Here is a 98,763-nt window from a genome sequence, read left to right on the forward strand (position 1 = left end):
AGGGCGTGGCGATCCAGTACGTAGGTCTCGCATTCTGCAGGTCGAGGAGACGGAAGAACGCACTGGATTGCCACGGCGCTACGCGCCTCGCAATGACGGCAGTGCCGGGAGTGGATGCAGAGTGTCTTAGACCGTAACCGTCATCGCGAGCCCGCAGGGCGTGGCGATCCAGTGCGTAGGTCTCGCATTGTGCAGGTCGAGGAGACGGAAGAACGAACTGGATTGCCACGGCGCTACGCGCCTCGCAATGACGACAGTGCCGGGAGTGGATGCAGAGTGTCTTATACCGTAACGTCATCGCGAGCCCGCAGGGCGTGGCGATCCAGTGTGTAGGTCTCGCATCGTGCAGGGCGAGGAGACGGAAGAACGCACTGGATTGCCACGGCGCTACGCGCCTCGCAATGACGGCAGTGCCGGGAGTGGATGCAGAGTGTCTTACACCGTAACGTCATCGCGAGCCCGCAGGGCGTGGCGATCCAGTGCGTAGGTCTCGCATCGTGCAGGTCGAGGAGACGGAAGAACGAACTGGATTGCCACGGCGCTACGCGCCTCGCAATGACGGCAGTGCCGGGAGTGGATGCAGAGTGTCTTACACCGTAACGTCATCGCGAGCCCGAAGGGCGTGGCGATCCAGTACGTAGGTCTCGCATTCTGCAGGTCGAGGAGACGGAAGAACGCACTGGATTGCCACGGCGCTACGCGCCTCGCAATGACGGCAGTGCCGGGAGTGGATGCAGAGTGTCTTAGACCGTAACCGTCATCGCGAGCCCGCAGGGCGTGGCGATCCAGTGCGTAGGTTTCGCATTGTGCAGGTCGAGGAGACGGAAGAACGAACTGGATTGCCACGGCGCTACGCGCCTCGCAATGACGACAGTGCCGGGAGTGGATGCAGAGTGTCTTAGACCGTAACGTCATCGCGAGCCCGAAGGGCGTGGCGATCCAGTACGTAGGTCTCGCATCGTGCAGGTCGAGGAGACGGAAAAACGAAGTGGATTGCCACGGCGCTACGCGCCTCGCAATGACGGCAGCGAATGGCTGCGTTTCGTGCTCAGGGGGGCGCACGACTCGCCATGATCGTTAATTTGGAAGCCACAAAAGAGTGCCTTGCATGGCATGGGGCAGCGCCGGCCGGCGAGCGGGCGCCTACTGCGCCGCGTTACGTGGCGACCGGTGCACCAGTACCGGGATCGTCGAGTGCGACAGCACCTTCTGCGTCTCGCTGCCGAGCAGCAGTGCGCCGACGCCGCGGCGGCCGTGCGAGGCCATGAAGATCAGATCGCATTCCTGGCGCCGGGCGGCTTCGATGATCGCGAGGTAAGGCTGGTCGCTGGCGAGCGCGAGCTTGCTGCAGTCGACCCCGGCCGCCTGCGCCTCCCGTTCGGCGGCGTCGAGGATCGCGTGCGCGCCCTCGTCGGCCGACTTGTGCAGGTCGCTCGGCATGTGCGGGTCGAAGATGGCGCCCATCCCGTGGTACATCTTCGGCATCCATTTCTCGGCGCAGAAGAAGGTGATGCGGGCGCCCGCCTCGCGGGCGAAGGAGATCGCCCGGGTCACGGCCTCCTGCGACAGCGGGGAACCGTCAGTGGGAACGAGAAGGTGTTTGAACATGCGATCCTCACGGGTAGGTGGATTGGCCGGGTCAGTGTCCGCCGCCGGCGGCCGGGTCGATGACGCGGCTCGGCTTCGGCGCCAGCCAGATGACCGAGGCGGCGACCAGGAAGGCGATGCCGATCGCCCACATCAACTGGTTGGTGGCGAGCATGACACTCTGTCCGGTGATCAGGTAGTCGAGCGCCTGGTTCACCGCATCGGGCGCCATCCCGGACTGGTCGAGCATGTTGCGCACGCTCCGGTCGCTGTCGGAGATGCCCACGAGTTCGGCGTGGTTGCGCGTGATCCCGTCCGACCAGGCCGTGGTGACGACCGAGGTCGCGAACGCGCCCGACAGCGTGCGCAGGAAGTTCATGAGTCCCGCCGCCGAATCCATCTCGCGCTCCTCGACGCTGGCCAGCGCCAGCCCGGTGGTCGGGATGAAGAAGAAGGGCAGCGCGAAGCCCATCACCAGCAGGGGGATCGAGATGTCCCAGAAGCCCATGTCGGTGGTGGCGATGGCCCGCCACAGCGTCACCCCGCCCATCCAGACGACGCCGACGAAGACCAGCTTGCGCGGGTCTGCCTTGCTCGCCGCCTGCGCGACGATCGGCGCGACGAAGAAGGCGGTGACCCCGGTCCAGGCGGTGGCGAGCCCCGCCTGCGTCGCCGTGTAGCCCATGAAGTTCTGCAGCCACAAGGGCGTGAGCACGCTGACGCCGAAGAACGCGGCGAAGGCCAGGCTGATGGTGAGCACGCTGGCGCTGAAGCCGCGGTGGCGGAAGACGCGCAGGTCGACCACCGGATGTTCGTCGTACCACTCCCAGATGACGAAGGCGGCGAAACCGATCAGCGCGGTGATGGCGAGGGCGACGATCTTGGTCGAGGCGAACCAGTCGAGGTCCTTGCCCTCGTCGAGCATCAGTTGCAGCGCGGCGACCCAGACGATCAGCAGGACGAGGCCGACGACGTCGATCGGGTTGCGCACGGGAGCCTCGCGATACGCTTTCAGGAGCTTCCACGAGAACACGGCGCAGGCGAGGGCGATCGGCAGGTTGATGATGAACACCCAGTGCCAGCTGTAGTCGTCGCACAGCCAGCCGCCGAGGATCGGGCCGACCACCGGCGCCACCAGTGTCGTCATCGACCACAGGCCGATCGCTGCGGCTGCCTTGTCCTTGGGGAAGATGCGCATCAGGAGCGTCTGCGACAGCGGCATCAGCGGGCCGCCGGAGAAGCCCTGGAAGATGCGCGCGACGACCAGCAGCCCCAGCGAGTTGGCGAGCCCGCAGATCGCCGAGAAGACGGCGAAGGCGATCGCCGAGCCGACGAAGACGCGCACCGCGCCGAAGCGTGCGGCGAGCCAGCCGGTCAGTGGCACCGTGATCGCCTCGCCGACCGCGTAGGAGGTGATCACCCAGGTGCCCTGGCTGGTGGTCGCGCCGAGGCTGCCGGCGATGTTCGGAACGGCGACGTTGGCGATCGTCAGGTTGAGGACGGCGACGAAGTTGGCGACCGCGAGCGCCAGCGCGGCGAGCCAGAGCATGCCGCCGGAAAGCGGCGCGTTGCCGCCGAACGGGGGAGTGGGGGCAGATACGGAAGCCTGTGCCTGGCTCATTCTCGGGCTCCGCTCACCGGCCGTCGCTACGGGTATCGATCTCGACGTTCATCGACAGGCCGACCTTGAGCGGGTTCGCCTGCAGTTCGGCCGGGTCGAGCTTGATGCGCACCGGCAGGCGCTGCACCACCTTGATCCAGTTGCCGGTCGCGTTCTGTGCCGGGATCGCCGCGAAGGCCGCCCCCGAACCGCCGGAGAAGCCCTCGACGACGCCGTGGTAGGTCACCGAGCTACCGTAGATGTCGGCATGCACGATGGCCGGCTGGCCGACGCGGACCTTTTCAAGCTGCACTTCCTTGAAGTTGGCGTCGACGTGCATCTCGTGCACCGGAACCACGGTGAGCAGCGAGAAGCCGGCCTGGACGCGCTGGCCGAGCTGGGCCTGGCGCTTGGCGACGACGCCGTCGACCGGTGCCCTGACCTCGGTGCGACCGAGGTCCACCTGCGCCTGCTCGACGCGCGCCTGCGTCTGTGCCACCGCCGCCTTGGCGGCGTCGAGGTTGGCCTTCGCGGTCGTCAGCGCGTTCTGCGCGCGCGTCAGCTCGTCGCCCGACACCGATCCGGAACCGACCAGGGCCTGCCGACGCTGCAAGTCGATCGTGGCGCGCGCGAGTTCGGACTCGGCGGCGGCGCGCTGGGCGAGCGCGCGCTGCGCATCGGCCTCTGCCTGCGCCAGCGCCAGACGCGTGTCGGTCGGGTCGATCCTGACCAGCACGTCGCCCTTCTTCACTTCCTGCGTGTCGGTCACCAGCACCTCGCTGATGGTCCCGGCGACCGAGGGGGTGACCTGCGCGATCTCGACCGCCGCGTAGGCGTTGTCGGTGAACACGAAGTTGGCGGCGTGCGCGTACCACCAGGCGCCGCCACCGACGGCGGAGAGGCCGACGACGGCGGCCAGCGTGATCAGCGCCTTCTTGCGCGATTGTTGCGGGTTGGCGATGTTCGAGGTGTCAGACATTTGGGAATCCTTGCGCAATTAGAGGGTGTTCGCCTGCCAGCCGCCGCCGAGCGCGCGTTTCATCGCGACGTCGAGCGTGAAGGCGCGGGACTGCAGCCGGGCGAGCGTGCGCTGGCTGTAGAGCAATCCGTCTTCGGCATGGAGCACTTCGAGATAGGTGGCGAGTCCGCCTTCGTAGCGATTGCGGGCGACGCGATGCGCTTCACCGGCAGCGGCGACCGACTCCTTCGCCTTCTGCACTTGTCCGGCCAGCGCCTTCTGGCTGAGTCCGGTACTCGCCACTTCCTCCAGCGCCTGCGTCAGCGTGCGCTCGTAGTTGGCGATCGCCTCGTCATAGGCGGCCGCGGCGCCGCGCAACTCGCCCTGCAGGCGGCCGCCGGTGAAGATCGGCAGCGAGATCGCCGGCCCGATGCTGCCGATGTTCGAGCCGCTCTTGTCGAGCATTGAGAGGCCCAGCGCCTGCACGCCGATGAAGGCCGAGAGGTTCACGTTGGGGTAGAACTCGGCCTTCTTCTGTTCGATGCGGCTCGCCTGCGCCTCGGCCTGCAGGCGCGCGGCGACGAGGTCGGGACGGCGGCCGAGCAGGTTCGCAGCGAGTTCGGCGGGCAGGCCAAACCCGCCCTTGAGACTGACCTGCGGACGTGCGATCGACAGGCCGCGGTCGGGACCGGCGCCGACCAGCGCGGCGAGCCGGTTGCGTTGCAGGCCGATCTGCTCGTCGATCGCGAGCAGCTCGCCCTCGGCCGCGGCCAGGCGCGCCCTGGCGTCGCTCACGCTGCCGCGCGTCTCCAGACCGTTCCGGAAACGCTCATCGAACAGCGACAGCGTGGTGCTGCGGATCTCCACCGAGCGCGCCAGCGTATCGCGGTCGGCGAAGAGGCGCGCGAGCTCCGCGTAACTGGCGGCGACGGCGGCGGCGAGGGTGAGGCGCGCTTGCGCGAGTTCGGCGCGGCTCGCCTCCACCTGCGAGGTCGCCGCCGCGAGTCCGGCGCGGTTCCTGCCCCAGAAATCGAGCTCCCAGTTGAAGTCGAGCGTGGCGCGGCCGTAATCGTTCGTTCCCTGCGGGGTGAAGGCCGGCGGTGTCAGGTAGTTGTAGCTCAGCTTCTGCTCGCTCACCGACGCGTTGGCGCTGACCTGCGGCAGCAGTGTTGCACCGGCGACGCGGCCGAAGGCTTCGGCGCGGCGCAGACGGGCGCCCGCGGCCGCCATGTCGGGCGAGTCGCGCAAGGCCTCGTCGATCAGCGCGTCGAGTTGTGCGTCGCCGTAGTCCTGCCACCAGCGCTCGGCCGGCCAGTCGATCGCCGGCGCTGCCAGCGAAGCCGTCGACTGCCATGCGGTGGCAGGCTTCAGGGCGGGCCTCTGGCCGAGTTCTGACAACTGAGCGGGCAACTGCGCGCAGCCACCGAGCGCGAGCGCGAGCACCAGGACGGACAAGCGGGCCGCGGGTGAAGTCGATGGGGGACGCATGCGGTCTTCCTTGTTCATATATGTACTGTACAGTTCAGTATTAGCTAGCCATTATAGCGGGTGAAGGGTAGAATGTACAGTACAGTACAGTTATGGGATTGAACCAGATGAAGACCAAGTCCGCAGCAAGGCGTCAGGCGATCCTCGACATCGCCGAGCAGATGTTCGGCGAAGCCGGTTTCGAGCGCACCTCGATGTCGGAAATCTGCGCGCGGGTGGGCGGATCGAAGGCGACGCTCTACAACTACTTCCCGTCGAAGGAGGTGCTCTTCTTCGAGGTCATGGACCGGATCACCGAAGCCGAGTTCGCCGCTGCGCACCGGGCCATCGATCCGGCGAGTGAAGACATCGCCGCGTCGCTGCGGCACTTCGGCGAAAGCCTGCTCGGCTTCCTCTACTCGCCGGGCATCCGTACGCAGCGCCATCTGGCGATCGCCGAGTCCGGTCGTACCGAACTCGGCCGGCTGGCCTACGAACGCGGCGTGCTGCGCAGTCAGAACCTGATGAGCGATTTCCTGCGCGCGGCGATGGCTTCCGGCAAGCTGCGCCAGGCCGACCCCGACGTGATGACCCGGCAGCTCTACGCCCTGCTCGAAGCCGAACTGATCGACCGCTTCCTGTTCCAACTGCTCGGCGAGGTCGGCACCGAGGAGATCCGCGCGCTCACCGCCCGTGCCGTCGAGGTCTTCATGGCCGCCTACGGTCCGCCCGCCAGATTATCGTAAAAATACTGTACAAAAATACAGTAACTGGCTATTCTTCACTCAGGTGCTGCAAGTTCAATTGACCCACAGAGGAGAGCCCGATCATGGCGAGCATCCAGGAATGGTTTGAGAAGATTGCCGGTATCACCCAGGAGGAGCGTGAGCGCTGGGCCTTCGTGCAGCAGGTCTACGCCAGGCGGGAGCCGCTCTACAGCGCCGAGTTGCAGATGCCCGCCTGCTGGCGCAGGCGGTCGACCCGCGGTGCTGGAGCTGCGCGCCGGCTCGGCTCGCGTTATTGACCCTGCTTTCCCACAGAAAAACTGGGCAAGCCTGTGGACAAACCCTGGACAAGCATCGCATCTGCCTGGTGGCAAAGGGAAATTCCCGCTTGCTCAATTTTGAGGCAATGACTGCAGCGCAGGAGGTCCTCGCTTCGGGCCTGCCGGCCCTCTAACGGCAGGCTGCGCTGGCAGCGCCTTTCGTTCGGGCGCGGCTTCTTGCGGCCACGCTTCTCGCGGAGCCGCTTCTGCTGGGAGCGATTCCGGTGGGAGCGGCGTAAGCCGCGAAGCTGCGCGTCCATTGAACTGATGGCGCGGAGATCGCCCTCGGCCATCGGGGCCTGTCGGACTGTGGTTTCCAGGGCGATTTCCCCACAGAAAACCTGGGCAAGCCTGTGGACAAACCCTGGACAAGCGGCGCATCTGCCTGCCGGCAAAGGGAAATTCCCGATTGCTCAATTTTGAGGCAATGCCCGCGCCTGCGTTATGCTATGGGCGCCCGCAACCAAGTTCGTGAAAGAGGAACCTCATGCTGAAGCTTTTCCACAAACCCGGCTCCTGCTCGCTCGCCTCGCACATCGCGCTGGAGGAATCCGGCTTGCCTTATCAGACCGAAGCGGTCGATCTGGCGACCAAGATCACCGCGTCGGGCGACGATTTTCTCGTGATCAATCCCAAGGGTTACGTTCCCGCGCTGCGGCTCGACAGCGGCGAGGTGCTCAGCGAGGGACCGGCGATCCTGCAGTACGTGGCCGACCAGGTCCCCGCGCAGAAGCTGGCGCCGGCCAACGCGACGATCGAGCGCTATCGCCTGCAGTCCTGGCTCGCCTTCATCGGCACCGAGCTGCACAAGTCCTTCGGCGCCTTCTTCAATCCGACGGCGGGCGACGACTGGAAGGGCGCCGCGCTCGCCAACATCGAGCGTCGCCTGGGCTACACCGACGAACAACTGGCCGGCAAGTCCTTCCTGCTCGGCGACGATTTCAGCGTCGCCGACGCCTACCTGTTCACCGTGCTCTCCTGGGCGAAGTACATCAAGCTCGACCTCGCCCGCTGGCCCAACCTGCTCGCCTATCAGGCGCGCGTTGCCGCTCGTCCGGCAGTGCAGGCCGTGCTCAAGGCCGAAGGCCTGGCCTGACCGACGGGGCGTCCGCGCGCGGGCGGCCTTCGTCGCCGCTGACGCTTGCTCAGCCGGCGCCGAACAGCGCGCCGGCCGAGGCGGTGATCGCCATCGCCAGCGCGCCCCAGAACACCACGCGCCAGCTTGCCGACAGCACCGGTGCGCCGCCCGCGCGTGCCGCGGCGGCGCCGAGCAGGGCAAGGCAGACGAGCGAACTGCCGGCGATCAGCGGCACCGGCGTCTGTGGCGCCAGCAAGACGGCCAGCAGCGGCAAGGCCGCGCCGGCGGCGAAGCTCGCCGCCGAGCTCAGCGCCGCCCGGATCGGGCGCGCCGAAAGCGTCTCCGTGATGCCCAGTTCGTCGCGGGCGTGCGCGCCGAGCGCATCCTTCGCCATCAGCTGCGCCGCCACCGCGTTGGCGAGCGAGGCGTCGACCCCGCGTGCGACGTAGATCGCTGCCAGTTCGCGCTGCTCGGCGGCCGGGTCGGCCTCGATTTCGCGGCGTTCGACCGCCAGTTCGGCGGCCTCGGCGTCGGCCTGCGAGCGCACCGAGACGTATTCGCCGGCCGCCATCGACATCGCTCCGGCGACGAGGCCGGCAAGCCCGGCGAGCAGCAGCGTCTCCGGTGAGGCATCGGCGGCGGCGACGCCGATCAGGAGGCTGGCGGTGGACACGATGCCGTCGTTGGCGCCGAGCACCGACGCGCGCAGCCAGCCGATGCGCTCGGTGCGATGGCGTTCCCGGTGGCGGTGCAGCATGGGCGGATCCTTTGCGGAGTCGCGGAGGCCTGGGTAGCCGGCCGGTCCGACCTGCGGCCAGGCGCCGCGTTTCATTCATTCCGTATATTATGCGGTGCTGCCGCCGGCGGGAACCGGAGACCATGCGGCAGGCGACACGGCCCCCGACGCGTGCCCGCTGCCGTCCGTCACTGCGCAGCGACGCCGTGAGACACCAGCTGGCTAGGCGGCGCGGCCATTCCCCATTGCAGCCGAGGAGAGTCCCATGACCCAGCGTCCGCCACGAGAGCCACGACAGCCATACGCACCGGAGACCGACTGCCCCGCAGTTGCCGCCGACCCGGCCGCACCAAGGGCCGGCGCAGCGGGAACACGCCGGGAAATCGACTCCTTCGGCAGTGTCGAGGTCGCCGCCGATCGCCTCTGGGGCGCGCAGACGCAGCGCTCGCTCGAACACTTCCACATCGGCGACGAGCGCATGCCACTGCCGCTCGTCATGGCGCTGGTCGAGGTCAAGCGGGCGGCCGCGAAGGTCAATGGCGAACTCGGACTGCTCGACCCGGCGAAGGCCGCGGCCATCGTCGCTGCTGCCGACGAAGTCCTCGGCGGCCGTCACGACGACGAGTTTCCGCTCGTGGTCTGGCAGACCGGCTCCGGCACGCAGAGCAACATGAACGTGAACGAGGTGCTCGCCAACCGCGCCTCCGAGCTGCTCGGCGGCGCACGCGGCGAGGCGAGGTGCGTGCACCCCAACGACGAGGTGAATCACGGCCAGTCGTCCAACGACGTCTTCCCCACGGCGATGCACGTCGCCGCCGCCGGCGCGCTTGCGCGCGAGCTGCTGCCGGCGCTATACCGCCTGCGCGAAGCGCTCCAGGAAAAGGCCGTCGCCTTTGCCGACATCGTCAAGGTCGGCCGCACGCACCTGCAGGACGCGACGCTCCTGACCCTCGGCCAGGAGTTCTCCGGCTACGTCGCGCAACTCGAGCACGCCGAACGCGCGCTTGCCGCGACGCTGCCGGGTCTGCACGAACTGGCGATCGGCGCCACCGCGGTCGGCACCGGCCAGAACACGCACCCGCAGTTCGGCGAGCGCGTCGCCGCGACGCTCGCCGGACGCCTCGGGCTGCCCTTCGTCAGCGCCGGCAACAAGTTCGCCGCGCTCGCCGGTCACGAAGCCTTGGTCGCCGCCCATGGTGCGCTGAAGACGCTGGCCGCCGCGCTGTTCAAGATCGCCAACGACCTGCGCTGGCTCGCCTCCGGCCCGCGCTGCGGACTCGGTGAGCTACGCCTGCCGGAAAACGAGCCGGGCAGCTCGATCATGCCGGGCAAGATCAACCCGACCCAGTGCGAGGCGCTGACCATGGTCTGCTGCCAGGTCTTCGGCAACGACGTCGCGCTCGGCTTCGGTGCTGCTTCCGGCGCCTTCGAGCTCAACGTCTACAAGCCCCTGATCGCGCGCAACTTCCTGCACAGCCTGCGCCTCCTCGCCCACGCCATGGTGAGCTTCGAACGCTGGTGCGTGCGCGGCATCGAGGCCGAGCGCGAGCGCATCCGCGAACTCGCCGGCGCCTCGCTGATGCTCGTCACCGCGCTGGTGCCGCAGCTCGGCTACGACCGCGCTGCGGCGATCGCGCATCGCGCCCACCATCAGGGGATCTCGCTCCGCGAGGCGGCACTGGCCGAGGGCGGGATCGACGCCGAGGCGCTCGACCGCTGGCTCGAGGGCGCATTGACCGACGCCGCACCGTCGCCCTGCAAACGCGAATGATTTGCAATTCACGTGGTTTATGGATGATAATGATTGTTATTAAATGTCATCCACAGGAACTTCGTAATGTCTTCCCCGGTACTCCCCCGTCTGTCGCGCGGGCTGCGTCTCCTGACGCTGGCGATGCTCACCCTGGCCAGCCTCGCTGCGCGGGCTGCTCCCGACGAAATCCAGGTCTACACGGAGGAGATGAACGACCCCGGGGAGTTCGGTGTTGAAGTGCACGTCAACCACGTGCCCAAGGGCCGCGTCGCGCCGAGCTACCCCGGCGAGATGGCATCGGAGCGCCGGCTGCAGGTGACGCCCGAGTTCTCCTACGGCATCAGCAAGACGCTCGAGGCTGGCCTCTACCTGCCACTGGCGCTCGGCGCCGACGGCGATCTCTACGGCAACGGCCTGCGCTTTCGCCTGAAGTACATCGCCCCGCGCGAGGAGGGCGACCGCTTCTTCTGGGGTCTCAACACCGAGCTCGGCTACTCCGTGCGCCGTATCTCGCAGAGCGCCGCCGGCGTCGAGTTTCGCCCGATCATCGGTTATCGCGACGAGCGCTGGCTGTTCTCCTTCAACCCGATCGTCAACGCCGACCTGTCGAGCAACGTCAGCCGCCGGCCGGTGTTCGAGCCGGCCGTGAAGCTCACGCACCGCGTCGTCGAGGGCGTGAACGCCGGCCTCGAGTACTACGGAGGTTACGGTCCGCTGCATCACCTGTCCTCGGCTCAGGAGATGTCGCACGACCTCTATGCCGTCGTCGACGTCGAGACGCACGGCATCGACCTGAACTTCGGCATCGGCCGCGGCATGCGCAACGCCGAAGACGAATGGATCGCCAAGGCCATCATCGCCTTTCCGTTCAAATAATTTCAAATTCTGCAATTATGGGGACAGTACACTTAATTCGGAGAATTAAGTGTACTGTCCCCATAATTTTTTCGTCGCCCTCATTAATCCCATTGATTCTGCGCTTGCACTGTGGCGACTCTCTGCTAAGCTAGTAATAGATTACTTACTTCTGGCGAACCCCATGAGCGAGCGTCAAAAGCACCTCCCAGCCGAAGAGCGGCGGGCGGCCACAGTCGAGGCGGTGATCGAGCTGGCTGCCGAACAGAATCCGGCGGACATCACCACCACGGCCATTGCGCAGCGCATGGGCCTGACCCAGGGCGCGCTGTTCCGCCATTTTCCGAGCAAGGACGCGATCCTCGAGGCGGTGATGGCCTGGGTGGCGGAGCGACTGCTCGCGCGCGTCGATCGGGCTGCGCAGACCAGCGCCTCGCCGCTGGCCGCACTCGAGGCGGTGTTCATGGCGCACATCGACTTCGTCGCCGACCGTCCCGGCGTGCCACGCATGCTCTTCGGTGAATTGCAGCGTCTCGGTGAGACGCTGCCGAAGAAGATGGTACAGACCGTGATCAAGCGCTACGGGGAACGCGTCCGCGCGCTGTTGGATGCAGGCGTCGCCCAGGGCGAGCTCGCCGCGGGACTCGACGTCGAAGCGGCGACGGTCCTCTTCCTCGGCTCGATCCAGGGCCTCGTCATGCAGTCGATGATCGCCGGCGATCCCGCCCGCCTGCGCCGCGATGCGCCGGGGGTGTTCGCGATCTATCGCCAGGGAATCCGGGAGGCCGCATGAAACTGCCAGGCCTCAAGCGCCGCACGCTGGCGCTCCTCGCGGTGCTCCTCCCGCTGCTCCTGCTGTTCATCTACGTCGCGCTGCGCTCGGGGCCGCTGGCGCCGGTTGCGGTGACCGTTGTCATGGTCGAGTCAAAGCCGGTGGCGCCGGCGCTGGCCGGCATCGGCACCGTGCAGGCGCGCTTCACCTACAAGATCGGCCCGACCTTCGCCGGGCGCCTCAAGCACCTCGACGTGCATGTCGGCGACGCCGTCAAGGCGGGGCAGGTGCTCGGCGAGATCGACCCCGTCGACCTCGACGACCGCATCGTCGCCCAGCAGGCGGCGCTCAAGGCGGCTGAAGCGGTCTTGCGCCAGGCCGAGGCCAGGCAGTCGTTTGCGCAGACACAGGCCGGGCGTTGGGAACAGCTGCGCGTCGCGCGCGTCGCCAGCGAGGAATTAGTCGCCATGAAGCGGCAGGAGCACGCCGTCGCCGACGCCGCGCTGGCCGCCGCGCGCGACGACACCGTGCGCCTGCGTGCCGAACTGGCGGCACTGCGCACGCAACGCGGCAACCTGCGCCTGATCGCGCCGGTGGATGGGCTCGTCGCCTCGCGCGATGCCGACCCCGGCACCACCGTCGTCGCCGGGCAGGCGGTGGTCGAGGTCATCGACCCCGCCAGCCTGTGGGTCGACGCTCGCTTCGACCAGATCAGCGCCGAGGGACTCGCCGCCGGCCTGCCGGCGCAGCTCGTGTTGCGCTCGCGGCACAGCCAGCCGCTGGCCGGCCGCGTCCTGCGCATCGAGCCGCGCGCCGACGCGATCACCGAGGAAACCGTCGCCAAGATCGTCTTCGACGCCCCGCCGAGCCCGCTGCCGCCCCTCGGCGAACTCGCTGAAATCACCGTTCAGCTCTCACCGCTGCCCGCAGCGCCGACCATTCCCAACGCCGCGCTCCGCGTCGTCGACGGCCGCCGCGGCGTCTGGAAGGTCGTCGACGGCGACCTCGCGTTCGCGCCGGTGAGCCTCGGCCGTTCCGACCTCGACGGCCGGGTCCAGGTCGTCGAGGGACTCGCCGCGGGCGAGCGCATCGTCGTCTACAGCGAGAAGGCGCTCGGCGCCGGGAGCCGGATCAGGGTCGTCGAGCGCCTGCCCGGAGTCGCGCCATGATCAGCCTGGCCGGGCGCGACATCCTGCACGCCTGGGGCAAGTTCATCTTCACCGGCGTCGGGCTCGGCCTGCTCATCGGCGTCACCCTGACCATGGCCGGCGTCTATCGCGGCATGGTCGACGACGGCCGGGTCCTGCTCGACAACAGCGGCGCCGACCTGTGGGTGGTGCAGCGCGACACCCTCGGCCCCTACGCCGAGTCCTCGAGCATCCCCGACGACCTGTGGCGCAGCATCCGCACCATGCCGGGCGTCGCGCAGGCGGCCAATGTCACCTACCTGACCATGCAGGTCGGCAGGGGAGAAGCCGAGCCAGGTGGCGCGCGTGTTGACGTGCGCGCCATGGTCGTCGGCATCGCCGCCGGCGGCCCCGGGACGCCGGGCTGGCCGCCGCAGCTCGCCGCCGGCCGCCAGATCACCCGCGGCCACTACGAGGCCGTCGCCGACCTGGCCAGCGGCCTTCGCTTGGGCGAGGTCGTGAAGATCCGGCGCAACCACTACACTGTGGTCGGTCTGACCCGGCGCATGGTCTCCGCCAGCGGCGACCCGATGATCTTCATCCCGCTGAAGGACGCGCAGGAAGCGCAGTTCCTCAAGGACAACGACGCCGTGCTCATGCAGCGTCGGCGCAGCGAAGCCAACCCCGCCTTCAATCGCCCCGGCGTCCCCGGCCTGCTCGACGCGGTGATCGCCGCGCAGACCAGCAATCCTTCCGTGAACGCCGTTCTCGTGCGCATCCGGCCCGGGTACGGCGTCGAAGAGGTCGCCGAACCGATCCGGCGCTGGCAGCGCGTCACCGTCTACGGCCGCGCGCAGATGGAAGAGATCCTGGTCGGCAAGCTGATCGCCACCTCGGCGAAGCAGATCGCGATGTTCCTCGTCATCCTGGCGGCAGTCAGCGCCGCCATCGTCGCCTTCATCATCTACACCCTGACCATGGACAAGATCCGCGAGATCGCCGTGCTCAAGCTGATCGGCACCCGCAACCGCACCATCGCCGCGATGATCCTGCAGCAGGCGCTGGTGCTCGGCGTGATCGGTTTCGTCGTCGGCAAGATCGCCGCCACCTTCGCCGCACCGCTGTTCCCGAAGTACGTCCTGCTGGTGCCGATCGACTCGATCATCGGCTTTTGCGTCGTCCTCGCCATCTGCGTGCTGTCGAGCATCGTCTCGATCCGCCTGGCGCTCGCGGTCGACCCGGCCGCGGCGATCGGAGGCTGAGCATGGCCGGGCAGGGGATCCGGATCGAAGGGCTGTCCAAGCGCTACGGCAAGGGCGAGACCGCCGTGCTCGCCTTGAAGGACGTCAACATGCACGTCGATCCGGGCGAAGTGGTCGGCCTGATCGGACCGTCGGGTTCAGGCAAGAGCACCCTGCTCAAGTGCCTGGGCGCGGTGATCGACCCGACCGCCGGGCGCATGCTGCTCGGCGACGAACTCGTCTTCGACAACGGCTGGAAGGTGCGCGACCTGCGCGCGCTGCGCCGCGACAAGATCGGCTTCGTCTTCCAGGCGCCGTACCTGATCTCGTTCCTCGACGTCACCGACAACGTGGCGCTGCTGCCGATGCTGGCCGGCGTCCCCAACGACGCGGCACGCACGCGCGCCCGCGAACTGCTCGCCGCACTCGACGTGCAGCATCGCGCCAGCGCGATGCCAGCGCAGCTCTCGGGCGGAGAACAGCAGCGCGTCGCCATCGCCCGCGGGCTGGTCAACCGGCCGCCGGTGATCCTCGCCGACGAACCGACCGCGCCGCTCGACTCGGTGCGCGCGCTGTCGGTGATCCGCATCCTCAACGACATGGCGCGGCGTTTCGAGACGGCCGTCATCGTCGTCACCCACGACGAAAAGATCATCCCGACCTTCAAGCGCATCTACCATATCCGCGACGGCGTCACCCACGAGGAAGCCGGCGAGGGGAGGTCCTTGTAATCGGCAGGGGGGGCTGGCATGATCAGCGGATCCATCAGCCGGTGTTTTCGCCATGTCGACCCGACCCCTTGTCCTCGCGCTCGCGCTCCTCGGCGTGGCGCTGCCTGCCGCGGCCGAGACGATCGGCTGCGTCACCACCGCGTGGAAGCTGATCGGCGCCAATCACAAGATCTGCGTCGAGGCGTTTGCCGACCCGAAGGTACCGGGAGTCACCTGCCACGTCAGCCAGGCGCGCGCCGGCGGCGTCAGCGGCTCGCTCGGGCTGGCGCAGGACCCGTCCCAGTTCTCGCTCTCCTGTCGCCAGACCGGGCCGATCACGCTGCCGGCGAAGCTGCCACGCGAGGAGACGGTGTTCGCCGAGGACACCTCGATCCTGTTCAAGGAGACGCGCGTCATCCGCATGTGGGACGAGCCGCACAACACGCTCGTCTATCTGGCGATCAGCCGCAAGCTGATCGAGGGGGCGCCGGCCAACAGCATTTCGACAGTGCCGGTGATGCCGTGGGCGGCGCGCCGGGATCAATGACCACAAGGGAGCACGATGAGCAACCACCTCGCCTCGCTGAAGAACTTTTCCACGATCGTCGCCGACACCGGTGACCTCGCCTCGATCGCCCGCCTGCGCCCGCAGGACGCGACGACCAATCCATCCTTGCTGCTGAAGGCCGCGCGCGATGCGCAGACGCGCGAGCTGGTGCGCGCCTCGCTCGCGCGCTCGGCGGCTCGCGGCGAGGCAGGGGCGCTGGCGATCGAGCAACTGGCCGTCGACATCGGCTGCGAGATCCTGAAGCTCGTCCCCGGCCGCGTGTCGACCGAGGTCGATCCGCGCGCCAGCTTCGACACCGAGGAGACGGTGCGCCGCGCGCTGCGGCTCTCCGAGCGCTACGCCGCCGCCGGCATCGGTCGCGAGCGCGTGCTGATCAAGATCGCCAGTACCTGGGAAGGGATCCGCGCCGCCGAGCGGCTGGAGCGCGAGGGCGTGCACTGCAACCTGACCTTGCTCTTCTCCTTCGCCCAGGCCGTCGCCTGCGCCGACGCCGGCGTCACGCTGATCTCGCCCTTCGTCGGCCGCATCTACGACTGGTACTGCAAGGACCGCGGCGTCGCCGACATCGCCGCCGACGAGGATCCGGGTGTTGCCTCGGTGACGCGCATCTACCGCTACTACAAGCGCCACGGCTACGCGACCGAGATCATGGGCGCGAGCTTCCGCAAGGTCGAGCAGATCGAACGCCTGGCCGGCTGCGACCTGCTGACGATCAGCCCCGAACTGCTCGACCAGCTTGCCGCCGCGCCCGGCGAAATCGCGCGCTGCCTCTCGCCCGACGACGTCGCCGCTGCCGATCCGCGCCAGCCGCTGAGCCAGCCCGATTTCCTCTGGCAGCACAACGGCGACGCGATGGCGGTCGAGAAACTTGCCGAAGGCATCCGCAAGTTCGACGTCGACGCGCGCGCGCTCGAGCGCGAAGTGGCAGGAATGCATTCGTGATCGGGACGCCGGTGGCTGTCGGCCCGGCTTGGAGCGTCTTCCCCTTTTCGGCTATCATCTGACTTTCCCGCAGCCAGTCTCTCCATGACCAAATACGTCTTCGTCACCGGCGGTGTGGTGTCCTCCCTCGGCAAAGGCATCGCCGCCGCCTCGCTGGGCGCGATACTCGAATCCCGCGGTCTGCGCCTCACGCACCTCAAGCTCGATCCCTACATCAACGTCGATCCTGGAACGATGAGCCCGTTCCAGCATGGCGAAGTCTTCGTCACCGAAGACGGCGCCGAGACCGACCTCGACCTCGGTCATTACGAGCGCTTCACCAGCGCCAAGATGAAGAAGTCGAACAACTTCACCACTGGCCAGATTTACGACACGGTGATCCGCAAGGAACGCCGCGGCGAGTATCTCGGCAAGACGGTGCAGGTGATCCCGCACATCACCGACGAGATCAAGGCGCACATCCGCCGCGGTGCCGATGGCGCCGACGTCGCGATCGTCGAAGTCGGCGGCACCGTCGGCGACATCGAATCGCTGCCCTTCCTCGAAGCGATCCGCCAGATGGGGCTCGACGAGGGCGACAACAACTCCTGCTTCATCCATCTCACGCTCCTGCCGTACATCCCGACGGCCGGCGAGCTGAAGACCAAGCCGACGCAGCATTCGGTCAAGGAGTTGCGCGAGATCGGCATCCAGCCCGACATCCTGCTCTGTCGCGCCGACCGGCATATCCCGGAAGACGAGAAGGGCAAGATCGCGCTCTTCTGCAACCTGCGCCGCGAGTCGGTGATCGAGGTGCTCGACGCCGACTCGATCTACCAGGTGCCGGCGATGCTGCACGACCAGATGCTCGACGAGATCGTCTGCCACAAGCTCAAGATCCTCGCGCGCGCGGCCGACCTCAGCGTCTGGAAGAACATCGTCGACGCCCTCGAACACCCGCAGCACGAGGTGAAGATCGCCTTCGTCGGCAAGTACGTCGACCTCACCGAGTCGTACAAGTCGCTGACCGAGGCGATCAAGCACGCCGGCATCAAGACCAGGAGCCGCGTCGAGATCGTCTACATCGACTCCGAGGACATCGAGAAGAACGGCGTCGATGCGCTGAAATCGATGGACGCCGTGCTCGTCCCCGGTGGCTTCGGCAAGCGCGGCACCGAAGGCAAGATCGCCGCGATCCGCTACGCGCGCGAAAGCGGCACGCCTTACCTCGGCATCTGTCTCGGCATGCAGCTCGCCGTCGTCGAGTTCGCCCGCCACGTCGCCGGCATGGCGGCCGCGCACAGCACCGAATTCGACCGCGACACGCCGTATCCGGTGATCGGTCTGATCACCGAATGGCAGGACGCCTCGGGTCGCATCGAGAAGCGTGACGAGAGCTCCGACCTCGGTGGCACCATGCGCCTCGGCGGCCAGCTCTGCCACCTGCGTCCGGGCTCGCTCGCGCGCGAGATCTACGGCAAGGACGACATCGTCGAGCGTCACCGCCATCGCTACGAGGTCAACAACACGCTGCTCGCCAAGCTCGAGGAGCAGGGCCTCGTCGTCGCCGGCCGCGCGCCGGGAACCGACCTGTGCGAGATGGTCGAGCTGCCGAAGGAAGGCCCGCTCGCGCATCCGTGGTTCGTCGGCTGCCAGTTCCATCCTGAATTCACCTCGTCGCCGCGCACCGGTCACCCGCTGTTCACCTCCTTCGTGCAGGCCGCCCTGCAGCGCCGGGAGCACGCATGAAGCTGTGCGGCTTCGAGGTCGGCCTCGACCGTCCGTTCTTCCTGATCGCCGGTCCCTGCACCGGCGAGTCGCTCGAACTGTGCGTCGAGGTCGCCGGGCACATGAAGGAAGTGTGCGCGCGGCTGGGCATCCCCTACATCTTCAAGGCCTCGTACGACAAGGCCAACCGCAGCTCGGGCGTCTCGCCGCGCGGTCCGGGGCTCGAAGCCGGCCTCAAGCTGCTCGACGAAGTCCGTCGCCAGGTCGGCGTGCCGATCCTCACCGACGTGCATGAGATCGCCGACGTCGCCGCCGTAGCCAGCGTCGTCGATGTCCTGCAGACGCCGGCCTTCCTCTGCCGGCAGACCGATTTCATCCACGCGGTCGCCGCCAGCGGCAAGCCGGTCAATATCAAGAAGGGCCAGTTCCTCGCGCCCGGCGACATGAAGAACGTCGTCGCCAAGGCACGCGAGGCCAACGGCGGCGCCGACACGCTGATGGTCTGCGAGCGCGGTGCTTCCTTCGGCTACAACAATCTGGTGTCCGACATGCGCAGCCTCGCGATCATGCGCGAGACCGGCTGTCCGGTCGTCTTCGACGCGACCCACTCGGTGCAGTTGCCTGGTGGGCAGGGCAACGTCTCCGGTGGCCAGCGCGAGTTCGTCCCGGTGCTGGCGCGTGCCGCGGTCGCCGTCGGCATCGCCGGGCTGTTCATGGAGACGCACCCGCGTCCCGCAGAGGCCTTCTCCGACGGTCCGAACAGCTGGCCGCTCTCGCGCATCGAGAGCCTCCTGACGACGCTGGTCGCGGTAGACCGCGCAGTCAAGGCGGCGGGCTTCGAAGAGTTGCGCTGAAGGCCACGTCTGCGCCATGATGCCGTCGTGATAAAAATTTTTTCATAGGGAAAGGGTTCTTTCATGAGTTCTATTGTCGATGTCGTCGCCCGCGAGGTTCTCGATTCGCGCGGCAATCCCACCGTCGAATGTGACGTCCTGCTCGAATCGGGCGTGATGGGTCGTGCCGCGGTTCCGTCCGGCGCCTCGACCGGCTCGCGCGAAGCGATCGAACTGCGCGACGGCGACAAGGGCCGCTACCTCGGCAAGGGTGTCCTGCAGGCGGTCGAGAACGTCAACACCGAGATCTCCGAAGCGATCATCGGCCTCGACGCACAGGAACAGGCGTTCATCGACAAGACCCTGATCGACCTCGACGGCACCGACAACAAGTCGCGCCTCGGTGCCAACGCGATGCTCGCCGTGTCGATGGCCGTCGCCAAGGCGGCCGCCGAAGAATCCGGCCTGCCGCTCTACCGCTACTTCGGTGGTTCGGGCTCGATGCAGATGCCGGTGCCGATGATGAACATCATCAACGGCGGCGAGCACGCCAACAACAGCCTCGACTTCCAGGAATTCATGATCCTGCCGGTCGGCGCCCCGTCCTTCCGTGAAGCCCTGCGCACCGGCGCCGAAGTCTTCCACGCGCTGAAGAAGCTGCTCGACAAGAAGGGCCACTCGACCGCCGTCGGCGACGAAGGCGGCTTCGCGCCGAACCTCGGCAGCCACGCCGAAGCGGTCGAACTGATCCTCGAAGCGATCGAGATCGCCGGTTACAAGGCCGGCACCGACGTCCTGATCGGCCTCGACTGCGCCGCTTCCGAGTTCTACAAAGACGGCAAGTACCACCTCGCCGGCGAGAACCTGCAGCTCAGCTCCGAGCAGCTGGTCGACTACCTGGCGACCCTGGTCGATCGCTTCCCGATCGTTTCGATCGAGGACGGCATGGCCGAAGGCGACTGGGACGGCTGGAAGCTCTTGACCGAGCGTCTCGGCAAGAAGGTGCAGATCGTCGGCGACGACCTCTTCGTCACCAACACCAAGATCCTGAAGGAAGGCATCCAGAAGGGCATCGCCAACTCGATTCTGATCAAGATCAACCAGATCGGCACCCTGACCGAGACCTTCGCCGCGATCGAGATGGCCAAGCGCGCCGGCTACACCGCGGTCATCTCGCACCGTTCGGGCGAGACCGAGGACAGCACCATCGCCGACATCGCCGTCGGCATGAACGCGCTGCAGATCAAGACCGGCTCGCTGTCGCGCTCCGACCGCATCGCCAAGTACAACCAGCTGCTGCGCATCGAGGAAGACCTCGGCGATACCGCTGGCTACCCCGGTCGCGAAGCGTTCTACAACCTGCGTTGACCCCGGCACGGCCGGCGGCGGTGGCGGGCTAGGTTCCCGCCGGCGCCGCCGGCCTTGTCGTTGACCCTGCGGAAGACATGAATGCGCTGGCTATCCCTCGTCCTGCTGGTGCTGATCGTACTCTTGCAATACCCCCTGTGGATCGGCAAGGGCGGCTGGTTGCGCGTGTGGGATGTCGCGCGCCAGCTCGATGAGCAGAAGGCGACCAACGAGCGGCTGGCGATCCGCAACAGTGGCCTCTACGCCGAGATGCGCGACCTCAAGCAGGGCCTCGAAGCGATCGAGGAGCGCGCGCGCTTCGAGCTGGGGCTGATCAAGCCGAACGAAGTCTTCGTGCAGATTCCCAACGAGCAGGAAGCTGGAGCCAGCAATTGAGAGTGACGGCTACTTCCCCGACTCCGCAGCCTCGCCCAGCTCTATCTGGCCGTTCACGCTGACGTTGATTTCCGTCTGTCCCGCTTCGAGCGGCATCGGCGCGGCGTCGGTGGCAAGCATGCCGGCTGCACGCAGCATCGGCAGGTGGATCGGCCGGCTGCCGGTACTGACGTTCAGCTGCCTGATCTTCCAGTTCCTGCCGAGCGCATCGGCGATCAGTCCGGCGCGCGCGCGGAAGGCAGCGAGCGCGTCGAGGATCGCGGCATCCTCGCTCTGCCGGCGCGCCTCGGGCGAGGGCTCGAAGTTGAGCGCAGCCACCGCCAGCGATCCCTGCAGCTTCCCGAGCAGTTCGGCCATGGCGCCGGTGTCGCGCGATTCGAGCCGCAGTTCCTGGCGCATCCGCCACGATTCGATGCGCCCGCTGCGACCGCGGATCGGCTGCGTGACGACGTTGCCGGTCTGCACGCGCACCGACGCCCAGGACTTGGCCAGGCGCAGGCCTTCGCCGATCTGCGCGTTGATCTGCCCGGCGAGCGCGGACGGCGAACTGCCGTCGGCTTCGGCATAGACGACCGCACGCACCAGATCGTTGCTCGCCGGTCGGCTCGCCTCGGCCGAGAGATCGATCCGCGGCGGTTCCTCCGCGGCGAGCACCGGCGTCGCCAGGAGGACACCGAACAGCGCGCTGCACAGCGCGGCGACCAGCCGCTGGGATTTTACAGACATGAGATTCCTCCAGGCGTGGGCTGACAAGGAACAGAGTTAAGCACAGGAGCATTCGTTCGGGCAAGGCGCCTGGCCACGAGAATTTCCGTTCGCTCTGGCGGGTACCGGCGGGCTTGGTTAAAATCCTGAAGCCCGCGCCATTGCCGGGTAAAGGCGAGCAAGGCGGAGCGCATGCACCGTCGCCAGCGTCGGCACTCGTCATCGACCAACCCGGCGTCGCCCTGCCTGATCCTCACGGGCAGTTCGCGCCGGAAGCTGCCCTAAGGAAGCGGATTCATGAACACAGTGGAAAAAAATACGGTCGTCACGCTCGACTACAACGTCACCGATCCCGATGGCGTGCTGGTCGATGCCGGTGAAGAGCCGATCGTCTACCTGCACGGCGGCTACGACGACGTCTTCCCGATGATCGAGGAAGCCCTCCACGGCAAGAAGGTCGGCGAGTCGGTGTCGGTGAAGATGCAGCCCGCCGACGCGTTCGGCGAGTACGACGCCGACCTCATCCAGGTCGAGCCGCGCGCTTCCTTCCCCAAGGAACTCCAGGTCGGCATGCAGTTCGAGGGCGCCCCCGAGGGCTCCGACGATGACGATTACCAGATCTTCCGCGTGACCGAGATCGCCGACGACAAAGTGGTCCTCGACGGCAACCACCCGCTCGCCGGCATGGCGCTGGTGTTCACCTGCACCGTCACCGCAGTCCGTCCGGCGAGCGCCGCCGAGATCGAACACGGCGGCCTGCTCGACGAAGACGAGGAAGACTGACGCACCCAGGTTGTTGTGGAATCCGTCGCGATCAGCAGCCCGTCATCGCGAGCCCGCAGCGCGTGGCGATCCAGTGTGTAGGTCTCGCATCGTGCAGGGCGAGGAGACGGAAGAACGAACTGGATTGCCACGGCGCTACGCGCCTCGCAATGACGGCAGTGCCAGGCGTGCATGGAGAGGGGCTGAGACCGTAACCGTCGCGAGCCCGCAGCGCGTGGCGATCCAGACAGCACGTCATCGCGAGCCCGCAGGGCGTGGCGATCCAGCGCGTAGGTCTCGCATCGTGAAGGGCGAGGAGACGGAAGAACGAACTGGATTGCCACGGCGCTGCGCGCCTCGCAATGACGGCAGTGCCAGGCGTGCATGGAGAGGGGCTGAGACCGTAACCGTCGCGAGCCCGCAGCGCGTGGCGATCCAGACAGCACGTCATCGCGAGCCCGCAGGGCGTGGCGATCCAGTGTGAAGGTCTCGCATCGTGCAGGGCGAGGAGACGGAAGAACGAACTGGATTGCCACGGCGCTACGCGCCTCGCAATGACGGCAGTGCCGGGCGTGCATGGAGAGGGGCTGAGACCGTAACCGTCGCGAGCCCGCAGGGCGTGGTGATCCAGACAGCCCGTCATCGCGAGCCCGCGGCGCGTGGCGATCCAGACAGCACGTCATCGCGAGCCCGCAGGGCGTGGCGATCCAGCGCGTAGGTCTCGCATCGTGCAGGGCGAGGAGACGGAAGAACGAACTGGATTGCCACGGCGCTGCGCGCCTCGCAATGACGGCATTGAAGCGAATGCGGGCGCTTCAGTGCAGCAGCTTGCCCTGCCGACTGATGATCGTGATGTCGACGTAGTTGGCGCCGAGGTGTCGCGTCGGCGAGAAGTCGATGGTGACCCCGCCCGCATCCCAGTCGTGCAGCGAATTCAGCGCATCGCGCAGTCTCCTGCCGGTCGGTTGCGGTCCACAGCGGCGTAGCGCCTCGACCAGCACCTTGGCGCCGAGGTAGCCCTCGACCAGCGTCTGGTTGAGGGGCAGGCCTTTCGCCGCGAAGCGGTCGAAGTTCGTGCGGATTTCCTTGGTCAGCGGCAGCGTCTGGCTTGCCGGCGAGGGGACCACCTGTGTCAGCACCAGTCCGCCCGCGGCCTCGGCGCCGATCAGCCTGACGATCTGCTCGGCGTCGTCTACCGAGAGTGTCGCGTACTGTGCCGTGTTGCCGGCGGCGCGCGACTGGCGCAGGAATTCGGCGGTGGCGGCAGTGACCGAGATCATGAGCACCAGTTGCGGCGCTGCCGCCGCGATCGTCTTCACCGCTGCGTCCACCTGCGTCGTGTTGCGCTCGTAGCCGGCGCGTGCGACGACGCTGCCGCCGGCCTTGGTGATCGCTGCTTCTGCCAGCGGCAAGAGGTCGTGGCCGAAGGCGTCGTCCTGGTAGAAGATCGCGAACCTGCGCGTGCCCGTGCTCGCGTAGTGCGCGACGATCTTCTGCACCTCCGCCGCGTAACTCGCCCGCGTCATGAACACCCAGGGGTGATTGCGCACGACCACCGAGGGCGCGCTGCTGACCGGTCCGACCAGGGGCACTTCCGCCTGCTCAAGTACCTTGTCGTCGATCAGTGCGAGTACGTTGCGCGAGCCGACGGTCCCGAACAACGCCAGCGGACGCACGTCGCGCAACAGCTGCCGCGCCTGCGCGACGGTATCCTCGCTGCGGTAGCCATCGTCGCGCGTCACCAGCTTGATGCGTGCGCCATGGACGCCGCCCGCGGCATTGACCGCGTCGAAGTAGAGTTGCGCGCCGGCACGCAGTTGCTGGCCGGTCGGCGCGAGCAGCCCGCTGAAGGGGGCGACCTGGCCGACGACGATCTCGCCCGCCGCCTGCGCCTGGCCGACCATCACCATGCCTGCGAGGAGCAGGGCGGCTGAGACGATCTGCAGGCCGCGCATGGCCATCGACCCGACCCCATGCTGCACCTCACTCCGCTCGGGGCTGAGCCTGTCGAAGCCCTGCCGCAGCCCCGCGCCGGCAACGCCCTTCGACAAGCTCAGGGAGAGCGGAAGAACAGCATGCAACGGCCGGGTTGAGAAGGTCTGCACGGGGGGGCCTTGTAGATGGCGCTGACCCCCGAATTTAGCATCAGCCCTGCCCGGCGTCGAGGAGCCCCTTCAGCGCGTAGAGTGCGTCGAGCGCCTGGCGCGGCGTCAGCGCGTCGGGGTTGGTCGCCGCCAACTGCAGCAGCGCGGGGTGAGGGGCAGCCGGCGCTACCGTGACCGGCGCTGCCTCGGCGGGCTCGTTTTTGCGTTCCTCCTCGCGTTCCTCGTCGCGTTCCTCCAAGTAGCGCCCGCCGCCCGCGAACAGGTCCGGCTGCAGCGGATTGATCGCCGCGCGTTCCTCGAACTCGCGCAGCTGCCGCCGGGCGGCGCGCAGCACCGGCGCCGGGATGCCGGCGAGCGCGGCGACCTGGATCCCGTAACTCTGGTTGGCCGGACCTTCCTCGACCGCGTGCAGGAAGACGATGCCCTCGCCGTGCTCGACCGCGTCGAGATGCACGTTGGCGAGTTCGCGGTACTCGTTGGCCAAGAGCGTCAGCTCGAAGTAGTGGGTGGCAAAGAGCGTGAGACAGCGGTTCTTCTCGATCAGCCGGCGGCAGATCGCGTAGGCCAGCGCCATGCCGTCGAAGGTCGAGGTGCCGCGGCCGATCTCGTCCATCAGCACGAGGCTCCGCTCGGTGGCGTGGTGCAGGATGTTCGCCGCCTCGGTCATCTCGACCATGAAGGTCGAGCGGCCGGACGCGAGGTCGTCGGAAGCACCGATGCGCGTGAAGATGCGGTCGAGTGGCCCCAACACCGCGCGCGTCGCCGGGACGAAGCTGCCGACGTGCGCGAGCAGCGCGATCAGCGCGTTCTGGCGCATGTAGGTCGACTTGCCGCCCATGTTCGGGCCGGTGACGAGCAGCAGCCGGCGCGCCTCCTCGAGCCTGAGGTCGTTGGCGATGAACGGCTGGCCGTCGGCAAGCTGGCTCTCGACCACCGGATGGCGGCCGCCCTCGATCAGGAGACCCGGCTCATCGCGGAACTCCGGCCGGCAGTAGCCGCGCGCGTGCGCGACCTCGGCGAAGGCACCGAGCATGTCGAGCTCTGCGACCGCGCGGGCGATGCGCGAGAGCTCGGGCAGGGCCGGCTGCAGGTCCTGCAGGACCTGGTCGAAGAGGAGCTTCTCGCGCGCCAGCGCGCGTTCCTGCGCCGACAGCGCCTTGTCCTCGAAGGCCTTCAGCTCGGGGGTGATGTAGCGCTCGGCGTTCTTCATCGTCTGCCGCCGGCGGTAATCGTCGGGCGCCCGCTCGGCGTTGGCCTTCGACAGCTCGATATAGAAGCCATGCACGCGGTTGTACTCGACCTTCAGCGTCGCGATGCCGGTGCGCTCGCGCTCGCGCGCCTCGAGCGCGAGCAGGAAGGCGCCGCAGTCCTCGTTGATCGCACGCAGCTCGTCGAGCTCGGCGTCGAAGCCGGTGGCGATGACACCGCCCTCGCGCAAGAGCGTCGCCGGTTCCGGACGGATCGCGCGCGTCAGGAGATCGAGCGTAGCCTCCGGGACGGCGAGGTCGGCGTGGATCTGCGCGAGCAGCGGCGCCGGCTCGCTGGCCAGGAGCTCGGCCAGCGGTTCCTGCAGCGCCGGCAGGCGTGCCAGGCTGTCGCGCAGGCTGGACAGGTCGCGCGGCCGCGCCGAATGGAGCGCGACGCGGCCCGTGATGCGCTCGATGTCGCCGATCCCGGCGAGCGTCTTGCGGAGCACGCCGAGCTGGCGCGACGGCGCCCCCGCGTCGCCGAGCAGCGCGGCGACGGCCGCCTGCCGTGCCGCCGGAATCGCGGGCGAGCGCCACGGATGGTGCAGCGCATGGCGCAGGCAGCGCGAGCCCATCGCGCTGACGCAGACGTCGAGCAGCGAATACAGGGTCGGCGCCGGCTGGCCGCGCAGCGTCTCGGTGATTTCGAGGTTGCGCCGCGACGACGCGTCGAGCCCGAGCCAGGTGTCGTCGGCATCGACCACCAGCGCGCGAAGGTGCGGCAACGCGCGCGCCTGCGTCGCCTGCGCGTAACGCAGCAGCGCCCCGGCGGCGGCGATCGCCGGCTTCAGCCCGTCGGCGCCGAACCCGGCGAGCGAGGAGGTGCCGAAGTGCGCGCACAGCTCGCGCCGGGCGCTGGCCACGTCGAAATGGAACTTCGGCCGCCGCGTCAGCGCCGCACCCTCGACCTGCGGCGCCGCGAGTTCCTCGGGCAGCACGATCTCGGCCGGGCGGATGCGTTCGAGCGTCGCCGGCAGCTGGTCTACGGCCACCTCGCTCACGCGGAAGTCGCCGCTGGCGAGATTGAGCCAGGCGATCCCGGCGAGCTTCTTGTCGACGGCGAGCGCGAGCAGCAGCGTGTCGCGCTTCTCGTCGAGCAAGGCCGCGTCGGTCAGCGTCCCCGGCGTCACCACGCGCGTCACCGCACGCTCTACCGGCCCCTTGCTCGTCGCCGGGTCGCCGATCTGCTCGCAGATCGCCGCCGACTCGCCGAGCTTCACAAGCCGCGCCAGGTAGCCTTCGAGCGCGTGGTAGGGTACCCCAGCCATCGGGATCGGCTTGCCGGCCGACTGCCCGCGCGCGGTCAGCGTGATGTCGAGCAGCCGCGCCGCCTTCTCGGCGTCCTCGTAGAAGAGCTCGTAGAAGTCGCCCATGCGGTAGAGCAGCAGGGTCTCGGGATGCTGCGCCTTCAGCCGCAGGTACTGCTGCATCATCGGCGTGTGCTTCGCCAGTTTTTCTTCGGGAACGGCGGGAGCGGCTTCGGGGGAGGCGTGGGCAGGCGAAATTTCCGTCATCGGGCTAGGGGGCTACGCGGGAGAGGCCGAATTATCCCCCGGAACCGCCCTGATCGGGAGCCGGCGGGCGCCGCCGGTCGCGTTGCGCGTAAGTCGGGGTAAGGTGAAACCGCTAAGGGATTGAGCTGCTGCCTGGGAGCGGCAGCCCGTCATCGCGAGCCCGCAGGGGGTGGCGATCGAGACAGCGCGTCATCGCGAGCCCGCAGGGCGTGGCGATCCAGGGCGTAGTCTTACATCGGACCGCGCGTGTATGGCAGGCAAGGGCGAGGAGACAAAAGAACGAACTGGATTGCCACGGCGCTACGCGCCTCGCAATGACGACAGTGCATGGAGAGGGGCCGAGACTGTAAACGTCATCGCGAGCCCGCAGTGCGTGGCGATCCAGTGCGTAGGTCTCGCATCGGTTCCGCCCTGAAGGCGGGGCAGGGGCAAGGAGACAGAAGAACGAACTGGATTGCCACGGCGCTACGCGCCTCGCAATGACGAAAGTGCATGGAGAGGGGCCGAGACCGCAAACGTCATCGCGAGCCCGCAGAGCGTGGCGATCCAGTGCGTAGGTCTCGCATCGGTTCCGTCCTGAAGGCGGGGCAGGGGCAAGGAGACAGAAGAACGAACTGGATTGCCACGGCGCTACGCGCCTCGCAATGACGACAGTGCATGGAGAGGGGCCGAGACCGTAAACGTCATCGCGAGCCCGCAGGGCGTGGCGATCCAGTGCGTAGTCTTACATCTGGCCGCGCGTGGATTGCAGGCAAGGGCGAGTAGCCAAAAGAACGAACTGGATTGCCACGGCGCTACGCGCCTCGCAATGACGAAAGTGCATGGAGAGGGGCCGAGACCGTAAACGTCATCGCGAGCCCGCAGGGCGTGGCGATCCAGTGCGTAGGTCTCGCATCGGTTCCGCCCTGAAGGCGGGGCAGGGGCAAGGAGACAAAAGAACGAACTGGATTGCCACGGCGCTACGCGCCTCGCAATGACGACAGTGCATGGAGAGGGGCCGAGACCGTAAACGTCATCGCGAGCCCGCAGGGCGTGGCGATCCAGTGCGTAGTCTTACATCTGGCCGCGCGTGGATTGCAGGCAAGGGCGAGTAGCCAAAAGAACGAACTGGATTGCCACGGCGCTACGCGCCTCGCAATGACGACAGTGCATGGAGAGGGGGCGAGACCGTAAACGTCATCGCGAGCCCGCAGTGCGTGGCGATCCAGTGCGTAGGTCTCGCATCGGTTCCGCCCTGAAGGCGGGGCAGGGGCAAGGAGACAGAAGGACGAACTGGATTGCCACGGCGCTACGCGCCTCGCAATGACGACAGTGCATGGAGAGGGGGCGAGACCGTAAACGTCATCGCGAGCCCGCAGGGCGTGGCGATCCAGTGCGTAGGTCTCGCATCGGTTCCGCCCTGAAGGCGGGGCAGGGGCAAGGAGACAGAAGAACGAACTGGATTGCCACGGCGCTACGCGCCTCGCAATCACGACAGTGCATGGAGAGGGGGCGAGACCGTAAACGTCATCGCGAGCCCGCAGGGCGTGGCGATCCAGTGCGTAGGTCTCGCATCGGTTCCGCCCTGAAGGTGGGGCAGGGGCAAGGAGACAAAAGAACGAACTGGATTGCCACGGCGCTACGCGCCTCGCAATGACGGCATTGAAGCGAATGGCTGCGTTTCATGCTCAGGGGTGGCAAGACTAGCCATGATCGTTAGCGCAGCGTACCGACACCCCCGACTTGTGAGGGCCATCGCCCCATAGCGCATCGCTATCAATGGTTTCAGTTCATTCGATTTGATCAATGGCAGCGCGCCCGTTACGATGTAAACATCGCCTCGTTGCACGGATCCTGACGATGAACTCGCCGCTCGCCACCGCTTCGCCTCAACCCGCACCGCGCTGGCTCGACAGCGCGCTCGCCCATGCCCGCCAGCACGGCTGGGCGGCGGGCGGCCTGGCCGTCGGCCTTCTCGCCGTGATCGTCTTGCTCGCCCAGAGCATCGCCCAGGTGCTCGCCGGCGAAGCGACGGGCGGCGTACGCCTGGCCATGATCGGCGGCGCGGCCGGCTTCGCGACGACGGCGCTCGGCGCCTTGCCGGCGCTGGTCTTGCGCAGCCTGCCGCAGCGTATCGAGGACAGCCTGCTCGGACTGGCGGCCGGCATGATGCTCGCCGCCAGCGCCTTCTCGCTGCTGCTGCCGGGGCTGGAAGCGGGCGAGACCATCCTCGCCTCCAAGCCCCTTGCCGCCGGCGTGGTGGTCGCCGGCATGGCGCTCGGCGTCCTGCTGATGCTGGGCCTCGACGCCTTCACGCCGCACGAGCACGACAAGACCGGACCTTGCGGGCCCGGCTACGAGCGCTGCGGACGCGTCTGGCTGTTCGTGTTCGCCATCGCCCTGCACAACCTGCCCGAAGGGATGGCGATCGGCGTCTCCTTCGCCCAGGGCGACATGGCCGTCGGCCTGCCGCTGACCACCGCGATCGCGCTGCAGGACATCCCGGAAGGGCTCGCCGTGGCGCTGACGATGCGCGCGGCCGGATTCGGCGCTCCCTTGGCGGTCCTGGTCGCCGCCGCCAGCGGCCTGCTCGAACCGCTGGGCTCGCTGCTCGGCGTCGGACTCGCCAACGGCTTCGCCGTGGCCTATCCGGTCGGGCTCGGCCTCGCTGCCGGCGCGATGATCTTCGTCGTCTCGCACGAGGTCATCCCCGAAACCCACCGCAACGGCCACCAGACCCCGGCCACGCTCGGCCTGATGGCGGGCTTCGCGCTGATGATGGTGCTGGACACGACGCTTGGGTGAGGCGGAAAAATCGGCGGGCCGAGCTTGTCTAAGCCCTGTGCCGGAAACGCCTTTCGATGAACTCAGTGCGAACGGAAGAACAGACAAGCTAACGTTCATGTCCTCGGCCTTGGCTTGATCTTCATGCTATCGTCCTGGTTGTCGACCCAATTCGGCCAGTACCACTGAATTAGCTGGTAAACTCAAGAGTGGTAATTGCCTGCCCTGAACACGATGAAGCGTCGCTACGCCCAGTTCAATCCCAAACGCAAACTACTCTCGCCAGTTGAGGCGGAAGTTCGCGTGGACGAACTCCAAGCGTTGGCCAGTCGCGCTCGCTATGGCGGCAACCCGGAGCATAAGAAGAACCCTGGAGATTTCGGGCTCGTGCCACCTTCCGATCCAAGACAGGGGAAGTCGCTGTGCGATGTCGCCAAGATTTTCAAGCGTAACGAAGCTGAAAAGTTACTTCGCACGGGACTGCGCAAGGGCTTTGTGAGCGACCGGAGGGTTGGCGATTGGCCGAAGAACGTATGGGCGGTCACTGACGACGGCTTTGCCATGGAAGCGCAGCTTGAAAATCCCGATTTGGGGACCTATCACGGGTATCCCATGCCTGAAACTGATCCGCTGTCGCTGGAAGTCATTCGTCGTTGGGGGGGCCTCAATGGCTGAGCTGCGCATCAACGCGAAGTGGATGGCATCAACATCCGGGGAGCCGGAAGTCATGGCCACAGCAGCCTGGGTCGACATGTATGTCGACAATATCAGCCTGACTCGGAACCAAGACATCTGGGCGGAGACCGTGCGTGACAACGTCTTCGTCTCTGCCTACCCGCTGGCCATGTGGTTTGCGAGTTCGTGGTGGCGCCTAAATCACGAGCCCCTGCCAACTCAGCAGCCTGGCCATGACTGGCGTATGGTTCATGAACTCGGTGCAGCCAATCACGGCTTCGTGTGGCCGCGCGTCGTCTTCATCCCGGATGGTGAGGCGATTAACGTTTGGGCCGGGGCATCGATGACGCCTGAGCAGTCGGTGCAGTACCTGCAAGCGCTCGAAGTGCCGAGAATGATCACGTTGTCTGGATTTCAGCAGAGCGTCGAGCGCTTCATACACAGCGTGCTGGCCCGCCTGGATGCCAAGGGGCTCGCCGGGTCGAATTTGGCGCAGCTGTGGGCCCTCGTGCAGGAAGATTCAGCGCATCCTGAGGCGCTCCGCCGGAGGAAGCTGGAGGCCGAACTGGGATTCGATCCGGAGGAGTGCCCGGAGCAAGCACTGGACGCGGCACTGGTGTGGGGGAGCCAGGTCGGAGACGCTGCACTGTCAGAGCTGGCGCCGGCAATCGCAGCGTCGGGAGCCAGCCCGGATTTGGCGCTCATTGGTCAACTGGCTAGTGCCGGCGGAATTGTTGGCAACCCTGATATCTCGCCTGATAGTATCGATCACTTGGACCATGGGGCACCTTGGGAGCGCGCGATTCACGACGCTCGTGCGCTTCGTCACAAGATGGGCAATGTCAGCGACCCAGTTCCCGACCGCAGTCTGCATGACCTGCTTGGCATGAGCAGTGAAGCCGCGGCCAATTGGTCGGTGCCAGCAGGACGGTCACCAGTTGCGGTGGCGATACCGCTGAATGATCACCAATTGAAGTTCGTTCCGCGCAGGCGCAACCCTGTCGGGCGGCGCTTCGAACTGGCACGTTTCTTGGGCGAGTACCTCCGCCCCTCGACTCACGAAGCGCGTTGGCTTGCATCAACCGATCTATCGACTTTCCGCCAAAAGTATCAGCGCGCTTTCGCCGCAGAGTTTCTTTGCCCCATCGATTCATTGACGTCCTTTTTGGGCGGTGATTTCTCTTCATACGCCATCGAAGAAGCTGCCGCCAAGTTCGATGTCAGCGAGCAGACGATAACAAACCTGTTGCTCAACAATGGCTATATTCACCAAACTTGGACTGAGGGAATGCCGTATCGAATGGCGGCCTAGTCTGCTTTTCGTGGTCTCAACTCTCGCTTAGGGTCGAGACATCTTAGACTTCGCGCGCCTGCCGAATCTTACTCGTGCCCTGATCCACTACCTGGCCACCGGCCGCTATCTCGGCGAGAAGGTGCCGGTCCTGATCGTCGGGCCTTGCGCCACTGGCAACCGACTGCTCGCCGTGATCGTGTTGCTTGGCCAGAACAGACAAGCCCAGGGCAAACGGAAGAGCGATGTTCGCGGGCCGGGTTGATGACACCGAAGCCGGCTCGCCAGCTCCGGCGCTCAACTGGTCACGACACCCAGCTGTTTCAGCGTGGCTCGAAGCGACTCCTCGGCCACCGGCTTGGTGACTATGGCATCGGCACCGAGCGTCTGTGCAAACTCCAGATAGAGCGGATTCGAGGACACCGCAATGACCTTGGGCTTGTTCGGCAGCGCCTGAATTTCGCTGATCGTCTCCATGCCTTCCTTTTCGTCCATCACGAGGTCGATCAGGCAGGCGACCGGGTGATGCTCCCTGATGTGTGCCAGGACATGCTTGCCGGAGGTTTCCTCGATGACGTCGAAGCCCATCCGGGTGAGGTGCCGCTTCATGATCGCCCGGAAAAGTTCGTCGTCGTCGGCCAGGATGATTGAGGACATGTTGTTTTCTCTTGTGATCAATGGTCGGAAACCTGCCTGGCTGCCGCGAACAGCGCCTCGGCGGCGCCGGCGAAGGCAGCGAAGCGCGTCGACAGGATGGCCGGGTCGGGCTTCTCTGCCATGAGCGCCTCTTCGAGCGCACCTGCGTGACATTGTAATATCTTCGCGCCCAGGTTGGCAGCCTGGCCACGCAGCTTGTGCGCCATCCGGGCCGCGTCGGTCCAGGCGCCCGCCGCGATCAGGGACCGGGTCTGCTCGATCACCGTGGCGTTTGCCGCGACGAACTTGCCGAGCAGGCTCTTGAAGAACTCGACATCGTTGCTGAGCAGCTGCCGCGCGGCTTCGGCATCGATACCCTCGACCTGTGGCCAGTCCGTCGGCTGTGTCCGGGGAAGGGCGGGGGCCGGGGCAAGAGATGCGACCACGGGCGCAGCGCCCGTCCGGGCACGGAAATCCCCGACATGCCGACGCAGGACGTTTACGAGCAGGCCAGGCTCGACGGGTTTGCTCAGGAAGTCGTTCATCCCGGCAGCCGTCGCCTGCTCCTTTTTCGAGGCTGTGGCGCCCGCCGTCAGGGCGATGATGGGCAGCGTCGTCATCCCGAGTTGGCTCCGGATGCGTGCAGTCGTCTCGATGCCATCCATGTCGGGCATGCGCAGATCCATCAGGACCACATCGATCGCATCGCCTGCGTTTTGCAGGCTGTCGATGGCCTTTTCGCCGGAGTCGCAGGTGAAGGCGATCGCCCCTTCCCGCTGCAGGATGCGCTGGATGACGTCGAGATTGACCTGGCTGTCATCGACGACCAGAACGCGGAGGCCGGACAGCCTCTGACCGGCCTCCGCCGCGGACGCAGCATGCGGCAAGGGTTCGGTGGGGATGGCTTCGGCGATCCCGAACGGCAGCTCGATCCAGAGGCGTGAGCCCTTGCCTGGCTCGCTGCTCACGCCCACGCTGCCGTTCATCAGCGTTGCCAGATGCTTGACGATGGAGAGGCCAAGCCCGGTGCCGCCAAAGCGGCGGCTGATCGAGTCGTCGCCTTGATGGAAAGGCTGGAACAGATGTTCCAGGGTGTCGGCGCTCATGCCGATGCCGCTGTCGCTGACCGTGAAACGCAGCCGCACCTCGTTCTTCACCGGATCCGTTTCGATCGTCTCGACGGCGAGAGCGACCCGGCCCTGTGCGGTGAATTTGATTGCGTTGCTGAGGAGGTTCGTCAGCATCTGCCGCAGACGGTGGCCATCGCCATGCAGCCAGGGGAAGGTTAGCTGGTCGCTGTCCGGGAAGTCGAGCGCGAGGCCCTTGCTCCGAGCGATGCTGCCGAACAGGCTGTGCAGTTCCGCGAGGACTTCGCGCAGGTTGAAAGTGTGCGCCTCGATCGGCAGTTCTCCCGCCTCGATCTTCGACAGGTCGAGAATGTCGTCGATCAGCGCCATGAGGTGCTTGCTGGCGATCTGTATGGTGTCCACGTCCCGCTTCTGGGTGGCATCGAGGCGGCTCGAAGCGAGGAGATAAGCCGTGCCGACGATGGCGTTGAGGGGCGTGCGAATTTCATGGCTCATCGTCGACAGGAAGCGGCTCTTCGCGGTGTTGGCAGCCTCGGCGGCCTGCTTCGCCGCCGCCAGCTCTTCGGCAAAGGCCCGTTCCGCGGTGATGTCGCGGTTGATGCCGATCATCCGCAAGGGCGTACCGTCCTCGTCGTGCTCGATCAGCCAGGCCCCGTACAGCGTATGGATGCTGCCGTCGCGATGGACGACGCGGAAGACAAACTCTCCCGGAGCGTTCTCACGGCGCGCCTGCGCAAGGCTCGCCTCGGCCCGGGCGCGGTCATCGGGATGAACCCGGTCGCGCCAGTCGTCGTAGCTGATGCCGCGCTCGCGCAGCGCCGCCGGGATGTCGTGCCAGGCGTAGAGGCGCTCATCCCATTCGAGGCGGTCGTCGGCAAAGGTCCAGGTCCAGATGCCGATGTCTGCCGCTTCGGTTGCCAGGCGCAGGCGGTCGATGTTCGACTGAACGAGGCGCTCGACGGCGCGCTGCTGGGTGAGGTCGCGGTTGATGCCGACCATGCGCAAGGGCGTATCGTCCTCGTCGTGCTCGATCAACCAGGCCGTGTCCAGCGTATGGATGCTGCCGTCGCGATGGACGACACGGAAGACGAATCCTCCCGGAGCGTCTTCCTGGCGTGCCTGCGCCAGGCGCGCCTCGGCCCGGGCGCGATCATCGGGATGGACCCGGGCGCGCCAGTCGGCGTAGCTGATGCCGCGCTCGCGCACGTCAGCCGGCATGTCGTACCAGGCGTAGAGCCGCTCGTCCCATTCGAGGCGGTCGTCGGCGAAGGTCCAGGTCCAGATGCCGATGTCGGCTGCTTCCGTCGCCAGGCGCAGGCGGTTGATGTTGGTCTGCACGAGGCGCTCGGCGGCGCGTTGGCCGGTGATGTCGCGGCCGATGGCCAGCAGCAAGCTGCGTCCGTCGGTGCGCAAGGGGACGCTCTGCGACTCGACCCGGCGACGGCTACCCTTGAGTCCGATGATTTCGAACTCCAGTTTGGCCGCCTCGCCGGCAACCACGCGCGCGACATGGGCGGCGAACTCTTCCCGGTAAGGCGGTGCAACGATGTCGATCACCGGTTGGCCGGCCCGCTGCGCCAGCGAGTCCGCCTCGATCAGCGCCAGCGCGGCCGGGTTCATCTCGATCAGATGACCCCGTTCGTCGAGCAACACGATGCACTCAGGCCCGGTCTCGATGATGGCGCGCAGGCGTGCCTCACTGCCCGCCAGATTCGTCTCGGCCGTCGCCCGATCGACCCAGGCCCGCGCCAGCTTCCAGCTGACCGAAGCCAGCACCGCGAACAGCAGGGCTGCGATGATCCCGAGACGCGACCAGACCTCAAGCGCGAGAGCGTCGAGCCTTGCCGCGGGCAGATGGGCGACGGACTTCCAGACGTACTCGCGCGTTTCGACCGCGCCGCGGCTCGGCATGAAGGGCTCTGCCGCGCCCGCACTGGATTTCTGGCCGACAATGAGCGGATGAACGGTCTGCCAGGTCCACAAGCCGTCGGCGACGCGGACCTGACCGCTGTCCTCGCTGCGCATGCGCTGCCAGGCTTCGGGCGAGCGGACAGCCAGCGTCAGCTCGGGGCGCTTGAACATGAACCCCCATTCGTCCTCCGCCTGCGGGCTCTTCAGCCAGTAGCCATCGCGGTTCACCAGCATCACGTGACCGCCCACTTCCGCCGTCGCCCGTGCAAATTCGTCAAGCATGTCGCGCGCGGCGTAGTTGATGATGACGATACCGCGCTTCCTTCCCTGGCGATCCGTCACCGGCGTCGCCACACGCACCATCGGCTTGTAGGGTTCCGCGACCTTGTCGTGTTCGATGTTGAGGTCGAGCGGCGAAACGAATATTTCACCGGGAGCGAGCTTCATCGTGTCGGTGAAGAAATAGCGCTTGCCCTTGTCCTGGAGCTCTGCCCGAGGCACGACGACCGGCGCACCGCCCACGTTGTCGACGCGCACGACCTCCATCCCGGTTTCGTCGATCCAGCGCAACTGAGCGTAGATGCCCTTGCTGCGCGAGAAAGCCACGAAAATCTCGGCCAGATGCGCGAGGTACGCCGGCTGCGGATCGTCCAGGGCCCGGCGCGTGCCGACGCTATCGACCAGGTAGACGAGGTCGCGGGCGACGTTCTCGATCTTGCCGGTCAGCACCCCAGCGCCGAGGCTTGCGTACAGCGCCTCGCGGCTCTGCAGTCGCGTCGTCTCCTTTTCGATTTCGCTCTGGCCAACCCACGCGATCCCCGCCAGCACCAGGGCCGACAGCGGGAGGAAGGCACGCAGGAAAGTCAGCGGCATCGAGTTGCGTGCGGTGATCCTGTCGAGAAATGAGCGCATGCCGGGACCCTGTATTAACGTCGGGATTGTCATGATACGGGTTCAGCATAGACGTGCGCCATCGATCCGGCAGCGGCTGCGAGCCCTACACACTGGATCGCCACGCCCTGCGGGCTCGCGATGACGATGACGGTCTCGGCACCTCTCCGCGCACGCCTCGCACTGCCGTCATTGCGAGGCGCGCAGCGCCGTGGCAATCCAGTTCGTTCTTCCGTCTTGGCGCTTTTCATGATGCGAGCCCTACGCACTGGATCGCCACGCCCTTCGGGCTCGCGATGACGATGACGGTCTCGGCACCTCTCTGCCCACGCCTCCCACTGCCGTCATTGCGAGGCGCGCAGCGCCGTGGCAATCCAGTTCGTTCTTCCGTCTTGGCGCCCTGCACGATGCGAGACCTACGCGCTGGATCGCCACGCCCTGCGGGCTCGCGATGACGTGCTGTCTGGATCGCCACGCGCTGCGGGCTCGCGACGGTTACGGTCTCAGCCCCTCTCCATGCACGCCTGGCACTGCCGTCATTGCGAGGCGCGTAGCGCCGTGGCAATCCAGTTCGTTCTTCCGTCTTGGCGCTTTTCATTATGCGAGACCTACACACTGGATTGCCACGCCCTTCGGGCTCGCGATGACGATGACGGTCTCGGCACCTCTCCATGCACGCCTGGCACTGCCGTCATTGCGAGGCGCGCAGCGCCGTGGCAATCCAGTTCGTTCTTCCGTCTTGGCGCTTTTCATGATGCGAGCCCTACGCACTGGATCGCCACGCCCTGCGGGCTCGCGATGACGTGCTGTCTGGATCGCCACGCGCTGCGGGCTCGCGACGGTTACGGTCTCAGCCCCTCTCCATGCATGCCTGGCACTGCCGTCATTGCGAGGCGCGCAGCGCCGTGGCAATCCAGTTCGTTCTTCCGTCTTGGCGCTTTTCATGATGCGAGCCCTACGCACTGGATCGCCACGCCCTTCGGGCTCGCGATGACGATGACGGTCTCGGCACCTCTCCGCGCACGCCTGGCACTGCCGTCATTGCGAGGCGCGCAGCGCCGTGGCAATCCAGTTCGTTCTTCCGTCTTGGCGCTTTTCATGATGCGAGACCTACACACTGGATCGCCACGCCCTTCGGGCTCGCGATGACGATGACGGTCTCGGCACCTCTCTGCCCACGCCTCCCACTGCCGTCATTGCGAGGCGCGCAGCGCCGTGGCAATCCAGTTCGTTCTTCCGTCTTGGCGCTTTTCATGATGCGAGCCCTACGCACTGGATCGCCACGCCCTTCGGGCTCGCGATGACGATGACGGTCTCGGCACCTCTCTGCCCACGCCTCCCACTGCCGTCATTGCGAGGCGCGCAGCGCCGTGGCAATCCAGTTCGTTCTTCCGTCTTGGCGCTTTTCATGATGCGAGACCTACACACTGGATCGCCACGCCCTTCGGGCTCGCGATGACGATGACGGTCTCGGCACCTCTCTGCCCACGCCTCCCACTGCCGTCATTGCGAGGCGCGCAGCGCCGTGGCAATCCAGTTCGTTTTTCCGTCTTGGCGCTTTTCACGATGCGAGCCCTACGCACTGGATCGCCACGCACGCGGGCTCGCGATGACGAGCTGCTGATCGCTACGGCTTCCGCAGAGCAGGTCGGCCGATGTTTCACTTTTCGAAGTGCGTCGCCACTGTCGGGTTTCGACAGGGCTTCGACAGACTCATCACAAGCACGCATGCGTTTGAAGTCCACATCGCCCGAGCGCAAGTAAGGCGTGCTCGGGCGCGTGGGCCTTCGGCCTTTGCTTAGGCGGCGGCAAGTTTCGCGGCGATCGCCGCGACGTGCCTGCCCTGGAAGCGGGCAATGGCAAGCTCGTTCTCGCTCGGCATGCGCGAACCGTCGCCCGCGGCCAGCGTCGTCGCGCCGTAGGGACTGCCACCGGTAATCTCGCTCATGATCGTCTGGCGTGCTTCCGAGTAAGGCACGCCGACGATGACCATGCCGTGATGCAGCAGCGTGGTGTGGAAGCTGGTGATCGTCGTCTCCTGGCCGCCGTGCTGGGTCGCGGTGCTGGCGAACACGCTACCGACCTTTCCGATCAGTGCGCCTTTCGCCCAAAGACCGCCAGTCTGGTCGAGGAAGTTGCGCATCTGCGAGGCCATGTTCCCGAATCGGGTCGGGGTGCCGAAGATGATCGCATCGTAGTCGGGGAGTTCCGCCACCGTGGCGATCGGCGCGGCCTGGTCGAGCTTCATGCCGGACGAGCGGGCAATCTGTTCCGGCACCAGCTCGGGCACACGCTTGATCGTCGCCTGCGCGCCCGCTTCCCTGACGCCTTCAGCCACGGCCGATGCCATCGCTTCGATATGCCCATACGACGAGTAGTACAAGACAAGAACCTTTGTCATCACTCATTCTCCTCAGGATTGTTGGTACCTCAAGGAACTGTTGCTCACGCGCCTGGCGCCCACCAAGGGCGGTTCATGCGTCGAGCATTATAGATGGGCGCGCCTCACAATGACGGCAGTGCCAGGAGTGGATGGAGCGCGGCTGAGACCGTCATCGCGAGCCCGCAGGGCGTGGCGATCCAGTGCGTAGGTCTCGCATCGGGTCGCCCGTGGATCGCTGCCAAGGGCGAGGAGACAGAAGAACGAACTTGATTGCCACGGCGCTACGCGCCTCGCAATGACGGCAGTGCCAGGAGTGCATGGAGAGGGGCTCAGAGCGTAATCGTCATCGCGAGCCCGCAGGGCGCGGCGATCCAGTGCGTAGGGCTCGCATCGCGTCGCCCGTGGATCGCTGCCAAGAGCGAGGAGACAGAAGAACACGCTGGATTGCCGCGGCGCTACGCGCCTCACAATGACGGCAGTGCCAGGAATGCATGGCGAGGGGCGAGACCGAAACCGTCATCGCGAGCCCGCAGGGCGTGGCGATCCAGTGCGCAGGTCTGGCATCGGGTCGCCCGTGGATGGCAGCCAAGGGCGAGGGACAGAGGAACGAACTGGATTGCCGCGGCGCTGCGCGCCTCGCAATGACGGCAGTGCCGGGAATGCATGGCGAGGGGCGAGACCGTAACCGTCATCGCGAGCCCGCAGGGCGTGGCGATCCAGTGCGCAGGTCTCGCATCGGGTCGCCCGTGGATCGCTGCCAAGGGCGAGGAGACAGAAGAACGAACTGGATTGCCACGGCGCTACGCGCCTCGCAATGACGGCAGTGCCAGAAATGCATGCTGAGGGGCGAGACGGTAACCGTCATCGCGAGCCCGCAGGGCGTGGCGATCCAGTGCGTAGGGCTCGCATCGGGTCGCCCGTGGATCGCTGCCAAGGGCGAGGAGACAGAAGAACGAACTGGATTGCCACGGCGCTACGCGCCTCGCAATGACTGCAGTGCCAGGAATGCATGCTGAGGGGCGAGACGGTAACCGTCATCGCGAGCCCGCAGGGCGTGGCGATCCAGTGCGTAGGGCTCGCATCGCGTCGCCCGTGGATCGCAGCCAAGGGCGAGGAGACAGAAGAACGAACTGGATTGCTGCGGCGCTACGCGCCTCGCAATGACGGCAGTGCCGGGAATGCATGGCGAGGGGCGAGACCGTAACCGTCATCGCGAGCCCGCAGGGCGTGGCGATCCAGTGCGTAGGTCTCGCATCGGGTCCGTCGTGGATCGCTGCCAAGGGCAAGGGACGGAAGAACGAACTGGATTGCCACGGCGCTACGCGCCTCGCAAATGACGGCAGTGCCAGGAATGCATGGCGAGGGGCGAGACCGTAACCGTCATCGCGAGCCCGCAGAGCGTGGCGATCCAGTGCGTAGGTCTCGCATCGGGTCGCCCGTGGATCGCTGCCAAGGGCGAGGAGACAGAAGAACGAACTGGATTGCCACGGCGCTGTGCGCCTCGCAATGACGGCAGTGCCGGGAATGCATGGCGAGGGGCGAGACCGTAACCGTCATCGCGAGCCCGCAGGGCGTGGCGATCCAGTGCGTAGGTCTCGCATCGGGTCGCCCGTGGATGGCAGCCAAGGGCGAGGGACAGAAGAACGAACTGGATTGCCACGGCGCTACGCGCCTCGCAAATGACGGCAGTGCCAGGAATGCATGGCGAGGGGCGAGACCGTAACCGTCATCGCGAGCCCGCAGGGCGTGGCGATCCAGTGCGTAGGTCTCGCATCGGGTCGCCCGTGGATCGCTGCCAAGGGCGAGGAGACAGAAGAACACGCTGGATTGCCACGGCGCTACGCGCCTCGCAATGACGGCAGTGCCAGGAATGCATGGCGAGGGGCGAGACGGTAACCGTCATCGCGAGCCCTCAGGGCGTGGCGATCCAGTGCGTAGGTCTGGCATCGGGTCGCCCGTGGATCGCTGCCAAGGGCGAGGGACGGAAGAACGAACTGGATTGCCGCGGCGCTGCGCGCCTCGCAATGACGGCAGCGAATGGGCGCGTTTCATGCTTCGCAGCGGCACAACTCGCCATGACAGTCAGTCGAAGCGAAACGCCGACAGAGTCGTTTCCATGACACGGTCGGCAAAGATGCGCTGGCCGGCAGCCTCGCCGGCCGCGCCGGCCACCACCATCAGCGGCAGCAGGTGCTCCTCGGCGCGCGGCGGATGGCATAGTCGGGCCGACGGGGCCTGTTCCCAGGCGGCCAGGACGTGCTCGCGCTGCGCTGCCGGGGACTCGACCGTGTGCACCAGCCAGCGGTCGAACTGGTCGGAGATCGGTCCGAAGCGCGGGTCGCCGTAGCCGCGCATGTTGTGAAAACTCATGCCGCTCCCCACGATCAGCACGCCCTCGTCGCGCAGCGCAGCCAGCGCGCGGCCGGCCTCCAGGTGCGCCTGCGGGTCGAGGTCATGGCGCAGCGAGAGCTGCACCACGGGGATGTCGGCATCGGGGAACATCAGCTTCAGCGGGATGAACATGCCGTGGTCGAAGCCGCGGGCGGCATCCTGTTGCGCCGGCAACCGCGCTTGGCCGAGCAGGTCCGCAATGCGCGCCGCCAGTTGCGGCTCGCCGGGCGCCGGGTAGCGCAGTTCGTAGGTGTGCGGCGGAAAGCCGTAGTAGTCGTAGAACAGCTCCGGCTGCAGGCCGCTGGTGACGCTGAAGGCCGGCTCCAGCCAGTGCGCCGACACCACCACGATGGCAGACGGGCGCGCGGGCAGGGTGCGCGCCACGTTCCTGAGGAAATCCGCCATGGCGTTCCAGGCGTCGGGCGGATTCCAGTCCATGAAGAAGCAGGGTCCGGCGCCATGGGGCACGAACAGGGTGGGCATGCGGGTGTTGCTTTGGGCGCTCATGTTCACGCTCCGCTGGGTGATATTGCGTGGACGGAGTGTCGCCTGGATCGTTCCGGACGATAATCCGTCGAATACGGCAATCACTTCCCCCAAGATCCCAAGCTTTCCCAACCCGAGGACTCTTCCGATGCCGCTCACTCCAAATCAGCTCGCCGACTACCTGGCCTTCGCGGAAGAACTGGCCGACGCCTCGGCCGATGTCATCCGCCCCTATTTCCGATCGCAGCTCGATGTCACCGACAAAGGCGGCCAGGTCTTCGACCCCGTCACCGTCGCCGACAAGGCAGGCGAGCAGGTCATGCGCGCATTGATCCGGGAACGCCACCCGACGCACGGCATCCTCGGCGAAGAAGACGGCGCGCTGACCGGCAGCAGTCCGCTCACCTGGGTGCTCGATCCCATCGACGGCACACGCGCTTTCATCACCGGACTTCCCTTGTGGGGAACGCTCATCGCCCTCAACGACGGACATCGGCCGGTGCTCGGCGTCATGAACCAGCCCTTCACCGGCGAGCGCTACATCGGCACCGGCGCCGGCGCCTGGTGCAACGGCGCACGGCTGCGCACGCGCTCCTGCGCCAGCCTGTCCTCGGCGGTCCTGATGGCCACGACGCCCGACATGTTCCAGACACCCGAGCAGCGTGCAGCCTTCGCTGCGCTCGCGAGCCGCGCCCGGCTGACGCGGTACGGCGGCGACTGCTACGCCTACTGCATGCTCGCCTCCGGGTTCGTCGATGCCATCGTCGAGGCCAGTCTTCAGCCTTACGACATTCAGGCACTGATCCCCATCATCGAGGGAGCGGGAGGCGTCGTGACTGCATGGGACGGCAGTTCCGCCCAAAACGGCGGTGCCGTCGTTGCCTGCGGCGATCGACGCCTGCATGCACAACTCGTCGAGCAGCTCCGTCACGCCACATGACAGCGAGCGACAGCTTCACCCCGATGCTGGCGGCCCCGTCCTGATTCGTCGTCCTGTCGTCGCGCAGAGCAGCGACAGGGAACGGTCGTAGTGCGGCGCCACCGGCGGCTGCTCGCGAAGACGGCAATTGTTGGTGAAAGCCGTTCGCAGGAAATGGTCCCCGGCGACCAGGATCGCGATAGAATGAAGCCTCAGGAGGAGCAACATGCCGAACGTTGCAAAACGCCCCGCGAATACCGCTGTGAAACCCGTATCGCAGCTGCGTGGGAGGCTTGTGCGCGTCATGACGCCTGAGGAGCGCGCCGCTGACATGAAGGACTTCGGCAAGGAAATCCGCAAGAGCAAGGAGAAGGCCAGGGACTTCCTGCAGCGTGCAGGCATTCTCGACGAAACCGGCGCGCTGGCCGAACCCTACCGTTCCTGATGGCTGGCGATTGGTCGGCCTATGAGTACCAGCCCAGCTTCGTGCTGGGCTTTCATGGCTGCGACAGGGCAGTTGGCGAAGCCATCCTGCGCGGCGCCGAAGCCCATCTGAAGAAGTCCGAGAAGAAGTACGACTGGCTTGGCCACGGGATCTACTTCTGGGAGGGCAACCCCAGCCGGGCAATGCAATGGGCGCTCCAGCGTCAACGCGAAGGAAAGATCGACGAACCGTTCGTACTGGGCGCCATTATCGACCTGAGGCATTGCCTCGATCTGTTCGACCACGATGGTTTGGTGCAGGTCAGGGAAGCTCACGCTGAATTGAAGCGCACGATGAAGCTGGTCGGGCAGCAACTACCCCGCAACGTCGGCAGCACCCCGGACAAGGCGGGACGGGCACTGGACTGCGCAGTGATGAACTTCCTTCATCTGTACCGGGAAGACCGCGGGGAAGAAGAATACGATTCGATCCGCGGCCCCTTTCTCGAAGGCAAGCCCCTATACCCGCACGCTGGCTTCCGCAGCGAAAACCACATCCAGCTTTGCGTGCGCAAGACCGTGTGCATCAAGGGCTACTTCAGACCTATCCCGATCGAGTAGAAAGCGTCACGCTTGCGCGCGAGCAATGTCATTCAGCGCGGCGCGCACGACGCTCCCATCCCCCGGATCTTCCTCAAGACAGGCATCCAGATACATCGCCATGTCTTCCTCGGATTTGAGCTGATCGACGGGATCCCAACGGGAAAACTGTTCGCTCATGGTTTCCACTCCTTCGCCAATGCGACGAATGTAGCCCATGGATTACACAGAGGCAAAAAGTCTGGCTGGGATGTCATCGCGACTCGGCCCCTGCGCACTCGCTTGGTCCTGGGGCCATGCCGTGGGCGACTACCTCCTGCGGGCAGTCGCCCGGCGCCTGAGCAGGCGCGTGCAGCGCTACAGGTGGAAATCGCCCGCGGCTTCCGGTTGGTAAAGGACTTTCCCGATCCGGATGTGGCAGGTTCGGTTCGGAATCCGCCAGTTGAAGGCATCGCCCTCCTTGTAGCCCAGGATGGCCGTGCCGATGCCGGAGCAGATCGACAGTTTCCCGGCGCGATCGTCCGCGACCTCCGGGTAAACCAGCGTCACTTCCACCTCCTCGTCGTCCACCTGCAGCAGGGCCCGGGAGTTCATCGTGACGACATCCTCCGCCACTTTCCTCGGATCGACGACGATGGCGCGCTCGATCTCGTGCTCGAGCTCGAAAACATCCGGGCCCAGTTCGAGGTCGAGCAGATTCCTGAGTCGTGCCTTGTCGATCTCGGTGATGTGGATGTCGGCGGTGTGAAGCGCAGGGCGTTCGCGCAAGAGCCGGAGATAGCGCGCCGAACTCATGGCCAGGGACTTCATCGCCAGCGTTTCGCTTTCCAGCAAGAAGCCGCCATGCAGGAAAGCGTTCAGCGATCGCACGTTGTCCGCCTGGATTTTCGCGATGAGCTTCTCGGCCCGCATCTCGAAGAACGCGAACTTCATGCCTTCGCGGATGGCGCTGGCGCCGAGCTTGCGGCCCCAGTTTTCGCGGTCGCCGATGACCAGGACCATTTCGCAGTCCGGGCCCGTCTTGGCGAGACGCACGAAGCCCACCGGCACGTCATGCTGGTCATAGGCCATGAAGAAGCGGCCGCCCTGGTTGAAAAGATGAGTCAGGATCGGCAACTGGACCCGACCGACCACCTGCTCGATCAGGCGGGAGACATGGCGCGAATCGCTCAGGTAGCGGGTGACCTCTTCGTCCTCCAGCCAGTCCATCAGCGTCAGCGCGTTTGCCCGAGTGATCTCGGGACACAGGGAAATGAAAGGCGTGTTCATCTCGACCTCACTTCGGGACGATCTGAACGGAATGCACCGATTGCTGCGGCAACGCGCCGTACCGGGCAGCATGCGCAGGGTGCTTGAGGGCGGAGGCTGCCGGTGGCGGCCAGATGCTGTGGTTATGGATGTTCATGAAAATCCTGATGGCAAGTGTTGTCCCGCACCGGAGGGTGCGAGAAAGGGATCAGGCGGCGGCCGCTGGCAATCGCCACAGGATCGGGCGAATGGACACGGCGTGCAGCACGCGCACGACGAAGATGTGAAGCAGGGGAAATGGGGCGAGCTCTGAAAGCGCGGCACCGTCAGCGATCCGCTGCTGTCTCACTGCTGTTGAGCCCGGCGATGGTCTTGTCGCGCTAGGAGGGGAAAGCGTATCGCCGGGCCCAGGAATCTGCGGCAGTCGGGCAGACTCTCGGGAGTTCCGGGTGAAGCGACGCTGCACCACCCATCTTCGCAGCCGCACAGGGCGCGAATGCAATCGGGGCGGAGAGCGGGACCAAAGCCATGGGCGGACTATAGTTGGTCGCCAGAAAGAATGTCAAACCGACCCGCCGGGCCTGCGGACGAAGCCTCTGCGGGGTGCGCGACGAACCTCATCGCAGACGATCATGCCCTTGCCGTCCGAGTGGTTCCCGTTAGATGTCCGCAAGGCCGAGGTGCAAAAGTGGAGCGTCCGGCAGCTGCCGACCCCTATGCGCATGTCGCAACTATGCGGATGTTGGATGAGTAGGGGCTGGTTGATTCAGTGCCAGCGTGGCATCAGGTCCAGTTGCCCAACGCGGAGCTGGACATAGTTTCTGCCGTTTTGTGCAGTGGTGGTCCTACATGAGGAGACCACCATGGGAAACACACGTTCATCCGAACACGACGGCATTGACTGGCTCGCCAAAGGGCCGCTCGCCCCGCACCTCGATGAGTACATGCTGTATCTCGCAAACCGCGACTACGCAGCGAACACCTTCTCCAACTATCTCGGCGTTGTTAGCCATTTTTCGCAGTGGATGCACAGTCGTCGGCTACGCGTGCAAAGCATCGACGAAGCATTGGTAGCAAAGTTTCTTGATAAGCATCCGGCGCGTTGCCACTGCACTGGCCCGGTGCAGCGAGATCGTCGTACGCTGAGCGCCGCTCTGGGGCATCTCTTGGCTGTGTTGCGTGCTCAGGGTGCCGTTGCTCCAGTACCGCTGAGTTCGAAGCCCGTGGACGAGGAACTCCGCCGCTACGATAAGTACATGGACCATGTGCGGGGCTTGGCACCCAAGACCCGAGAAATAGCCTTACGGATCGTAAGACGGCTGCTGATCTCCCGCTTCGGCGACGCAGCCATCGACATTGCCGCAATCGAGCCTGACCAAGTTCGCGACTTCTTCGCGCAACAGGCCAAGCTCTACAGCAAACCGGCAAGTGCGGGCACGGTGATTGCATCGCTACGTGGGTACTTCCGCTACCGCGTTTCCCTGGGCGACGCGGTGCAGGGGCTGATCGGCGTACTGTCCTACCCTGCCAACTGGCAGTTGTCCTCACTTCCCAAGACGCTCACGCCCGAGGAAGTCGAGCAACTGGTCAACTCGCTCGGGAAGCCGGGCCGATCACTGCGACGCACCGACGCCATCGTGCGTTGCGCCTTGGATCTGGGACTGCGTAGCGGCGAGATCGCCCGGATCAGCCTGGACGACATCGACTGGCGCGCTGGCACGATTACGCTGCGGCACACCAAGGGCCGCCGTGAAGATGTCCTGCCGCTGCCAGCGACCACCGGCGCGGCCATCGCGGCTTACTTGGAAGAGGAACGCCCCAAGACGCGCAATCGAGCGGTCTTCGTGCGCCACCACACGCCGCGCGGCGAGCCTGTTGGACCGGACCTCGTGCGCAAGGCGATTCGCCAAGCTTTCGCTCGTGCCGGGTTGCCCTACACCCGCTCGCACCTTCTGCGCCACACCATGGCCAATCGATTGCTGGCTGGCGGCGCTTCCCTCAAGGAGGTGGCCGACGTGCTGCGCCACCGCTCCCTCAACACCTCGATGATTTACGCCAAGCTCGACAGCCGCAACCTCACCGAGGTCGCCCTGGCGTGGCCGGGGAGCGCAGCATGAGCCCGGAGACCACTCTGCAAGCGCTGGTCGAGCGCTATCTGGATGAACGCCACCAACTGGGATTCTCCGTACGCACCCAAGCTTATGCTCTGCGCAGCTTCGCCCACCATGTCCAGGCCGTCGGCCACTATGGTCCGATTACACTGGATATCATGGCTAGCTGGGCGCGCTGCGACAGCCATGCAAGCAGCGATCCGCACACCTGGGCACGTCGGCTCAAGCTGTTGCGCTCATTCACGCATTGGCTTGTCCAGTTCGAGCCGGCAACCGAGGTTCCCGGCGATGCCATCTTCGGTCGTCTACCCGAGAGGCAGGCACCACATATTTACAGTGAGAAGGAAATCATCGACCTGCTGGCCGCCGCGCGGCAACTTGGACCGTCGCCTGGTCTGCGCGGCATCATCTACGAGACGCTGTTCGGCCTGCTTGCTAGCACCGGGATGCGTATCTCCGAGGCGCTGGCACTCACCAACGCCGATGTCGACCTCAAGCGCGGCATGCTCACCATTCGCCTGACCAAGTTCGGTAAGTCGCGTCAGATTCCCCTACACCCCAGCACAGTGGAAGCCCTGCGCCTCTATCGAGGAAGGTGCGATATGGCCTGCGTATCCGCACAGGACGAGGCCCCTTTCTTCGTCGGCACGCGAGGTCGTCGACGGGGAATGCCCCTGGGCGACCGGCAAGTGCATCGCGTCTTCATCGAGTTGCGAGAACGGTTGGGCTGGCGCAACCGGGGTGCTCACCATGCCCCGCGCATCCATGACCTGAGGCATACCTTCGTCGTACGCCGCATCCTGCTGTGGCAAGCGCAGGGAGTGGACATCGATCAAGCGATGCTATCGCTGTCCACCTACGTCGGACATGCGATGGTGACCAACACTTACTGGTACCTCTCGGCGGTACCCGAGTTGATGGCGCTGGCCGCAGGGCGATTCGAAACGTTCATGTCGCTACAGGAGGTGCATCATGCGTAATGCCATCGCACCCAATCCGCCGTCGTTTGCCGCACTGGTGCAACAGTTCTTCACCGAGCATCTGGTCACGCAACGAGCGGTCAGCCCGCGCACGGTGGCCTGCTACCGCGACGCCTTGATGTTGTTCCTGGATTTCGCCAGCCACAAGCTGGGCAAGACGCCGACCAGCCTCCAATTGATCGACATTCGGCCCGAACTGATCCTGGTGTTCCTGGATTACCTTGAGCAAGAGCGCCATAACGGAGTTCGCAGCCGGAACCTGAGACTGACTGCGCTGCGTGCGTTCCTGAAGTTCGCCGGCCGGCGCGACATAACTTCGCTGCATGTGGTCGAGCAGGCATTGGGCGTGCCGATGAAACGCTTCGAGCGGCCCATGTTGGGCTACCTCACGCGGGGGGAGATGGTCGCGGTGCTGGGACAACCTGGAGAAAGCTGGTCCTCGCAGCGAGATCATCTACTGTTGGCCATGCTCTACAACACCGGCGCGCGGGTCTCCGAGATCATCAGCGTGCGCGTGGTCGACGTCGTCCTTGACGGCGCCGCCTGCGTCCATCTGCAAGGTAAGGGGCGCAAGCTGCGCTCGGTGCCGCTGTGGGCCCGTACTGTCGTGGAGATTCGCGCTTGGCTGCGGCTGAACCCGGCGCTTCGCGGCGAGGCTGCCCTGCTGCCTAACCGTGATGGTCGAGCGATGTCCCGATCCAACGTTGCTCAGCGTCTGAATCTCGCTGTCGCTCGTGCGGCTGTTCAAGAACCCAGCCTCCTCAAAAAGCGGGTTTCGCCGCACGTTCTGCGCCACACCACAGCGATGCACCTGTTGCAGTCGGGCGTCCCCTTCAACGTGATCGCGCTCTGGCTCGGGCACGAGAGCACAACGACGACCCATCGCTACGTCGAGGCCGACCTCGCAATGAAGGAGAAGGCGCTCGCGCGGCTGGAAGCGCCCGACACACAGCTACCTCGATATCAGGCGCCGGATTCACTCATGCGTTTCCTGAAGACGCTCTAACTATGCGCAGCAACGCCGGCCTGAACAGCGGCCGGCGCTGTCATTCTCAGGGTATGTGAGCATAGTTGGGGGGTGCGCATAGGGGTCGCTATGCAAATCTCTCCATAGCGACCCGTTGCTGTCATTGGTTGCTTCGATGCTCCAACGGCAAGTAACCGAGCGGAGCGGTCGTACCGCTGGCTTGGCCACGGGCAGCAAGTCGGCCATTACGGACATACAGCTGCTGCCGAATGAGTGGCCGGTATTTGCCGGTCAGCAGTCCTTGGAGCCAGCTCGGCGACTAAAGTCTGCTTTCATCTGCCGTGTAGGACGTTACCCGACCCGTTGCGGCCTCTCGGACTACTCGCCCCGGAGCCCCCTGTGCAGCGGTCGCTGTCGTCCGGCATATGTGGCACTGGTTCCTGAATCGCTAAGGAGAGGCGGCAGGCAAGTGCGGCCGTGAGCGGCCCCTCGCTTTCTGCTTGCCTACCCAGAGATTTCGGAATCTGTGTCAGATGGCGGCACCGGTCAATCAACATTCCCCGCAGATAATTAAATATGAGTATCATGCTGAAAACATGACGATGGGGGCAGGTAATGGTTACGGAAGAGGACATCGCCGCGGCAACGCATATTCGTTTGCCAATCAAATTCTCGTATCAGAAGCGAGATGGCGTCATAGATGCTTCGTGCATCGCTCGGGCGAGCGAGGTCCGTGCTGCAACAATCACTCCGCATAGGTCTCGCGGTCCAAATTTCAAGCGGCTCAAAGCGGTCACAGTAGACGGTTCAACCTATGCCGTAGACTTAATCATCAACGGTTTCGATTTCACGGACCTAGCTCCTACAGGTGTGATACGTGGGACAAATTGCGTAGTCGTAGAACGAGTATTGGAGGTCGAGAATGCCCGCTTCAGAGAAGTTGAAGCAAGCCTTGACGAAGGCAATCGGCTCAAGACAAAAGCTCATGCCTCATGGCGGAATGGCATCAACTATGTCTCACAGCTTGATGCGGCCGAGGGCCACGCTGCACGACCTGGGCTACGATCTCCTCAGATCGGCGCACTTCATGCAATCGCAGCGCATTGGAGCCTGAGCAAAGATCCAGCAATCGTTGTGATGCCCACAGGCACTGGAAAGACCGAAGTGATGTTAGCCGTCACAGTCGAGTCGCGCGGTGATCGGATTCTCGTCATAGTGCCTACGGATGCGCTCCGTCAGCAGACTGCAGACAAGTTTCGCGAATATGGGCTTCTCAGGAGACTCGGCATCATTGTTGATATTCAGAATCCCGTGGTAGGCGTGATTACGGGTAAGCCCGAAGCTGCGCAGTTCGACGTGATCCGGACATGTAACATCGTCGTAACGACAATGGCTTCAATCAGCCGAGGTGACGATAACGAGCAAAGGGCATTTGCTGCTCTCTTCAGTGAAGTTTTCTTAGATGAGGCACATCACGCTCAGGCGACAACGTGGAACAAATTCTCGGAATTCTGCGGGCATGCCCGAATGCTTCTTTTCACCGCCACGCCTTTTCGAGAGGATGGCAAGGCGCTCAATGGAAAAATTATTTACAACTACCCGCTCCAACTCGCACAAGAGAACGAGTTTTTTAAGCCGATCCAATTCCTGCAAGTCTTCGAGCCTGACAGCTTGCTGTCAGACGTCAGAATCGCTGAAACGGCAGTGGAAAAGTTGAGAGCTGACCTTGCGAACGGTCTAGACCACATGCTGCTCGCAAGAGCGAACACCATCGGTCAAGCTCAACGCCTCTTTGCAGAGATCTATAGCGCAAAATTTGCGGACCTGAACCCGGTGTTGGTCCACAGTCAAACGCGTGGCAGGGAGCAAGTGCTGCGGAATATCCGACGAGGGTTACACAGGATAGTGATCTGTGTTGACATGTTCGGCGAGGGCTTCGATCTACCGCAACTGAAGGTTGCAGCGCTGCATTCGGTGCACAAGAGCTTGGGCATTACTTTGCAATTCATTGGACGCTTCGCGCGAGCCGCCGAAAATGTTGGGAATGCAAGCTTTGTCGCTAATACGGCAGAAGACGGGGTTCCCGAAGCGCTGGAAGGACTTTATCAGGAGGATGCTGATTGGAACAATCTGCTGTCAGACCTGAGCTACGACGCTATTAATCCGCAGGCTAGATTGTCAGAGTTGGTGGAAAACCTTCAGCCACTTGAGGAGATGACATCCGGGCTGGAGATTTCCACACTGACGATGAAGCCAAAACTGAGCACTGAAGTATTTCGAGTGCCAGACTTCGATCACACCGGGTATCACAAGGCGTTTAGGCCAACTCAATTCATCCACCAGCCCACCTTCAGTCAGCAGGACCAGATGCTGGTCTTAATTGTCAATCAAAAAGACAAGGTTGACTGGACAGACTCACGTGACATCGCTATCGACACATGGGACTTGTTTGTCATCTACTATGATGAGGAACGAAGTCTCCTTTTCATCAACAGTTCGCGGAAGTCCTTCGCCTTAAAGTTGGCGCAGAGCCTGTCCTCCGATCCTCTGTCGGTACGTGACGAGGATGTGTTTCGAGCGTTCAGCAACTTGCGACGGTTGACTCTGCACAGTGTTGGTCTGACTGGCTTGAGCAGGAACGTCAGATACCAGATGTTCGCCGGACTTGATGTTCGCGACGCAATTGATCCTGTTCTACAACAGGACAAGATGAAATCGAACGTCATGGGCGTCGGATACGAAGACGGAAGGAGGGTGAGTGTCGGGTGCTCGCGTAAAGGAAAGATCTGGTCGCTCCAGACCGACTCTCTCGCGGGATGGAGAGATTGGTGCCGTGATCTGGGTGTGAAGTTGTCAAACGAGAACATAGAACCGAATGACTTTCTCAAATACACGTTGATTCCTGAGCTCAGAAAAAGCGGCGTGCTTCCCGATCAACACGCAATGATGGTAGATTGGCCGGAGCAACTATTCGAGTCAGCAAGCTTCAACATCACGGTCGTGCATGGTGAAGACAAATACAGCTTCCATGAATGCCAAATGGATCTGGTGGAATGGGTTCCTGCTGGGCATGCCTTCACCTTTAAGCTGAAGGCTGGCGAAGACGTGGAATGCGTCTTCAGAATGACACTTATCGCTGAAAATTCTATCCATGGGCTGTTCTACTCAATCTCTCGTGTTGAGGGACCTGAAATCAGCATCGAAGCATTCAACAAAGTTCAGCCCGCTATCAGCTTCTTCACTACCAACCCTCCTCTGGTGCGGTTAGCAGATGGCTCGCAACTGTCAGGTGACATATTGCTGAAGCCGCGTGAGGAACTGGCCGAAGTTTTCGACCGTGGTCTGATAGGAAAACTTGCCTGGGGCGAAACGTTACTGAACCAGGAAAGTCGCTGGAAAGGAAATGAGCTTCGCCCCCGATCAATCCAGCAGAAATCCATCGAGCATTTAGAGCAAGGGCCGTCAGCGTTCATCATCGATGACGACGACGCCGGAGAAAGTGCGGACATAGTAGCGATTGAGGAGAGCGAGGACACTATCACTGTCACGCTTTGGCATTGCAAGTATTCCTCCGGTGCAGCTCCAGGCAATCGCGCGAACGACCTTTACGAGGTTTGCGGTCAAGCGCAAAAGTCCGTTAAATGGACTTGGAATTTTTCCAATCTCGTTGCCCACCTAACTGAACGTGAAACCAAGCATCGCGGCGGTCGCCCATCAAGATTCGTGAGGGGAAGTCTGGACAAGTTGATTGTGCTTAGAAAAGCATCTCGGCGCAAGTACGTCGCTTTTAGAGTTGGAATTGTTCAGCCGGGCTTGTCGAAGGTCGGAATTGAAAACGAACACCTCACAATACTGGGGGCGACAAGTCTCTTTCTGCGCACCGTAACCAATCATCCTCTGATGGTGATTGCGAGTTAATGATGATTGGAGCGCATCGGGAATACGAACGATCTACTGTTACGGCAGCAACTTCAGTTCACCCGGGTTCGACAGTTTCGTCATAAAAATGCCGATTTTTGCGGTTTTTCTACGTAGCCATGCGGGTTTGCGGGCCATTTCTCAAAAAGTCGTGTAGTGGCACGTCTTGGGTTTTAAGCCGTTTATTTGACATGGAATAGGGTGCGGGCAAAGTAGGGGCATGTTCATCAAGATCACCCGCTCCGGTTCGCGCCAGTACCTCCAGCTCGTCGAGGCGTTCCGTGACGAGAACGGCAAGTCCAAGCACCGCACGCTGGCGACGCTCGGCCGCCTCGACCAGATCAGCGACGAACTCGATTCGGTTATCTCCGGCCTGCTCAAGCTGACCGGCCGTCCCGACTTCCTGAAGGCTTCCGCGCCACCGTTCGAGTTCGAGTCGGCGCGTGCCCTCGGCAACGTGTGGGCGCTGAACGAGTTGTGGGAAACACTGGGGTTCGGCGAACTGCGCCGGGTGTTTCGCAAGACCCGGCATAGCATCGATGTCGAAGCACTGATCCGCGTCATGGTCTTCAACCGCCTGTGCGACCCGGAATCCAAACTGGGCGTCTTGCGCTGGCTGGAAACCGTTGCCATGCCCGGCATCGAGGTCGAGTCGATCACGCACCAGCATCTGCTACGCAGCATGGATGCCTTGATCGACCACCAAGCCGACGTCGATGCCGTGGTCGCCGGCTTGCTGCGTCCGCTGATCGATCAGGAACTGTCGGTGGTCTTCTACGACATGACGACGATTCGGGCGGAGGGACACTCGAGCGAGGAAGGCGATGTCCGCCACTTCGGTATGGCCAAGGAGGGCTTGATCGCCCGGCAGTTCATGCTCGGCGTCGTGCAGACCGGCGATGGCCTGCCGATTTACCACGAGGTGTTTGCCGGCAACACGGCGGAATCGCCGACCCTGTTGCCGACGCTGAAGACCGTGCTCGAACGCTTTCCGTCGATACGCCGCGTCGTGTTGGTGGCAGACCGGGGCTTGCTGTCGCTGGACAACCTCGATGTCTTGTCCGAAATCCGTCTGGAGAGCGGCAAGCCGCTGGAGTTTGTTCTTGCCGTTCCGGGGCGCCGCTACACCGAGTTCGTCGACCTGCTGCGCCCCTTCCATGACGAACGCTGCGCGGAAGCCAAGCAGGAAATCGTCGGCGAGTTGCCGTGGCTGAAGTTGCGCCTGGTCGTAGCCCACGATCCGCAGGTCGCCAAGGAAACCGGCGCTTTGCGCCGGGAGCGGATTCAGGCGCTGGAAACGCAGGCTGCCGCTTGGGTCGGCAAGCTGGACGCGCAGGACGCCGGCGTCAAAGCACGCGGCAAGAAGCTGTCGGACAGCGGTGCCAAGGCGCGGCTCTATCACGCGGTCAAGGAAGCCCGTCTGGGCAACATCTTCCGCGTCGACCTGAAGAACGAACTGTTCTCCTACGACATCAATGAGGACGCGCTCGTGCTGGCCGAACTGATGGACGGCAAGTTGCTGCTGGTGACCAACACGCCCGACTTGACCGCGCAAGGCGTCGTCGATCGCTACAAGTCGCTCGCCGACATCGAACGCGGCTTCCGCGTGCTGAAGTCCGAAATCGAGATCGGCCCCGTGTTTCATCGCTTGCCCGAGCGGATCAAGGCGCATGCCAGCCTCTGCTTCATCGCCATGATCCTCTATCGCGTCATGCGCCAGAGGCTCCGGAAGGCTGACAGCGATCTGTCGCCGGAACGCGCCCTCGAACAGCTGGAACGAATTCAGCATCATCAAATCCGGATCGACAAGGCGGCGAAGCCCATCAGCGGCATCTCTCGCCTGTCGGACATCCATAACCGTGTCTTTGCCGCCCTGGAACTGAAAAAACCCGTCCAGCCACAGCAACTGTCCCTGCTGTAGTACACGTTTTTGACCCTGTGCTTATAGGAATCAGACACTTACGCGTTTAACTGTCGAACTCGGGAGTTCAGAACCGGTGAGGAATCATCAGTGACGTCCGCCGAAACAGGAAGCGGGGCGATTTCTTGCGCCCACGGCGGGGAGTGGTAATCCGATAATTTGAGGTGAAGGTCCGGAAAAAGTCGGCTGCCGTCCTGCCCCTTGACGCTACAACCCGGCGGTGATCAAGGCCTGGAGCAGTGTGGCGCCCTTCACAATGCGGTCTTCGGTGTCGACACCGTTGCTCTGGGTAACTGCGTAAAGCCACTCGTCCGGCTTGCCCGGGCTCCCCTGACAGCCGAACTGTGCGGCAATCGGCGTGAAGGCGACGTGATGCGTAGAGTCCACTTCAAGCCGCCACCCCGCGTCCACGCTGCGTATGCGAAGCCCGCTTTGGGTAAGCACGAGGTCGCGCGCCTGGTTTTCGTAGCCGGTGAAGTATTGTCTGCCAACCCTCTCTTCTGGGATTGCACTTTGAAGCACCAGAGCCCGCAAGTAGGGATCGCGGTACTCACTGTTGAATTGCCACTTGTCGAGCATGCAGGCCTGGTAGCTGCTGGGACTGAAGGCGTAACGTCCCGATGCGCCTTCGCGCATCGATTCATACTTGACTAGGTAGTAGCGCCAATCCATCACACATGAGGCGAGGTAGCCATTCATCACCCCGGCCAGATCCTGCCCCGCCGCGAGGTCGTCGAGCAAGGCCATAAGCGGCGCCAGGCACGGGTGTTTCTTGCCCTGGACTTCCCGTTTGCCACGCAGAATCGACTGCCACGGCTCCCGATTTTTCGGTGCGCCAAGGTCAAGCACGTGATGATTCGTCCAGCCTCTTTCCGTCCGGCGTCCGTACTCGCCCTTGGCCAGCAAGGCGCCCGTGAGTTCCCGATACGGCGACCGGAATATCCGGGCAAACTGGCTGGCGCGTTGCTGGAATTGCTGTGGCGACTGCGCCGGGTCGAGATCGAATGCTGTGAGCCCGCCGCGCAGCAGTTCGTGATCCTCAAGCGTCCACAGTTCGTTCCGTAGCGCCGGATGCGCCTGCATGAGGGCGGCCTTGGCCTGTTCGTTGGCGACCTGTACCTGATTGAATGTAGAGATATCGCCGAGCGCCCCGCCCTGCATGACGGACTCGACCTCGGCCAGCAGTGCGGGCATGGTGTTGCGTGTGGCGTCGGTACGAATCTCCTCCCCGGAGGCCTCGATCAGGTTGCGCAGCAGGCGCAGGCGGCAGCGCAGCGCTTCCTCATCAACCTTGCCGATGAAAGCGCAGATCACGCCATGGAACAGCAGGGTATGCGCCGGATTCCAGGCACCCGTGCCGTACAGCTCGCAACAGGCACGAAACATGTCGACGCCGATGATCTTCGCGTCGAAATTGTCGAAATTGAATACGCGCAGGGTCGACGTGGCGGGGGCTTCTTCACGGGTGAACAAGCGCTCGAACTCCTGCTTGATGTCCCTGGGACTGAGGACTCCATTGCTGTCGGCAAGCATCCACACATTCAGGGCCTGCGTGATCCCGTCTAGACGAGCTTGCGCCCCAGCTTGCCCGGAGCCCAGCAAGGCCTCCGACAACTCGGAAAGGGCCGCCGCGTCCGACTTGCGCAGATCGACCAACCTGCCCGATTTCCATGCCTGTACCTCGATTAGAAAGCGTAGGTAGCGCATGAACTCCTCGTCGATCAGGGTGTTGTTGCCCCGGTAGCCCCAGAACAGGTCGGCCCAATCGGTATCCATCTGGCGCGAGAACAGTGAAACTTTTTCCGGGGGGATGTCCTGGTTCTTGCCCAGCAGCTCTTCCAGTTCGGCCTTGAAGTTTTCAAAATCGGTGAGCGACTTGCCGCGCGAGTTCATCTTTACGTAGAGCGCCTCGCCCTGGTCCTGCGCCGTGATCGGCAACAGGTGAAAGCGGATCGCCGGGTCGGTTGAATCGGTCAGTCGCGTCCATGCTTGTTTCAGGGCTGCGCCGCGGACTTCCGCGCCGGAGTACGCCCTGGAATTCCAGTATTGTTTGTGGAGGGTATCGAGTACCACCAGCATGCCCTGTATCGTCGGGTCGTGCTTCCAGGTGGGCAGGTACTTCGTCTGGTCGATCAGCCATTCGGAAATCGGCTGCGGGCTCAGCTGTGGCCGCACCTCGGTGAGAAATTCGCAGAACGCGCGCGCGCCCGGGCGGGTGGCGTAGCTGAAGGCATGCCAGGGCGCGGCTGTGCCGGGCTCGCCGTCGACATGCCATGACAGATAGCAGTGCAGCAAAAATAAGGTGGTGAGGCGCTGCTGTCCGTCCAGCGGATACAAGATGTCATCGACCACATGGCCAAAGACGAAATCGAGATCGAGGGTTCGGGATGAGTCGCCAAGCGTGTGGCACAGCTCGCTAATGAACCGCTCGCGTATGTGCTCGACTTCACTGCTCTTGCGGCCTTGCGCGTAATCGCGCTGAATCAGCGGAATTTCGATGGCCTTGAGCTGTACCGCGGTAAACAGTTGGCTGAAACCGGTGTGGACGGAAGCAATGCCCTGCGGGCCGGATGATTGTGCAGTCATGGTGGCCATCCTCAACTCAAGTACGGGGCAAGTTTGTCCTCGATCGCCTGGAGATAGGCCGCCTTGTCTTCGGGACCCCAGAAGTGCGGCTGCAGCGCCCCCGCTTTCGAGTAGTACTTGAGAAATACATGACGCGTCGCCAGCGGCACATAGATCCCGCCTTTATCCCATTCCAGGACCATTTGTCGCTTGACTTCGAATACGGCGTTGTTCAGCGCGGCGTTGTCGTCACGGGACAGCAAAGCGAGGTTGGCCAGTGTGTGGTCCGCCTCGCCGGCGCGGTCGCTCGGGCTCAGATGTGCCTCGATGCGCGCGCTCAGTCCCCTGAAGTGGTCGCCAAAACGGTCACTGTCGAGCTTGCCGAGTGCGTCTTCGATCTCGGCAATGTATCTCTGACAGTCCTCCGTAGCTGGGAGCGACTTGAGCGTTCCCCTGTATAGCTTCAGCCAGGATTCCCACTGATCCTTGCGGGTCAGCTCTTGGGCATTTTGGGCATGGATGTGCTCAAGTGACCAGTGTTCGCCTACATGCCCCTTGAAAGGAAAGCGTTCTCGACTGCACATTACATTGAAGAGCAGGAGCAGGTTTTCCAGCTTGGTGTTGCCACTGTCGCCGTAGCTCAGGATCTTGTCCTTGGCATCCCTGCCGTCCCTCAGGGAATCTTTCCTGACATCGAGCCGGCGCTTGATTTCCCCGTCCAGAAAGCTATTGAACGCGCTTCTGGTCTTCTTTTTTGCCCAGCCCAGGATGGCACCGAAGGGGACGCCGATGAACACCAGAAAGCCAATCTTGTTGTGTTGGTCAACATCTTCGAACCAGCCCAGGATGCGCGCGTGCAGGGCCACCACCCCCTTCCAAAATTCTCCCGGATCGGCCCTGACCTTGTCGACCAGGGTGTCGAAGGTGTGAAACTGCGGGCGCTTCTTCTCCCCGGCCGGTCGCTCATTTTCCGCCAAGGTATCGAGCAGCAGGCTGATCCGCGTCGCATACCGGTCGCCGCCGGGCTTGACGCGGCCAGCGACAAAAGCCCAGATCTCCTCCCGCTGCAAATCGCGCTCGATACCATCCCACTGCGCGGCGATCTCGTTTTCTCGTCCCGCAATACTCCGGGCACTCAGCAAAACGGCCTTCAGCAGTTCGGCATCGGTGAGTGGTATCCGCCCCCGGTTCAGGCGGGTAAAGATCGGGATGGGCGCTTCGTCGGCGGGCACCTCGTACCAGATGACGCGCACCAAAGTCGAAAGATAGGTGTAGATTTGAAGGACATTGTTTTCCCAGGTCTGCTCGTTTTCGGTATCAGGTTCGAACCATTCCTTGATGGCCTCGTGCGCCTTTCTGAGGTGGAAATAGTCGATGTTCTCCTTTGCCTGTTCGACGTCCAGAGTTTTCAGGTAGTCCCGGCTGCCGCGGCGGGTTTCATAGTCCAGATCAAAAACGGCCCCGGAACGGCGGTAACCGCCCTGTTGCATGAAGTTGAAAATCAGCCACAGCGTGGTCAGCCGCTGCTGCCCGTCGATCAGTTCCCAGTTGCCGCCGTCCCGCGGCTTTACCACGATCGGCTGGAGACTGTAGTACTCGTCCTTCCTGCTTCTGGCACCTTCCTTAAGGTCGTCAAGCAGTTTGCGCACTTCGACCTCGGTCCAGCGGTACCCGCGCTGGTAGGCCGGGATAAAAAAGGTTCCCGTCAGTCCCTGGTTCTGCTCTTTGCTGACCGGGTCCTGGCCAAAACCGACCGGTTTGTATTCCAGTTTGGAATCCATCTTCTCAATGCTCGCTTGAATCCATCGGTGTTTTCCACGCCCGTGTCACTGCCGCGCCGAAGCCCCTCAGCCGCCAGTCCAGCATGGCACTGACCACCACCTTGGCGGTGATTTCCTGTGTCCCATCCGGTAGTTTCTGTATTAGAAGTTGTAAAAGTCTAGGCGCACTACTGGGGAGCCAGCTACCCCTCAGTGCGACTACTTCGCTCAGAAACCTGCAACTGGTGGAACTTCGAGACAGTGAATGTCTCTTCAGGGTCGGTTCCAGGCGGCACTCGGTCGAGAAAGCTGCCGTTCAGCCTTGAAGTAGGTTGGGCGGCAGCTGACTGCCTCATAGCTTCCACTCCTTCCGCCGAACATGAACGTCCGCTCCGGCCGAGTAGTGTGAATTGGCCGTCCGGCCGCTTCCGCAGTATAGTCGTCGTTCAAGTGGCAGCTTTCCCGGTGCATTGAACGACGGCAACTGGCCGTTAGCGGATGTTAGCATAATGATGTGCGGCTGAAATGCCAAGTCAGCCATGCGAATAGGGTGGCGGCGCCCGGAACGGCAGCGACCTGAGTAGAGCAGCCACCGGAATGACAGTCCAGCCGCGAGGGTGAGCGACAGCTCCTGGCCGCAAGCGGCAGTCAGAAACGCACTCCAGGCGGCGGCGCTGCCGTTATCCAAACCATCGCTGAGTGGTGTTGGCCGCCGCCGTTCCCGCCTCGCCTCCACCGCTCCGACCTGGTAACCTCCCGTCATCCACTCGTTTCAGCAGCCTGATGACAGCCACCGTCGCCCATTACGAGCGCAATGCCGCGCGTTTCGTCGAATCGACGATCGAAGTTGATATGTCCGCATTGCATGCGCGTTTCCTGGCGCAAGTGCCCGATGGCGGCCTGATCCTCGACGCCGGCTGCGGTTCGGGGCGCGACAGCAAGGCTTTTCTTTCGGCCGGATACCGGGTCCGCGCCTTCGACGCTTCTGCGAACATCGCTCGACTGGCCAGCGAATTCCTGCAGCAGCCGGTCGAGGTCCTCTCCTTCGCCGAATTCTCCGAACGTTCCCGCTACGACGGCATCTGGGCCTGCGCTAGCCTGCTGCATCTGCGCGAGGCCGAACTTCCGGACGCGTTCGCGCGCCTGTGGGCCGGTCTGAAGCCCGGCGGCGTGCTCTACGCGAGCTTCAAGCTCGGCAGCGGCGAACGCGATGACGGCGAGCGGCATTTCACCGACGCCGATGAGGAGAGGTTGCAGCATTGGCTCGACGGCCTGGCCGACATCGAGAGCATCGAGTTCTGGCGCAGCGAGGACCGGCGTCCCGAGCGCTCCGAAACCTGGCTCAACACGCTGGTGAAGCGCGGGTCGCTCGCATGACCCGCAAGCTGATCACCGGCGAGAAGCAGTCGCCTTTCCTGCCGCAGCTGCGTCAGGCGATCGCGCAAGCCACGGAAATCGATCTCGCCGTGTCCTTCGTCAAGACGGCCGGCTTCCGGCTGCTGCTGCCCGATCTCAAAGCCGCACTGGGCATCGACGAGCCGCGCGCGCTGCCGCCGGCCCGGCTCAGAGTCGTCACCAGCGACTACCTCGGCATCACCGATCCGGAAGCGCTGCGTCTGTTGCTGCTGTTGCAGGAGCAGGGGGCGTCGGTGCGCGTCTTCGAAGCCGGCAGCACCAGTTTTCACATGAAGGCCTACCTGTTCGCGCATTTCACTGAGCATCGCGACCTGCACGGCACGGCCTTCATCGGATCGAGCAACATCAGCCGGCAGGCGCTGACCGACGGCCTGGAGTGGAATTACCGGATCGACTATCCCGCCGACGATGGCTTCCTCGAAGCGCGTGCCCGCTTCGAGGAACTGTTCCGGGACCCGCGAACCGTTGCGCTCAGCGATGCCTGGATCGACCGTTACGAAGAGCGCCGCGTGCCACCACCGCGCGCGCTGGCGCCAGGCAGCGACGAGACCGAAGCACCACCGACGCCCACCCCGATTCAGCGCGACGCCTTGCTGGCGCTCGCCACCACCCGTCGCGAGGGCTACCGCCGCGGCCTGGTCGTACTCGCCACCGGTCTCGGCAAAACCTGGCTCGCCGCCTTCGATGCCCAGCAGCTCGGCGCGCGCCGCGTCCTGTTCGTCGCGCATCGCGAGGAGATCCTGAACCAGGCGGCTGAAACCTTCGTGCGCATCCGGCCGCGTGCGCGCGTCGGCTTCTACATGGGTCAGCTGCGCGACGCCCAGGTCGATATCCTCTGCGCGTCGGTGCAGACGCTCGGACGCGCCGAGCACCTCGAACGCTTCTCGCCGCAGCACTTCGATTACGTCGTGATCGACGAATTCCACCACGCCGCCGCGCCGACCTATCGCCGGCTGCTCGCCCATTTCGCGCCGCAGTTCCTGCTCGGTCTGACCGCCACGCCCGACCGCACCGACCAGTCCGACATCCTGTCGCTGTGCGACGACAACCTGGTCTTCAATCGCAACCTGTTTGCCGGCGTCGAAGCCGGCCTGCTGGCGCCGTTCCACTATTACGGCATCTGGGACGAATCAGTCGATTACAAGGAGATTCCCTGGCGTAGCGGCCGCTTCGACCCCGAACAGCTGTCGAACAAGCTCGCGACCCTGGCGCGTGCGCGTCATGCCTTGCGCCAGTGGCGTAGCCGCGCGCAGCGCCGCACCCTGGCGTTCTGCGTGTCGACCCGTCACGCCGATTTCATGGCCGAGCAGTTTGCGCGCGAGGGCGTCAGAGCGGCTGCCGTGTACGCCGGTTCGGTGCTGTCCCGCGGCGAAGCGCTCGAACGCCTCGCCGACGGCGCTCTTCAGGTGGTGTTTTCCGTCGATCTCTTCAACGAAGGCGTCGACTTGCCGCTGATCGACACGGTGCTGATGCTGCGCCCGACCGAGTCGAGCATCCTCTTCCTGCAGCAACTCGGTCGCGGTCTGCGCAAGGCCGAGGGTAAGGAGCGACTGGTGGTGCTCGACTTCATCGGCAATCACCACAGCTTCCTGCACAAGCCGCAAGCGCTGGCGCAGTCGGGCGCCAGCTACCGGCAACTGGCCGAATTCGCGCGCAAGGTCGAGACGCAGCGGCTGCAACTGCCGCGCGGGTGTTTCATCAATTACGACCTCCAACTGATCGACTTCCTCAAGTCGCTCGACAGCGACGGCGTCGCCAAGGAATACGCCGCGCTGCGTGACGGTCTCGGCCGTCGTCCGAGCCTGGCCGAGTTCTACCGCTCGGGCGCAAACCTTAAGCGCGTCCGTGACGGATACGGCAGTTGGTTCGAGTTGGTGCTGGCGATGGGAGACCTGGACGAGGATGAGCAGGCCATCCTCGCCGCCCATCGCGACTTCCTGCGCGAGGTGGAAACCAGCGCCATTAATAAGAGCTTCAGGATGGTCCTGCTCGAAGCGCTGCAGGAACTCGACGGCTGGAGCACAGCACCGAGCATGAGCCGCCTCGCCGAACAATCGTGGACGGTGTTGCAGCGCCGCCGTCCGCTGCTCGCCGATCTGCCGGAAGACATGCTCGCTTTGCCCGACGGCAGCGGCGACAAGTGGCTGCGCTACTGGCAGAAAAATCCGATCAATGCCTGGATCGGCGGCAATAAGTCGGCTGACGCGCGAAGCTTCTTCCGCGTGGTCGAGCAAAGATTCGAACCCGTCTTCACCGTCCCGGCCGAGCAGCGTGAACGCTTCGCCGCCATGGTGCAGGAGCTGGTCGATTATCGACTGGCCGCCTACGAAGTCCGTCGCGGTTCCTCGACCTTGCCGGATAACGTCGTCCCCTTCAAGCGCCCGGCGCCCGAGCGCAGCGAGCTCCCGTACTTCCCGAACCTGAAGATCGCCTGCGGCCATTTCCGCACCGCGAGCGCCGACGCCGAGGAGTTCCGCAGCCTGGGTGCCGGCTACGGTCGTCTCGACCCCGCTCGCCATTTCATCGCCCGCGCCTCAGGCAACTCGATGAACGGCGGCAAGAAGCCGATCCGGGATGGCGACTACCTGCTACTCGAACTGCTGGGTGCCGGTAACGCGGGCTCGATCACCGGCAGCGTCATGGCGATCGAACGTCAGGATCAAAGCGGCGACGACCAGTACCTGCTGCGCGAGGCCAACAAGAAACGCGACGGCAGTTACGTGCTCGTCGCCCACAATCCCGAGTACGAAGACATCGTGGTCACGCCCGAACTGGCTGGCGAGCTGCGTACGCTGGCCAAGCTGAAGGCGGTCATCGATCCGCTCGAACTCGCCGTCGGTGAGTCGTTCATGCGCGAGGACATTCCCCCGCTCTTCGGCGAAACCTTCAACCCGGGCAACTGGAACTCCGGCCACGTCGTTCTGCCCGACGTGAAAGCACAGGTTCTGCTCGTCACGCTCAACAAGCAGGGCAAGGACGTCGATCACCGTTATCTCGATCACTGGATCCACGAAAGCACATTCCACTGGCAAAGCCAGAATTCGACGACACCGGAGAGCAAGCGCGGTCGGGAGATCATCGATCACGCGCGGCTGGGCATTTCGCTGCATCTCTTCGTGCGCGAAGCTAAGCTGGCGGGCGGCAAGGCCGCGCCCTTCGTCTACCACGGGAAAGTGCGCTATCGGAGCCATACCGGAAGTGCGCCGATGAGCGTGGTGTTCGATCTGGCGGGGTGAGGGCGACTTACTCACGGAAGCGGTCGCGCTTCGTCAGTTCCTGTTGCCAGCGGCGCTTGCGATGCAATGCGACTTGAATTTGTCCAGGCAAGGGCTCGCCGGTAGAATCGATCGTCATCAATAAGCAAGCGTCCGCGGGCAGCGGGGACGAACCACGACATGGCATTGCCTGACGGACTCTACGACCAGCTACTGACAAAGACGCTTTGGGATGTCATCGCAGAGAGCGCTGACGAGGCAGGCCGTACGCTCAAACCGCTGACGGCGGAAGACGCCCCTGAGCGTTTAGCCGACGCGCTGGCAGCCCAGTTGTCTCGCATACTGGACGACCTGCAAGGCGAGGGCGCGGAGAAGCTGCGCCATCAGCTGGACCTGGTCAATTTCATTCTCGTCAGTCTGCGTCGTCGCCTTGGCAATCGCGCTGAAGATGCCGATGTTCTCTCCTCTCCCGCGCAGATCCTGCAGGCCATCCATCGCCAGTCTTCCCCGCCGGTACCTCCGGAGACCGGTCTGGCGGCGCCGTGGCTGTTCACTGCCGGCAAAGGTTCGCCCTCGCTGCTGAGCGAGCTGCGCCGAGAGCTGTCGAGCTGCGATCAGGTCGATATTCTGGTCAGCTTCATCACCCATTCCGGCGTGCGCAAGCTGCTCGACATTCTGCGGTCGATAACCGCTGTCGGTGCCGGTGGCCAGCCGCGAACGCGAATTCGCGTCCTCACCACCACCTACACCGGCGCCACGGAAATCCTGGCGCTCGACGAGCTGGCCAGCCTTCCCGGTTGCGAGATTCGCATCTCGCTCGACGGTCGCCGCACCCGATTGCATGCCAAGGCCTGGCTGTTCCGGCGGCGGACGGGCTTTGGCTCCGCTTACGTCGGCAGTGCCAATTTGTCGGGGGCCGCGTTGATGGGTGGCCTGGAATGGACGGTGAAGTTCACCGAGCGTGGCCAGACCGAGCTTTTCGAGCGTGCCAGCGCCCATTTCGAGACGCTTTGGGAGGACAGCGAGTTTCAAGGCTACGACCCCGCTAACGCGGCACATCGTTTGGCGCTGGGAGAAGCCTTGAAGCGCGAATCCGGAGACGAGATCCTCGCTCGGCCGACCTATTTCGATCTTGAGCCGAAGCCCTATCAGCAGGAGATGCTCGACCAGTTGCAACTCGAGCGCGATCACGGACGCTGGCGCAACCTGGTGGTTGCTGCGACGGGGACGGGCAAGACCGTCGTTGCGGCCTTCGACTACAAGGATCTCTGCCTACGGGAGGGCGGACGGCCGCGGCTGCTGTTTGTTGCGCACCGGGAAGAAATCCTGAAACAGGCGCTGCGCACCTATCGCGAGGTGCTGCGCGACCATTCCTTCGGTGACTTGTTGGTCGGTGGTAGCGAACCGCAAGGATTCGATCACCTCTTTGCTTCGATCGACAGCGTCGTGAGCCGTGATCTGCTGGCGCGCTGGGGGGCGAATCACTGGTATGTTGTGGTGGTCGATGAATGCCACCGGCTGGCGGCCGATTGGTTCGACGCTTTTGTCACGGCCGTCAGGCCGCGGCTACTGCTGGGTCTGACGGCGACCCCGGAGCGTAGCGATGGCAAATCGATCCTCGGCTACTTTGATTGCCGGCCTGATGGGGCGCCGGCGGTCGAACTCCGGCTTTGGCACGCGCTCGATCAGCAACTCTTGAGCCCCTTCGAGTATTACGCCTGCGACGACGAGACCGATTTTTCCGAAGTTCCATGGCAGCAGTCGGGAGAACGGGACGCCATCGACAATCTGGTCACGGGCAACGAGGTACGCGCTCGGCTGGTGCTCAACGAATGGCGTCGGCTGGCGGGCGATCCAAAACGAGGACGTGCGCTTGTTTTTTGCGTCTCCGTCGCTCACGCCAAGTACATGACCGACCGGCTGAATCGTGCTGACATCAAAGCGTTGTGCGTCGTGGGCGACACCCCCGAGGACGAACGGCGGCGCGCACCGGAGATGCTGGCGCGCGGTGAAGTGGCTGCACTGGTGACTTGCGACCTTTACAACGAGGGCGTGGACCTGCCGCTAGTCGACACCTTGCTGCTGCTGCGACCAACACAGAGCCCGGTGCTATTCCAGCAGCAGATCGGTCGTGGACTGCGTCTGGCCAAGGGGAAGGAAAGCTGTCTGGTGCTCGATTTCGTCGGTCGCCATCGGCAGGAATTTCGCTTCGATTCCCTCCTGGCCACGATCACCGGTTTCTCGCGCAGTCAGTTGATCGAGGCGGTGGATAAGGGCTTCGGCACCTTGCCACCGGGTTGTCATATCCATCTGCAGCAGCAGACGCGCGAACAGGTACTGCGCAGCCTGAGAAGGCTGGTACAGCAGAACTGGCGACGGCTGCGGACCGAGTTGCAAGCCTATGCGGCCTTGCGCGGGCGCAGCAACATCCGGCTGGCCAGTTTTCTGCGCGAGCAGGCCATCGAAATCGACGACATTTACCGCAGCAGCGGCCGCTCCGGGTGGACCAACCTGAAGCGTGACGCCGGCCTGCTGACGACCTCGCCGGGGAACGAGGACGATTATTTCGGACGGCGCTTTGGTGACCTGCTGCATATGGACGATCCGGCGCGCACTGAGCTGTTGCTCAAGGTCGCCGAACCGACGACGACTTATCAGCCAAAAGACGAAGGCGAACGCCGCTTGCTGCAGATGTTCAGCTACCAGGTTGACGCGCAGCACCACCAGACCGGAAGCGGACAAGACTTCCTGAAGCGCTTGCTGGCTCACCCTGAGCATCGCGCCGAACTCGCCGAGATCGGGGAAGTGCTGCAAGCAAGGAGCACTTTGCGGCAGCAGGCGCTTCCTGGGCTGGAAGATGTTCCGCTGTGCCTGCATGGCGCTTACGGCATCCGCGAAATCTTGACCGCCGTCGGTTGGCTGACGGCTACCCGGCGCACGCCTTTTCAGGCAGGCGTTCTGGCGCTAAAAGATCGCAAGGTCGAACTGCTCTTCGTGACCCTCGACAAACGCGAGGGCTATCACGAAAAGATCGCTTATCACGATTACGCCATCAGCGCCGAGCTCTTCCATTGGCAGTCGCAGAACACGGCGGGTCCGCATACCGCGGCGGGCCGCCGCTATCTGGAAAGTCCCGAGAACGGCTGGAGCTTCCAGCTTTTTGTTCGTACGGCCAAAGGTGCTCCCTATCGTGCCTGTGGTCCGCTCAAGCTGGAGAAGGCTGAAGGAGTGAAACCTATGACGATATACTGGCGACTGGCCGTGCCTCTGCCGAGCCGCTTGTTCCGGGAATTCAGCATCCTCCGAGGAGCCTAGTGTTCGTTCGCACAGCGGCCACCCCGCTTCACACGCTATGCTGAAGCTATCCCTGCAGTTGCCTATAAAGGGCGATCGCGCCGGTTTCGCGCCTGCACGCGTTGCCGTCTATCAACTGCCAAGATCGATGATGAACGAGAAGAAGATGTCACCGTGTCACGGCGCCTTGAGCGTCGGCAACGTGTTGATCGACGATCAGCACGAGCGGATCTTCAATCTGAGCGAGGAGATCGCCGGCTGGGTGCGCAGCGAACTGACCGCCTGCCGGCAGTTTCGTGACTTGCTTGTCGAGTTGGAGAAGCTCGTCGCCGAGCACTTCGCGAGCGAGGAAGAGATCATGGAGCGGAACTACTACCCGCGGCTGGCGGCGCACCGCGCGGCGCACGCGGCGATCCTCGCCCGCCTGCGCGCGGTCGTCGCCGAGGATGCGCTGGGCAAGGTCGACCGCGACGGCCTGCTGCAACTCCTGATGACGCTGGTTCAGACGCATGTGATCAGAATGGACATGGCGGCCAGGGAGTATCTGGCGGAGTTTTGAGGGGGGGGCGCGCGAACGATCGTAGCGAGTCGTGGTGCCCCTGAGCGTGAAACGCAGCCATTCGCTGCCGTCATTGCGAGGCGCGTAGCGCCGTGGCAATCCAGTTCGTTCTTCTTTCTCCTCGCCCTTGCAGGGCATCCAGGCGCGATCCGATGCGAGGCCTACGAACTGGATCGCCACGCCCTGCGGGCTCGCGATGACGCGTCCCCATCTCGTCATTTGACGAGTCGCTATCTCGTCATTGCGAGGCGCGTAGCGCCGTGGCAATCCAGTTCGTTCTTCTAGTTCAGCGCCCCTGACAGCGATCCGCGACCGACACGATGCGAGCCCTACGCACTGGATCGCCACGCCCTGCGGGCTCGCGATGACGTGCTGTCTGGGCCGCCACGCGCTGCGGGCTCGGATGACGGCCTCAGTCCCGCTGCATGCACTCCTGGCACTGCCGTCATTGCGAGGCGCGTAGCGCCGTGGCAATCCAGTTTGTTCCTCCGTCCCCCTCACCCTTGCCAGCCATCCACGGGCGACCCGATGCGAGCCCTACGCACTGGATCGCCACGCCCTTCGGGCTCGCGATGACGCGCTGTCTAGATCGCCACGCCCTGCGGGCTCTCGATGACGCGCTGTCTGGATCGCCACGCGCTGCGGGCTCGGACGCGCCGCTATCACGTCATTGCGAGGCGCGTAGCGCCGTGGCAATCCAGTGTGTTCTTCCGTCAGCGTGTTGCGGGTTCGGGGTGGTTCGTCCCTGAGTGCGGAAGGCCGGCCGAATTCGCCCGGCCTTCCGCATTCAGGATGGTTCTGCATGATCGAGCGAGCTTCTTCGGGTGAAATTCCGGTTGAGTTGACAGGGGGCGAAAGGCGCAGTGATACTCGCGTTGGTGCCGTTGCGTTTCCTATCCACTGCCCACCGCATAATCAATAAAAAGGATTGTCCGTGACAAACAAAACATTTTTTAATTTATCATCAGTGACGAATTGGCCAAAAAGATCAGATAAGGGTTGGTGCCAATTCTTAAACGATAACGGAGTATGGGACCCGAGCAAGAGTGGCGGAGAGACCGATACTACTCAATACTTTACAGTCCCTGCTAAAGCATACTACACAATCTACGGTAGCATTGACGATTACGGCAAAGTATGGATCGACGACAACTATGTTTTAGAAATCAAAGATTATAAGAACACTTGGAGTTGCTCAGTTTTACTTGAAGAAGGCGAACACAAGATTAGAATATTGGGGCACGACAACAAATACAATTACGGTATTGCAGTTACAGTAGAAGGCGATGTTGACTCACAAGTAGCAGCACAGACCGCAGCAAACCAAAAAGCAGACGACGCAGAAGCAGCACAGGCAGCCGCAGCAGAGGCACAAAAGACCTATGAGTCAGCACAGGTAGCAGTTAAAGCAACAGCTTCAACTGAATATAGGACCACAGTTACACTAGGATCCAAAGACGCAGGTATGACTGCATCAAGTTCAGGTTCCGCAAGTGCAAGTGCTGGCGCAAGTGCAGGCGCCACAGTTACTGACACATCTGCATCGGCCAGTGCAAGTGCAGGCGCGAGTGCAGGAGCAAGCATTGAAGGATCAGCTGACGCTCACGCAGGTAATCAATATGCAGGAGTTGACGCAGGTGCAAGCGGTTCGGCATATGCAGACGCAAGTGCAGACGCAAATGCAGAAGCAAGTGCAGGATTGAATGGTAACAATGCAACAGTTGGTGCTAGTCTTGAAATCGTAGTTCGTGCTGAAAGTGGAGTAAGTGCTGAAGCTGTGGCCAGTGCAACAGTACTAGGTATGGAAGTAGCTAGTGCAAATGCTAGCGGATCAGCAAGCACATACACAGAAGTACATGTGAGAGCAGACGGCAGCATGACAGTGGGGCAGAATGGTGTTGCTGTTGAAGCAGGTGCAATTGCAGGCTATGGTGCAGGTGCAGGTGCAGAAGGCAGTGCTCGCTTTAATACTCTGTTAGGGGGCGGCAGCGTTGAGGGCGGCGCAGAAGTAAGCATTGGAGCACAGGTAGGTGCAGAAGGCGAAGCCCATGCAACTTACGAAGATGGAAAGATATCAATTGGTATCAGCGGCGAAGCAGCACTGTTGGTAGGACTTGATGCAGACATAGACTTTGACATGGATATAACTCCTGCAATTGATGCAGTCAATGCAGCACTACACGCAGGCGCGACTATAGACCAAGCAGTAGCAGAGGCAAACAAGCAACTACACGCTGTCACAGTTGAATATAACAATACTCAAAAGCAAGCACAGGCTTATGCCGATCAATGTTTGAAAGCAGCGAACGATGCAGCAAAAGTTGCCAATGATGCAGTTAATGCAGCACACAACGCAACAGTTCAAGCGACCAAAGCAATCGACGATGCTATTAAGACAACTGAGCAAGAGTTGAAGAACGCAGGCAAGACTGTTTCTGATGGTGTGGTCCAGTTAGGCAACACCATGGAATCAGGCGGCAAAGCGGCTATCAATGCTGTTAGCAAAGGCGCTAGTGACGCTTGGAAGAAAACCAAAAAGTTATTTGGTTAATAACTAATGGCGATGTAATAAAAAAGCTGATTCGGCGATATGTGTCGGCGAGCCTGCTGTGAGATGGCGAAGCCCGGAAAGCTGTACGCGCGGAAACGACGGAATAGCGACGTACAGGCGCATGGCGTGTTTGAGGACGGGATGCCAGAAAGGCCGATACTCAGTCACGATGTAGAAACTCTCGACTGGAGAGCCGTGTGCGGGAAAACCGCACGCACGGTTCGAAGGTAGGGGTGGGCGAGTGCTCACCCCTACCCCTTTATGACGGCACGAGTCGGCGCGTTTCATGCTCTGCTGGGCTGACGCGCTCTTTCGCGGCTGACGCCGTTCCCACAAAAACGATCACGGCATCGGCCTGTCGTGGGAGGGCCGGCAGGCCCGAATCGAGGACGAAAAACGCTCACGGCATCGGCTTTTCGTGGGAGGGCCGTAAGGCCCGAATCGAGGACGATGCGCTCGCCAAGCTGATCATGTCCCGGGCGGCGGGCCCGGGACATGGGCGGATCAGAGGATCATGCCGGCGCCGACGGTGTTGTTGTTGCTCTCGTCGATGACGATGAAGGCACCGGTGGCGCGGTTGTCCTTGTACGGGTCGACGAACAGCGGCTGCGCGAGCTTGAAGTTCACCACGGCGATGTCGTTCATCGCCAGCTTGTCGGCGGGCAGGTTTTCGAGCGTGTTCACGTCGAGGCGGTGCTCGATGGCGGTGAGCTTGGCCTTCGAGTCGCGCGTCGTGTGGCGGATCAGGTAAGTGCGCGCGCGGTCGAGCGGGTTCTCGGCGAGCCAGCAGACGGTGGCGCGGATTTCCTTGACCACCGCCGGCGCCTCGTCGCTCTTGACGATCATATCGCCGCGCGAGGTGTCGATCTCGTCGGCGAGGAGCAGGGTGACCGACTGCTCGTGGATTGCCTCGTCGATGTCGACGCCGCCGATCTGGATCGCCTTGACCGTCGATTCGCGGCCGTTCGGCAGCACGGTGACGGCGTCGCCGACCTTGATCGTTCCGGATTCGACGCGGCCCATGAAGCCGCGGTAGTCGTGCAGTTCGGGGTTGGCCGAGTCCTGCGGGCGGCAGACGAACTGCACCGGGAAGCGGAAGGGCTCGTCGTGCTCGGTGTGCGCGGCCGGGGCGTTCTCGAGGATTTCGAGCAGGGTCGGGCCGTCGTACCAGGAGAGTGCGTCGCCGCGCTCGACGATCATGTCGCCGTTCAGCGCCGACAGCGGGATGAAGCGCACGTCGTCGATGCCGACCTTGGCGGCGAATTCGAGGTAGTCGGCCTTGATCTTCTCGTAGGCTTCCTGCGAGTAGTCGACGAGGTCCATCTTGTTCACGGCGACGACGAGGTGCGGGATGCCGACGAGGCTGGCGAGCTTGGAATGGCGGCGCGTCTGCGTGAGCACGCCCTTGCGCGCGTCGATCAGGATGATCGCCAGGTTGGCGGTCGAGGCGGCGGTGACCATGTTGCGCGTGTACTGCTCGTGGCCCGGCGCGTCGGCGATGATGTACTTGCGCGTGCCGGTCGAGAAGTAGCGATAGGCGACGTCGATGGTGATCCCCTGCTCGCGCTCGGCCTGCAGGCCGTCGGTGAGCAGCGACAGGTCGACGGCGCCCATGCCGCGCTTCTGCGAGGTGCGCTCGATCGCGGTCAGGGTGTCGGCGAGGATGGCCTTGGTGTCGTAGAGCAGGCGGCCGATCAGCGTGCTCTTGCCGTCGTCGACGCTGCCGCAGGTAAAAAAGCGCAGCAGGCCGTTATCGTGGCAAATGCGTTCCACTTGGTGGGCGCTCATCAGAAGTATCCCTCTTTCTTGCGTTGTTCCATGGAGGCTTCGCTGGTCTGGTCGTCCAGACGCGTGGCGCCGCGCTCGGTGATGGTGGTGGTGGCGGTTTCGAGGACGATCTTGTCGAGGGTGTCGGCGTCCGATTCGACCGGCGCCGTGCACGAGATGTCGCCGACGGTGCGGAAGCGTACCTGCAGCTCGACGATCTCCTCACCGGCCTTCGGCAGGTTGGTCAGCTCGCCGGTCGCCAGCGGCACATTGACCGGGACGATGGCGCCCTGGCGGATGACCACCGGGCGCTTGTGCGCGAAGTAGATCGACGGCAGTTCGAGGCCCTCGCGCTCGATGTACTGCCAGACGTCCATCTCGGTCCAGTTCGAGATCGGGAAGGCGCGGATGTTCTCGCCCTTGTGGCTGCGCGCGTTGTAGAGGTTCCACAGCTCGGGGCGCTGGTTCTTCGGGTCCCATTGGCCGAACTCGTCGCGGAAGCTCATGATGCGTTCCTTGGCGCGCGCCTTCTCCTCGTCGCGGCGGGCGCCGCCGATGCAGCAGTCGAAGCCGAATTCCTCGATCGCTTCGAGCAGCGTCACCGACTGGTGCTTGTTGCGCGACTCGCCCTCGTGCTTGAGGACGACGGTGCCGCGCTTCATCGAGTCCTCGACCGAGCGCACGATCAGGCGCTCGCCGAGCTGGGCGGCGCGGTAGTCGCGGAAGTCGACGACTTCCTTGTAGTTGTGACCGGTGTCGATGTGCATCAGCGGGAAGGGGAACTTGCCGGGGCGGAAGGCCTTCTCGGCGATGCGCAGCATGCAGATCGAGTCCTTGCCGCCCGAGAAGAGCAGCACGGGGTTCGAACACTGGCCTGCCACCTCGCGCATGATGTGGATGGCTTCGGCTTCGAGCCAGTCGAGGTGGCTCAAGGTCTTGGCGTTGCCTGCGGCAAGCGCGGAGGGTGCTGTCATGGGTCTCTCGCGATTCGGTTGGGTGCGCCGGAGGGCGCGAAAAATCTTGGTTCTGGCGCGGGGAGGGCAGCGTGCTGCCGCCTTCCCGCGTTCGGTTGTCAGGCCTTGGTGCCGGGGTGCAGGCCGCACTCGCGCAGTTCGGGGTTCTCCCACCACCAGCGGCCGGCGCGCAGGTCTTCCCCCGGGGTCACCGAGCGCGTGCAGGGCGAACAGCCGATGCTCGGGAAGAAGCGGTCGTGCAGCTCGTTGTAGGGCACCTCATGCAGTTGCACGTAGGCCCACACCTCGCGCTCGCTCCACTCGGTGAGCGGGTTGAACTTCTGCATGCCGTGCGCGGCATCGTCCTCCTGCAGCGGCAGGCCTGTGCGCGTCACCGACTGCTGCGCACGCTGGCCGGTGATCCACGCCTTCTTGCCTGCGAGCGCGCGGCCGAGCGGCTCGACCTTGCGCATCGCGCAGCAGGCGCGGCGCAGCTCGACCGAGTCGCGGAAGGCGTTGATGCCGTGCGTGCCGACCCAGGCCTCGACCGTCTCGTGGCGCGGGAAGAGGACGCGCAGCGGCAGCTTCAGTTGCGGGCCGTAGTGGCTGCGTACCTTGGACAGGAGCGTGTAGGTCTCCTCGTGCAGGCGGCCGGTGTCGAGCGTGAAGATCTCGATCGGCAGGCCGCTGCGCGCGATCAGGTCGGTGAGCACCATGTCCTCGACGCCGAGGCTGCTGGCGAACGCCGCCGGCGAGTACTTGGCGGCGATCTCCTGCAGCAGCGCCTGCGCCTGCGCGGCGCGGCGCTCGACGCTGGCGACGAGCTCGGCGTCCTTGCTGTAGTCCGGACGCTTCATGCGGCGGCTCCGCTGGCTTGCGCGCGGCGGCGGAACAGGGGCAGCGGCTCATCGACCGCGGCCTGGTAGCTGTCGCTGAAGGACTTGAGTCCGGCGAGCGCGCGCTCGATGTCGTGGTCGGCGCGCACGGCGAAGGCGTCGAAGCCGCAGCGGCGCATGTAGTGCAACTGGTCGCGCTGCACGTCGCCGATGGCGCGGATTTCACCCCGGTAGCCGTGGCGGTCGCGCAGGCTGCGCGCGATGCTGTAGCCACGGCCGTCGGTGAATTTCGGGAAATCGACGGCGATGAGCGGCAAACGGGCGAGATCGTCGGCGATCGCCGAAGGGTTTTCGTTGGCGGCGAGCCAGACGGAGACCGGCGTTGCGCGCGCGAGCAGTTCTTCGCGGCGCGCCTGCCACAGTGCCAGCGGCACCAGGATCGGCGTCGCCGGCAGTTCGACCGTGGCGATCTCTACGTCGGCGGCGGGCCTGAGCAGCGTCCAGCCGTCTTCCTCGATGCGGTCCTTACGGATTATTTGCGGCATCGGCCGGTTTCCTTTCCTGTGCGAGATGGCGTCCGCGGCCGGCGTAGGCGCGTTCGCGGAACGGGGTGCTGCCGAGGCGGGCGAGGGTGTCGGCGAAGCGTTCGCCGGGCTGGGCGTTCTCTTCATGCACCGCGACCAGTTGCTCGACCACGTCGGCGACTTCCTCGGCGCGGAAGGACGGTCCGATGACGTCGCCGAGCTTCGCCTCGCGGCCGGGCAGGCCGCCGAGGGTGATCTGGTACCACTCCTCGCCGCGCTTGTCGACGCCGAGGATGCCGATGCTGGCAACGTGGTGGTGGCCGCAGGAGTTCATGCAGCCGGAGACGTTCACCGAGAGGTCGCCGAGCTTGTGCTCGCGCTCGGCGGTGAAGCGGCGCTGCACGGCTTCGGCGATCGGCACCGAGCGCGCGTTGGCGAGCGAGCAGAGGTCGCCCCCGGGGCAGCAGATCATGTCGGTGAGAAGGCCCGTGTTGGCCGTCGCCAGTTCGGCCTCGCGCGCGCTGCGCCACAGCTCGGGCAGTTCGGGCAGTCGCACGTCGGCCAGCACCAGGTTCTGTTCGTGGCTGACGCGCAGTTCACCGAAGCTGAAGCGCTCGGCGAGGCCGGCGGCGACGTCCATCTGCTCGGCGTTGATGTCGCCGGGGGCGACGCCGGTCTTCTTCAGCGACAGGGTCACCGCGGCGTAGCCGGGAACCTTGTGTCCATGCACGCAGCGCGCGAGCCAGCGGCCGAATTCGCGGTCCTCGGCGGCGAGGCGATCGAGCTCGCCGCGCTCGCCGGCGGCGTCGGCGACCTGTTGATAGGCGGGCGGCGCGAAGTGCGCGGCCAGACGATCGAATTCCTCGTCGGGAACGGTCAACGGGCCGTCGCGGTAGATCGCCCATTCTTCCTCGACCTGGCGGCGGAATTCCTCGACGCCGAGCGCCTGCACCAGGATCTTGATGCGCGCCTTGTAGGCATTGTCGCGGCGGCCGTGGCCGTTATATACGCGCAGCACCGCGTCGAGGTAGGAGAGCAGGTGGCGGCGCGGCAGGAAGGCGCAGAGCTCCTTGCCGAGGATCGGCGTGCGGCCGAGGCCGCCGCCGACGAAGACGCGGAAGCCGAACTCGCCGGCGTCGTCACGCACGAGTTCGAGGCCGACGTCGTGCGCGAGGACCAGCGCGCGGTCCTCCTGCGCCGCATTGACGGCGATCTTGAACTTGCGCGGCAGGAAGGCGAACTCGGGGTGGAAGGTCGACCACTGGCGGATCAGTTCGCAGTACGGACGCGGGTCGGCGACCTCGTCGGGCGCGACGCCGGCGAACTGGTCGGTGGTGACGTTGCGCACGCAGTTGCCAGAGGTCTGGATCGCGTGCATCTGCACGCTCGCCAGTTCGCCGATGATCGCCGGCGTTTCCTCGAACTTCGGCCAGTTCAGCTGCAGGTTCTGGCGCGTCGTGAAGTGGCCGTAGCCGCGGTCGTAGCGGCGGGTGAGGTCGGCGAGCTTCCTGAGCTGCGTGGCCGACAGCGCGCCGTAGGGGATTGCGATGCGCAGCATCGGGCCGTGGCGCTGGATGTAGAGGCCGTTCTGCAAGCGCAGCGGGCGCAGGTCGTCGGCCGAGAGCTCGCCGGCGAGGTGGCGCGCCATCTGGTCGCCGAACTGGGCGGCGCGCTCGTCGACGAGGCGCTGGTCGGTGGCATCGTAGCGATACATCGGGTTCCGTTTCAGCCGGACGGGTAGGGCGGTCCGGCAATGAGTGGTTAAGTTAGGGTGGCGATGTTAACAGTCGCTTATTGGCGGAAAAAGACTGTTCGGTTAGATTGTTATAACTCAATGTTATAAAATGACGGTCTGACATCGCACACGGGGACGGCCATGAAACTGCAGCAGCTTCGCTATCTCGTCGAGGTCGCCCGCCGCGGGCTGCACGTCTCCGAGGCAGCCGACGCGCTTTATACCTCACAGCCGGGTGTTTCCAAACAGATAAAGCTGCTCGAGGACGAACTCGGCGTCATCATCTTCGAGCGCAACGGCAAGCGCCTGACCTCGATCACCGAGCCGGGGCGCGAGGTGATCGAGATCGCCGGGCGCATCCTGCGCGAGGTCGAGAACATCAAGCGCGTCGGCGACGAGTTCGCCGGCGGCGGCACCGGCAGCCTAGTCATCGCGACGACGCACACGCAGGCGCGCTACGCGCTACCCCTGGTGGTCAAGCAGTTCGTCGATCGCCATCCGGCGGTGCGCCTGTCGATGCGCCAGGGCAGCCCGCAGCAGATCGGCGAATGGACGCGCAAGGGCGAGGCCGACATCGCCGTCGCCACCGAGGGCCTCGACCGCTTTGCCGAACTGGTCACCTTGCCCTGCTACCAGTGGGGCCATTGCGTGATCGCGCCGGCGGGGCATCCGCTGCTCGCTGCCGGCAACCTGACGCTACCGGTGCTGGCGCGCTGGCCGCTGATCACCTACGACCCGGCCTTCTCCGGCCGTTCGCGCATCAACCAGGCCTTCGAGCGCGCGCATGTCGAGCCGAACATCGTGCTCACCGCGATCGACGCCGACGTGATCAAGACCTACGTGAACCTCGGGCTCGGCATCGGCATCATCGCACGCATGGCTTACGACCCCGCGCGCGACTCTGGCCTCGGCATGCTCGACGCCGAACACCTGTTCGGCACCAACACCACCCACCTCGCCCTGCGCCGCGGCGTCCGCCTGCGCCGCTACGAGTACGATTTCATCGAACTCTTCGCCCCCCACCTCCCGCGACGCGCCGTCGACATGGCCATGGAAGGCGGCGGCGACGAGTATCAGTTGTAGATACTGGCACTGCCGTCATTGCGAGGCGCGCAGCGCCGTGGCAATCCAGTTCGTTCCCCCGTCTCCTCGGCCTTGGCAGACATCCACGGCCGACCCGATGCCAGCCCCACGCACTGGATCGCCACGCCCTTCGGGCTCGCGATGACGCGCTGTCTGGATCGCCACGCCCTCGGGGTTCGCGATGACGCGTCGCCATCCCGTCATTGCGAGGCGCGCAGCGCCGTGGCAATCCAGTTCGTTCCTCCGTCTCCTCGGCCTTGGCAGCCATCCACGGCCGACCCGATATCAGCCCCACGCCCTGGATCGCCACGCCCTACGGGCTCGCGATGACGCGCTGTCTGGATCGCCACGCCCTGCGGGTTCGCGATGACGCGCTGTCTGGGTCGCCACGCTACGGGCTCGGATGACGCGCCGCTACCCCGTCATTGCGAGGCGCGCAGCGCCGTGGCAATCCAGTTCGTTCCTCCGTCTCCTCGGCCTTGGCCGCCTCCACGGCCGACCCGAAACGAGACCTACGCCCTGGATCGCCACGCCCTGCGGGCTCGCGATGACGCGCTGTCTGGGTCGCCACGCGCTACGGGCTCGGATGACGCGTCGCCATCCCGTCATTGCGAGGCGCGCAGCGCCGTGGCAATCCAGTTCGTTCCTCCGTCTTCTCGCCCTTGGCCGCCTCCACGGCCGACCCGAAACGAGACCTACGCCCTGGATCGCCACGCCCTGCGGGCTCGCGATGACGGCGTGCTGGTCGCGGACGGTGCCTTGGCTTCAGTTGCTCGTTCCCGTAATTGGCTCCCGCGAGAGCCTCTTTGGCTTGACTCCTTCTTTTATCTTGAGTAGGTACGTGAAAACCCGCTATAATCGCGGGCTTTTCCACCTTGCCCTACCGTTCGCATGGCGGAGGGTTTTTGCCAAAAGGAGTGTTCATGCGTCATTACGAAATCTGTTTCATCGTCCATCCGGACCAAAGCGAGCAGGTCCCGGCGATGGTCGAGCGTTACCGCTCGCTCGTCACCACTCGCAACGGCCAGATCCATCGCCTGGAAGACTGGGGCCGCCGTCAACTGGCCTACCCGATCCAGAAGCTGCACAAGGCCCACTACGTGCTGATGAACATCGAGTGCGACGGCGAGACGCTGGCCGAACTCGAGCACGCGTTCAAGTTCAACGACGCCGTCCTGCGCCACCTGACCATCAAGACGAAGAAGGCGATCACCACGCCGTCGCCGATGATGAAGGAAGAAAAGGCGCGTTCGCTGCTCGAACCGAAGGCTGAAGCCGCGGCCCAGCCGGCGGCCTGAGCGCTGGAGACTTGCTGAACAGCGTCGCCAATCGCGTCGAACTGGCCGGCGTTCTCCTCGAACGCAAGGCCCTGCGCTACACGCCCGCCGGAGTTCCGGTCAGCGAATGCGTGATCCGGCATGAGTCGGAGCAGATCGAAGCGGGCCTGGCACGGCGTGTCGGGTGCGAAGTCTACGCGGTCGGCCTCGGTCCGGTTGCGCGCTGGTTACAGGCAGCGCCGCCCGGAGCGACGGTCCAGATCTCGGGATTCCTCGCCGCGCGGAGCGCCAGCAGCAAGTCTTTACGATTGCACATACACACGATCGAATTTGTAGAAGGAAATCAAAATGGCCAGATTCCTCAAGAAGAAGGATGACAAGGGTGGCAAGAAGCGCGGCGGCGGCATGTTCAAGCGCCGCAAGTTCTGCCGCTTCACCGCAGAGAAGGTCGAGGAAATCGACTACAAGGATGTTGACCAGTTCAAGGAATACATCACCGAAAACGCCAAGATCATGCCGGCTCGCCTGACCGGCACCAAGGCTGGCTACCAGCGTCAACTGTCGGTGGCGATCAAGCGCGCCCGCTTCCTGGCGCTGCTGCCCTACACCGACAACCATCAATAAGACGGGGAGATTGGACGATGCAAATCATTCTGCTGGAGAAGGTCGTCAACCTCGGCTCCTTTGGTGATCTGGTCAAGGTCAAGGACGGTTACGCCCGTAACTTCCTGATCCCGACGGGTAAGGCTCGCCGCGCCACGCCGAAGGCGCTCGCCGAATTCGAAGTCCGCCGTGCCGAGCTCGAAGCCGCTGCCGCCGAGAAGTTGGCCGCTGCTCAAGCCGTTGGCGAGAAGCTCGAAGGCACCGTCGTGCGCATCGCGCGCAAGGCCGGTGTCGATGGCCGCCTGTTCGGTTCGGTGACCAACTACGACGTCGCCGATGGCCTGAAGGCGCTCGGTTTCGACGTCGAGAAGTCGTCGATCCGCATGCCGGCCGGCCCGATCAAGACCGTCAGCGAAACCCCGCTGGAAGTCGCGCTGCACACCGACGTTCTCGCGAACATCACCGTCGCTGTCGTCGGCGAGTAATCGACCGTACGGCATTAAGCCGGAGCACCGCGCGGCAGCATGGCGCGGTGCAGGAAAAAGCCCTGCCTCGGCAGGGCTTTTTCCGTTTGGGCCGCATCCGTGGCAAACTTTGCGGCCGAAGTCTCGTCTCCATGGGTAAAGCGTGTTTGGATTCCTGAACCTCGTCAGCCAGCGCAAGAAGCAGGAGAAGCAGCAGCTCCTGCGCGAACGCATGAAAGGGGTGGTCGCGCGTGACAGCATGATGCAGCGCTTCCGCCCCGAGCCCGAACTGCCTGTCACGCCGCCCCCTGCCGTACCCGAAACCCTGCCGCCTCCGCGCTCGGCGCAGAAGGTCGCGCCGCGCCCGACGTCGCCGTCGGCGACCGAACCAGCGGCCGACGCCGAGCCGGATCCCATCCACGAGCTGCCGCCAGGATTCCGCGACGAATTGCGTCGCCTGCGGAAGATGATGGACCTGGAATGATTGAATTGCGCGCATGTCTTTTGCCTTGAGCGTCGCAATGACCGGGACGTCATATTTTATTCGGCGCGTCGGTCTCTGTCGGCTCACGCTGCGCTAAAATTCGTGGCGATTCGTGCCACCCCCGAGCATGAAACGCAGCCATTCGCTTCAATGCCGTCATTGCGAGGCGCGTAGCGACGTGGCAATCCAGTTCGTTCCTCCAGTTTCGCGGTCTCGCCAACTCGGGCGACCTAATGCGAGGCCTACGCCCTGGATCGCCACGCCCTACGGGCTCGCGATGACGCGCTGTCTGGATCGCCGCACTGCGGTCTCGCGATGACGCGCTGTCTGGATCGCCGCACTGCGGTCTCGCGGTGACGCGCTGTCTGGGTCGCCACGCGCTACGGGCTCGGATGACGCGTCGCCATCCCGTCATTGCGAGGCGCGCAGCGCCGTGGCAATCCAGTTCGTTCCTCCAGTTTCGCGGTCTCGCCAACTCGGGCGACCCAATGCGAGGCCTACGCCCTGGATCGCCACGCCCTGCGGGCTCGCGGTGACGTGCTGTCTGGATCGCCACGCCCTACGGGCTCGCGATGACGTGCTGTCTGGATCGCCACGCCCTACGGGCTCGCGATGACGCGTTGTCTGGATCGCCACGCCCTGCAGGCTCGCGACGGGCTGCTGATCGCAAGGGCTTCGGCAGATCGGGTCGGCCGATGTTTCACGAAACTGTTCCAAGTTTAACGTTAACCCGACGGCTAACCCGAGAACGATTCCGCCCATCCCGCATGATCAGGCCTCATTGTGGGGACGGTACCGTCCCCGCAATTGGTGCCGCTTCTACTTCAGCTCACCGCCGGATGGGAGGTCTGAACCATCCGGCGCTGCGCTGAATTCCTTCCAGAGCGGCTCGTAGAACAGGGCGCCTTCGCCCTCGTTTTCGGTGCGCAGGCCGATCCGCAGCGCGGGGACGTAGTGGCTTTGCCCATCGGCAGTGACCCGGAGCATGACGACGGCCATCTTCAGGCTCGCCGCGGCGCCGCCTGCCAGTTGCCTGACCTTTGCCGCAACGGCTGCCTTGAGTTCTTCGCGCTCGCGCAAGGCCGGTGCAAGGGTCTGCGCCGGTAGGCTGAACGGTGCCCAGCGCACGTCGAGCAAGTCGATTCGCTGCGGATCGGTGGACAGCAGACGGGCTGAACTGCCCTCGATCTGGATGCCCTCGATGGCGCGCAGGACGTAAGTCTGCAGACCATGGACGACTTGCGGGGTGGTGCGCCTTTCCGCCTGTGAGGGGCCGGTCGTCGACTGCCCGACGGCGACGTCGCTGCGCTGGTAGAAGATTTCGTCGTCGGCAATGCCGATGCGCTTGAGCGTCAGGCGATGCTTGGCCATGATCAGTGGCTTGATCTCCTGCAGGCGACCCGGGGTGATCGGGACGGCGGCGGCCGTCTTCTCGAAGAGGAAGACACGGCCCCTGGCCTGGTCCACGCCGTATTCGCGCTCGGGCAGCGAGACGCGCGACTGCCTGGCGGCGTCGCGCGAGCGTGGCAGTGCCAGCGCGTCTTCGAAGTCGGCGAGCTTCCAGACGCGCACGCTGTCGCGGCCGCCCGGATACTTCGCCCTGATCGCGTCGAGGCGCTTCTGCAGGCTCTCGTTGGTATAGGTCGGGAAGGCAGCGTCGACGAGCTTCCCGTAGTCGACGGAAAAGGCGCGTTCGGTCGTCGCCCTCTCCACTGCCGGCGAGCCCAGTTCCGACTGGGCGCGCACGGCGGCGCTGCCCAGCACGAACGGTACGATCAGCACGAGGATTGCATTACGGTTCATTGCTCTCTCCTTCTGGTGGGTCCGGGTGAGGGGGCGGCGACTCATTCAGGCAACTGACCTGCACCATCCGGGTCGCACTTGCTCCACCAGACGACATGGCGCCACACGGGGGCCTGGTCGGCCCAGCGATCGTTGTACTTTTCGTTCACGGCGTTGGTCGCCGCAGCTGCGGTTTCGCCGAAGCCGATCACGATCGGACAGACGGTTTCCCAGGCGTTGTACCAGTGATCCACGTGGTGCATCTTGTGGATCCAGTTGTTGCCGACGCCGCTGCTGAAGCCGTCGTTGGCCAGGTCCTCGTACTCATCGACGTAGCGGCCACCGATGTACATGAAGCCATGGAAGCCGGTGACGAGGTGCACGCGACCGCCTGCCGGCATCCACCACTTGTCGAGTTCGTCCCAGTTCATGCTGTTGCATGAGGACAGGTGCAGGAAGCGCAGGTGGCCTCCGGAGGCCGGACCGGCGAGGATCTGGTTGGTGTTGATCTTGCAGCCGTGGCCGACGTCGGTATGCATCGAGCCGCTCCAGCCGGTCGCCGCACCATGGCCGCCGTGCGTGCAGATCAGCGCTGCCTCGCCGCGGTCCCAGCCGCTGCTGCCGTTGTCGGCGCCCCAGGTTTCCTCCTGCGGGTCGGCGAACTTCGGGTTCTGCACGAGGCTGAAGTTGTTCCACCATTGATCCCAACCCTTGGCGCCCATGCGGTGCCGCCAGGCCATGCACATGTCGTCCCACCAGTCACGCTGGCTGCCGCTGCAGTTGCCGTCCCACTTGGTGATCGCGTAGGAGCGGGCCTGTTCGAGGCTGTTCTGCTTCGTGCCCGAGGTGCAGCAGGTGGAGGCGGTCTCGGCGGGTACATTGTTCTTCAGCCAGCAGCGCGCCGAGGCGCCCTGAACACCAGGCTTCACGTAGGTCCAGGCCTTGCAACTGGCCTGCTTGGCGCAGGCAGCGAGGCAAAGGTCGGGTGAGGCACTCGGCAGGTTGAAACTGGAATAGTCCGAACCGGGGCGGTCCTTGCCGCTGGCGCTGCTGACGACGGTCTTGGCGGTCTTCACCCCCGAGACGCAGCAGGAGTTGGCGCTGGTCGTCGGCTTGCCCTGCTTGAGCCAGCAACGCGCCTTCGCTCCCTGCACCGCCGGTTTGACGTAGGTGTAGGCCTGGCATCTGGCGTCCTTGGCGCAGGCAGCCAGACAGAGGTCGGGCCGGGCGCTGCTCAGTTCGAAGTTCTGATAGTCGAGACCTGCGCGGTCGGTGTTGCTCTCGACCGTGAGTACCGGGTCGGCCGCAGCCGGTAGCGGGCTCGCGATGACCAGGAGACTGGCCAGGAGCATGATCCATGAGCGGGGCATCTGTTCCTCCTGTCGATCAAGAATGGCGTCAGCCACGAACGAGGACGTTTCATGGCATGGGGTGGCAGCGATGGCTGTTTCGGCGGTATGTCGATGTATTTAAATATAGACAGGCGCGGTCGCCGCCGAGGTCTTTTTCGCCTTCTTCGGCCAGCAGTGGCGTCGACGCGGTAAACTGCGCATCCCGACTTGTGAAGACGGCGCCCTCAGTCCGGCTTCACGCATTTCCTTCCAGAGCCATGGCCAAGCCGTTCAAGTCTTCCCGATCTTTCGAATCCGATCAGCGCGATGGGTCCGTCGACCCCGCGATCGCCCAGTTGCGGGTGCCGCCGCATTCGCTGGAGGCCGAGCAGTCGGTGCTCGGCGGTCTGCTGCTCGACAACAGCGCCTGGGACCGCATCGCCGACCTCTTGTCGGAGGGCGATTTCTACCGCGACGAACACCGCCGCATCTACCGCCAGATCAGCAAGCTGTTCGAGCGTGGCAAGCCGGTGGACGCGGTGACCGTCGCCGAGGCGCTCGATTCGGCGGGGCAGGGCGAGCAGACCGGCGGTCTGGCCTACCTCGGCGAACTGGCGGCGAACACGCCGTCGGCGTCGAACATCCGCCGCTATGCCGAGATCGTGCGCGAACGCGCGATCCTGCGCCAGCTCGTCACCGCCGGCGACGAGATCGCCGGCAGCGCGCTGAACCCGCTGGGTCGCGATCCGAAGACGCTGCTCGACGAGGCCGAGGCCAAGGTGTTCGCAATCGCCGAATCGGGCTTCCGCCACCAGACCGGCTTCGTGCACATCAACCCGCTGCTGACCCAGGTGGTCGAGCGCATCCAGGAACTGCACGACCGCGACAACCCGTCGGACATCACCGGCGTTCCCACCGGCTACCACGACCTGGACAGCAAGACTTCCGGCCTGCAGCCGGGCGACCTGCTGATCGTCGCCGGCCGTCCGTCGATGGGCAAGACCTCGTTCTCGATGAACATGGCCGAGCACATCGGCGTCGAGGTCGGGCTGCCGGTGGCGATCTTCTCGATGGAAATGGGCGGCGCGCAGCTGGCGATGCGGATGCTCGCTTCGGTCGGCCGGCTCGACTCGCACCGCGTGCGTACCGGCCGCCTCACCGACGACGAGTGGTCGCGGCTGTCGATGGCGATCGGCAAGATGCACGAGGCGCCGATCTACATCGACGAGACGCCGGCACTGAACCCGATCGACCTGCGTGCGCGTGCGCGCCGCCTGCACCGCCAGTGCGGCCGGCTCGGCCTGATCGTCATCGACTACCTGCAGCTGATGTCGGGTTCGTCGGCCGGCGAGAACCGCGCCACCGAAATCTCGGAAATCTCGCGCTCGCTGAAGGGGCTGGCGAAGGAACTGTCGGTGCCGGTGATCGCGCTGTCGCAGTTGAACCGCTCGCTCGAACAGCGGCCGAACAAGCGCCCGGTGATGTCCGACTTGCGCGAATCGGGCGCCATCGAGCAGGATGCCGACGTGATCATGTTCATCTACCGCGACGAGGTCTACAACCCGGACACGCCGGACAAGGGCATCGCCGAGATCATCATCGCCAAGCAGCGTAACGGCCCGATCGGCACCGTGAACCTCGCCTTCCTCGGCGAATACACGCGCTTCGAGAACCTCGCGCGGCAGGGTGGGGGCTACGCGAATTACGGGGAGTGAGGGCTAGAACAGCGTCGGCACCGGGGCGAGGATGTCGCCGATGTCGATGCGCCGTGCCGAGAGGCTGTAAGAGACCCGGTCGCGGTCGAGTATAGAGAAACGACCGTCGGCCGATTCCACGTAGGGATAGGCGAGGAAAGGCAGGGGCGCTGCCGGCGCGGCGACCGGATGTCCCGCGGAGTTGCGCAGGTTGAACTCGTTGGCACTGTTCAGGCCGATCCAGTTCATTTCCCAGAAGCCGAAGAGGAGCTTGCGCAGGACGTTCAACCTGGGGTCGAAGGTGCCGACGCTGCCCTCGGCGATCGCAGTGAGCACGTCGGCCGGATCGACCGGCACCCAGCCCCAGCCCGGTGCGTAGAATTCGGCGCGGCAGTGCTGCGCCTGCGCCAGTTCGCCGCTGCGCCCGAGGCTGGAAAACAGCCGGGAGCTGTCGACGCGCACGCCGAAGACCGGACGCGCCGGCATGCCGATCGAGCGGCACAGGCCGACGAAGAGCAGCGCGATGTCGGCGCTCTTGCCGGCGTAGATGCCGCTGTAACGTCCCTTCTCGAGCATGGCGGCGAGGTTGCCGCTGCCACAGCCGCCGGGCGGTTGCGTTTCATAGCGGGCGTTGTCGATGACCCAGTCGTAGAGCGCCTTGCCGCGGGCGAGCGGATCCCTGATGCGGCCGAGCGCCTCGGTGGCGATGTTGCGCAGGCTGTCCTCGACGCCCCCGGGGAGCGGCTGCAGGTAGCGGCGCAGCACCTCGTTGCGCTCGGTCGGCGCAGCGCCGTAACGACTGATGTCGAAGTGGCGGTCGCGCGTCATCACCTGGCTGACCATGCGCAGTTCGCAGTCGCGCGGGGAATTCCATTCGGCGACGAGGACGGCCATGTCGGCGACCGGATCGCGGACGATTTCCGCTCTGCTGAAGTTCCCGTCCCAGCGTCGGCCGCGCGAGCGTTGCCAGGCCGAGTCGGTGGCGTGGTCCAGCGGCATCCAGAGGCGGATCGGTCCGCGCATCTTGTGCAGGCGCAGCGTGGTCGAGAGCTCGTAGGTACGCCAGGGCTCGACCACTTCCTCGGCGGGGCGAGCGACGCGCGCCGTGCGCTCACCCTCGGCGCTCGGCGCAGCAGCCCGGGATGTCCTCGCCGCGGGACGTTTGGGGGGCTTCTTGGTCGCCTTCCTGGCGGGCTGGGTCTCTTTCGCCGCCTTGCGCCTGGCGGCCAGCGCCGTGCACGGGAACAGCAGCGGCAGGAGGGCGGTCAGGGCGAGGAATCTACGTCGTTTCATCAAGGCTCCAGCGTGCCAATTGCGGGGGCGATGCACTCAATTCTTCAGAACCAAGTATGCCGTCCCCGTAATTTCGGGCGCCGTGGAGTGACGAGGCGGCGGCGCCAAAGGGGCTGGATCATAACACCTCGCCGGCACGGTCGGCGAGGCGCGAACGCTCTCCGCGCTGCAGCGTGACGTGCCCGGAATGCTCCCAGCCCTTGAAGCGGTCGACGACGTAGGTCAGCCCGGAACTGCCCTCGGTGAGGTAGGGCGTGTCGATCTGCGCGATGTTGCCGAGACAGACGACCTTGGTGCCGGGGCCGGCGCGCGTGATCAGCGTCTTCATCTGCTTCGGCGTCAGGTTCTGCGCCTCGTCGATGATCAGGAACTTGTTGAGGAAGGTCCGGCCGCGCATGAAGTTGAGCGACTTGATCTTGATCCGGCTGCCGATCAGGTCGCGGGTGGCGGCGCGGCCCCACTCGCCGCCGGCCTCGTCCGAGTTGTTGAGGACTTCGAGGTTGTCCTCGAGCGCGCCCATCCACGGCCCCATCTTCTCTTCCTCGGTGCCGGGCAGGAAACCGATATCCTCGCCGACCGGGACGGTGACGCGGGTCATGATGATTTCCGCGTAGCGCTTCGTTTCCAGGACCTGCGTCAGCCCCGCCGCCAGCGTCAGCAGCGTCTTGCCGGTGCCGGCCTGGCCGAGCAGGGTGACGAAGTCGATCTCCGGGTCCATCAGGAGGTTGAGTGCGAAGTTCTGCTCACGGTTGCGCGCGGTAACCCCCCAGACCGCGTTCTTCGCATGCGTGTAGTCGGTCAGCGTTTCCAGCTCGGCGGTCTTGCCGGCGACCTTGCGCACGATCGCGTTGAGCGGACGCGGGCCTTCCTGATGGACGAACTCGTTGACCAGCAGTTGCGGGCAGAGCGGCCCCTGCACGCGGTAGAGGGTGCGCCCTTCCTGCTTCCACGACTCCATCCCCTGTCCGTGCGTCTCCCAGAAGTCCTCGGGCAACTCGCTGGCGCCGCTGTAGAGCAGGTCGGTGTCTTCGAGCACCTTGTCGTTGAAGTAATCCTGCGCCTCCAGCCCCAGCGCACGCGCCTTGAGGCGCATGTTGATATCCTTGGAGACGAGGATCACCGCGCGCTTCGGATGCCGCCGCTGCAGGTGCATCGTCACCGCGAGGATCTGGTTGTCGGCCTTGGCGGTCGGCAGCCCGGCCGGCAGTTCCGCGGGGATGGCCTCGGTCTGCACGAACAGGCGACCGCTGGCGAGATCGTGCGAGGGGCCGGCGAGCGGCACGCCGAGCGCGATCTCCTCGCAACAGCCGACGATCTCGTCGAGCGTGCGCGTGATCTGCCGCGCGCTGCGCGCGAGTTCGGAGGTGCCGCGCTTGTGATCGTCGAGTTCTTCCAGCGTCATCATCGGCAGGAAGATGTCGTGCTCCTGGAAGCGGAAGACGCTGGTCGGGTCGTGCAGCAGCACGTTGGTGTCGATGACGAACAGCTTGGCGGGCGGCAGCGGGGACTTGGTCGCGCGTTTGCGGGGGGGCATTCAGCTTCTCCGGTGGATGGGATCCAGGGTTAACGTGAAACGTGGAACAAATTCGTGAAATATCGGCCGACTTGGTCTGCCGAAGCCGGCGCGATCAGCATCTCGTCATCGCGAGCCCGCAGGGCGTGGAGATCCAGTGCGTAGGTCTCGCATCGGTTCGCCCGAGTTAGCGAGGCTGCGCAACTGGAAAAACGAACTGGATTGCCACGGCGCTACGCGCCTCGCAATGACGGCATTGTTGCCACGTAGCGGGCGCCTCGCAACGAACGGATGGCGACGCGTCATCGCGAGCCCGCAGGGCGTGGCGATCCAGTGCGTAGGTCTGGTATCCGGGCGCCCTTCGATAGCTGCGAAGGGCGGGAAGACAGGAGAACGAACTGGAGGGCTCTCCTGCGGCGCGAGGGTTTCTTGTGGGAGCGCCGTAAGGCGCGAACGAGGGCGATGCAGGCCGCCGCTGCCCGTCAGCTGCCATGTTGCCGATCGTCTCAGAGACCCTGGACGAACTCGAGGACCTGCTGCGCGTGGCCGGCGGTCTTCACGCCGCGCCATTCGCGGCGCAGCACGCCGTCGCCGTCGATGACGAAGGTGCTGCGCTCGATGCCGCGGCAGGCCTTGCCGTACATCATCTTCGACTTGATCACGTCGAACTGCGTGCACAGCGCCTCGTCGGCGTCGGAGAGGAGTTCGAAGGGCAGGCCGAGCTTGGCCTTGAAGTTCTCGTGCGACTTCAGGCTGTCGCGCGAGACGCCGACGACGCGGGCGCCGGCCTTGACGAATTCGTCGTGCAGGTCGCGGAAGTCCGAGGCTTCGGTGGTGCAGCCCGGGGTGTTGTCCTTCGGGTAGAAGTAGACGACGAGCTTCTGCCCCTTCTGCTCTGAGAGGCGGAATTCCTGGCCGCCGGTGGCGGGGCGGGTGAAGTCGGCGACGGCTTGGTCGATCATGCTTGCTCCTTGTTCAGCGGGGTGTGTTTTCTGCGCTGCGCGAGGCTGCTGCAGCGCCATGCCGGTGGCGATTGTTGGGGCAAAAGCCGGCCGCGGTCAAGCCGGCGCCGCCGCCGCTCCTGCCATTCGTGCTTCCTTGCCCCGCCCCATCCGTCGTTATCGTGTCATTGCGAGGCGCGCAGCGCCGTGGCAATCCAGTTCGTTCCTCCGTCTCCTGGCACTTGCCCGACATCCACGGCCGACCCGATGCGAGCCCTACGCACTGGATCGCCACGCCCTTCGGGCTCGCGATGACGCGTTGTGTGGATCAGCACGCCCTGTGCGGGCTCGCGATGACGCGTTGTGTGGATCAGCACGCCCTTCGGGCTCGCGATGACGCGTTGTGTGGATCGCCACGCCCTTTGGGCTCGCGATGACGCGCTGTCTGGGTCGCCACGCCTTGCCGCCTCGGTATGACACGCCGCCACCCCGTCATTGCGAGGCGCGCAGCGCCGTGGCAATCCAGTTCGTTCCTCCGTCTCCTGGCACTTGCCCGCCATCCACGGCCGACCCGATGCGAGCCCTACGCACTGGATCGCCACGCCCTTCGGGCTCGCGATGACGCGCTGTCTGGATCACCACGCCCTGTGCGGGCTCGCGATGACGCGTTGTGTGGATCACCACCCCCTGTGCGGGCTCGCGATGACGCGCTGTCTGGATCACCACGCCCTGCGGGCTCGCGATGACGCGTTGTCTGAATCGCCACGCCTTGCCGGCTCGGTATGACGCGCCGCCACCCCGTCATTGCGAGGCGCGCAGCGCCGTGGCAATCCAGTTCGTTCCTCCGTCTCCTTGCCCTTGCCCGCCATCCACAGCCGACCTGATGCGAGCCCTACGCACTGGATCGCCACGCCCTACGTGCTCGCGATGAAGAGCCGCGCTTTCGGCTGCGCGTTCGCGGCGCGCTTCTGGTAGGATGCGCCGCTGCTTACCGAAGATCCTGGCATGTCCTTTTCCCTCGCCGATGTCTTTTCCGAGAGCGGGCCGCTGGCCACCCGCATCCCCGGCTATCGTCCGCGTCAGCAACAGATCGAGATGTCGTCGCGCATCGCCGAGGCGATCGACGGCAACCGTGTCTTCGTCGCCGAGGCCGGCACCGGTACCGGCAAGACCTACGCCTACCTCGTCCCGGCGCTGCTCTCCGGCGGCAAGGTGATCGTCTCGACCGGAACCAAGACCCTGCAGGACCAGTTGTTCGCGCGTGACCTCCCGACCGTGCGCACGGCGCTGAGCTCGCCGGCGCGGGTCGCGCTGCTCAAGGGCCGCGCCAACTACGTCTGCCATTACCACCTCGAACGCACGCTCGCCGAGGGCCGCTTCGTCACCCGCGCCGACGCCTCCGACGCGCAGCGCATCGCGCGCTTCGCCAAGCGGACGCTGACCGGCGACAAGGCCGAGTGCGGCGACGTCCCCGAGAATTCGCCGGTGTGGGCGATGGTCACCTCGACGCGCGACAACTGTCTCGGCCAGGAATGTCCCGACCACGAGGAATGCTTCGTGCTGGCCGCGCGCCGCGAGGCGCTCGCCGCCGACCTCGTCGTCGTCAATCACCACCTCTTCTTCGCCGACGTGATGCTGCGCGACGAAGGCGCCGGCGAACTCCTGCCGGCGTGCAACACGGTCATCTTCGACGAGGCGCACCTGCTGCCGGAAACCGCGAGCCTCTTCTTCGGCGACAGCGTGTCGACCTCGCAGGTACTCGACCTCGTGCGCGACGCGAAGAGCGAGGCGCTGGCCGCGGCCAAGGACTGCCTCGACCTGCCGCTCGCACTCGCCGCGCTGGACAAGGCCGCGCGCGACTTCCGCCTGACGCTGCCGGTCGAGCCGGCGCGCTACGCCGCCAGCCAGCTGCTCGAACGCGAGGAATTCACCCCGGCGCTCGGCGAACTGTGCCGTCACCTCGAAATCGTCGCCGCGATCCTGGAGACGCAGGCGCAGCGCTCCGAGGGTCTCGAGAACTGCTGGCGCCGCGCGGGCGAGGTGCTCGGCGCCTGGCGCCACTGGCAGGAGGGGGACGACCCCGAGGTGGTGCGCTGGGGCGAGACCTACACGCATGCGCTGCAGCTCAACACGACCCCCTTGCGCATCTCCGGGATCATGAAGAAGCAGATGGGTGGCCATCCGCGTGCCTGGATCTTCACTTCGGCGACGTTGGCGGTGCAGGGCAGCTTCGAGCATTACTGCCGCGAGCTGGGGCTCTACGAGGCGGAATCCGCGTGCTGGGAAAGCCCCTTCGACTACCAGCGTCAGGCGCTGCTCTACGCGCCGCCCGGCCTGCCCGACCCGAACAGCCGCGACTACACGGAAGCGACCGTCGATGCGGTCTTCCCGATCCTCCAGGCCGCCGGCGGTCGCGCCTTCTTCCTGTGCACCTCGCTGCGCGCGATGCGGCGCACGCACGAGCTGCTCGCCGAACGCCTCGAACGCGCCGGCATGGACTGCCCGCTGCTCCTGCAGGGCGAGCGCGGCAAGACCGAGCTGCTCGACAGTTTCCGCCGCCTCGGCAACGCGATCCTGGTTGCCAGCCAGAGCTTCTGGGAGGGCGTCGACGTGCGCGGCGAGGCGCTCTCGCTGGTGGTCATCGACAAGCTGCCGTTCGCGCCGCCCGACGACCCGGTGCTCTCGGCGCGCATGGAGCGCATGCGTGCCGAGGGCCGGAACGCGTTCATGGAATACCAGCTGCCGCGCGCGGTGATCAGCGTGAAGCAGGGGGCCGGGCGGCTCATCCGCGACGAGAGCGACCGCGGCGTGCTCGTCATCTGCGACCCGCGCATGCTCAACAAACCCTACGGCAAGCGCGTCTGGCGCAGCCTGCCGCCGATGCGGCGCACGCGCGCGCTTGCCGACGCGGTCGCCTTCTTCGCCTCCCCGACATGAACACGAACCTTTCCGCGGAGTCTGCCGACTCCGCCAACTCTGCCGAATCCACCGACGCCGGCAGCGTGCTGGCTCGGGCGCTCAACCACGACTGTCCGTGCCCGACACTCGACCTAGCCCAACTGCCCGCGGCGATGGCGGCGCTGCTGCCGGGCGCTGTTGCGGAAGACGAGCTGCCGCGCCTCCTTGCGCAGCAGCCGCTGCTCTTCTCGGCGTTGTGCGCGCATGTCGGCGAGGCGGACCTTGAGCGCATGCAGGCGGCGGTCGGCGCGATCGAGCGTGTCGTCGCCAACCCGGCCTTCCAGGCTGCTGCACTCGCGCGTGCGCCGGAGATCGCGCAACTGCCGCAGCGTGCCGCCGGGGTGTTCTTCGGCTACGACTTCCACCTGGGCGAGGACGGGCCGCGCCTGATCGAGATCAACACCAACGCCGGCGGCGGGCTGCTCAACGCGCTGCTGGCGGCGCTGCCGCGCACGGCCTGCGCGCATGTCGCGCCTGGCGCTGCACTGGAGGCGGCGATCACGGCCGTGAACGCGCAGGCAGCCGGCCTGCCGGAGCGCTTCATCGCCATGTTCCGCGAGGAATGGCGGCTCGCGCGCGGCGAGCGGCCGCTGGTGCGCGTCGCCATCGTCGACGACGTACCCGACGAGCAGTTCCTCGCTGCCGAGTTTGCCGTCTGCCGCCGCCTGTTCGCGAGCGCTGGCATCGACGCGCTCATCGCCGATCCGTCAGAGCTGCACTTTGCCGACGGTGTCCTCAGCTGCCGTGGCCAGCGCATCGACCTCGTCTATAACCGCCTGACCGACTTCGACCTGTCGGCCCCCGAGCACGCCGCACTGCGCGCCGCGTACCTTGCCGATGCGGTGGTGCTGACGCCGCATCCGCGGGCGCACGCGCTCTACGCCGACAAGCGCAACCTGTGCCTGCTCTCCGACGGCGACTGGCTCGCCGCCGCCGGCGTCGCCCCTGCCGACCGCGAACTGCTCGCCGCGGTCGTCCCGCGCACCCTGTTGGTCGCGCCCGAGGACGCCGAAACCTTCTGGAACGAGCGCCGTCGCTACTTCTTCAAGCCCTTCGGCGGCTACGCCGGCCGCGCGACCTACCGCGGCGACAAGCTGACCAAACGCGTGTTCGCCGAGATCGCCGGCGGCGGCTACGTCGCGCAGGAACTGGCGTCCCCCTCGTCGCGCCGGGTCCTCGTCGACGGCGAGGTGCGCGAGCTCAAGCTCGACCTGCGCCTCTACGTCTACCAGGGCGAAGTCCAGCTCGCCGCCGCGCGCCTCTACCAGGGACAGACCACCAACTTCCGCACCCCGGGCGGCGGCTTCGCCCCGGTGATCGCCCTGGCCGGAACTTGAGCAGGGAGTCGGGTTACGCTTCGCGAACCCGACGCGACTGGATTGCCACGGCGCTACGCGCCTCGTAATGACGGCAGTGCCAGGAGTGCATGGAGAGGGGCTGAGAGCGTAACCGTCATCGCGAGCCCGCAGGGCGTGGCGATCCAGTGCGCAGGCCTCGCATCGGATCGCCCGAGTTGGCGAGACCGCGAAGCTGGAAGAACGAACTGGATTGCCACGGCGCTGCGCGCCTCGCAATGACGGATAGCGACGCGTCATCCGGGCCCGCAGCGCGCGATCGAGACAACGCGTCATCGCGAGCCGGCAAGGCGTGGCGATCGAGACAACGCGTCATCGCGAGCCCGCAGGGCGTGGCGATCCAGTGCGTAGGTCTCGCATCGGGTCGCCCGAGTTGGCGAGGCCGCGAAACTTGAAGGACGAACTGGATCGCCACGGCGCTACGCGCCTCGCAATGACTGGATAGCGGCGCCTCATCCGACAAAGAATCCCACGGCAGCCTTCGGCCCGGTGATCGCCCTGGCAGGAACTTAAGACCCGTCCGGAGGGTCTTGTATTTAGCTCGCCCACCTTGATCTGGCCTTGATTCGGGCCTTCCTGCCCTCCCACGAGATTCCACCTTGCTGCGGGAGTGCTTTTCGTGGGAGCGGCGGCAGCCGCGAATGGGCATCAATTACCGCGGCGGCGTAATTAAACCTCCTGAACCCCCGGAACTGTCTGCATGGCATTGATTTCCCTGGAAGAAATGACGGCGAAGAAGATCCCGCCGGAGACCTTTTCGCTGTTCGCGCTCGGATTCCGGCCGTTCTACCTGCTCGCCGCGCTGTTCGGCGCGATCGCGGTGCCGGCCTGGGCGCTGGTCTGGTCGGGCGTGCTCACGACGCCGATCCCGGGGATGTGGTGGCACGCGCACGAGATGATCTTCGGCTTCGCCGCCGCCGTCATCGTCGGCTTCCTGTTCACCGCCGGCAAGGCGTGGACCGGGCAGCCGACGCCGACCGGATCGCGGCTGGCGGCGCTGGCCGGGCTGTGGCTCGCCGGGCGGCTGGCGATGGCCTTTTCCGACGGGACCTGGGTGGCGCTGGTCGACGTCGCCTTCCTGCCGACCTGTGCGGCGATCTTCGTCGGCGTCCTCCTGCGCGCGAAGAGCCGGGTCAATTACTTCATCGGCGGGCTGCTCACCACCCTCGGGCTCCTCAACCTCGTCTTCCACCTCGCCCGCTTGGACGTGATCGCGCTCGACCCGATGACGGTGCTGCACGCGGCGCTGGCGCTGATCGTGCTGCTGGAGACGATCATCGCCGGGCGCGTCGTCCCCAATTTCACGGCCAGCGCGATCCGCGGCGTCAGGCAATGGCGCAACAAGCGTGTCGATCTCGCCGCGATCGCGCTGACGGGACTGGCGCTGGCGCTGTGGGCTGGGGAGGTCGGTAGCTGGGGCGGGTTCGCCGGGCGGACGCTGGCGGCCGGACTCGCCGTCGTCGCCGCCGCGCTGCAGATCGCGCGCACGCTCGGCTGGAACACCTGGGCGACGCGCAGCAATCCACTGCTCTGGATCCTGCACCTCTCGCACCTGTGGATTCCGGTCGGCCTCCTGCTGCTTGCGGCGACCGAGTGGCAGTTCCTCCCGCGCTCGGCGGGCGTGCATGCGCTGGCCATCGGCGCCACCGGCGGCCTCATCATCGGCATGATCACGCGCACCGCGCTCGGCCATACCGGCCGCTGGCTGGTCGCCGGGCCGGTCGAGACGACGGCCTACGTGCTGGTGCATTGCGCGGCGCTGGCGCGGGTGCTGACCCTCGCCGTGATCCCGGTCGCCGCCAAGGCCGGCGTCCATCTCGCCGCGACCCTGTGGTGCGTGGCCTTCCTGCTCTACTTCTGGCGCTACCGCCCGTTCCTGATGCGCGCGCGCGCCGACGGCAAGCCGGGCTGAACGTTGCTGACCCGGGCTGAACCTCGCTTCAGGTAGCGCCGAGGTCGGGCTCGCCGCAATCGCGGAGGATCTGCGCGCGCGCCTGGTCGCGCAACGCGATGGCGCGCGCAAAGGGTTCTCCCTCGGTCGGCACCGCGATCGGCGTGCCGACGATCACGCCGAGCTGGGTGCGCCGCGGCAGCCAGCGCCCGGCCGGCAGCAGCGTGCGCGTGCCGCGCAGCGTCAGCGGCAGCACCGGCACCCCGGCCGTGGCGGCGACGCTGAACGCGCCGAGGCGGAAGGCGCCGAGACCCGGCGTGCGCCGGAAGGTGCCCTCGGGAAAGAAGAACAGCGTTTCCCCCGCAGCGACCGCCGCGCCGAGCCGATGCGCGTCGTCGATGCTCTTCAGCGTGTCGAAGCGCTCGACGAAGAGCGCGCCGAGCTTTTCGAGGAAGCGTCGTGACACCAGGTTGCCGAGCAGCTCGCGCTTGGCGACGAAGCTGACCGGCGTCGGCAGCGCGGCGAGCAGGACGATCCCGTCCGCGTAGCTCGCATGGTTGGCGACGACGACGCAGGGTTCCTGCGGCAGGCGATCCAGCCCCTCGACCGTGAGCCGGATGCCGGCGAGCTTCAGCAGCGCGCGCGCCGCCAGCCGGTCCATTTTCCAGGCCGCGGCCCGGTTGGGTGCCATCGCGGTCGCCAGCCAGGCGAAGACGGCGAGCAGCAGGAACGGCAGCCAGACGGCGGTCCCCCAGAGCGCGGCGGACAGCGCGCCCGCCGCCCGCCGCGCCTGCGGCCACAGCGAGGCGAGCGTCAGCCGCAGCAGCTGCGCGCCTCCCGAACGCGCGCTCACGCCGATCGTACCGGCGAGGTAGCGCTCGCGACATGCCGCGCGGCGGACCTTGCCGCTGGAAGTCTTCAGCACCGCGTGCGGCGGTGCCAGCACCACCTCGTCGGGCGGCTCGCCGAGCACCGCGACGGTGAGGTCGACGATGCGCTGGCGCAGTGCCTCGCGCTCGGCCTCGTGTTCCGTGCCACCTCCGGCTCCATCGACCAGCCTGCTCTCGGCGAGGACGACCAGGCGCTCGGTGCCGCTCGCCCCGTCGCTGGCGCCGAAGACGACGACGCAGCCGCGGCGGACGCCGTCGATGCCGCCGACCGCGTCCTCCAGCTCGTGCGGGTAGATGTTGCGCCCGCCGCGGATGATGATGTCCTTGACGCGGCCGGTCAGATAGACCTCGCCGTCGGCGACGTAGGCGCGGTCGCCGCTGTCGAGCCAGTCGCCGTCGAAGAGGCGCCGCGTCTGCTCCGGGTTGCGGAAGTAGCCCGCTGTGGCGGAAGGGCCCCTGAATTCGAGCCGGCCCTCGACGCGCTCCCCGACTTCCTTGCCTGCGGCATCGACGATGCGTACCTCGTGTCCGGGCAAGGGCCGGCCGCAGGAGACGAAGCGCAGCGCGCCGACGTCGCCTGCGGCCGCCGGTTCGGCGCGACCACCGCGACTGAAGGCCGCGCGCTCGACGCGATCGACGCGCGGCCCGCGTCCCGGCGGCGGGCAGAGCAGCCCGACCGTCCCCTCGGCCAGTCCATAGACCGGGGTCAGCGCCTCTGAGCGGAAGTCGCAGGCGGCGAAGCGCTCGCCGAAGCGGCGCAGCGTCTCCGGCAGCACCGGTTCGGCGCCGTTGGCGGCGATCCGCCAGCACGACAGGTCGAGGCCCGCGAGGTCGGCGTCGTCGATGCGCTTCACGCACAGCTCGTAGGCGAAGTTCGGCGCCGCGGCGAGGGTGCCGCGGTAGCGGTCGATCGCCTCCAGCCAGCGCAGCGGCCGCGCGAGGAAACGCAGCGGCGACATCACCACCAGCGGCCGCCCGTGATAGAGGCTGGCGAGCCAGGCGCAGATCAGCCCCATGTCGTGATAGAGCGGCAGCCAGCTGACGAAGACGTCGTCGCCACGAATGCCGATCGCCTGGCCCATCGCGCGCACGTTGGCGAGCAGGTTGGCGTGACTGAGGACGACCCCCTTCGGGTCGCCGGTGCTGCCCGAGGTGTACTGGATGAACGCCGTGTCGCCGCCGGCGACCGCAACCGGCTGCGCCGGCCTCACGCAGGCGGCGAGCTCGGCCGGGGTGACGATGCGGCGCAGGCCGGGCACGCGCGCTTCGAGCAGCCGCGCCACCGCGCGCGCCTCGGGTACCGTCACCAGGATCGACGCCCCGGCGTTGGCCAGGATCCCCGCGTGGCGGCGAACGTGTTCCTCGAGCTGCGCGAGCGAGGCCGGCGGGTAGATCGGCACCGGGATGCCGCCGGCCATGAGGATCCCGAAATAGACGTAAAAATACTCGGGCTGGGTCGGCAGCATGATCGCCACCGTCTGTCGCGGCGCGAGCCCCGCCTCCTGCAGGCCGGCAGCGATCGCCCGCGCCTGGCGGTCGAGCTCGGCGTAGCTGATCGGCGTTTCGCCCGACTCGTCGAGGTGGACGATCTGCACGCGCTCGCCGTGCCGCGCGACGTGCCAGGCGAGCACGCCGAGCAGGGTGGTGGCGGAGTCGGGCAGGGCGAGGATTTCCGAGGACGCGAGCTGGGTAGCCGCGGTTTCCAGGCTCACCGCCGCGCGCGTGCGTCCGCCGCTCGTGCGGGCTGCTGCCGGGACGCCCTGCTCACGCATCGCCAGCAGCAGGTCGCGCAGCGTCACCGCGCTGCCGAGCGTCTTCTCCGGCAGCGCCACGCCGAGGTCGCGTTCGATTCGCGCGACCAGTTCGACGCGCGCCAGGCTGTCGAAGCCGAGATCCTTGTCGAGCCGGCTGTCGAGCGCCACCCCGCGCGCCGTTGCACTCGGGTGCAGGTCGGCGAGCAGACGCCGTGTCAGCGCCAGCAGCGCGCTGGCGTCAGCCTCGCTCTCCTGCGTAGTGCGCGGCGACCCGGCCGCACCCGCTTCTTCGCCCATGATCCTTGTCCGAAAACGTCGCCGGTGGTGACGACGATGACATGCAGGATACGAAGAAGAGGGGGAGGGGGCAAGCGCCCGGCGGGGGCGAGTTGAATGCTATGTCGACTGCGTCGTCGTCACTTAGCGCCCGCGAGCTCAGCGCATCAGGCGAAAGCGCCCCGATAATCCGGACCTTCTCCGCACCGACTGCACCAGCAGGTGGGATTCCGTTCTTCTTTCCAGGAACCTGATGCTTGTCACGGATGCGAGCGCGCAAAAGCGTCCGGTCAGGCAGGGGAACTCGTGATATGACTGGTGATCAGCTTGTTTGGCGTGATGCCATAATTCATTGATGTGTCGTTGAACCAATTCAGTAACATGCAAGCCGCAGCCGACCTGTCTGTCAGTCGTGGAAGATGTTTACTTCCCGTTTTGACGTATACTTTGAGTTATGCTAATAAAATAAATTTGCACCCACTGAACTCGGAAATCCATAGATGGCGGGCTCACGCAAACCAGGTCCAGTTGGCCTTTCTGGTGGGGCTGAGGACCTTAACGACGGGACCATGATCCGAGCGTTGTCCCCTCGGCCAGGCCACATCGGCAGCGATCTCCTTTCGACCAGAGGTCAGCATCATCCTGCCTCGCTAACTTTGATGCCGCTTGGGGCAGCACGCCGAAAGTCCTCGACAGCAGCAGTTCAAGTGCTGCAGCAGGGAAGCCGAGGTTCGGAGGTGAAGAAGCTCCAACGGCAGCTGAACGTGCGCTTGCTCCCCTCTCCCAATCTGACGGTTGATGGAATCTTTGGTAGCATCACCCAGCAAGCTGTTCTGCAATATCAGAAGGGCGTTTCAATTGTCGCTGACGGCGTGGTAGGCAAGCAAACGTGGTATCACCTGCTGAAAGGCGACAAGGCCACAATCCTTCAAGCACCCAATACCGCACGCAGTGCAGCGGGAGCGTCACCAACGGGGACAAGTTCGACAATACGGCAATCACTGAGAGCCGCACCGACTCCCGCTCCTCCTGAGAGCATTTGGGAGTTGCCTATCGAAAAGAAGCTGCTCACCGTTCTCGAACGAGTTCCGTCGAGATTGCCGGGCAGAGCGCGGGACGAGTTCACTGCACTTCTCCAGCTTGAGAATCTCGCTTTGTCTCTGGCGATCATCGCCGGTTTTTGTCTGCTGAGTGGCGGCACAGCACTGCTTCTAGGGAAGCACTGATTTAATCGAAACCAGCCGACGCCTGCCGTCGGCAGCCGCTCTTTGAGATAATGACGCCCTGCCTCACGCTCGTGACCGACCATGCAAGCCACCTTCTCCGAACTTGAGTACAGCGC

General features: G+C 64.9%; 71 protein-coding genes. 43 read left to right on the forward strand and 28 right to left on the reverse strand.

The genetic code is table 11. The features are described from left to right. Positions 1-1,143: 1,143 nt before the first annotated feature. Genes CCR84_RS09780 through CCR84_RS09795 form a run of 4 tightly spaced genes read right to left on the reverse strand, consistent with a single transcriptional unit; the run spans position 1,144 to position 5,633 of the window. Positions 1,144-1,608 (reverse strand): universal stress protein, encoded by a 465-nt coding sequence (locus CCR84_RS09780; RefSeq protein WP_201211753.1) that lies wholly within the window; start codon positions 1,606-1,608, stop codon positions 1,144-1,146. Between the two features lie 31 nt (positions 1,609-1,639). Next, complete coding sequence (locus CCR84_RS09785) at positions 1,640-3,208, reverse strand: DHA2 family efflux MFS transporter permease subunit (RefSeq protein ID WP_201211755.1); 1,569 nt, start codon at positions 3,206-3,208, stop codon at positions 1,640-1,642. A 13-nt stretch (positions 3,209-3,221) separates the two neighbouring features. Continuing rightward, on the reverse strand, positions 3,222-4,166 hold the full coding sequence (locus CCR84_RS09790) for an HlyD family secretion protein (protein WP_201211757.1): 945 nt from the start codon (positions 4,164-4,166) through the stop codon (positions 3,222-3,224). An 18-nt stretch (positions 4,167-4,184) separates the two neighbouring features. Further along, complete coding sequence (locus tag CCR84_RS09795) at positions 4,185-5,633, reverse strand: efflux transporter outer membrane subunit (RefSeq protein ID WP_242508651.1); 1,449 nt, start codon at positions 5,631-5,633, stop codon at positions 4,185-4,187. Between the two features lie 107 nt (positions 5,634-5,740). On the opposite strand from CCR84_RS09795, the gene CCR84_RS09800 reads away from it, so the two are divergent. From CCR84_RS09800 to gstA, 3 genes are all read left to right on the forward strand, one after another. Next, positions 5,741-6,358, forward strand: a complete 618-nt coding sequence (locus CCR84_RS09800; protein ID WP_201211760.1) for a TetR/AcrR family transcriptional regulator — start codon at positions 5,741-5,743, stop codon at positions 6,356-6,358. 83 nt (positions 6,359-6,441) lie between these two features. Further along, the gene (locus CCR84_RS09805) at positions 6,442-6,636 is read left to right on the forward strand and encodes a hypothetical protein (RefSeq protein ID WP_201211762.1); all 195 of its coding nucleotides are present in this window, start codon (positions 6,442-6,444) and stop codon (positions 6,634-6,636) included. 511 nt (positions 6,637-7,147) lie between these two features. After that, on the forward strand, positions 7,148-7,753 hold the full coding sequence (gene gstA / locus CCR84_RS09810; RefSeq protein ID WP_201211844.1) for a glutathione transferase GstA: 606 nt from the start codon (positions 7,148-7,150) through the stop codon (positions 7,751-7,753). A 49-nt stretch (positions 7,754-7,802) separates the two neighbouring features. Here the strand turns inward: gstA and CCR84_RS09815 are convergent, their stop codons facing one another. After that, a complete protein-coding gene (locus CCR84_RS09815) occupies positions 7,803-8,492 on the reverse strand; it encodes a VIT1/CCC1 transporter family protein (protein ID WP_201211764.1) in 690 nt (229 codons plus the stop codon). Between the two features lie 244 nt (positions 8,493-8,736). Here CCR84_RS09815 and fumC point away from each other — a divergent pair, with 244 nt between their 5' ends. The 12 genes from fumC (at position 8,737) to ftsB (ending at position 20,722) form a co-directional block, all read left to right on the forward strand. Further along, a complete protein-coding gene (fumC, locus tag CCR84_RS09820; RefSeq protein ID WP_201211766.1) occupies positions 8,737-10,242 on the forward strand; it encodes a class II fumarate hydratase in 1,506 nt (501 codons plus the stop codon). A gap of 66 nt (positions 10,243-10,308) precedes the next feature. Further along, the gene (locus tag CCR84_RS09825) at positions 10,309-11,100 is read left to right on the forward strand and encodes a hypothetical protein (protein ID WP_201211768.1); all 792 of its coding nucleotides are present in this window, start codon (positions 10,309-10,311) and stop codon (positions 11,098-11,100) included. Positions 11,101-11,263: 163 nt separating this feature from the next. Beyond that, complete coding sequence (locus CCR84_RS09830) at positions 11,264-11,872, forward strand: TetR/AcrR family transcriptional regulator (protein ID WP_201211770.1); 609 nt, start codon at positions 11,264-11,266, stop codon at positions 11,870-11,872. Beyond that, positions 11,869-13,020, forward strand: a complete 1,152-nt coding sequence (locus CCR84_RS09835; RefSeq protein ID WP_201211772.1) for an efflux RND transporter periplasmic adaptor subunit — start codon at positions 11,869-11,871, stop codon at positions 13,018-13,020. The genes CCR84_RS09830 and CCR84_RS09835 overlap by 4 nt, the downstream gene beginning before the upstream one ends. After that, entirely contained in the window at positions 13,017-14,240 is a 1,224-nt protein-coding gene (locus CCR84_RS09840; RefSeq protein ID WP_201211774.1) for an ABC transporter permease, read from the forward strand. The genes CCR84_RS09835 and CCR84_RS09840 overlap by 4 nt, the downstream gene beginning before the upstream one ends. Positions 14,241-14,242: 2 nt before the next feature. Continuing rightward, positions 14,243-14,950, forward strand: coding sequence for an ABC transporter ATP-binding protein (locus CCR84_RS09845; protein WP_201211776.1), 708 nt, complete (start codon positions 14,243-14,245; stop codon positions 14,948-14,950). Between the two features lie 52 nt (positions 14,951-15,002). Beyond that, positions 15,003-15,476 carry a CreA family protein gene (locus CCR84_RS09850; RefSeq protein ID WP_201211778.1) on the forward strand — a complete coding sequence of 158 codons (474 nt, stop codon included), beginning with the start codon at positions 15,003-15,005 and terminating at the stop codon, positions 15,474-15,476. Positions 15,477-15,491: 15 nt separating this feature from the next. Then, positions 15,492-16,439 carry a transaldolase gene (gene tal, locus CCR84_RS09855; RefSeq protein WP_201211780.1) on the forward strand — a complete coding sequence of 316 codons (948 nt, stop codon included), beginning with the start codon at positions 15,492-15,494 and terminating at the stop codon, positions 16,437-16,439. Between the two features lie 84 nt (positions 16,440-16,523). Further along, the gene (locus CCR84_RS09860; RefSeq protein ID WP_201211781.1) at positions 16,524-18,167 is read left to right on the forward strand and encodes a CTP synthase; all 1,644 of its coding nucleotides are present in this window, start codon (positions 16,524-16,526) and stop codon (positions 18,165-18,167) included. After that, the gene (kdsA, locus tag CCR84_RS09865) at positions 18,164-19,000 is read left to right on the forward strand and encodes a 3-deoxy-8-phosphooctulonate synthase (protein WP_201211782.1); all 837 of its coding nucleotides are present in this window, start codon (positions 18,164-18,166) and stop codon (positions 18,998-19,000) included. The genes CCR84_RS09860 and kdsA overlap by 4 nt, the downstream gene beginning before the upstream one ends. A gap of 63 nt (positions 19,001-19,063) precedes the next feature. Continuing rightward, the gene (gene eno, locus CCR84_RS09870) at positions 19,064-20,347 is read left to right on the forward strand and encodes a phosphopyruvate hydratase (RefSeq protein ID WP_201211783.1); all 1,284 of its coding nucleotides are present in this window, start codon (positions 19,064-19,066) and stop codon (positions 20,345-20,347) included. A gap of 81 nt (positions 20,348-20,428) precedes the next feature. Continuing rightward, positions 20,429-20,722 (forward strand): cell division protein FtsB, encoded by a 294-nt coding sequence (gene ftsB / locus CCR84_RS09875; RefSeq protein ID WP_201211784.1) that lies wholly within the window; start codon positions 20,429-20,431, stop codon positions 20,720-20,722. A 9-nt stretch (positions 20,723-20,731) separates the two neighbouring features. Here ftsB and CCR84_RS09880 read toward each other — a convergent pair whose 3' ends face one another. Next, positions 20,732-21,448 carry an SIMPL domain-containing protein gene (locus CCR84_RS09880; RefSeq protein ID WP_201211785.1) on the reverse strand — a complete coding sequence of 239 codons (717 nt, stop codon included), beginning with the start codon at positions 21,446-21,448 and terminating at the stop codon, positions 20,732-20,734. Between the two features lie 276 nt (positions 21,449-21,724). Between CCR84_RS09880 and CCR84_RS09885 the strand changes: the two genes are divergently transcribed. Beyond that, positions 21,725-22,210: an FKBP-type peptidyl-prolyl cis-trans isomerase gene (locus CCR84_RS09885; RefSeq protein ID WP_201211786.1), complete on the forward strand. Its 486-nt coding sequence runs from the start codon at positions 21,725-21,727 to the stop codon at positions 22,208-22,210. A 794-nt stretch (positions 22,211-23,004) separates the two neighbouring features. On the opposite strand, the gene CCR84_RS09890 is transcribed toward CCR84_RS09885, so the two are convergent. After that, positions 23,005-24,240: an ABC transporter substrate-binding protein gene (locus CCR84_RS09890; protein ID WP_207186264.1), complete on the reverse strand. Its 1,236-nt coding sequence runs from the start codon at positions 24,238-24,240 to the stop codon at positions 23,005-23,007. A 94-nt stretch (positions 24,241-24,334) separates the two neighbouring features. Continuing rightward, complete coding sequence (mutS, locus tag CCR84_RS09895; RefSeq protein ID WP_420825391.1) at positions 24,335-27,055, reverse strand: DNA mismatch repair protein MutS; 2,721 nt, start codon at positions 27,053-27,055, stop codon at positions 24,335-24,337. 1,839 nt (positions 27,056-28,894) lie between these two features. Here mutS and CCR84_RS09900 point away from each other — a divergent pair. The 3 genes from CCR84_RS09900 (at position 28,895) to CCR84_RS09910 (ending at position 31,805) form a co-directional block, all read left to right on the forward strand. Then, positions 28,895-29,839, forward strand: coding sequence for a ZIP family metal transporter (locus tag CCR84_RS09900; protein ID WP_201211789.1), 945 nt, complete (start codon positions 28,895-28,897; stop codon positions 29,837-29,839). Positions 29,840-30,034: 195 nt separating this feature from the next. Beyond that, positions 30,035-30,493, forward strand: coding sequence for a hypothetical protein (locus tag CCR84_RS09905; RefSeq protein WP_242508652.1), 459 nt, complete (start codon positions 30,035-30,037; stop codon positions 30,491-30,493). Further along, on the forward strand, positions 30,486-31,805 hold the full coding sequence (locus CCR84_RS09910) for an ImmA/IrrE family metallo-endopeptidase (protein ID WP_201211791.1): 1,320 nt from the start codon (positions 30,486-30,488) through the stop codon (positions 31,803-31,805). Before CCR84_RS09905 ends, CCR84_RS09910 begins: the two co-directional genes overlap by 8 nt. 276 nt (positions 31,806-32,081) lie before the next feature. Here the strand turns inward: CCR84_RS09910 and CCR84_RS09920 are convergent, their stop codons facing one another. From CCR84_RS09920 to CCR84_RS09935, 4 genes are all read right to left on the reverse strand, one after another. Continuing rightward, a complete protein-coding gene (locus CCR84_RS09920; protein ID WP_201211793.1) occupies positions 32,082-32,441 on the reverse strand; it encodes a response regulator in 360 nt (119 codons plus the stop codon). A gap of 17 nt (positions 32,442-32,458) precedes the next feature. Beyond that, positions 32,459-36,331: a PAS domain-containing protein gene (locus tag CCR84_RS09925; protein WP_201211794.1), complete on the reverse strand. Its 3,873-nt coding sequence runs from the start codon at positions 36,329-36,331 to the stop codon at positions 32,459-32,461. A 1,777-nt stretch (positions 36,332-38,108) separates the two neighbouring features. Next, entirely contained in the window at positions 38,109-38,711 is a 603-nt protein-coding gene (wrbA, locus tag CCR84_RS09930; RefSeq protein ID WP_201211795.1) for an NAD(P)H:quinone oxidoreductase, read from the reverse strand. Between the two features lie 2,064 nt (positions 38,712-40,775). Further along, complete coding sequence (locus CCR84_RS09935; protein ID WP_242508653.1) at positions 40,776-41,522, reverse strand: DODA-type extradiol aromatic ring-opening family dioxygenase; 747 nt, start codon at positions 41,520-41,522, stop codon at positions 40,776-40,778. Here CCR84_RS09935 and hisN point away from each other — a divergent pair. The 3 genes from hisN (at position 41,521) to CCR84_RS09950 (ending at position 43,533) form a co-directional block, all read left to right on the forward strand. Continuing rightward, positions 41,521-42,510, forward strand: a complete 990-nt coding sequence (gene hisN, locus CCR84_RS09940; RefSeq protein ID WP_242508654.1) for a histidinol-phosphatase — start codon at positions 41,521-41,523, stop codon at positions 42,508-42,510. The genes CCR84_RS09935 and hisN overlap by 2 nt on opposite strands. A gap of 205 nt (positions 42,511-42,715) precedes the next feature. Next, positions 42,716-42,934 (forward strand): hypothetical protein, encoded by a 219-nt coding sequence (locus tag CCR84_RS09945; protein ID WP_201211798.1) that lies wholly within the window; start codon positions 42,716-42,718, stop codon positions 42,932-42,934. Further along, positions 42,934-43,533 (forward strand): hypothetical protein, encoded by a 600-nt coding sequence (locus tag CCR84_RS09950; protein ID WP_201211799.1) that lies wholly within the window; start codon positions 42,934-42,936, stop codon positions 43,531-43,533. Before CCR84_RS09945 ends, CCR84_RS09950 begins: the two co-directional genes overlap by 1 nt. Positions 43,534-43,539: 6 nt before the next feature. Here CCR84_RS09950 and CCR84_RS09955 read toward each other — a convergent pair whose 3' ends face one another. The 3 genes from CCR84_RS09955 to CCR84_RS16715 all read right to left on the reverse strand — a co-directional run bounded on the left by CCR84_RS09955 (position 43,540) and on the right by CCR84_RS16715 (position 44,917). Further along, the gene (locus tag CCR84_RS09955) at positions 43,540-43,692 is read right to left on the reverse strand and encodes a helix-turn-helix domain-containing transcriptional regulator (RefSeq protein ID WP_201211801.1); all 153 of its coding nucleotides are present in this window, start codon (positions 43,690-43,692) and stop codon (positions 43,540-43,542) included. A gap of 177 nt (positions 43,693-43,869) precedes the next feature. Next, on the reverse strand, positions 43,870-44,781 hold the full coding sequence (locus tag CCR84_RS09960) for a bifunctional GNAT family N-acetyltransferase/nucleoside diphosphate kinase regulator (protein WP_201211802.1): 912 nt from the start codon (positions 44,779-44,781) through the stop codon (positions 43,870-43,872). A gap of 7 nt (positions 44,782-44,788) precedes the next feature. Further along, the gene (locus CCR84_RS16715; RefSeq protein WP_274610799.1) at positions 44,789-44,917 is read right to left on the reverse strand and encodes a hypothetical protein; all 129 of its coding nucleotides are present in this window, start codon (positions 44,915-44,917) and stop codon (positions 44,789-44,791) included. 706 nt (positions 44,918-45,623) lie between these two features. On the opposite strand from CCR84_RS16715, the gene CCR84_RS09965 reads away from it, so the two are divergent. From CCR84_RS09965 to CCR84_RS09985, 5 genes are all read left to right on the forward strand, one after another. Continuing rightward, entirely contained in the window at positions 45,624-46,877 is a 1,254-nt protein-coding gene (locus CCR84_RS09965; protein WP_201211804.1) for a site-specific integrase, read from the forward strand. Further along, positions 46,874-47,851 carry a tyrosine-type recombinase/integrase gene (locus tag CCR84_RS09970; RefSeq protein WP_201211806.1) on the forward strand — a complete coding sequence of 326 codons (978 nt, stop codon included), beginning with the start codon at positions 46,874-46,876 and terminating at the stop codon, positions 47,849-47,851. The genes CCR84_RS09965 and CCR84_RS09970 overlap by 4 nt, the downstream gene beginning before the upstream one ends. Further along, positions 47,844-48,857, forward strand: a complete 1,014-nt coding sequence (locus tag CCR84_RS09975; protein WP_201211808.1) for a tyrosine-type recombinase/integrase — start codon at positions 47,844-47,846, stop codon at positions 48,855-48,857. The genes CCR84_RS09970 and CCR84_RS09975 overlap by 8 nt, the downstream gene beginning before the upstream one ends. 576 nt (positions 48,858-49,433) lie before the next feature. Continuing rightward, entirely contained in the window at positions 49,434-52,736 is a 3,303-nt protein-coding gene (locus CCR84_RS09980) for a DEAD/DEAH box helicase (protein ID WP_201211811.1), read from the forward strand. A gap of 220 nt (positions 52,737-52,956) precedes the next feature. After that, positions 52,957-54,657, forward strand: coding sequence for an IS1634 family transposase (locus CCR84_RS09985; protein WP_201211813.1), 1,701 nt, complete (start codon positions 52,957-52,959; stop codon positions 54,655-54,657). A gap of 207 nt (positions 54,658-54,864) precedes the next feature. Here the strand turns inward: CCR84_RS09985 and CCR84_RS09990 are convergent, their stop codons facing one another. Then, positions 54,865-57,243 carry a DUF262 domain-containing protein gene (locus tag CCR84_RS09990; RefSeq protein ID WP_201211815.1) on the reverse strand — a complete coding sequence of 793 codons (2,379 nt, stop codon included), beginning with the start codon at positions 57,241-57,243 and terminating at the stop codon, positions 54,865-54,867. An 11-nt stretch (positions 57,244-57,254) separates the two neighbouring features. Beyond that, the gene (locus CCR84_RS09995) at positions 57,255-59,003 is read right to left on the reverse strand and encodes a DUF262 domain-containing protein (protein WP_201211817.1); all 1,749 of its coding nucleotides are present in this window, start codon (positions 59,001-59,003) and stop codon (positions 57,255-57,257) included. A gap of 684 nt (positions 59,004-59,687) precedes the next feature. Between CCR84_RS09995 and CCR84_RS16505 the strand changes: the two genes are divergently transcribed. The 5 genes from CCR84_RS16505 to CCR84_RS10015 all read left to right on the forward strand — a co-directional run bounded on the left by CCR84_RS16505 (position 59,688) and on the right by CCR84_RS10015 (position 70,017). After that, complete coding sequence (locus CCR84_RS16505; protein ID WP_242508655.1) at positions 59,688-60,359, forward strand: class I SAM-dependent methyltransferase; 672 nt, start codon at positions 59,688-59,690, stop codon at positions 60,357-60,359. After that, positions 60,356-63,634: a DUF3427 domain-containing protein gene (locus CCR84_RS10000; RefSeq protein ID WP_242508656.1), complete on the forward strand. Its 3,279-nt coding sequence runs from the start codon at positions 60,356-60,358 to the stop codon at positions 63,632-63,634. The genes CCR84_RS16505 and CCR84_RS10000 overlap by 4 nt, the downstream gene beginning before the upstream one ends. Before the next feature lie 159 nt (positions 63,635-63,793). Next, positions 63,794-66,928, forward strand: coding sequence for a DEAD/DEAH box helicase (locus CCR84_RS10005; protein ID WP_201211819.1), 3,135 nt, complete (start codon positions 63,794-63,796; stop codon positions 66,926-66,928). Between the two features lie 37 nt (positions 66,929-66,965). Continuing rightward, positions 66,966-67,466 (forward strand): hemerythrin domain-containing protein, encoded by a 501-nt coding sequence (locus CCR84_RS10010; protein WP_201211820.1) that lies wholly within the window; start codon positions 66,966-66,968, stop codon positions 67,464-67,466. 934 nt (positions 67,467-68,400) lie between these two features. Continuing rightward, positions 68,401-70,017, forward strand: a complete 1,617-nt coding sequence (locus CCR84_RS10015; protein ID WP_201211821.1) for a hypothetical protein — start codon at positions 68,401-68,403, stop codon at positions 70,015-70,017. A gap of 504 nt (positions 70,018-70,521) precedes the next feature. On the opposite strand, the gene cysN is transcribed toward CCR84_RS10015, so the two are convergent. The 5 genes from cysN to CCR84_RS10040 form a co-directional block, all read right to left on the reverse strand. Next, a complete protein-coding gene (gene cysN, locus CCR84_RS10020) occupies positions 70,522-71,805 on the reverse strand; it encodes a sulfate adenylyltransferase subunit CysN (RefSeq protein WP_201211822.1) in 1,284 nt (427 codons plus the stop codon). Beyond that, positions 71,805-72,758 carry a sulfate adenylyltransferase subunit CysD gene (cysD, locus tag CCR84_RS10025; RefSeq protein ID WP_201211823.1) on the reverse strand — a complete coding sequence of 318 codons (954 nt, stop codon included), beginning with the start codon at positions 72,756-72,758 and terminating at the stop codon, positions 71,805-71,807. The genes cysN and cysD overlap by 1 nt, the downstream gene beginning before the upstream one ends. 98 nt (positions 72,759-72,856) lie before the next feature. Continuing rightward, entirely contained in the window at positions 72,857-73,594 is a 738-nt protein-coding gene (locus CCR84_RS10030; RefSeq protein WP_201211824.1) for a phosphoadenylyl-sulfate reductase, read from the reverse strand. Further along, positions 73,591-74,118, reverse strand: a complete 528-nt coding sequence (locus CCR84_RS10035) for a DUF934 domain-containing protein (protein ID WP_201211825.1) — start codon at positions 74,116-74,118, stop codon at positions 73,591-73,593. Before CCR84_RS10035 ends, CCR84_RS10030 begins: the two co-directional genes overlap by 4 nt. Then, positions 74,099-75,811, reverse strand: a complete 1,713-nt coding sequence (locus CCR84_RS10040) for a nitrite/sulfite reductase (protein ID WP_201211826.1) — start codon at positions 75,809-75,811, stop codon at positions 74,099-74,101. The genes CCR84_RS10035 and CCR84_RS10040 overlap by 20 nt, the downstream gene beginning before the upstream one ends. Positions 75,812-75,973: 162 nt before the next feature. Between CCR84_RS10040 and CCR84_RS10045 the strand changes: the two genes are divergently transcribed. The 6 genes from CCR84_RS10045 to CCR84_RS10070 all read left to right on the forward strand — a co-directional run bounded on the left by CCR84_RS10045 (position 75,974) and on the right by CCR84_RS10070 (position 79,743). Then, positions 75,974-76,915: a CysB family HTH-type transcriptional regulator gene (locus CCR84_RS10045; RefSeq protein WP_201211827.1), complete on the forward strand. Its 942-nt coding sequence runs from the start codon at positions 75,974-75,976 to the stop codon at positions 76,913-76,915. 923 nt (positions 76,916-77,838) lie between these two features. After that, positions 77,839-78,213, forward strand: coding sequence for a 30S ribosomal protein S6 (rpsF, locus tag CCR84_RS10050; RefSeq protein WP_201211828.1), 375 nt, complete (start codon positions 77,839-77,841; stop codon positions 78,211-78,213). 11 nt (positions 78,214-78,224) lie between these two features. Beyond that, positions 78,225-78,569 (forward strand): primosomal replication protein N, encoded by a 345-nt coding sequence (priB, locus tag CCR84_RS10055; protein ID WP_242508657.1) that lies wholly within the window; start codon positions 78,225-78,227, stop codon positions 78,567-78,569. After that, the gene (gene rpsR, locus CCR84_RS10060; RefSeq protein WP_201211829.1) at positions 78,541-78,816 is read left to right on the forward strand and encodes a 30S ribosomal protein S18; all 276 of its coding nucleotides are present in this window, start codon (positions 78,541-78,543) and stop codon (positions 78,814-78,816) included. Before priB ends, rpsR begins: the two co-directional genes overlap by 29 nt. A 17-nt stretch (positions 78,817-78,833) precedes the next feature. Further along, positions 78,834-79,280, forward strand: a complete 447-nt coding sequence (gene rplI / locus CCR84_RS10065; protein WP_201211830.1) for a 50S ribosomal protein L9 — start codon at positions 78,834-78,836, stop codon at positions 79,278-79,280. 142 nt (positions 79,281-79,422) lie between these two features. Further along, positions 79,423-79,743 (forward strand): hypothetical protein, encoded by a 321-nt coding sequence (locus CCR84_RS10070; protein ID WP_201211831.1) that lies wholly within the window; start codon positions 79,423-79,425, stop codon positions 79,741-79,743. An 819-nt stretch (positions 79,744-80,562) separates the two neighbouring features. Here the strand turns inward: CCR84_RS10070 and CCR84_RS10075 are convergent. Beyond that, complete coding sequence (locus CCR84_RS10075) at positions 80,563-81,546, reverse strand: hypothetical protein (RefSeq protein ID WP_201211832.1); 984 nt, start codon at positions 81,544-81,546, stop codon at positions 80,563-80,565. Positions 81,547-81,587: 41 nt separating this feature from the next. After that, complete coding sequence (locus CCR84_RS10080; protein WP_201211833.1) at positions 81,588-82,895, reverse strand: PAN domain-containing protein; 1,308 nt, start codon at positions 82,893-82,895, stop codon at positions 81,588-81,590. A gap of 239 nt (positions 82,896-83,134) precedes the next feature. On the opposite strand from CCR84_RS10080, the gene dnaB reads away from it, so the two are divergent. Then, the gene (dnaB, locus tag CCR84_RS10085; protein WP_201211834.1) at positions 83,135-84,571 is read left to right on the forward strand and encodes a replicative DNA helicase; all 1,437 of its coding nucleotides are present in this window, start codon (positions 83,135-83,137) and stop codon (positions 84,569-84,571) included. Positions 84,572-84,574: 3 nt separating this feature from the next. Here dnaB and CCR84_RS10090 read toward each other — a convergent pair whose 3' ends face one another. The 3 genes from CCR84_RS10090 to CCR84_RS10100 all read right to left on the reverse strand — a co-directional run bounded on the left by CCR84_RS10090 (position 84,575) and on the right by CCR84_RS10100 (position 88,318). Further along, positions 84,575-85,843, reverse strand: coding sequence for a transglutaminase-like domain-containing protein (locus CCR84_RS10090; RefSeq protein ID WP_201211835.1), 1,269 nt, complete (start codon positions 85,841-85,843; stop codon positions 84,575-84,577). 118 nt (positions 85,844-85,961) lie between these two features. Beyond that, positions 85,962-87,377 (reverse strand): PhoH family protein, encoded by a 1,416-nt coding sequence (locus CCR84_RS10095; protein WP_201211836.1) that lies wholly within the window; start codon positions 87,375-87,377, stop codon positions 85,962-85,964. Between the two features lie 485 nt (positions 87,378-87,862). Continuing rightward, positions 87,863-88,318: a peroxiredoxin gene (locus CCR84_RS10100; RefSeq protein ID WP_201211837.1), complete on the reverse strand. Its 456-nt coding sequence runs from the start codon at positions 88,316-88,318 to the stop codon at positions 87,863-87,865. 984 nt (positions 88,319-89,302) lie between these two features. Between CCR84_RS10100 and CCR84_RS10105 the strand changes: the two genes are divergently transcribed. The 3 genes from CCR84_RS10105 (at position 89,303) to CCR84_RS10115 (ending at position 94,522) form a co-directional block, all read left to right on the forward strand. Further along, a complete protein-coding gene (locus tag CCR84_RS10105; RefSeq protein ID WP_201211838.1) occupies positions 89,303-91,234 on the forward strand; it encodes a DNA repair helicase YoaA in 1,932 nt (643 codons plus the stop codon). Beyond that, positions 91,231-92,592, forward strand: a complete 1,362-nt coding sequence (locus tag CCR84_RS10110; RefSeq protein ID WP_242508658.1) for a circularly permuted type 2 ATP-grasp protein — start codon at positions 91,231-91,233, stop codon at positions 92,590-92,592. Before CCR84_RS10105 ends, CCR84_RS10110 begins: the two co-directional genes overlap by 4 nt. A 718-nt stretch (positions 92,593-93,310) precedes the next feature. Next, positions 93,311-94,522, forward strand: a complete 1,212-nt coding sequence (locus tag CCR84_RS10115; protein WP_201211839.1) for an NnrS family protein — start codon at positions 93,311-93,313, stop codon at positions 94,520-94,522. Between the two features lie 28 nt (positions 94,523-94,550). Here CCR84_RS10115 and CCR84_RS10120 read toward each other — a convergent pair whose 3' ends face one another. Further along, positions 94,551-97,442, reverse strand: a complete 2,892-nt coding sequence (locus CCR84_RS10120) for an AMP-binding protein (protein WP_201211840.1) — start codon at positions 97,440-97,442, stop codon at positions 94,551-94,553. A gap of 716 nt (positions 97,443-98,158) precedes the next feature. Here CCR84_RS10120 and CCR84_RS10125 point away from each other — a divergent pair. After that, the gene (locus CCR84_RS10125; RefSeq protein WP_201211842.1) at positions 98,159-98,647 is read left to right on the forward strand and encodes a peptidoglycan-binding protein; all 489 of its coding nucleotides are present in this window, start codon (positions 98,159-98,161) and stop codon (positions 98,645-98,647) included. Positions 98,648-98,763 lie beyond the last annotated feature (116 nt).

Origin of the sequence: Rhodocyclus purpureus (genome assembly GCF_016653115.1) — a bacterium.
Classification (GTDB): Bacteria; Pseudomonadota; Gammaproteobacteria; order Burkholderiales; family Rhodocyclaceae; genus Rhodocyclus; species Rhodocyclus purpureus.

Bases quoted from the DNA above. Each gene is read 5' to 3' on its own strand.
- CCR84_RS09780 (WP_201211753.1), bottom strand. From the start codon at position 1,608: ATGTTCAAACACCTTCTCGTTCCCACTGACGGTTCCCCGCTGTCGCAG.
- CCR84_RS09785 (WP_201211755.1), bottom strand. From the start codon at position 3,208: ATGAGCCAGGCACAGGCTTCCGTATCTGCCCCCACTCCCCCGTTCGGC.
- CCR84_RS09790 (WP_201211757.1), bottom strand. From the start codon at position 4,166: ATGTCTGACACCTCGAACATCGCCAACCCGCAACAATCGCGCAAGAAG.
- CCR84_RS09795 (WP_242508651.1), bottom strand. From the start codon at position 5,633: ATGCGTCCCCCATCGACTTCACCCGCGGCCCGCTTGTCCGTCCTGGTG.
- CCR84_RS09800 (WP_201211760.1), top strand. From the start codon at position 5,741: ATGAAGACCAAGTCCGCAGCAAGGCGTCAGGCGATCCTCGACATCGCC.
- CCR84_RS09805 (WP_201211762.1), top strand. From the start codon at position 6,442: ATGGCGAGCATCCAGGAATGGTTTGAGAAGATTGCCGGTATCACCCAG.
- CCR84_RS09815 (WP_201211764.1), bottom strand. From the start codon at position 8,492: ATGCTGCACCGCCACCGGGAACGCCATCGCACCGAGCGCATCGGCTGG.
- fumC (WP_201211766.1), top strand. From the start codon at position 8,737: ATGACCCAGCGTCCGCCACGAGAGCCACGACAGCCATACGCACCGGAG.
- CCR84_RS09825 (WP_201211768.1), top strand. From the start codon at position 10,309: ATGTCTTCCCCGGTACTCCCCCGTCTGTCGCGCGGGCTGCGTCTCCTG.
- CCR84_RS09830 (WP_201211770.1), top strand. From the start codon at position 11,264: ATGAGCGAGCGTCAAAAGCACCTCCCAGCCGAAGAGCGGCGGGCGGCC.
- CCR84_RS09835 (WP_201211772.1), top strand. From the start codon at position 11,869: ATGAAACTGCCAGGCCTCAAGCGCCGCACGCTGGCGCTCCTCGCGGTG.
- CCR84_RS09840 (WP_201211774.1), top strand. From the start codon at position 13,017: ATGATCAGCCTGGCCGGGCGCGACATCCTGCACGCCTGGGGCAAGTTC.
- CCR84_RS09845 (WP_201211776.1), top strand. From the start codon at position 14,243: ATGGCCGGGCAGGGGATCCGGATCGAAGGGCTGTCCAAGCGCTACGGC.
- CCR84_RS09850 (WP_201211778.1), top strand. From the start codon at position 15,003: ATGTCGACCCGACCCCTTGTCCTCGCGCTCGCGCTCCTCGGCGTGGCG.
- tal (WP_201211780.1), top strand. From the start codon at position 15,492: ATGAGCAACCACCTCGCCTCGCTGAAGAACTTTTCCACGATCGTCGCC.
- CCR84_RS09860 (WP_201211781.1), top strand. From the start codon at position 16,524: ATGACCAAATACGTCTTCGTCACCGGCGGTGTGGTGTCCTCCCTCGGC.
- kdsA (WP_201211782.1), top strand. From the start codon at position 18,164: ATGAAGCTGTGCGGCTTCGAGGTCGGCCTCGACCGTCCGTTCTTCCTG.
- eno (WP_201211783.1), top strand. From the start codon at position 19,064: ATGAGTTCTATTGTCGATGTCGTCGCCCGCGAGGTTCTCGATTCGCGC.
- ftsB (WP_201211784.1), top strand. From the start codon at position 20,429: ATGCGCTGGCTATCCCTCGTCCTGCTGGTGCTGATCGTACTCTTGCAA.
- CCR84_RS09880 (WP_201211785.1), bottom strand. From the start codon at position 21,448: ATGTCTGTAAAATCCCAGCGGCTGGTCGCCGCGCTGTGCAGCGCGCTG.
- CCR84_RS09885 (WP_201211786.1), top strand. From the start codon at position 21,725: ATGAACACAGTGGAAAAAAATACGGTCGTCACGCTCGACTACAACGTC.
- mutS (WP_420825391.1), bottom strand. From the start codon at position 27,055: ATGACGGAAATTTCGCCTGCCCACGCCTCCCCCGAAGCCGCTCCCGCC.
- CCR84_RS09900 (WP_201211789.1), top strand. From the start codon at position 28,895: ATGAACTCGCCGCTCGCCACCGCTTCGCCTCAACCCGCACCGCGCTGG.
- CCR84_RS09910 (WP_201211791.1), top strand. From the start codon at position 30,486: ATGGCTGAGCTGCGCATCAACGCGAAGTGGATGGCATCAACATCCGGG.
- CCR84_RS09920 (WP_201211793.1), bottom strand. From the start codon at position 32,441: ATGTCCTCAATCATCCTGGCCGACGACGACGAACTTTTCCGGGCGATC.
- CCR84_RS09925 (WP_201211794.1), bottom strand. From the start codon at position 36,331: ATGCGCTCATTTCTCGACAGGATCACCGCACGCAACTCGATGCCGCTG.
- wrbA (WP_201211795.1), bottom strand. From the start codon at position 38,711: ATGACAAAGGTTCTTGTCTTGTACTACTCGTCGTATGGGCATATCGAA.
- hisN (WP_242508654.1), top strand. From the start codon at position 41,521: ATGAAGAAGCAGGGTCCGGCGCCATGGGGCACGAACAGGGTGGGCATG.
- CCR84_RS09935 (WP_242508653.1), bottom strand. From the start codon at position 41,522: ATGGACTGGAATCCGCCCGACGCCTGGAACGCCATGGCGGATTTCCTC.
- CCR84_RS09945 (WP_201211798.1), top strand. From the start codon at position 42,716: ATGCCGAACGTTGCAAAACGCCCCGCGAATACCGCTGTGAAACCCGTA.
- CCR84_RS09950 (WP_201211799.1), top strand. From the start codon at position 42,934: ATGGCTGGCGATTGGTCGGCCTATGAGTACCAGCCCAGCTTCGTGCTG.
- CCR84_RS09955 (WP_201211801.1), bottom strand. From the start codon at position 43,692: ATGAGCGAACAGTTTTCCCGTTGGGATCCCGTCGATCAGCTCAAATCC.
- CCR84_RS09960 (WP_201211802.1), bottom strand. From the start codon at position 44,781: ATGAACACGCCTTTCATTTCCCTGTGTCCCGAGATCACTCGGGCAAAC.
- CCR84_RS16715 (WP_274610799.1), bottom strand. From the start codon at position 44,917: ATGAACATCCATAACCACAGCATCTGGCCGCCACCGGCAGCCTCCGCC.
- CCR84_RS09965 (WP_201211804.1), top strand. From the start codon at position 45,624: ATGGGAAACACACGTTCATCCGAACACGACGGCATTGACTGGCTCGCC.
- CCR84_RS09970 (WP_201211806.1), top strand. From the start codon at position 46,874: ATGAGCCCGGAGACCACTCTGCAAGCGCTGGTCGAGCGCTATCTGGAT.
- CCR84_RS09975 (WP_201211808.1), top strand. From the start codon at position 47,844: ATGCGTAATGCCATCGCACCCAATCCGCCGTCGTTTGCCGCACTGGTG.
- CCR84_RS09980 (WP_201211811.1), top strand. From the start codon at position 49,434: ATGGTTACGGAAGAGGACATCGCCGCGGCAACGCATATTCGTTTGCCA.
- CCR84_RS09985 (WP_201211813.1), top strand. From the start codon at position 52,957: ATGTTCATCAAGATCACCCGCTCCGGTTCGCGCCAGTACCTCCAGCTC.
- CCR84_RS09990 (WP_201211815.1), bottom strand. From the start codon at position 57,243: ATGACTGCACAATCATCCGGCCCGCAGGGCATTGCTTCCGTCCACACC.
- CCR84_RS09995 (WP_201211817.1), bottom strand. From the start codon at position 59,003: ATGGATTCCAAACTGGAATACAAACCGGTCGGTTTTGGCCAGGACCCG.
- CCR84_RS10000 (WP_242508656.1), top strand. From the start codon at position 60,356: ATGACCCGCAAGCTGATCACCGGCGAGAAGCAGTCGCCTTTCCTGCCG.
- CCR84_RS10005 (WP_201211819.1), top strand. From the start codon at position 63,794: ATGGCATTGCCTGACGGACTCTACGACCAGCTACTGACAAAGACGCTT.
- CCR84_RS10010 (WP_201211820.1), top strand. From the start codon at position 66,966: ATGCTGAAGCTATCCCTGCAGTTGCCTATAAAGGGCGATCGCGCCGGT.
- cysN (WP_201211822.1), bottom strand. From the start codon at position 71,805: ATGAGCGCCCACCAAGTGGAACGCATTTGCCACGATAACGGCCTGCTG.
- cysD (WP_201211823.1), bottom strand. From the start codon at position 72,758: ATGACAGCACCCTCCGCGCTTGCCGCAGGCAACGCCAAGACCTTGAGC.
- CCR84_RS10030 (WP_201211824.1), bottom strand. From the start codon at position 73,594: ATGAAGCGTCCGGACTACAGCAAGGACGCCGAGCTCGTCGCCAGCGTC.
- CCR84_RS10035 (WP_201211825.1), bottom strand. From the start codon at position 74,118: ATGCCGCAAATAATCCGTAAGGACCGCATCGAGGAAGACGGCTGGACG.
- CCR84_RS10040 (WP_201211826.1), bottom strand. From the start codon at position 75,811: ATGTATCGCTACGATGCCACCGACCAGCGCCTCGTCGACGAGCGCGCC.
- CCR84_RS10045 (WP_201211827.1), top strand. From the start codon at position 75,974: ATGAAACTGCAGCAGCTTCGCTATCTCGTCGAGGTCGCCCGCCGCGGG.
- rpsF (WP_201211828.1), top strand. From the start codon at position 77,839: ATGCGTCATTACGAAATCTGTTTCATCGTCCATCCGGACCAAAGCGAG.
- rpsR (WP_201211829.1), top strand. From the start codon at position 78,541: ATGGCCAGATTCCTCAAGAAGAAGGATGACAAGGGTGGCAAGAAGCGC.
- rplI (WP_201211830.1), top strand. From the start codon at position 78,834: ATGCAAATCATTCTGCTGGAGAAGGTCGTCAACCTCGGCTCCTTTGGT.
- CCR84_RS10075 (WP_201211832.1), bottom strand. From the start codon at position 81,546: ATGAACCGTAATGCAATCCTCGTGCTGATCGTACCGTTCGTGCTGGGC.
- CCR84_RS10080 (WP_201211833.1), bottom strand. From the start codon at position 82,895: ATGCCCCGCTCATGGATCATGCTCCTGGCCAGTCTCCTGGTCATCGCG.
- dnaB (WP_201211834.1), top strand. From the start codon at position 83,135: ATGGCCAAGCCGTTCAAGTCTTCCCGATCTTTCGAATCCGATCAGCGC.
- CCR84_RS10090 (WP_201211835.1), bottom strand. From the start codon at position 85,843: ATGAAACGACGTAGATTCCTCGCCCTGACCGCCCTCCTGCCGCTGCTG.
- CCR84_RS10095 (WP_201211836.1), bottom strand. From the start codon at position 87,377: ATGCCCCCCCGCAAACGCGCGACCAAGTCCCCGCTGCCGCCCGCCAAG.
- CCR84_RS10100 (WP_201211837.1), bottom strand. From the start codon at position 88,318: ATGATCGACCAAGCCGTCGCCGACTTCACCCGCCCCGCCACCGGCGGC.
- CCR84_RS10105 (WP_201211838.1), top strand. From the start codon at position 89,303: ATGTCCTTTTCCCTCGCCGATGTCTTTTCCGAGAGCGGGCCGCTGGCC.
- CCR84_RS10110 (WP_242508658.1), top strand. From the start codon at position 91,231: ATGAACACGAACCTTTCCGCGGAGTCTGCCGACTCCGCCAACTCTGCC.
- CCR84_RS10115 (WP_201211839.1), top strand. From the start codon at position 93,311: ATGGCATTGATTTCCCTGGAAGAAATGACGGCGAAGAAGATCCCGCCG.
- CCR84_RS10120 (WP_201211840.1), bottom strand. From the start codon at position 97,442: ATGGGCGAAGAAGCGGGTGCGGCCGGGTCGCCGCGCACTACGCAGGAG.